Genomic DNA, 113,102 nt, shown 5'->3' on the forward strand with positions numbered 1-113,102 from the left:
TACGCCGGTGGCAGCCAGCACGATGAGCATGGCGGGGATGGAGAGGCTGGAGATCCGCAGATATGTGGTGGCGTATGGGGCGGCGGTGTCGGAGGCGCCGAAGAGCTGGACGAGCCACGGGGCGGTGGGCAGGGTGACGGCGATGACGGCGACCCCGAGCAGCAGGGCGAGCCAGATACCGTCCATACCCTGCCGGATGGCGGCAGGGAGATCGCCCGCGCCGACGCGGCGTGCGACGGCGGCGGTCGTGGCGTAGGCGAGGAAGACGAAAATGCTCACGGCGGTCATCAGAAGGGCCGCCGCGATGCCGAGTCCGGCGAGTTGCGGGGTGCCGAGATGGCCGACGACTGCACTGTCGACGATCACAAAGAGCGGCTCGGCGACGAGTGCGCCGAAGGCGGGGACGGCGAGCGCGATGATCTCTCGGTCGTGGAGTCGCCCAGGACCCTTCGGCGTCGCGGGAGCCTGTGTCATGACGTCTGCCCAATCTTCCACAGGTAATAGATGCAGCTCATCTGCAGTCCTTACCGATACTCTCGCTGAGGCTTCCTCGTGGTGCCGTTTGTCGCGATCTTGGTCCAGTTGGGAAAGTTTTTCTCCCCCACAGCCGGTGGACGGAAGATTGCCAGGTCAGAGCGAGTGCGGCGAGGTTGCTATGACTTTGTCCACAGTGCTGTCCCCCGGTCCGTGCACAGGTTCTGCAGAGTTCTCCACAGCATCTGGTCCTTCGTCCACATGGCCTGTGGATAACAAGATTGGCGGACGGTGGAGACGGGCCTACCGTGAACCGTTGCCAGACGCGCTGGAAGCGGAGTCGGGCAGCTCATTTTGTCAGTGCCGTGCCGTAGAAAGAGTGGCACGGCGAGGTCCGCGGAGCGGACGGGAGGAGGTGTCCGGTGAGCATTTCCGAACCCTTGGACGATCCATGGGCCGCTGAAGGTCCCGGTGACCGTCTGCCCGTCACCCGTCAGCGTCGCAACGAAAGCCGCGGCGGCCGAGAGGACCAGCATGAGCGGGGCAGGGAGGGCAGCGGCTGGGACGGAAGTTCTCCCGGTTTCGAGCGTGTGCCTCCCCAGGACCTGGACGCCGAGCAGTCCGTCCTCGGCGGAATGCTGCTCTCCAAGGACGCCATCGCCGACGTCGTGGAGATCATCAAGGGCCACGACTTCTACCGTCCGGCCCACGAGACGGTCTTCACGGCGATCCTCGACCTCTATGCCAAGGGCGAACCGGCCGACCCGATCACGATCGCGGCCGAGCTGGTCAAGCGCGGCGAGATCACCCGGGTCGGCGGGGCGCCGTACCTCCACACGCTGGTCCAGTCGGTGCCGACCGCGGCCAACGCCTCGTACTACGCGGAGATCGTCCATGAGCGCGCGGTGCTGCGCAGGCTTGTGGAGGCCGGCACCAAGATCACGCAGATGGGATACGCCGCCGATGGCGATGTCGACGAGATCGTCAACTCTGCCCAGGCCGAGATCTACGCCGTCACCGAGCAACGCACCAGCGAGGATTATCTGCCGCTCGGCGACATCATGGAGGGCGCGCTCGACGAGATCGAGGCGATCGGTTCACGCAGCGGCGAGATGACTGGTGTGCCGACCGGCTTCACCGACTTCGACTCGCTGACCAACGGCCTGCACCCGGGCCAGATGATCGTCATCGCGGCCCGTCCCGCCATGGGTAAGTCGACACTGGCGCTGGACTTCGCCCGCGCCTGTTCGATCAAGAACAACCTGCCGAGCGTGATCTTCTCCCTGGAAATGGGGCGCAATGAGATCGCGATGCGCCTGCTCTCCGCCGAGGCGCGGGTGGCACTGCACCACATGCGCTCCGGAACGATGACTGACGAGGACTGGACCCGGCTGGCGCGCCGGATGCCGGACATCTCCCAGGCCCCGCTGTACATCGACGACTCCCCGAACCTCTCGATGATGGAGATCCGGGCGAAGTGCCGACGGCTCAAGCAGCGCAACGGTCTGAAGCTGGTCGTCATCGACTACCTCCAGCTGATGCAGTCCGGCGGCTCGAAGCGCGCCGAGAGCCGACAGCAGGAGGTCTCGGACATGTCCCGAAACCTCAAGCTGCTGGCCAAGGAGCTGGAGCTCCCGGTGATCGCGCTGTCGCAGCTGAACCGTGGGCCCGAGCAGCGTACGGACAAGAAGCCGATGGTCTCCGACCTGCGTGAATCGGGCTCCATCGAGCAGGATGCGGACATGGTCATCCTGCTGCACCGTGAGGACGCGTACGAGAAGGAGTCGCCGCGCGCGGGCGAGGCGGACCTGATCGTGGCCAAGCACCGTAATGGTCCGACGGCGACCATCACCGTCGCCTTTCAGGGGCACTACTCACGCTTCGTGGACATGGCACAGACCTGAGCCGTCCGTATGTAGGGTCTCAAATTTCGCGGCACAATCTCAGCTCCAATGGCACATCGGTGGCACTTATGCCGTCTTCGTGAGACTTGCTGGTCGGGGTTCTCACCCTTTCGGGTGGTGGAGGCTCTAGCCCATTCCGCCCAACGATATGGCGCTGACACTCTTGGCTACACGGGCCACGCCCGTGGGCTGGGGGTGTGCGATGGGCAGTGCCACTGCGACGGTGAGCGTTCGTCGGCAGCATGGTCCTCTCATGGAGGACCGGGAGTGGAATCGGTGCCCATCGGTCTCCTGCAGTCGGCTTGCCCCTGGCGGACGTTCCGCTGGTACAAGGGGCAGAAGCACTACTCGGGTACCTACTGGTCGTCGACGATGCGCGACCACGTGATCCACGAGTCGCGCCTGGAACTGACCCGATTGCTCCTCGCCGCCCAGCGCCGAGAACGCGCCCGCATCCGCAGCGAGAAGGGCATCCGCTGGGGCCGCCCCCGCACCCAAGCAGCCTGATCACCCCAACCGGCGCACCCTCACGGACAACGCACTAGCTGGAAGGGGTTGCCTTCTTCCCTCGCGATACGGTGCTGCCATGTCTCGATCAGTCGAAACCGGATCAGTCTTGTCTCCCGTCACCGCGGACGACGTCGACCTTGCCGTGCGGCTCGCCGTGGGCATCCTTCGGGACGTACCCCCGGAGGGGTGGGGCGGTAAGGCCGGTTCGCTGGAGTGGGACTGCTGGGAGACCGTCGAGCACCTCGCCGACAACCTGGTCTACTACGCCGTGCAGCTGGGGCCGCAGAGCCCGCCGCTGGACACCCATGTGCCTTTCGCGATGAGCCAGAAGAGGCCTGGCGGGCCTACGAACTTCCTCTTCGCGGACCGTGATGCGGGTCCGGCCGGCCTGGTGCAGGTGCTGGAGGCGAGCGGCGCGCTGCTGGTCGCCATGGTGCGTACCACGCCGCCCCGGGTCCGCGCCCACCACGCCGCCGGGGTGTCGGACCCCGAAGGCTTCGCGGCGATGGGGGTGATGGAGACGCTGGTGCACATGCACGATCTGGCGGAAGGCTTCGGGCTTGCCTGGACCCCGCCCTCCGCTCTCTGCTCGCGGGTGCTCGCCCGTCTGTTTCCAGAGGCTCCGGGCGGCGCGGATCCCTGGCTCACCCTGTTGTGGGCCACCGGCCGCACCGAACTGCCGGGGCACCCTCGTCTCACCACGTGGCGCTGGGACAGCACACCGCGGTCATAGGAGCGGACCGGCTTCAGCCGCCGCCAGGCTGATGATCGTGCCCTTACCGCGGCGAGAGCGCACCGGGCCACCCGTCCCAACCGGCAACCCGGCGAACCTATGCGGTCACGGCACTAGATAGCTGCGGAACCGTGGTCAGTGCCCGAGGAAATGACATGACCGTGAGACAGAAGGCATGCCAACGGTCGTGAGACACCGCGAGAAACCGCAGGTCGAAGCATCGGGCTATGCCACGAGCGGCGAGATCCTACACGTAGCGGCTAATCAGGTCGACGCGGCGGTCTCGCACCGGTAGACCTGCCCCATGACCCCACCCTTCGAAGAACTGCTTCCGAGTACGCAGCGGGCCCTTCTGCACCGTATTGCCGTCGCCCAGGCGGAAGGGCGCACGCCCTCCTACGTCGGCGCCGTGCAGCGCGACGGACAGCTGGTCTGGACGGGCTCCCGCACTTCGGTTGACGGACATGGGCCGGATGCCGACACCCAGTACCGCATTGGCTCGATCACCAAGACCTTCACGGCCGTTTTGGTGCTGCGGCTGCGCGATGAGGGCCTGCTCGATCTGAACGACCCCCTCGAGAAGCACCTCCCGGGCACGGGCGTCGGCGAGGTGACCATTGCCCAGCTCCTCGGCCACAGCGCCGGTCTGGGGGCCGAGGCTCCCGCGCCGTGGTGGGAGCGGACGCCGGGCTCGCTCCGGCCCGAACTCGCCGATGTCCTCGGCGAACAGCCGCGGATGCATCCTGCCGGCCGACGCCACCACTACTCCAACCTCGGCTATACGCTGCTCGGTTCCCTGATCGAGGCGGTGCGCGGGGCCTCCTGGGAGGAGGTGCTGCGGCGCGAGATCCTTGAACCGCTCGTCATGGACCGTACAAGCGCACAGGCCCGCGCACCGCATGCGGGTGGCTGGGCGGTGCACCCCTGGGCCGATGTGATGCTGCCCGAGCCCGCCGAGGATCTCGGTCTGATGGCTCCCGCCGGACAGCTCTGGTCGACCGCCGCCGACCTCTGCCGTTTCGCCGCGTTTCTCGCCGAGGGTGACGAGCGCGTGCTGAGCGCCGCGTCCGTGCGGGAGTTGCGTACCCCGTCGGCGCCACCGGAGAGCGACGAGTGGGACAGCGGGTACGGGCTGGGGATGCAGCTCGTACGGAGGGGCGGACGCACGCTGGTGGGGCATACCGGCTCACTGCCCGGCTTCCTCGCCGCGCTCTGGGTGAGTGTGGAGGAAGGGATTGCCGCCGTCGCGCTCTGCAACGCCACCTCCGGTCCGTTGAACGGGACGGTCGCCGCCGATCTCGTACGGATTGTGGCCGACGCCGAGCCGCGTATCCCCGAGCCCTGGCGACCGCTGCCGGAAGTGGACCAGTCGCTGCTGGAGCTCACCGGCCCCTGGTACTGGGGGACGCAGGCCTGTGGTCTGCGCCTTGTCGCCGACCGGGGCGTACAACTGGAGCCGCTCCGGGGCGGCGGCCGAGGGTCGCGATTCGTCGCGCGGGCGGACGGGAGCTGGACTGGCCTCGACGGTTACTACGCGGGGGAGACGCTACGGGTGGTGCGCGGGGAGGACGGCTCGGTGAGCCATCTCGACCTGGGGTCATTCGTCTTCACCCGTGAGCCGTATGGGCCGGGGGCGGCGGTTCCGGGCGGTGTCGACCCCGAAGGCTGGCGCGGGCTGTGATGTTTCACGTGAAACATGGCGATGCGGGTCAGATGCCCGTCTGGTGCAAATGCCCAAGCGGTTCGAATGCCCAAGCGGTTCAGATGCTCATTTTGAAGCCGACGTGCGATGCGCCGAAGCCGAGGCGCTCGTAGAACTGGTGTGCCTCTGTGCGGCTGGCGTCCGAGGTCAGCTGGACCAGCTGGCAGTTCTGGCGGCGTGACTCATCGATGGCCCATTCGATGAGCCGGGTGCCGAGGCCGCTGCCGCGCTCGTCGGCGTGGATCCGTACGCCTTCAATGATCGAGCGCGTGGAGCCGCGGCGGGACAGCCCAGCAATGATGGTGAGTTGCAGGGTGCCGACGACCCGATTCCCGAGTACGGCGACAACCTGGTGCTGACGGGGGTCCTTGGCCAGCTGTTCGAAGGCGGCGGTGTACGGGATGAGGTCGTCCGGCGACTCGCGCTGAGTGCCCAGCGGGTCGTCGGCGAGCATCGCCACGATCGCCGGGAGGTCTTCGAGCAGCGCGGGCCGTATTTCCAGATCACTCATGATCCACAGATTACGCGGGGACCCGTAGTTCCTCGACAGCCGTCACCAGCGGGGCCAGCTCGGGGTTCTTGGCGGCTTCGTCGAGGGCCTCGCGCAGGGCCTTGTCATTGGTCGGCCGTGCCTCGCCGAGCAGTTGCAGGCCTGCTTCCGTGACGTCGGTGTAGATGCCGCGCCGGTCGGTGTCGCAGAGGTACCGGGTCAGCAGGCCCCGGTCTTCGAGGCGGGTGACCAGACGAGTGGTGGCGCTCTGGCTGAGCACGACGGCGTCGGCGACCTGCTTCATCTGGAGATGACCGCCGGGGCCGCTGTGCTGGCGGCTGAGAACGTCGAGGAGCGAGTACTCGCGCACGCTCAAGCCGTGCCCGGACTCCAGGGCCCGTTCGATATGGGCCTCGATCTTCCCGTGAAGCAGCGAGAGCGCGCACCAGCCTTGCGAGAGGGCGGTGAGTGCGGGGTCGGTCGCGGTCATGTGTTCCTCCTCCGTGCCGGAGCGGCTCCTACCAGGATAGGCGACGAGCGCAATAGCCCGCTCTTGCATTTAGTCGGCGTCTGCAATTATTGTGAACGCTCGTAAGGTGCAATAGCAATCGTCTTGGAAGGTTCCCTCATGCCACTCGCGCTCCTGGCCCTCGCCATCGGGGCTTTCGGTATCGGTACCACTGAATTCGTGATCATGGGCTTGCTGCCCGAGGTCGCCGCGGACTTCGGGGTCTCGATCCCCATGGCGGGGTATCTGGTCACCGGTTACGCGCTCGGGGTAGTCTTGGGCGCTCCGCTGATGACCGTCCTGGGCACCCGGATCTCGCGCAAGCGGATGCTGATGCTGCTGATGGGCCTGTTCATCGCCGGGAATCTGCTCTCGGCGGTGGCGCCGGTGTTCGGGGTGATGCTGGCCGGACGGGTGGTGGCCTCGCTGGCGCACGGCGCGTTCTTCGGCATCGGCTCGGTCGTCGCCGCCGATCTCGTCGCCCCGGAGAAGAAAGCCGGTGCGATCGCGATGATGTTCACCGGCCTGACCGTTGCCAACGTCGTCGGCGTCCCGCTGGGCACGTACATCGGTCAGAGCGCCGGTTGGCGTGTGACCTTCACGGTCGTCGCCGCCCTCGGTGTCATCGGCCTGTTCGGCATAGCGAAGCTCGTCCCCGACATGCCCAAGACCGAAGGCGTACGGCTGCGCCACGAGCTGGCGGCCTTCCGCAATACGCAGGTGCTGCTCGCCATGGCGATGACCGTCCTCGGCTTCGGCGGAGTGTTCGCCGCGATCACCTACATCACACCGATGATGACCGAGGTCACCGGCTTCGCCGACGCCTCCGTCACCTGGCTGCTCGTGCTGTTCGGCCTGGGTATGGTCGTCGGCAACCTCGTCGGCGGCAGGCTCGCCGACCGGGCTCTGATGCCGTTGCTGTACGTGTCCCTGGGCGCCCTCGCCGTGGTGCTCGCGCTGTTCACCCTCACCGCCCACAACAAGATCACGGCTGCCGTCACGATCGTCCTGATCGGCGCACTGGGCTTCGCGACCGTCCCACCGCTCCAGAAGCGGGTCCTGGACCAGGCCGCCGGCGCCCCCACGCTCGCGTCCGCCGTCAACATCGGCGCCTTCAACCTCGGCAATGCCCTCTCGGCGTGGCTCGGCGGCATCGTCATCGCCGCCGGACTCGGCTACACCGCCCCCAACTGGGTCGGCGCGGCCCTGGCCGCCTCGGCCCTCGCCCTGGCGGTGCTCTCCCACCAGCTCGAACGCCGCACCGCAGGCCGCGTCATCGCCGCCTCCACCCCTGGAGCAGCCGCTGTTCCTGAGGCTGCTGTTGTTCGCTAGCCCGCCGCGACCGTCAGGGGAGCGAAGCGGCGGGTCCAGTCGCCCGGGAGTGCCGGGACGCCGTAGGCCATCACCGCGTTGAAGGCGATCGGCCCCAGGCCGTTCGTCTTCGCCCAAGTGAGGAGCTCCTCGTGGCGTACGTCGATGTCGGTGCGGAGCGGGCGGTCCGTGCCCGCCGCCAGCGAGGTGATCAGGGCCTTTGCCGTCTCCGTGTCCCGGGCGATCAGCGGGCCGACGACCTGCGTGGCCATGTTTGGCCACGCCGCCGCATACCCCGTCAGTACACCGTCCTCCTCCGCAACCCGGAACTGATCCGCGAAGGCGGGCAGGCGCGTGATCACATGGGTGCGGTCCACACCGAAGACCTCGCTGTCCAGGCGCAGGACGGCCGGGAGGTCCTCGGCGGTTGCCGGGCGGATGGTCACCGCTGCGGTGGCCGCCGCCGAGGTGGCCGGACCCGGGGCGCGGAAGTGGCCGCAGACCATTTCGGCTCGGCCGACGTTCTCGAAGCCCAGCTCCTCATAGAGCGGCTGCCCGTTCGGGGTGGCATGCAGGGTGACCGGCGTGTCCCCGGCCTCCTCCAGTACGTGCCTCATCAGACGCCGTCCGACGCCCTGCCGGGCGTACCGCTCGGCAACGAGCATCATGCCGATCGCGGCGAGCCCGGGGCCGTACGAGGTCAGTACGCAGGCAGTCACCAGTCCCTTGCCCGACGGGTCGTCGATGCCATATCCCGCTCCCGCCGTCAGGAGCAGACCCCATTTGTGTTCCTCGCGCGGCCAGCCGCGGTCCTCGGAGAGATCGGCGCAGGAAATGAGGTCGTCCGTTGTCAGCCGCCGGATGGGCAGCTGGGAGAAAGCTGTCGGCATACGGGTCAGGCTGTCTGACGCAGCGATCGTTCGTCCAGTGCTTTCTTAGAAGTGGCGGAGGCGCGCAACCGGTGACCGCGCTTCGTCAGGCCCCATGGCTTGAGTACGGAGATGCCCGTCATGAAGACGTACGCGGTCAGGGAGACGATCGGGCCCATCACCAGGTCCCGTGGTTCGGCCGGCGGGGCGCCCGACGCGACGGTGTCGACCGCGTTGTTGACCCCCGGACGCAACGCGAAGACGGAGGCGGTGATGGTGGCGAGGGTCAGCCAGAACTTCGTATACACCCAGCGGTGCCTGGCCAGGCCCCATGTGGTTCCGAGGGACAGCGCCAGCCCGCTGAGCAGCGTCAGCACAGCGACCGGAAGGACCAGCCAGTCGGTGAAGACCTTCATCGAACGGCAGGCGGCCTCAATCATGGCTCCCGACCCTGTGGTGATCGCCGTAAGCCCAAGCGCGAGCAGCCCGAGTGTGAGCCCGAGCCAGCCGGCGGCGACGGTGACATGGACGACGAGGATGGCCCGGCGAGTGGGGCGCTTGAGTGGTTTCACGTGAAACACGGTGCCGGGCGGGGCGGTCGTCCCGCGTCTGACAGCAGGAGTAATCGCCAGTACTAGCCTCGGCGTACAGGGCGTTCCGCGGGCACTGGTGGCGTCTCCAACGCTCTGGTGCACCGCGCCCGCCCCTGTGGACCTGTGACGTCCCGCGCCTCGGGCTCAGGCCCGCCCGGCGTCAGCCCAGGTCCGGCGCGTGCATCGCCCGTACCCCTTCGATATTGCCGTCCAGATAGTGCCGCAGCGACAGCGGTACGAGATGGACGGCGGCGATCCCGACCCGGCTGAACGGCACCCGTACGATCTCGTAATCCCCGCAGGGATCCTCGATCTCCGGGCCGTGCCGCCGCGAGGGGTCCATGGACTCCAGTCGGCAGACGAAGAAGTGCTGCACCTTCACCCCCGTCACACCGCCGTCAGTGATGTGTTCGACAGTGTCGACGAAGCACGGAACCACATCCGTGATCTTGGCGCCGAGCTCCTCGTCCACCTCCCTGTGCAGGGCGTCGACGACGGTGGCGTCCTCGGGCTCGACCCCGCCGCCGGGCGTGAGCCAGTACGGATCCACCCCGGGCTTGGTGCGCTTGATCAGGACGAGGTCATTGCCGTCCAGCAGAATGGCGCGTGCGGTGCGTTTGACCACCGGTCGTTCGGTCATGGCAAGAGCGTGGCCCACGCCGCGCGTTCTGAAACTCCTCTCCGCCCCGCAGTCCTGTCGCTCCCGCCGTCACCAGTCGACGGCAGCACGCAGCAGTACCTCGTGCGCCCGCGCGATGTGCGGGAGGGCGAGCGTGCCAGTACGTACGACCAGAAAGTACGTACGCAGTGGGGGCACCGGAGGATCGAGCAGCGCCACCACCCGCCCGAGCCGTAAGGCGTCCTCGCACAGATACCGGGGCAGCACGGCGAGCCCGGCGCCGGAGGCCGCGGTCTCCAGGACGGCCCGCAGATCGGGGGCTATGACGGCCCCCGCCGCGGCCGGAGGGGAATCGAAGACGGCGGACCAGTAGCGCGACACCAGCGGCAGCGACTCGTGCACCTCCACGACCGGCAGCTGCTCCAGCACCACGTGCCCCTTGCGCAGTACGCCGGCACCCAGCCGCGCCGCCCAGCGCGGGGCGGCCACCAGGACGTGTTCCTCGTCGCAGAGGGGAGTTGCGGTGAGCAGCCCGCCGCGCGGCCGGGCCGTGGTGATGGCCAGATCATGGTGTCCGGCGGCCAGGCCCTCCAGTGTCTCCTCGGCGTTCCCGAACGAGGCGCGCAGTGCCAGTCCCCGCGAGATCAGCGGAGTGAGGGCGGGCAGGGCGCGAACTGAGGTGAACTCCGGGGGGCCGGCCAGATGCAGGGTGCGCGTTCCCGCTTCCTCGTCCAGGCCGGTCTCGGCGATCTCCACCAGGGCATCCAGATGCGGGGCTGCCCGGTGCGCGAGCTCGTCGCCGATGGTCGTGGGAGTCACGCCACGCGCCTGGCGCAGGAACAGGGGGCGGCCCAGCTGTCGCTCCAGCGTGCGTATCTGTCCGGTGACCGCGGGCTGGGAGAGCCCGAGCAGGGCGGCGGCGCGGGTGAAGGAGCCGGCCCGGTGCACCGTGACGAACGTGCGCAGCAGGGCCAGATCCATGTCATGCCCCTCCCGGCCCGATGGTGTCCGCCAGGCAATGCCTCTCCGGACCAGGCATTGCCTGCTCGGACCAGGCAATGTCTCCCGGAACCGCCTGCGAACTCGGGCCACTATAAATACGTCGATAGGTCGCTGTCGCTACTGTGATTGGACACTGACGGAGAGTCAACTAGCCTTGGTCACACGGTTCTTCGCGCGTGGAACCGGGGCGGTCCGAGCCATGAGGGGGGAGGCTCGGGCCGCCCGTCGTATGTACGAGCGCTTACGCGCGCCGACGTACACCGGCGTACACCCTGGCCTACTGACCGTGTTCAGCCGCCTCGTCCAGCGCCCGCAGTACGTCCGCCACCAGGTCATCGGCGTCCTCGGCGCCCACCGAGAACCGGATGAACCCCTCCGGCACGTTGTCGCCGCCCCAGCGTCTGCGCCGTTCCGCGCTGGAGCGCACCCCGCCGAAGCTGGTCGCGTCGTCCACCAGCCGCAGGCTGTCGAGGAAGCGTTCCGCGTGCCCGCGGTCCGGCAGCACGAAGGAGACCACCGAGCCGAAGCGCCGCATCTGCGCCGAGGCGGTCTTGTGCGACGGGTCGGTCACCAGCCCCGGATAGCGCAGCCCGGTAACCTCGCCCCGGCTTGCCTCACCGCGCCTGCTCAGCGCCTCCGCGAGCGCCAGCGCGTTCGCGCACTGCCGCTCGTTCCGCAGGTGCAGCGTGGCCAGGGAGCGGTGTGCGAGCCATGCCTCCATCGGGCCGGGTATCGCCCCGGCGAGCTTGCGCCAGCGCCGTACACCCGCCGCCAGCTCCGTATCGCGGCAGGTCACATGGCCGAGCAGGATGTCTCCGTGCCCGGTCATGCCCTTGGTGTCGCTGGCCACCGAGAAGTCGGCGCCCAGCTCCAGCGGGCGCTGCCCGAGCGGCGTCGCGAGGGTGTTGTCGCACGCGACCAGCGCGCCGGCCGCGTGCGCCGCCCGCGCCAGCCGCCGTACGTCGCACACGTCGAGCCCCGGATTGGACGGCGTCTCGATCCACAGCAGCCGCGCTCCGTCCAGGACGGACAGCTGCGCGTCGCCGCCGGTGGGCGCGGTCCGCACCTCGACGCCGTACGCCTCCAGCTGCTCGCGCACCAGGAGCAGCGCCTGGTAGCCGTCGTCCGGCAGTACCACGGCGTCCCCGGCCTTCAACTGCGAGAACAGCACGCCCGACACCGCCGCCATGCCCGAGGCGAAGGCCACGGTCTCGACGGACTCCCCCGGCGCCTCGAGCTCGCCGATCGCCCGCTCCAGCAGCGTCCAGGTCGGGTTGGAGTCCCTTCCATAGGTGTACGGCCCGGTGGGCTCGCCGGGCAGGTGAAAGTGCGCCGCGAAGACGGGACCCGGCAGCGTCGGTTCGTACTTCACAGGCTCGGGCAGGCCCACCCGTACGGCTCTGGTGCCATCCCCCACTCTCATGCCACTCATGTCACTCATGCCGAGACCTTCATTCCTTGTCAGGCAGGGCTACGTTGAGCGCCCACGAAACGATCGAGATGATCAGACCGCCGAGCACGGCGGTCCCGAAGCCCTCGACATGGAAGTTCAGATCGAACTGGTCGGCCAGCCAGGAGGTCAGCAGCAGCATCAGGGCGTTGATCACCAGTGTGATCAGCCCCAGGGTGAGGATGAACAGCGGCAGCGTGAGCAGTTTGACGACCGGCTTGACGACAAAGTTGACAAGGCCGAACAGGAGAGCCACCAGGGCCAGCGTCAACGCCTTCTTGCCGGTGCCCCCGCCGCCGAGCGTGATGTCCTGGAGCAGCCAGATGGCCACCCCCAGGGCACCCGCGTTCGCGATCGTCTTGACTAGAAAATTCATCATGTGTCTGATCGTGGCAGACATGATCGGACCAAGGCAGGGGCGGACGGGCGATGAAAGCATTCCGACTGGACGAGCTGGAGGCGGAACGCGCCGCCAACGACGGCGCGTATCTGCAATTCCTGCGCGAGCGGAACATGTCGGTAGGGCTGTACGCGCTGGACGCCGGTCAGCTCGACCCTCAGCTGCCGCACCACCAGGACGAGGTGTACTTCGTTGTCAGCGGCCGGGCCGCCATCACGGTGGGGATGGAAACGACGCAGGTCGGGCGGGGGAGCGTGATCTATGTCCCGGCCGGAGTACCGCACAAGTTCCACCACATCGCCGAGTCTCTGCGCGTGATGGTGGTCTTCTCTCCGCCTGAAAGCTGAACGCGACCCTGAGGGGACCTTAGGGTCCGGTCAGGGGAGTTCAAGGGATCGGGGGCCCCCGCCGACCCCCTTCTCCCGCCTAGCATCGAAGCCATGAGCTCGGAGAAGTTCACCGAAGGGCTCTGAACAGTTCAGGCATTAGGAACATTCAAGACATTCTTGATATTCAGGAAGTTCAGAGAAGCGAGGTCCAGGACGATGGCGGTGCGCGAGCTGTACGCGGGAATGCCGTGGTGGTTGAAGTGGGTCGCGGTGCCCGGCATCGCCCTGTTCGTATTCGGTGGGACGATTCTCACCATCGCGGGTGTGGTGATCGGGCTGCTCTTCAAGGCCCTGATCTTTGTCGCGCTCGTCGGCGGACTGATCTTCGTCGTACGGAAGTTCATGACGTCATCGAGCTCGCGCGGCGACTGGTGACGGGCGACGGGCGTCCGTACGTGCGTTAACCCGGCAGAGGGAATGCCCTGACAAAGTCCCGGCTCCGGGCACGAGCCGGCATTACTGTGGCAAGCCGCTGCCGCCCCTTGGGAATGACGCGCGGTGGGCGGCGCGGGGGCGGCCCCCGCAGACGGGTGTGCAGCCCGTCTCCACGCCTGGGGGTGATGACCTTTGGCCACGGCTACGAAGACCACTGCCCCTACCCTGATCAATTCGGTACAGCGGGCGCTGAGGCTGCTGGAGGCCGTGGGGTCCCACCAGGACGGGGCGCCCGCGAAGCAGCTCGCGCGCGAGGCGGGACTTCCCCTGCCCACCGCGTACCACCTGCTGCGGACGCTGTCGCACGAGCACTATCTACGGCGTGAGAAGGGCGTTTTCGTACTGGGCGACGCGGTCGGGCGGCTCGCCTTGGGCGGCGCCCAGCAGGAACGGCGCAGCCGGCTGCAGGACGCGCTGGCGCACTGGCGGGACGCGCTCGGCGTCCCGGTCTACTTCGCGGTCTACCGCGAGGGCGAGATCGAATTCGTCGCTGTCGCGGACAGCCCGTACGCCCCCGCCGTGCCGGAGTGGGCGGACTTCCGCGCGACAGGGCACGCCCACGCGCTCGGCCAGTGCCTGCTGAGCCAGCTCGACGAGCGGGCACGCCGCGACCACCTGGACCGTCACCCGGTGCAGGACGTCACGCCGTACTCCGTACGCGACCCGCACACGCTCCTCGGGCGGCTCGCTTCGATGGAGCGGATGCAACCGGTCGTGGAGCGACAGCAGTACGCGCTCGGCACGGTCTGTGCCGCCATCCCGATCACGGCCGGATCCGGTGCTGCGGCGATGGCCATTTCCCTCCCTCTGCACCAGGAAAAGCGCTTGCTGCCCGCAGTCGAGCAGCTGCGCAAGGGAGTCGGAGGAGTTCTCAGCTCGCTCGCGTTCTCTATCAGTATCTGAAAAATCACTCCTTGTGATCCTCTAACGGCTCCACCACGATGGTGTCAAGAGGGTCATGGGGATCATTCCTGGCCGTCTTGAGCGGATTTCCCTTCACTGCTTCATTCACTGGGGGTACATGATGCGAGAGTCGGTCAAGGCCGGGGTCGTGATGAGCTTCGTCGTCTCCGAGGAGTTGTCCTTCCTGGTTCCGGTGGAGATCCAGTACCAGTCGGGTGAGCCCTACGCGGTACGGATGACCTTCCACCTGCCTGGCGACCCGCCCCTGATCTGGGTCTTCGGCCGTGAGTTGCTGTTCGACGGCATCCATCGGCCGAGCGGGGAGGGCGATGTGCGCATCGCGCCGATCGTGCCGAGCACGCCTACGTCGCCTGCCGGGCCCGAGGGGCTGCCCGATGTCGGCATCACGCTTCAGGTCGGCCGCGAACGGGCGCTGTTCAGGGCGAGCGCGGCGCCGCTGCTGGTGTTCCTCGACCGCACCGACGAGCTTGTGCCGCTGGGGCAGGAGAGCGCGTACGGTCGTTTCGACTCGCGTCTGGAGGAGGCGCTCGGGCGCATCCTGGCCGAGGAGAATGCCGGCTGAGCGCTACTTCTTGCGGCGGCGGCCTCTGCCTCGTACCGGCGACGGTGACGGTGACGGCGAGGGTGGCGATCCGGGCGACGCGGCAGACGCGGGCGACGGACCGGATGTTCCCAGCGTCGCCGCTGCAGGGGTTCCCGGGCGGTCCGCGGAGACCACCAGCGCCGCGAGCGCCGTCGTCACCGGCACCGAGGCGACCAGACCGATCGACCCGACCAGCGTCCGTACGATCTCCTCCGCCACCAGCTCGCTGTTGGCCACCGACCCCACACTGCTCTGCGCGATCGAGAACAGCAGCAGCAACGGCAAGGCCGCGCCCGCGTAAGCCAGTACGAGGGTATTGACGACGGACGCGATATGGTCGCGGCCGATCCGGATGGCGGCCCGGTAAAGCGCGCGCGGCCCCATGCTCGGGTCCGCCTGGTGCAGCTCCCAGACCGCCGAGGTCTGGGTCACCGTCACATCGTCGAGTACGCCGAGCGAGCCGATGATGACACCGGCCAGCAGCAGACCGCTCATGTCGATGTCCGGATACAGGCCGTGGATCAGGCCCGTGTTGTCGTCGGTGTTGCCGGTCAGGCTCGCCCAGCCGATGAAGAGCGAGCCGAGCAGCCCGATCAGCAGCAGTGAGATCAGCGTGCCGAGGACCGCGACCGAGGTGCGCGCGGTGATTCCATGGCAGGCGTAGAGCGCGATCAGCATGATGGCGCTTGCCCCGATCACCGCCACGACCAGCGGATTCGAGCCTTGCAGGATCGCGGGCAGGATGAACAGGGTCAGTACGGCGAAGGAGATGGCGAGCGCGACCAGCGCCATCAGGCCGCGCATTCGTCCCACCAGCACCACCGTCAGCGCGAAGATCCCGGCCAGCAGCGCCATGGGGAGCTTCCGGTTCACATCGGTCACGGAGTACTGGAGATCGCGGGGCGCATCGGGCGCGTACGCCACCACCACGCCCTGGCCCTCGCCCAGCTGCCGTGGCGCGTCCGGCTGGATGACCTCGGTGAAGGTACGGCCCTTCTCCTTGCCGCTGGTGACCTCGATGGTCGCCCTCTTGCAGCTGCCCTGCTGGGCGTTGACCGCCTCGCGGCCCTCGGGCGTGGACGTGTCGCCGGTCGGCGGGACCTGCGCCGCGTTGACGTCCTTGCAGTTGACCTTCTCGACCTTCACCACCTCGCCCTGCTCGGTCTGCCGGTCGAAACCGACACCGGTGCGCTCATGGCCGGGCGCGCCGCCCGGCCAGAGCACGAGAAGGCCCACGACGACCGCCGCGGCGAACGGAATCACCACGGCCGCGATGACCCTGCGAAGGTGCTGGGAGACGGGCGCGGCGGGCCCATGGCTGTGCGTATGGCCGTGCGGCTCGGGCGTCTGCTGCGATGAGGTCACCGACCGATCATCGCAAGAACGAGAGGGGCCCTCTGGTCAGCGCGCCAGAAATGACGCTAGCGTAATGGCACCTTTGCACACGCGGGAGCTCGGAGCACCGGGCTGAGAGGGCGCTGACCTCCGTACATACAGATGTACGTACGGAAGCCGCTGCGTCGACCGCCGAACCTGTTACCGGATAATGCCGGCGTAGGGAGTAGGTCTCATGACCGTATCGGACGCACGCACGCCTGCCCACGAACCGCTCGAAGAGCGCGAATTGGGTGAACCGGGTCAATCAGGCGAACCTGGTGGATCTGGAGCATCTGGCGGATCTGGCGGGAAGTCCATCGGCTGGCACAAGGGGTACGTCGAGGGCTCACGCCCCGACCTCCGGGTGCCGGTGCGACTGGTGCACCTCACCAACGGCAAGGACGTGACGCTGTACGACACGTCCGGCCCGTACACCGACCCCACCGTCGAGACCGATGTCCGCCGCGGCCTGCCGCCGCTGCGGGAGAACTGGGTCATCGGCCGCGGCGACACCGAGGAGTACGCGGGCCGCCCGGTCCGCCCCGAGGACGACGGGATCAAGCACACCTCGCCGCGCGGCGGGCTGCGCAATCTCGACGCGGTCTTCCCCGGCCGCCCGCGCCAGCCCCGCCGGGGGCGCGAGGGGCAGGCGGTGACGCAGCTCGCGTACGCCCGCCGGGGCGAGATCACCCCGGAGATGGAGTACGTCGCGATCCGCGAGAACGTCTCCCCCGAGGTCGTACGCGAGGAGATCGCGGCCGGGCGGGCCGTACTGCCCGCCAACGTCAACCACCCCGAGATCGAGCCGATGATCATCGGCAAGCGGTTCCTGGTGAAGGTCAATGCCAACATCGGCAACTCGGCGGTCACGTCCTCCATCGAGGAGGAGGTGGACAAGATGACCTGGGCCACCAAGTGGGGCGCGGACACGGTCATGGACCTCTCCACCGGCCGCAATATCCACACCACCCGCGAGTGGGTGCTGCGCAACTCCCCCGTGCCGATCGGCACCGTGCCGCTCTATCAGGCGCTGGAGAAGGTCGACGGCAGGGCCGAGGAGCTGACCTGGGACGTCTACAAGGACACGGTCATCGAACAGGCCGAGCAGGGCGTCGACTACATGACGGTCCACGCGGGTGTGCTGCTGCGGTACGTCCCGCTGACCGCCCGCCGCAAGACCGGCATCGTCTCGCGCGGCGGCTCGATCATGGCGGCCTGGTGCCTGGCGCACCACAAGGAGTCGTTCCTGTATGAGAACTTCGAGGAGCTGTGCGAGATCCTCGCCTCGTACGACGTGACGTACTCCCTCGGCGACGGCCTACGGCCGGGCTCGATCGCGGACGCCAACGACGAGGCGCAGTTCGCGGAGTTGCGCACGCTGGGGGAACTCAACACGATCGCCAAGCGTTTTCAGGTACAGACGATGATCGAAGGCCCCGGTCACGTCCCGATGCACAAGATCAAGGAGAACATCGACCTCCAGCAGGAAATCTGCGAGGAGGCCCCCTTCTATACGCTCGGCCCGCTCACCACGGACGTGGCCCCGGCGTATGACCACATCACCTCCGGCATCGGGGCGGCGATGATCGCCTGGTGGGGCACTGCGATGCTCTGCTACGTCACGCCCAAGGAGCACTTGGGCCTGCCCGACCGCGACGACGTGAAGACCGGCGTCATCACGTACAAGATCGCGGCGCATGCGGCGGACCTGGCCAAGGGGCATGCGGGCGCGCAGGACTGGGACGACGCGCTGTCAGACGCGCGATTTGAGTTCCGGTGGGAGGACCAGTTCAATCTGGCCCTCGACCCGGACACGGCACGGCAGTTCCACGACGAGACGCTCCCGGCCGAGCCGGCGAAGACCGCGCACTTCTGCTCGATGTGCGGTCCAAAATTCTGTTCGATGAAGATCTCGCAAGACATCCGGCGGCAGCACGGCGGCTCGCAGGAGGAGATCGAAGCGGGCATGGAGGAGAAGTCGAAGGAGTTCGCCGCGGCGGGAAACCGGGTCTATCTGCCAATCGCGGACTGAGTCCGGCTGACCGGACTGAGCCCGGCTGACCCGGACAGTCCCGGGCCGGTCGGCTCACTCCGGCTGGTGTTCGGGGCCGCCGAAGTCCGGGCTTGTGAAGTCCGGGCTGGTGAAGGTGGGTCGCTGGCCCGCCGTTGAGCCGTCGCTCGGGCTGGAGTAGTCCGGGCCGCTGTAGCCGATCTTCGGTATACGGCTCACATGGCGCGGCGGTGTGGTGGAGGACGGGTCGGCGCTGGGATCGGCCAGCGCCGCCCGCAGGAAGGGCAGCAGGCCACGCTCCAGTACCGCGTGGCGCCAGGCCTCCTTGGCCCGGGCCACCTCGTCCGGCTCGCCCCCGGCCTCCTCGGCAGGAACCTGGGTCGCGCCGTTGCGCAGGGCGGTGAGCAGCAGCCCGACCGCGGCGATCAGGATGCCGGCCGCCGTGACGGCACCGAAGAACCAGCCCGCGGTGAGCAGGGTCTCGGCGAAGGAGGGAGTGGGGTTGAGCAGCTTCAGGATGTAGCCGACCAGCAGAAAGATCGCCGCTGCCGTGCCCGCGAGCACCGGTGCCAGTACGGCGATGACGGCGGCGAAACCGGCGCCGTCATCGCCGCCGGCCTGGCCCACCGCGGGTGCCAGCACGGAATTGCGTACGGACGCGTCGGCTGTGGGTGCCCGTTGCTCCTCGCGGACCTTCACATAGTTCTCGTACTCGGCCGACGCGGCGCTGGTTATCAGAGCCGTCGCATTCAGGGCCATGGTGCGCAGTTGCGCGGAATTGAGGCGCTGTCCCACGGCGGCGAGATCCGGACGGTCATGGGCGTTGCGCAGCGCGTCATCGAGGATTCGCTCGTACTCGGCGCGATCCTCGGTCAGCAGGTGCGGAGCGCTGTTCATGTGCATCCCCCGATGCTCCGTAGGGCCAGGTTGCCCGCATTGACCGGGCGGTTGGGCAGAAACGGAGGAGAGCCTGCTACGGATAAGCCGATGGTAGAGCTGTTACAGCGCGGGGTGACAGGGGGTTTCCGGAAATCGCCTTCCCGGGATCGGCTCAGTCATGCAACGGCAGTTCGACCACAAGCAGTTTTCCGGCCATCGTCACACCGCCATCCATGGCGATGGCGAGCCCGTCGGCGTACACATGCGGGCCTTCGACGACCGGGCGCGCGCCGTCCTCGCCGTCCTCGGTGCCCACTTCGCCCAGCAAATACGGGATGGGGCTGTGGCCGTGCACGACGCGTCGGCCGCCATAGGCGGTGAGCAGTTCGCGTACGGCGTCGGACCCGGCTTCGTCGCGGAAGGCGAAGCGCCTGGTCAGTTTGCGGAAGAGGTCCCAGCATTCGTCGGCGTCATTACGGGTGACGATCTCGTGCACCGTGTCGTTGACGTCGTCGATGGTGGCGCCGTACTCCAGGTAGGCGGTCGTGTCGGAGTGCATCAGCAGATGCTCGTCCTCCTCGACCACCGCGTCGAGCCGCGCCATCCACTGGAGGTGGACCTCCTGCAGGCGGTCCATGTCGGTCTTCTGGCCGCCGTTGAGCAGCCAGGCGGCCTGGAAGGTGGCGGTGCCCGCACCGGAGTTGACCGGTGTGTCGCCGAACCGTTTGGCGCCGAGCAGCAGCAGTTCGTGGTTGCCCATCAGCGCCTTGCAGTAGCCGCCGGCGGCTGCGGCCTCGGCGGAGAGCCGCATGACGAGGTCGATGACGCCGATGCCGTCGGGGCCGCGGTCGGTGAAGTCGCCGAGGAACCAGAGGCGGGTGTTGCCCGCGGTCCAGTGGCCTTCGGCGTCGATGAGGCCCTGGGCGGTGAGCGCGGCGAGGAGCTCGTCGAGATAGCCGTGGACGTCGCCGACCACATAGAGCGGGCCGGGTCCCTCGGGCACGGGCGTCTCGGCGGGGTCGGCCCGCACTTGGACGGTGTCGCCGGGCCCGCCGCGGGTGATCACCGGGAGGTCGCGTGCGGTGGGGGTGTAGCCGTCCGGAGTCTCGCTCTCCGGGACGGCGTTGCCAGGATGGCCGGAGTTGGTGGAGGGTGCCGGGACAGGCGTCTGTGGGACCTGCGGGGGCGGTGGCGAGACCTGCGGGAGGGCCTGCGGGAGGACCTGCGGGACCTCCTGGTCCTGCGATTGAACGGGAACCTGGGCATACGGCGGTACGCGGAAATCTCGCAACGTCGCCGTCCGCACCACGGGTCCTTGACCGGCCCCCTGAGTCATCGACCCCTCCACCACCGTCGCGCCGCCGTTCACCTCTCGGCCCAACCTGGTCGGAGTGGTCCGCGGTGTCGTGCGCCCATCATAGGAATGCGGCCCGCGCTCTGTGACGCACCAGGGGTGGTGAATCCGTCCGCACCCCTGGTTCGTCGGGTTTTTCGCCCTAATTGGGCCACTTGGGAAGGTCTACTCCGGAGAAGAGGGAGGAGAAGGCGAGGGAGATCGCGGGGCGTTCACCGTCGTCCGCGGCGGGCGGCGCTGCGAAGACGTCCGCACGATCAGCTCGGTGGGTATCACCTGCTCGACGGTCCGGTCCTCGTTGATTCCTTCGATGGCGTCGATGAGGAGCTGCACGACCGCGGTGCCGATCTGGCGCGGTTTGAGCGAGAGCGTGGTGATCGGCGGCTCGGTGGCGGCGTACACGGTCGACTCGCTGCAGCAGACGAGCAGCAGATCCTCGGGAACGCGCAGGCCGTATCGCCGGGCCGCGGCGAGAAGGTCGGTTCCGTTGGGATCGAAGAGCCCGTAGACGGCGTCGGGCCGGTCGGGGCGGGCGAGCAGCCGGTCGGCTGCGACGGCTCCGGCGCAAGGATCGTGGGCGGGGTAGGACTCGTAGACCGGGCTCTGGCCGACGCGCTCGCACCAGTTGAGATACGCGGTGGTGGACAGGCGGGTGTAGGTGTCGGTGGTGGTGCCGGTGAGCAGGCCGATACGGCGGGCGCCGGCGGCGGCGAGATGGTCGAGCAGGGCGAGTACGGCGGCCTCGTGGTCGTTGTCGACCCAGGCGGTGACGGGGAGCGTGCCCGCCGGGCGGCCGTCGGAGACGACGGGCAGCCCCTGGCGGACGAGTTCGGTGACGACAGGGTCGTGGTCGGAGGGGTCGATGACCACGGTGCCGTCGAGGGCGACGTTCGACCAGACGTCATGGCGTGAGGTGGCGGGCAGGATGACGAGTGCGTAGCCGCGGGCGAGCGCGGCGGAGGTCGCGGCTCTCGCCATTTCGGCGAAGTACGCGAACTCGGTGAAGGTGAAAGGTTCATCCCCGTACGTCGTCACCGTCAGGCCGATGAGGCCCGACTTTCCGGTACGGAGCGTGCGGGCCGCGGCGGATGGGCGGTAGCCCAGCCGGTCCGCGACCTCGCGGACATGTCGGCGGGTGGCGTCCGGGAGCCGGCCCTTGCCGTTGAGTGCGTCGGAGACAGTCGTGATCGAGACGCCGGCTGCGGCAGCCACGTCCCGGATGCCCGCCCGGCTCTGCCTGTTGCCCCGGCGGGAGGTCTCCGACCGGCTCACCTGGTGCTTTCCTGCTGCTGTCATGGCGAGCCGATAGTAGGGCTCCGGCGGGTGATTGGGCCGGTCGCATATGCACTCGTTGACAGGCACGTTTCTGCATGGTCCGTGCCGGACAACTCCATTGGAAATCGAGGAAGTTGTGGGTTTCGGCCACGACGTCCCGCGCGTTGGGCCGTATGTGCCTGCCGAATGGTTGATGTTTCGAAGAGGTCTCAACTCACCACTACGGGGGATGCGCGCCACGGAGTGAGCTACGGGCGCGCGCTGCGGGCGGCGAGCGCTCCCTCCCCTTCCAGGCGCTCACCCATACGCAGGGAAGGGGAATCCTCATAAGGTGAGCGGTATCGAGGAGCGGTGTTGAGAAGCGGTACCGGCTACGGAAACGTGACAGCGCGCGGCACAACGCGTGATACAACGCTGGATATGTCGATATGTATATCGACACGCATGGAGTACGGATGGTCGAGGAGGACCTGCGGTGAGCGAGACCAGCCCCAAACTGCGCGCCGAGCTGGACGGCATCCCCACCTACAAGCCGGGCAAGCCGGCGGCGACCGGCGGCCCGGTCGCGTACAAACTGTCGTCCAACGAGAACCCGTACCCGCCGCTGCCCGGGGTGATGGAGAGCGTGATCGCGGGGGCCCACGCCTTCAACCGCTACCCGGACATGGCCTGCACCGGCCTGATGGCCGAGCTCGCGGACCGCTTCGGGGTCCCTCTGACGCATCTGTCCACCGGCACCGGCTCGGTGGGCGTCGCCCAGTCGCTGCTGCAGGCCACCTCGGGCCCGGGAGACGAGGTCATCTACGCCTGGCGGTCCTTCGAGGCGTACCCGATCATCACGCAGATCAGCGGCGCGACGTCGGTGCAGGTACCGCTGACCGCCGGTGACGTACACGACCTGGACGCGATGGCCGAAGCGATCACCGACCGGACGCGGCTGATCTTCGTCTGCAACCCCAACAACCCGACCGGCACGGCGGTGCGCAGGGCCGAGCTGGAGCGCTTCCTGGGCCGGGTGCCCGCCGATGTGCTGGTGGTGCTGGACGAGGCGTACCGCGAATTCGTCCGCGACGCCGATGTGCCGGACGGCATCGAGATCTACCGCGACCGCCCCAACGTGTGCGTGCTGCGCACCTTCTCCAAGGCGTACGGTCTGGCCGGGCTGCGGGTGGGCTTCGCGATCGCCCATGAGCCGGTGGCCGCCGCGCTGCGCAAGACCGCGCTGCCCTTCGGTGTCTCGCAGCTGGCCCAGGACGCGGCGGTCGCCTCGCTGCGCGCCGAGGACGCACTGCTGGGCCGGGTCGGCGCGCTGGTCGCCGAGCGCGGGCGGGTGTGCGACTCCCTGCGCAAGCAGGGCTGGACGGTGCCCGATACGCAGGCGAACTTCGTCTGGCTGCGGCTGGGCGAGCGGACACTCGAATTCGCGGCGGTCTGCGAGGCGGCGGGTGTCGTGGTCAGGCCGTTCCCGGGTGAGGGGGCGCGGGTCACCATCGGGGAGTGCGAGGCCAACGACCTCTTCGTGCACACGGCCGGGACGTTCCGTAAGGATCTCTAGTCCTCTGGACCGCAGATCGGGTCGTCGGCAGGTTTGGGGATGCGCCGACGACCCGGCCCGAGGCAGCCGAAAAGCAGCCGCGCACGGGCAACGACGCAAGGAGTACCCCCGGCGCAAGGGCCGGAAGAGTGTGGGTCATAATTGCTTGTGAATGTGAACGCGTTCACAAGCCCGCCCGCTTCATCCCATGATCAGTGGGGCGAGAGGGGGCAAACCGCCGCCGTGACCACGGCGAGGTAAGGAGAAGACGACGTGGACCTGGCTCTGGCGCCGGAGACCCTGGCGCGATGGCAGTTCGGCATCACCACCGTCTACCACTTCCTTTTCGTTCCCCTGACGATCTCGCTCGCCGCCCTCACGGCCGGCCTCCAGACCGCCTGGGTACGGACGACCAACGAGAAGTACCTCAGGGCGACGAAGTTCTGGGGCAAGCTCTTCCTGATCAACATAGCCATGGGTGTCGTCACCGGCATCGTCCAGGAGTTCCAGTTCGGCATGAACTGGTCCGACTACTCGCGCTTCGTCGGTGACGTCTTCGGCGCGCCGCTCGCCTTTGAGGCGCTGATCGCGTTCTTCTTCGAGTCCACCTTCATCGGGCTGTGGATCTTCGGCTGGGACAAGCTGCCGAAGAAGATCCATCTGGCCTGCATCTGGATGGTCTCGATCGGCACCATCCTCTCCGCGTACTTCATCCTGGCCGCCAACTCCTGGATGCAGCATCCGGTCGGCTACCGGATCAACAAGGAGCGCGGCCGGGCCGAGCTCACCGACTTCTGGCAAGTGCTCACCCAGAACACCGCCCTCGCCCAGTTCTTCCACACCATCACGGCCGCCTTCCTCGTCGGCGGCGGCTTCATGGTGGGCATCGCCGCGTTCCACCTGGCGCGCAAGAAGCACATCCCGGTGATGCGCACCTCACTGCGGCTCGGGCTGATCACCGTCGTGATCGCCGGACTGCTCATCGTCGTCAGCGGTGACCGGCTGGGCAAGATCATGTACAAGCAGCAGCCCATGAAGATGGCCGCCGCCGAGGCGCTGTGGGACGGGGAGGCGCCCGCTCCGTTCTCGCTCTTCGCGTACGGAGATGTCGACGCCGGCCACAACAAGGTCGCCGTAGAGGTGCCGGGACTGCTGTCCTTCCTGGCCAACGACGACTTCCACTCGTACGTCCCCGGCATCAACGACATCAACAAGGCCGAACAGGAGAAGTACGGGCCCGGCGACTACCGTCCCAACATCGCCGTCGCCTACTGGGGTTTCCGCTGGATGATCGGCTTCGGGATGGCGTCCCTCACCATCGGGATGATCGGGCTCTGGCTCACGCGAAGGCGGTTCATGCTGTCGCCGGGGCTACGGACGGGCGAGGACGAAGTGCCGCATCTGGTGCTCTTCAAGAACAAGGCACTGCACCCCAGGTTCACGCAGTGGTACTGGGTCATCGCCCTCTGGACCATGCTGTTCCCGCTGATCGCCAACTCCTGGGGCTGGATCTTCACCGAGATGGGGCGTCAGCCCTGGGTCGTGTACGGCGTGCTGCGCACCAGCGACGCGGTCTCACCCGGTACCTCGCAGGGCGAGGTGCTCACCTCGATGCTCGTCTTCACCACGCTCTACGCGGTGCTCGCCGTGATCGAGGTCAGGCTGATGGTGAAGTACGTCAAGGCCGGGCCGCCTGAGCTCACCGAGGACGACCTCAACCCGCCCACCAGGATCGGCGGCGGCCCGGGCGGTAGCCAGGGCAACGGCCCGGACGCCGACCGTGACGCCGACCGGCCGATGGCCTTCTCGTACTGAGGCCGCTGAGAAGCTGTTGAGGAGCTGCTGAGGCATGGAACTTCACGACGTCTGGTTCGTACTCATCGCCGTCCTGTGGACCGGCTACTTCTTCCTTGAAGGTTTCGACTTCGGGGTCGGGATCCTGACCAAGCTGCTGGCCCGGAACCGCCCCGAGCGGCGGGTCCTGATCAACACCATCGGGCCGGTCTGGGACGGCAACGAAGTCTGGCTGCTGACCGCCGGCGGCGCGACCTTCGCCGCCTTCCCCGACTGGTACGCCACTCTCTTCTCCGGCTTCTACCTGCCGCTGCTGCTCATCCTGGTCTGCCTGATCGTGCGCGGAGTCGCCTTCGAGTACCGGCACAAGCGGGACGAGGAGAGATGGCAGACCAACTGGGAGCACGCGATCTTCTGGACCTCGCTGCTGCCTGCCCTGCTGTGGGGTATCGCGTTCGGCAACATCGTGCGCGGCGTGAAGATCGACGCACAGAAGGAGTACGTCGGGAACATCTTCGACCTGCTCAACCCCTACGCGCTTCTCGGCGGTCTGGTGACGCTGACTCTGTTCACCTTCCACGGCGCCGTCTTCGCCGCGCTGAAGACGCTGGGGGACATCAGGGTCCGGGCGCGTGCGCTGGCTCTGCGGCTGGGGCTGCTCACGGCCGCGCTGGCGCTCGCCTTCCTGACCTGGACCCAGGTCTCGCGCGGTGACGGCGCGAGCCTGGTCGCGATGCTCGTGGCCGTGGCGGCGCTGGTCGGCGCGGTTGGAGCGATCAAGGTGGGGCGCGAGGGCTGGTCGTTCGCGCTGTCGGGAGTGACGATCGGGGCTGTGGTCGCGATGCTGTTCCTGGCGCTCTTCCCCAATGTCATGCCGTCCTCGCTCAACGAGGAGTGGAGCCTCACGGTCACCAACGCATCGTCCAGCCCGTACACCTTGAAGATCATGACGTGGTGCGCGGGTATCTCCGCGCCGCTGGTGATGCTCTACCAGGGCTGGACGTACTGGGTGTTCCGCAAGCGGATCGGTACGCAGCACATCGCCGTCGATGCCCACTAGCGGGGGATGTTTCACGTGAAACCGATCGACCCGCGTCTGCTGCGGTACGCCCGGACCACCCGGATCTTCCTGATCGCGGTGGTGCTCCTCGGCCTGGTCGGAGCGGCGCTGGTCGTCGCCCAGGCGATGCTGATCGCCGACGTGGTGGTGGGGGGATTCCAGCAGGGGCGCTCTGCCTCCGGGCTGGGGACGCCGCTGGCGCTGCTGGCGGCGGTCGCGGTCGGTCGGGCGGTCGTCTCCTGGCTGACCGACCTCGCCGCGTACCGGGCGAGCGCGGCGGTCAAGTCGGAGCTGCGGCGGAAGCTGCTGGAGCGGGCCGCCGAGCTCGGGCCGGGGTGGATGAGCGGGCAGCGCACCGGGTCCTTGGTCGCCCTCGCCACGCGCGGCATCGACGCTCTTGACGACCACTTCTCGCGCTATCTGCCGCAGCTGGGTCTCGCGGTCGTGGTGCCGGTGGCGGTGCTGGCGAGGATCGTGACCGAGGACTGGGTCTCCGCGGCGATCATCGTGGTGACCCTGCCGCTCATTCCGCTGTTCATGGTGCTCATCGGCTGGGCCACCCAGGCGCGGATGGACCGGCAGTGGCGGCTGCTGTCCCGGCTGTCGGGTCACTTCCTGGATGTCGTCGCCGGCCTGCCGACCCTGAAAGTCTTCGGGCGGGCGAAGGCACAGGCCGAGTCGATCCGGTCCATCACCTCGGAATACCGCAAGGCGACGCTGCGGACGCTGCGGATCGCGTTCCTCTCGTCGTTCGCGCTGGAGCTGCTGGCGACGCTCTCGGTGGCGCTGGTCGCCGTCGGGATCGGCATGCGGCTGGTGCACGGGGAGCTGGATCTCTATACCGGCCTGGTGATTCTGATCCTGGCGCCCGAGGCGTATCTGCCGATCCGGCAGGTGGGGGCGCAGTACCACGCGGCGGCGGAAGGGCTCTCGGCCGCGGAGGAGATCTTCCGGGTCCTGGAGACCGAGCCGCGTGCGGGCGGTACGGGGGAGGTGCCGGCCACGTTCCGGCTGGAGCTCGACGGGGTGACAGTCCGCCACCCGGGGCGCGTCGCCGCGTCGTTGGACGCGGCATCGCTGGTGGTGGAGCAGGGCGAGACGGTCGCACTGGTCGGGCCGAGCGGGGTCGGAAAGTCGACGCTGCTGGATGTGGTGCTGGGGTTCGTGGAACCGGCCGAGGGACGGGTACGGGTCGGCGGCGCGGAGTCGGCGAGCGGTACGGATACGGCTGGCGATACGGCCCCGGTGAGCGGTACGGACCTCGCGGCGCTCGACCTGGACCGGTGGCGGGAGCGGATCGCCTGGGTGCCGCAGCGGCCGTATCTCTTCGCGGGGACGATCGCGGAGAACGTACGGCTGGCGCGGCCGGACGCCGATGACGCGGCGGTGCGTGCGGCGCTGAGGGAGGCGGGCGCGTACGACTTCGTGGCCGGGCTCCCGCAGGGTGCGGACACCCCGCTCGGCGAGGACGGCGCGGGACTTTCGGCCGGGCAGCGGCAACGGCTGGCGCTGGCCCGGGCGTTCCTCGCGGACCGGCCGGTGCTGCTGCTGGACGAGCCGACGGCGGCGCTGGACGGCGAGACGGAGGCGGGCATCGTCGACGCGGTGCGGCGGCTGGCGGAGGGGCGGACGGTGCTGCTGGTCGTCCACCGGCCCGCGCTGCTCGCGGTGGCGGACCGGGTGGTGCGGCTCGCGCCGGGTGCGGTGCCGGAGGGCGCTGGGCTGCTCAGCGCCTCCGGGGCGGCGCGCTCCGGTCCGGTGCCGCGCGGCGCGGTGGATGGCGCGGTGGATGGTGCGATGGACGACGTGCTGGACGGCGTGGTGGACGACGCGGCTCTGCGCGCCGTCGCGGACCCGGCACCGAGCGCGGTGCGCTCCGTGCCGGCGCGGGTGCGGGAAGGCGCTCAGCAGGAGCGCGGACGGCTCGGGCTCGCGCTGCTGCTCGGTGCTCTCGCCATGGGGTCAGCCGTGGGGCTCATGGCCGTTTCCGGATGGCTGATTTCACGCGCGTCCGAGCAGCCGCCGGTCCTCTATCTGATGATGGCCGTGACGGCGACCCGCGCCTTCGGCATCGGCCGGGCCGTCTTCCGGTACGCCGAGCGGCTTGTGTCGCACGACGCCGTGCTGCGGATGCTCGCCGAGACGCGGGTCGCGGTCTACCGGCGGCTGGAGCGGATCGCGCCCGCCGGGCTGCGGCAGCGGCGGCGCGGGGATCTGCTGTCGCGGCTCGTAGCCGATGTGGACGCCCTTCAGGACTACTGGCTGCGCTGGCTGCTGCCTGCGGGGGTGGCCCTTTTCGTCGGTGCGGGATCCGTCGGCTTCACGGCGTGGCTGCTGCCCGAGGCAGGGGCGGTGCTCGCCGCCGGGCTGCTCCTTGGCGGCGTAGCCGTCCCGCTGATCAGCGGTTCCTTGGGGCGGCGGGCCGAGCTTCAACTCGCTCCCGCGCGGGGTGTGCTGGCCACACGCGTTGTCGACCTGCTCGGCGGGATCGCCGAACTCACCGTCGCTGGAGCCCTCAAGGGGCGGCTCGAAAGGGCGCGGGAGGCCGACCGGCAGCTGACCCGTATCGCCTCCCGGGGTGCCGCCGCCACCGCGCTCGGCGGCGGGCTCTCCGCGCTGGTCTGCGGACTGACCGTCGTCTGCGCCGCGTTCGCCGGTGTGCAGGCGGTGCGCGACGGGCGGCTGGACGGGGTGTCACTGGCGGTCGTCGTACTCACTCCGCTGGCCGCCTTCGAGGCGGTCATGGGGCTTCCCGTAGCCGTGCAGTACCGGCAGCGGGTCAAGCGGAGCGCGGAGCGGGTGTACGAGGTGCTGGACGCGCCCGTTCCCGTACGGGAGCCGGAGCGGCCGGCCACCCCGCCGGAGACCGTGTTCCCGCTCGAAGTCCGGGGGCTCGGCGCGCGGTACGCCGGACAGGAGCGGAACGCGCTCGACGGCTTCGGTCTGACGCTCACCGCCGGGCAGCGCGTCGCCGTCGTTGGGACCTCCGGCTCGGGGAAGAGCACCCTCGCGCAGGTGCTGCTCCGCTTCCTGGATGCCGGGGAGGGGACGTACACGATCGGCGGCGTGGACGCGGCCACGCTCGACGGGGACGAGGTCCGGCGGCTCGTCGGGCTGTGCGCGCAGGACGCCCACATCTTCGACAGTTCCGTACGGGAGAACCTCAGGCTCGCGCGTACGCGGGCGACCGAGGACGAACTCCGGCAGGCGCTTGAGCGGGCCCGCCTGCTGGAGTGGGTCGATGCGCTGCCGAACGGTCTCGACACCCTGGTCGGCGAGCACGGCGCCCAGCTCTCCGGCGGGCAGCGGCAGCGACTGGCGCTGGCACGCGCGCTCCTCGCCGACTTTCCCGTACTCGTGCTGGACGAGCCCGCCGAACACCTCGACCTGGCGACGGCCGACGCGCTGACGGCGGATCTGCTGGCGGCGACCGAAGGCCGGACCACGCTGCTGATCACGCACCGGCTGCAAGGGCTCGACGCCGTGGACGAGATCGTCGTCCTGGAGGCCGGGCGGACGGTGCAACGGGGAACGTACGGCGAACTGGCCACCACGGAGGGCCCGCTGCGCCGGATGCTGGAGCGCGAGCGGGCAGCGGACCTGCTCTCCACTCGGCTTTTCACTCAGCTGCCCACTCCGCCGTCGACTCAGCTGTTGCCGTCCGGCGCCTGAGCCTGCTCCCCGGCCAGGATCTGTTCGATGATGACCGCGACGCCGTCCTCGTTGTTGGCGACGGTCCGGCCGGAGGCGGCGGCGATCACATCCGGATGGGCGTTGCCCATCGCGTACGACGTGCCTGCCCAGGTCAGCATTTCCACATCGTTGGGCATGTCCCCGAAGGCGACGACCTCGTCGGCGGAGATTCCGCGCTGGGCGCAGCAGAGCGCCAGCGTGCTTGCCTTGCTCACGCCCAAGCCGCTTATCTCAAGCAGCGCGGTCGGGCTGGAGCGGGTGAAGTTCGCGAGGTGGCCGACGGCCGTACGCGCCACGGTGAGGAAGGCGTCGGGCGTCAGCTCGGGGTGGTGGGCGAGCAGCTTGATCACGGGCGGGCCCGGAGCCGAGCCCTCTTCGTGGAGCAGCTTCTCGGCGGCTGCGACGGTCGATCCCTCGTCGAGCTGGAACGGCGGGTAGTCCGGCTCGTGGTGGAAAGCGTTGGTCAGCTCGACCGCGAACGAGGTGCCGGGGGCCGCGTCGCGCAGGGCCCGTACGACAGCGAGGGCGGTGTCCCGGTCCAGTGGGCGTACCTCGAGCAGTTTCCCGCCGGCGCGCAGATCCACGACCGCCGCGCCGTTGGCGCAGATCGCGAGCCCATGGCCCTGGACATGATCGCTGACGACGCCCATCCAGCGGGCCGGGCGGCCGGTGACGAAGAAGACCTCGATCCCTGCCTCCTCGGCGGCGGCGAGGGCGGCGACGGTGCGGTCCGAGATGGACTTGTCGTCGCGAAGCAGGGTGCCGTCGAGATCGGTTGCGATCAGCCGGGGGGTGAGTGGCTGGGGCAGGGGGAGAGGATCAATAGCTGAGGTCATCGATCCATTGTCCCGTACGATGCCGCTCGGTGGTGCACGGATGTGCGGCATGGTGCACATGTGAGCGCTTGCGGGATTCGCTGCGGGGCACCGTACGCTCGGGGCATGCGTTTGAGCACTGTGATTCTGCCTGTCCGCCGCTGGCACGAAGGTGGCCGCGACGAGTGGCTGCGAGCCGAGCAGCTCGGTTTCCACACCGCGTACACCTATGACCATCTGTCGTGGCGGACCTTCCGCGACGACCCCTGGTACGGAGCGGTCCCGGCCCTTACCGCCGCGGCGTCCGCCACCGAGCGGCTGCGTCTGGGCACGCTGGTGACCTCGCCGAACTTCCGGCATCCGGTGACCCTGGCCAAGGACCTGATCTCGCTGGACGACATATCCGGCGGGCGGATCACGCTCGGCATCGGCGCGGGCGGCATGGGCTTCGACGCGACCGCGCTCGGTCAGGAGGCCTGGACGCCGCGCGAGCGGGCCGACCGGCTGGGGGAGTTCCTGCCGCTCCTCGACCGGCTGCTGACTGAGGAATCGGTGACGTACGAGGGGGCCTACTACTCGGCGGTGGAGGCCCGCAACATCCCGGGCTGTGTACAGCGGCCCCGCCTGCCGTTCGCGGTGGCCGCCACCGGGCCGCGCGGCTTCAAGCTCGCCGCGCAGTACGGGCAGGCGTGGGTGACCACGGGCGACCCGAAGATCTTCGAGACCGGTACGCCCGAGCAGTCCGTCGAGGCGATGCGGGGGCAGCTCGACAAGCTGGGCAAGGCGTGCGCGGACATCGCCCGGGACACGGCCGAACTGGACAAGATCCTGCTCACCGGCTTCACGCCGCAGCCCGGCCGCCCGCTGGAGTCCCTCGACGCCTTTGTGGACTTCGCGGGTACCCACTTCGAGCTCGGCTTCACCGAGATCGTCATCCACGCCCCCATCCCGGACTCGGAGTTCGCGGCGGACCAGGCGGTCTTCGAGCGGATCGCGGTGGAGGGCATCGCACAGCTGAGCGGCTGAAGCTAGTCGCCTGGGAAGCGCAGAAACTCCGGCGGTACGGTGTCGGTGAGCCAGACGCCGTTGACGCTGACGTAGAAGCGATGTCCTGCTTGATGCATCGTCCCGGCGTGTACGGAGATGACCACGGGCCGCCCTCGGCGGGCGCCGACGCGGGTGGCGGTCTCCCGGTCGGGCGAGAGATGGACATGGTGGCGGTTCATGGCACGCAGGCCCTCGGCGCGTATCGCGTCCAGGTGGCGGGCGACGGTGCCGTGGTAGAGATACGCGGGCGGCTCGGCCGAGGGCAGGCCGAGGTCGATCGTGACGCTGTGGCCCTGGTTGGCGCGGATGCGCCCGTCTCCGATGGTGAAGCGCCGCTTGTCGTTGACGGCGACGACATGGTCGAGCTCGGCGCGGGTGATCCGGAAACCGTGCTCGGCCGCCGCCCGCAGCAGCTCGTCCACGGCCACCCAGCCGTTCTCGTCGAGGGTGATGCCGATCCGGTCCGGCTGGTGGCGCAGATGTTTTGAGAGGTACTTCGACACCTTCACTGTGCGCCGCTGATCAGGTTCAGGTTCATGGTCATGCTCATGGGATACGTCCAGTCTCGCGTTCATCTCGTCAGCCTGGCCTCCCGCGCGCTGCCGGCGCCACTGAAAAAAGTTCACTCCACAGGTTTGATCCACAGCCAACTGTAGTTATCCACAGATAATTTGGCGCTTCTGTGGACAACTCCGGGGTGACTTACGGCCCTTGGGCGGTATGCCGGGTGCCTTTATGGGCAGGGACAAGCGCGTCCAGGGTCCTGGCCTGTATCTCTCGTTCGGTCGCGGCCGCGATGAAGGCCGCCGCGTTCTCCCGGCCAACCAGGGTGTGTACCGCGCGGATTGTCTCCAGCGGCAGCGTCACCGACCGGTACGCACGGTCCTCCTCCGGCTTTCCGCCGGACTTCCCCGCCGGCTCCGCGCGGGAGATCCGGGTCGCCGCCCGCTCGTCCGGCCACGGACCTTGTGCCTCGGCGACCAGACCGAGCACTTTGCCGAGCCCCCGCCCTGCGTCCCACGCCTCCAGCAGTTCCTTTATCGAGGCCAGGGTGTAGCCCCGGTCGAGCAGCTCGGCTATCTGCCGCAGCCGGGTGAGATGGGCGGAGCCGTACACATTGGCCCGCCCGCGCCGCTCCGGCTTCGGCAGCAGCCCGCGGTCCTGATAGGCGCGGATCGTACGCACCGTGGCACCGCTGCGGCGCGCCAGATCCTCGATCCGGTACTCGGCGACGGCTGCCCCTACCGGGCCTACCGCGCCTACCGCGCCGACTGCGGCGACCGACTGCCCGGACGGGCCCGCTCCCCCGATGGTGCTCATAGCGGCGGCTCCACCCGGGCGATCGCCCGCGCCGTCCTGGGCGTAAAGCGGGACATGAAGAGGAAGGCACGAGCCTCGGGCGTCACCGGCACGACCGCGCGGTTCTTGACGATGGCGCGCAGGATCGCGTCGGCGACCTTCTCCGGCGGGTAGTCGCGCAGCCTGTACAGCCGGGCCGTCTTCTTCTGGCGCCGCTTCTCCTCGTCCGCGTCGACGCCGGCGAAGCGCGCCGTGGCGGCGATGTTCGTGTGGACGAAGCCGGGGCAGACGGCGGAGACGCCGATCCCCTGTCCGGCCAGCTCGGCCCGCAGGCACGTGCTCAGCATCAGCACCGCTGCCTTGGCGGTGCTGTACGCGGGCAGGGCCTTGGAGGGCTGATAGGCGGCGGCGGACGCGAGGTTGACGATATGGCCGCCCTGGCCGCGCCCGGCCATCTGCCTGCCGAAGAGCCGGCAGCCGTGGATAACACCCCACAGATTGACGTCGAGGACCTTCCTCCAGTCCTCGGCGGTTGTCTGGAGGAAGGGGCCCGAAAGGCCGATGCCGGCGTTGTTGACGAGGACGTCCACGACGCCGTACTCGGTGGCGACCTTCTCGGCGAGCTTCTCCATCGCCTGCTCGTCACTGACGTCGACCGTCTCGGCCCAGGCCTCGGGGGAGCCGATCAGCCGCGCCTTCTCGGCGGTCCTTGCCGCGCCCTCCGCGTCCCGGTCCACCGCCACGACGCGCGCGCCCGCCGCGGCGAACGCGAGGGCGGTGGCGCGCCCTATGCCGCTGGCGGCGCCCGTCACCAGGACAAGCTGCCCGCCGAACCGCTCGGCGTACGTGCTCTTCGCCTCCTTCGCCCCCTTCTCCTTCTTCGACCTCTTCTGCCTTTTCTCCCTCTCCGCCGTGCTCTGCGGGTCGGCTGTCACCGCCGCCCCGGACACCGCCGCCCCGTCGTTCGCCCGTACGAACTCGCCGATCCAGGCCGAGAGCTGATCGGGCCGGGTGCGCGGCACCCAGTGTCTGGCGGGCAGCGTGCGCCGCGTCAGCCGGGGGACCCACGCGCCCAGTTCGTCGTAGAGCCGCTCGGAGAGGAAGACGTCACCGGTCGGCGTGATCAGCTGAACCGGTGCGTGTGCGTACGCGTCGGAGCGCGGACGGCCCAGCCTGGCGCGGATGTTGTCGCGGTAGAGCCAGGCGCCGTGCGCCGCGTCCAGCGGCAGCGAAGGGGTCGGATATCCGTCGGCGGGCAGCTTCTCCATCCGCCGGAGGAGCCCGGGCCACTGCCTGCCCAGCGGCCCGCGCCACGCGAGCTCCGGCAGCACCGGCGTATGCAGCAGGTACACATACCAGGACTTGGCACCCTGGCCGAGCAACTGGCCGACCGCGCGGGGTGTCGGCCGGTTGATCCGCTTCTTGATCCAGTGCCCCAGGTGGTCCAGAGACGGGCCGGACATCGAGGTGAAGGAGGCGATGCGGCCCTCCGTGCGTCTGACGGTCACGAACTCCCAGGCCTGCACCGAGCCCCAGTCGTGTCCGACCAGATGCACCGGCCGGTCCGGGCTGACCGCGTCCGCGACCGCCAGGAAGTCGTCCGTCAGCTTCTCCAGCGTGAAGCCGCCGCGCAGCGGAGCCGGCACGGTCGAGCGGCCGTGGCCCCGGACGTCGTACACCACCACATGCAGGCCGTAGCCGTCGGCCAGGCGCTCGGCGACCCGCGACCACACCTCCTTGGAGTCCGGATAGCCGTGCACCAGCAGCACGGTCGGCTGCGAAGGGTCGCCCAACTCGGCGACACACAGCTCGATTCCGCCCGTACGGACCCAGCGCTCACGCGCTTCCTTGAGACTCACGCCGCCACCCCCTGAGCGGTACGCGTCGAGAACGCACCCATAAGTTGACACTGACGAATGTGACAATGAGTGGCGGGTGCGTCAAGGACCGTGCGGCAGCCTGTGGAAAACTCCGGGTCTGTGTAAAACCCACGGCGGCTCGCGCGTCAAAGGTCTCGACGGTTGTCCGACTTTCGTCGCCGCCCCCTACGGGTCCCTACCTCTCGAGTTGGATGCCGATCCAGCCGCCAGGTCTGACGTCCGCTGTGTCGCGCGCCACTACCTTCGAACTGTGACTGTGATCGCGACCGAAAGCCTGAGCAAGCGGTTCCCGAGGGTGACCGCTCTTGACCGGCTCTCGTTGGACATCGGACCCGGTGTGACCGGCCTGGTGGGCGCCAACGGAGCCGGCAAGTCCACGTTGATCAAGATTCTGCTGGGTCTGTCCCCCGCCACGGAAGGCCGGGCCGCGGTGCTCGGACTCGACGTCGCCACAAGCGGCGGCGCCATCCGTGAGCAAGTGGGGTACATGCCCGAGCACGACTGCCTGCCGCCCGACGTCTCGGCCACCGAGTTCGTCGTCCATATGGCGCGCATGTCCGGGCTGCCGCCCACCGCGGCCCGCGAGCGCACCGCCGACACCCTGCGCCATGTCGGTCTGTACGAGGAGCGGTACCGTCCCATCGGCGGCTACTCGACGGGCATGAAGCAGCGCGTCAAACTCGCGCAGGCCCTTGTCCATGACCCCAAGCTGGTCCTCCTCGACGAGCCGACCAACGGCCTCGACCCCGTCGGCCGCGACGAGATGCTCGGTCTGATCCGCCGGATCCACACCGACTTCGGCATCTCCGTCCTGGTGACCTCGCATCTCCTCGGCGAGCTCGAACGCACCTGTGACCATGTCGTCGTCATCGACGGCGGTTCGCTGCTGCGCTCCAGCTCCACCAGCGACTTCACCCAGATGACCGCGACCCTCGCGGTCGAGGTCACCGACACGGAGACGCATCCCGACGGCACCGCGGCGCTCCGTGAGGCGCTCACCGCCGCCGGAATCGTCCTCCATGCGGCCCCTGAAGGCGTGGCGGACGGCCTGCCGGGCGCGGGCCACATCCTGCTTCTCGAAGCGGCGGGCGAAGAGACGTACGACGTCGTGCGCGACACCGTCGCCGGGCTCGGCCTCGGTCTCGTACGGATGGAACAGCGACGCCACCACATAGCGGAGGTCTTCCGCTCCGACGCGCAGAACGCCCAAGCAGAGAACCCGCAGAACCAGCCCGGCCCGCAGAACCCGCAGAACCCGCAGAACCCGCAGAACCCGCAGAACTCGCAGAAGGAGGAGGTGCGGGTTCGATGAGCACCGAAACCACCCGGATCCACAACATCGGGTACCGGAACTACGACGGGCCGCGCCTCGGCCGTGCGTACGCCCGGCGCTCTCTCTTCTCGCAGTCTCTCCGTGGCGCGTACGGACTCGGCCGCTCGGCCAAGTCCAAGGTGCTGCCGATGATCCTCTTCGCGGTGATGTGCCTGCCCGCGGCCATCATCGTCGCGGTGGCCGTCTCCACGGAGCTCAAGAAGCTCCCCCTCGACTACACGAGCTACGCCATCGTCACGCAGGCGATCATCGGGCTCTACCTGGCATCCCAGGCCCCGCAGTCCGTCTCCCGCGATCTGCGCTTCAAGACCGTGCCGCTGTACTTCTCGCGTCCGATCGAGCGCATCGACTATGTACTCGCCAAGTACGGGGCCATGGCCTCGGCCCTCTTCGTGCTCACCGCGGCGCCGCTCGTCGTCCTCTACGTCGGTTCGCTGCTCGCCAAGATGGACTTCGTGGACCAGACGAAGGGTTTCGCGCAGGGCATGGTTTCCGTGGCGCTGCTGTCCGTCCTTTTCGGCGGCCTCGGCCTGGTGATGGCCGCGCTCACGCCGCGGCGCGGCTTCGGTGTCGCCGCCGTGATCGCGACTCTCACCATCACGTACGGAGCCGTCTCCACCGTCCAGGCCATCGCCTGGGAGACCGGCTCACCCGAGGTGATCAAGTGGCTCGGCCTCTTCTCGCCGGTCACGCTCATCGACGGCGTACAGACCGCCTTCCTCGGCGCCACCTCAGCCTTCCCGGGCGAGGCGGGACCGGAAGCCGGCGTCGGCGTGGTCTATCTGCTCGTCGTCCTCGCACTCGTCGCCGGCTCCTACGCCGTCCTGATGCGCCGCTACCGAAAGGTCGGGCTGTGACCACCATCAACATCGAGCACACCTCGCGGTGGTTCGGAAATGTCGTGGCCGTCAACGACGTGACCATGACGATCGGCCCAGGTGTCACCGGCCTGCTCGGCCCCAATGGCGCGGGCAAGTCCACCATCATCAACATGATGGGTGGTTTCCTCGCCCCCTCGACGGGAACCGTCACGCTCGACGGTCAGGCGATCTGGCGCAATGAGTCCGTCTACCGGCAGATCGGCGTCGTACCGGAGCGGGAAGCGATGTACGACTTCCTCACCGGCCGCGAATTCGTCATCGCCAACGCCGAGTTGCACGGCCTGGGCAAGCAGGAGGCCCAGCGCGCCCTGGCCACCGTCGAGATGGAGTACGCGCAGGACCGCAAGATCGCGACGTACAGCAAGGGCATGCGGCAGCGCGTGAAGATGGCGTCGGCGCTCGTCCACGAGCCCTCCGTGCTGCTCCTGGACGAGCCTTTCAATGGCATGGACCCGCGCCAGCGCATGCAGCTGATGGATCTGCTGCGGCGGATGGGCGCGGAGGGCCGCACCGTGCTGTTCTCCTCCCACATCCTGGAGGAGGTCGAGCAGCTCGCCTCCCACATCGAGGTCATCGTGGCCGGGCGGCATGCCGCATCCGGCGACTTCCGCAAGATCCGCCGGCTGATGACCGACCGGCCGCACCGCTACCTCGTACGGTCCAGCGACGACAGGGCGCTCGCCGCGGCCCTGATCGCCGACCCGTCGACGGCGGGCATCGAGGTCGACGTGACCGAGGGCGCGCTGCGTATCCAGGCCGTGGACTTCGGCCGGTTCACGGAGCTGCTGCCGCGGGTCGCCCGTGAGCAGTCGATCCGGCTGCTCACGGTCTCGCCCTCGGACGAGTCCCTTGAGTCGGTCTTCTCGTACCTCGTAGCGGCCTGAAAGGAGCTGTGACGTCCATGTACAACCCCACAGTCGCCCGGCTCACCTATCGGGCCGTGCTCGGCAAGCGCCGGGCAGCGATTCTGTTCGTACTGCCCGCACTGCTGCTGCTCATCGCGGCGGCGGTACGGAGCTTCAACGGCGTGGACGACCAGGTCGCCGCCGATCTCCTGGGCGGGTTCGCCATCGCCACGATGGTGCCGCTGATCGGCGTGATCGCCGGCACCGGCGCGATCGGTCCCGAGATCGACGACGGCTCGATCGTCTATCTGCTGTCCAAGCCGGTGAAGCGGTCGACGATCATCTTCACCAAACTGATCGTCGCCATCGCCATCACCATGGCCTTCTCGGCGATACCCACCTTCATCGCCGGGCTCATCCTGAACGGCAACGGCCAGCAGGTCGCGATCGCGTACACGGTGGCGGCGCTGGTCGCCTCGATCGCGTACAGCGCGCTGTTCCTGCTGCTGGGGACGGTGAGCCGGCACGCGGTCGTCATCGGACTGATCTACGCGCTGGTCTGGGAGACGCTGTTCGGCAGCCTGGTGGCGGGGGCGCGCACGCTCAGTGTCCAGCAGTGGTCGCTGTCGCTGGCGGAGAGGATCGGCGGTGAGGGCCTGATCGGCTCGGACGTGGATCTGCCGCTGGGGGTCGGGCTGCTGGTGGTGGTCACAGTGGTGGCGACCTGGTACGCGGGCCAGAAGCTGCGGGTGCTGAAGCTCGCCGGCGAGGAGTGACACGGTTGGCCCTCGCCCGGTGTGGGCGGGGGCTGTCGCGCTGCCGACGGTCGGATGGAAAATCAGTGGCAACGATCCGCTGACCAGGGCACAGTAATGGAGCCGGAGCACGCAAGCGCGACCGGCGCCACCCACCGGGAGAGGAGCGCGGCGATGACCGAGAGTACGAGTGCGAGTCCGTCGAGCTCCCGACAGGGCAGCACTGGGCAGGCAGCGGAGTAGCCATCAACCACTCCGCGGGCCGCCCAGGAACTGCCCGGGGGCGGCCGCTTCGAGCGCGCATCTGCGCGGGCCGCCCCCTCCCGGAGGATTGGCCGAGTGGTAAGGCAGCGGCTTGCTAAGCCGTCGTCGGGGTCTGGACCCCGCGCGCGTTCGATCCGCGCATCCTCCGCGTGGTACGTAGTAGTACCTACGACCGGCGCCACGTACGACCAGGTGGCTACCGGTCGCCGAGCAGACGCTCCAGTACCACCGCGATGCCGTCGTCCCCGTTCGACACTGTGATCTCGTCGGCCACAGCCTTCAGCCCATCATGCGCGTTGGCCATCGCCACGCCGTGCGAAGCCCACCCGAACATCGGGATGTCGTTCGGCATGTCGCCGAACGCGATCGTGTCCGCGGCCCGCAGTCCCAGCCGCCGCGCCGCCAGCGAGAGGCCCGTCGCCTTGCTCAGGCCCAGCGGCAGGATTTCTACCACGCCCGGACCCGCCATCACCACGGCCACCAGGTTGCCGACCGTCGCAAGGGCCACCTCCGCCAGCGCGTCGTCGCCGAGCTCCGGGTGCTGGATGTCGACCTTGTTGATCGGCGCGGACCACAGCTCGGCCGGGTCCTCGAACGTCACCACCTGCAGACCGTCGTGCACCCGGTAGTCGGCGCCGGCCAGTACTTCGCCGTCCAGCCCGTCCCGGCTCACGGCCAGGGCCAGCGGGCCGACCTCCGCCTCGATCTTGGCGATCGCCAGCCCGGCCAGCTGTCTGTCCAGCGTCACGGAGGTCAGCAGCCGGTGCTCACCGGCGTGGTAGACCTGCGCGCCCTGGCCGCAGACCGCCAGCCCCTCGTATCCCAGGTCGTCCAGTATGTGCCGGGTCCATGGCACGGTGCGCCCGGTGACGACGATGTGCGCGGCGCCCGCCGCGGTGGCCGCGGCGAGAGCGTCGCGCGTGCGCTGCGAGACCGTGCCGTCGTCACGCAGCAGCGTGCCGTCGAGATCAGTAGCGACAAGCTTGTACGGGAAGTACGGGAAAGACGCAGCGGAGGTCACAGGGGAGGATGGCACAGAGCAGGCAGGCACAGGGGAGGCAGGCACAGAGGAGTCAGGGCTCACTTGGCCAGGGGCTCCAGGATTTCTCGTCCTCCCAGGTATGGACGCAGCATCTCGGGCACCCGCACCGAACCGTCCGCCAGCTGGTGGTTCTCCAGGATCGCCACGATCGTGCGCGGTACGGCGCAGAGCGTGCCGTTCAGCGTCGACAGCGGCTGCACCTTCTTGCCGTCGCGCATACGCACCGACAGACGGCGTGCCTGGAAGCTGTCGCAGTTGGACGCGGAGGTCAGCTCGCGGTACTTGCCCTGAGTCGGGATCCACGCTTCGCAGTCGTACTTCCGCGAGGCCGACGCGCCCAGATCGCCGGTGGCCACATCGATCACCTGGAACGGCAGCTCCAGGGCGGTCAGCCACTGCTTCTCCCAGTCCAGAAGCCGCTTGTGCTCGGCCTCCGCGTCCTCGGGGGCGACGTACGAGAACATCTCGACCTTGTCGAACTGGTGCACCCGGAAGATCCCCCGGGTGTCCTTGCCGTACGTACCGGCTTCGCGGCGGAAGCACGGCGAGAAGCCCGCGTACCGCAGCGGCAGCTTGTCCGCGTCGATGATCTCGTCCATGTGGTACGCGGCGAGCGCGACCTCGGAGGTGCCGACCAGGTAGTAGTCGTCCTTCTCCAGGTGGTACACGTTCTCGGCGGCCTGGCCGAGGAAGCCGGTGCCCTCCATGGCGCGCGTCCGGACCAGCGCGGGGGTCAGCATCGGGATGAAGCCGGCCTCGGTGGCCTGCGCGATCGCCGCGTTGACCAGCGCGAGCTCCAGCAGCGCGCCGATGCCCGTCAGGTAGTAGAAGCGCGAGCCCGACACCTTGGCGCCGCGCTCCACGTCGATGGCGCCGAGCGCCTCGCCGAGCTCCAGGTGATCCTTGGGGGTGAAGCCCTCGGCCCCGAAGTCGCGGATCGTGCCGTGCGTCTCCAGGACGACGAAGTCTTCCTCGCCGCCGACCGGGACGTCCTCATGAACGACGTTCCCGAGCTGGAGCAGCAGCCGCTTGGTCTCTTCATCGGCTTCGTTCTGCGCGGCGTCGGCCGCCTTGACGTCGGCCTTCAGCTGCTCGGCCCTCTTCAGCAGCTCGGCCCGCTCCTCCGGAGAGGCCTTGGGGACGAGCTTGCCCAGAGCCTTCTGCTCGGAGCGCAGCTCGTCGAAGCGGAGGCCGGACGACCTGCGTCGCTCATCGGCGAGGAGCAGGGCGTCGACGAGGTCGACGTCCTCTCCACGGGCGCGCTGGGAGGCGCGAACACGGTCGGGGTCCTCACGGAGCAGACGAAGGTCAATCACCCCACCAGGCTACCGGTGCGCACTCGCGCCGCCCCACCCGATATCCGCGCGCGTGGCGTTCTGCCCGTATCGCGCAGTATCGCGCGCATTGAGCCTGAGTATCGATAAACAGGGCCCTATTCGCCGAAATGGGGCAGGTGGTGTGGGTGCGCATTGACCCATTCTCCTTCCGAACCAAGGGACTTGGCCTCCGTTGTCCACAGGCTTCGCTCTGTTCGGAAAGTTATCCACAGGCTGTGTGGAAAATCTGTGGACTACGCGGAAGATCGTTCCTAAATCCCCATGCGAGTCGGAGGATTCCTCCCTTAAACCCGCCCCACACGCCCGATCGGGTGGGAATTGCTCCCTCTGGAGAGTTGGTGAATGGAATCCAGGTGACATTGTGATGGCGGAGGGAGGGTGTGCGGATCTGTCACGAGCCGGTCGCCTGTGGATGGAAGTGGGGCGAGTGGGCCGATTTGTCGACCATGTCGCTCCAGCTTGTCGACTTGTCCCCAGGTCGAGAAGAAGCCCTGTGGATAAGTTCTGTGGATAACGACAATCTGCAGGTAGGACGACCGCGGATCCGCAGGCAGCCGCAGGCAGCCGCAGGTCAGGACGACGGCTCACTCCCGTTGCCACCCTGTTGTCCTGGACGGTCAGGCGAGGGTCAGCCGACGGTCAGGCCCGGCCGTCCTCGCAGCGCGCCAGCCAGTCCGAAGCCGCTGTGAACTCCGCGTCCGACGTTCCCGCGCGCAGCGGCCGTACGTCCTCCGGGGCCACACCCGCCCGCGGATACGAACCCAGGAACCGCACCTTCGGGCAGATCCGCTTCAGCCCCATCAGCGCCTCGCCCACCCGCCGGTCCGAGATATGCCCCTCGGCATCCACCGAGAAGCAGTAGTTCCCGATCCCCGCCCCCGTCGGCCGCGACTGGATCAGCATCAGGTTGACCCCGCGCACCGCGAACTCCTGGAGGAGCTCCAGCAGCGCGCCGGGGTGGTCCTCGCCCATCCAGATGACCACCGAGGTCTTGTCCGCGCCGGTCGGCGAGGAGGGCCTGGCCGGCCGCCCCACCAGCACGAAGCGCGTCTCCGCGTTCTCCGCGTCGTGGATCTCGGTGACCAGCGGTTCGAGCCCGTACGTGACCGCCGCGAACTCGCCGGCGAAGGCCGCGTCGTACCGCCCCTCCTGCACCAGCCGGGCGCCGTCCGCGTTCGACGCGGCCGACTCCCACAGCGCGTCCGGGAGATTCGCCCGCAGCCAGTTGCGCACCTGGGGCTGGGCGACCGGATGGCCGGTCACCGTCTTCACGTCGGAGAGCTTGGTGCCCGGCCGTACCAGCAGCGCGAAGGCGATGGGCAGCAGCACCTCGCGGTAGATCATCAGCGGCCGCCCGGACGCCAGCTCGTCGAGGGTCGCGGTGACGCCGCCCTCCACGGAGTTCTCGATCGGTACGAGGGCAGCCGCGGCATCCCCGTTCCGTACGGCGTCGAGCGCCGCGGGCACGGACACCATCGGGACGAGCTCCCGGGTGGCGGCTTCCGGAAGCGTACGCAGGGCTGCTTCGGTGAAGGTGCCCTCGGGGCCGAGGTAGGTGTAGCGCATGGCGGACATACCGTCACCCTAGTAGGCCGCAGTCAGGGGCCCCAAGGATTCATGACCCCGGAGCCTTACGACTCCAGAAGCCGCTGGCCGACGTACTCGCCCTCCTTGGGCCCGCCCGGCGCCGCGTACAGCCCGCTCGCCTCGTGCCTGATGAACGGCGACAGCGCGTCCCCCCGGTCGAGCTTGCGCTGTACGGGTACGAAGCCGCGCAGCGGATCGGCCTGCCAGCAGACGAAGAGCAGACCCGCGTCCAGGGTCCCGTCCGCCGCGATCCCGTCGTGGAAGGAGAACGGCCGCCGCAGCAGTGCCGCGCCGCCGTTCTGCTCGGGCGCGGCGATGCGGGCGTGGGCGTTGTCCGGGACGACCAGTTTCCCGTCCGGACCTGTCTGGTCGAGCGCGAGCTCGGTGGTCTCGCTGCCGCCGGTCAGGGGCGCGCCGTCGGACTTGCGGCGGCCGATGACCCGCTCCTGCTTTTTCAGCGGGAGCTTCTCCCAGTCGTCGAGCAGCATCCGGATACGGCGTACGACGGCGTACGAGCCCCCCGCCAGCCACGGAAACTCCGCGGCTGAAGGGACGAAGATCCGCTTGTCGAAGTCGGGCTCGGAGGGCTTCGGATTGCGCGTGCCGTCGATCTGGCCCATCAGGTTGCGTGCGGTCATCGGCTTGCCGGTCGCGCCGGGCGAACGGTTGAAGCCGTTCATCTGCCAGCGCACCCGGGCCGCGTCGCCCGCCGCCCGCTGGATCGCGCGCAGTGCGTGGAACGCCACCAGCGCGTCGTCCGCGCCGATCTGCACCCACAGATCACCGTTCGAGCGCTTGGCGTCGAGGTGGTCGGAGGAGAAGGGGGGCAGCGGGTCCAGCCCCGGCGGGCGCTGCGCCACCAGGGCCGTACGGTCGAAGAAGGTGCGGCCGAAACCGAAGGTGACGGTCAGGGAGGAAGGACCGGCGTCCAGCGCGACTCCCGTGTCACCGCCCCCCTCGCCGTTGCCGCCACCGCCACCTTCGCCGTTGCCGACCGCCCGGCCCGCCATCAGCTCGCTCGCGAGCGCGGACCAGCGGCGCATCAGGGCGGCCGCTTCCTTGCGGCCCGCGCCCGGGGCCAGGTCGAAGGCGATCAGATGGCCGCGGGCCTGCAGGGGCGTGGTGATGCCCGCCTGGTGCTCGCCGTGGAAGGCGATGGCGGTGGAGCCGACCGTCGTCAGCGCGGTCGGGTCTTCGGCCGAGGCGGCGTACGCGGCGGCACCGCCCGCCCCGCCCAGGGCCAGTCCGGCCGCGCCCGCCGCGCCTGCGGCGCCTGCGGTGGAGAGCAGCCGTCGCCTGGAGATGTCGCTGTCGTTCACACGGTCGTTCGCACGATCACTCACGGGTACATCAGCCGATCTTGATGTTCTTGTCGACGGTCGTCTGGTCGATGTCGGAGGTCCGTACCGTCACCTGGACCTGCCACTCGTCCGGTATCGGGATCAGGACCGGGTCCGCGCTCCAGTGTCCGGCAGCGACGCGGGTGGGAGTGATCGGCAGCGGCCCGATCTGCTTGGCCGTGAGCGTGAAGGAGACCTTCACCTCGGGCACGTCCAGCGGCTTCCCGTCCGGCCGGTTGAGGTAGAGGTGCATCACGTTGGTGCCGGTGGTGGCCGGATCGAGGGTGAGCCGTACCGTGCCCTTGCCGTTCTGGCCGCCGGTGTCGAACGGCAGCGTGATCTCGGTGGGGCCCGTGGGCGCGGGGGCGGCGGCTCCTGCCTGGGCGCTGCCGCCCGCCTTGGCCGCCTCCTCTTCCGTACGGCCCGGTTCGGTGCTCGTCAGCACGGTGGCCACCGCGAGCAGAGTGATCGCGATACTCGCCTCGGCCAGCACGGAACGGCGCAGTCCGGAACGCTCGGGGTCGGCCGACCTGGCCTTCTTCTTCTCGGCCGTGACCACTGCCGCCTGTTGCCGGGCGAGCTGAGCCACCCGCTCCGGATCCGAGGTTCCCGAGGACTTCCCGGACTCCTCGGACTTCCCGGACTCCTCGGACTCCTCGGGGACGGTGACCGCCTCCGACTCAGCTTCCGCCTCCGACTCAGCCACCTCGGCGAGCCGCCCCGTCCACCGGCGCGAGACCCATGCGGCGCTGACCATGACGACGACCAGCCCGATCTTGACCAGTAGCAGCTGCCCGTACGGCGTCCCGGTCAGCGCCGACCAGGAGCCGACCTGCCGCCACGCCTGGTAGAGCCCGGTCGCGGCGAGTACGGAGACGCTGCTCAGTGCGACCTTGGAGAACGTCCGTACCGCCGCCCGCTCGATCGACGGCGACCCGTAGAGCGCGGTCAGCAGCGCCGCGAGCCCGCCGAGCCAGGTCGCCACGGCCAGCAAATGCAGTACGTCCAGGGGCATCGCGAGGCCCGACTGAATGCCTGTCGACGCGTGCTCCGACAGCGCCCAGGTCGCGGCGATCCCGGCCGCGACGACCGTGCCGCCGATGGTGAGGCCGAAGGCCAGGTCGTTCCGCTGGGCCCTGGCCGCTGCCCCGGCCCCATCGGCCCCATCGGCACCGTCAGCGTTCTCGGCGCCCTCGGCGTCCTCCACCGCATCCGCCTGCTCGGCCCCCTTCGCGTACGCCCCGAAGAGGACGGCCACGAACAGCGCCGCGGCCCCGAGCAGCAGCAGTCGCGAGACGAGCGCGGCCCCGGTCTTGGTGTCCAGCACATCCTGCAGCCCGCCAAGATCGAAGGCGTCCGCGAGCTTGCCCGAGCCGGTGTACGGGGTGCGCAGCAGCAACAGCGCGAGAGTGCCCGCGGTGAGCGTCAGCCACCCCTGTACGACCAGACGTTGCAGCGCCCGTACGGAAGCGCCGCGCCGCCAGCAGATGAGCACAAAGGCCGCGCCGCCGGTGAGCAGTATGAAACCGGCGTACGAGGCGTAGCGCGCGACGTCGTAGAGGAGACCGACCACGCCCCCGCCGGCCTCCTGGGAGGGCAGCGCGACAGTGGTCTTGGAGGGCGCCCCGATGGAGAAGGTGAAGGCTCCGGAGACGGGATGGCTGTCGGCGGAGACCGCCCGCCACGCCACGGTGTACGTGCCGTTGGGCAGCTCCGGCCGCAGGTCGACGCCGTACGCGACCGCGCCCCCGCTGCCGAGGTCGCGGACCTTCGCCTGGTCGGCGCGCTTGCCGCTGGGTTCCAGGACCCGGATCGAATCGTCCCCCATGGCGATTTCCTCGGAGAAGGTGAGCGTCACCTCCTTGGGCGCGGTGGCGACCACCGCCCCGTCCTTCGGGTTGCTCCCGGTCAGGGCGGCGTGCGCGGACGCGGGGCTCGCGCCTGCCAGGAGCGCGCCGATGAGCGTGCCGATGAGCACGGTCGCGGCGAGCAGTTGCCGGACCGTGGAGAGGCCGAAGCGCGGGGCGGTGGCTGTCATGGCGTGATCAGTCCTCAGTAGTCCTCAGTAGGAGCTCTCTGGGTCAGCTCTGTGGGTTGTACGTGGGCTCCTTGACGGGGAGTTCAACCGTGAGCGGGCCGGACTTCTCGAAGCGCAGCTCCACGGTGACCTTCTCGCCCTGCTTCAGCTGCTGCTTGAGCTGGGTGAACATGATGTGGTTTCCACCGCGTTCGAGATCGAGCTCGCCGTCCGCCGGTACGTCGAACCCCCGCACCTCCCGCATCCTCTGGTTCTCCGACGCGTGGATGGTGACCTCGTCGGAGATGGCGCTGGTGACGGAGGTGAGCCTGTCCGCCTCGCCCCCGCTGTTGTGGACCGTCAGAAATCCGGACGCCATGGCATCGTTCACGGGCTGCGGCATGAACGCGCCGTCGACCTTCAGCTCGGGCTTGCCGTCGGACGACGAGCAGCCCGCCAGTCCCAGCCCCAGCCCGAGTCCCAGTACCGCGGTCAGGGTGACGACCGCCGAAGGCCGGGCGGGTGTACGGGTGGGTATACGGGCGGATGCGCGAGTGGATGCGCGGGCTGCCCGGCCGTTCACGGATTCTCCCCGCGGACGATCTTCGGCAGATCCTTGGTGTAGTCGTCCACCGATGTGTCCTCGCCGTACAGCAGATAGCCCGCGTCGGTCTTCGGGGAGAACGCGATGACCTGCGTGCCGTGCGAGGAGACGACCGTGCCGTCCTTCTCCTTCGTCGGGGCGTCGATGCCGATGCCCATCTGGCGCGCGCCCGCCTGGATGGCCGCGAAGTCGCCGGTGAGGCCGGTGAAGGAAGCGTCTCCGGCGCTCGGGAGCCACTTGGCGAGTTCGGCCGGGGTGTCCCGCTCCGGGTCGGTGGTGATGAAGATGACCTGGAGCTTGTCCTGGTCGGCCTTGGGCAGCTTCTTCTTGGCGATGGCGATATTGCTCATGGTGAGCGGACAGACATCGGGGCAGTGCGTATAGCCGTAGTAGATCAGCGTGGGCTTGCCCTTGGTGCGCTCACGCAGGTCGTACTTCTTGCCCTGGGTATCCGTGAGAACGAGATTCGGCTTGGTGTACGGAGTATCGAGCACGGTCGCGGGCCGCTCCGCCTGGACCGAGACATCGGCGATGGAGTTCTTGGCGGAGTCGTCGTCGCCGCTCGAGCAGGCGGAGAGGGTCAGGCCGGCGGCCACGACGAGCGTGGCCGCGAGCCGGGTTTTCTTGCGCATGGAGAACTATCCCAAATGTGATGTATGGAGAGTCCGGCGGGGGCGGTTCGGGCTCCGGCCTCCTGAGGCCAGGGCCCCAGGAGGCCGGAGCCTGATGGAGATCAGAGCCTCAAGAGGCGCGGCGGCGTCCGGCCAGGACGCCGAAGGCCACGCCCGCGGCGCCGACGAGGATGCCGACGATGCCAAGGATGCGGGCAGTCGTGTCGCTACTGTTCTCCGACGCCGTCTCGGACTCCGTGCCCCCGGCGTTCGCGGCGGCGTTCTTGGCGTCCGCCGCCGTGTCTGCCGTGTCCGCCGTCCCGCCGTCGTGTCCGTCTTCGGCGGCGGCCGACAGCTTCAGTACGGGCGCGGGGGCCTCCGGCTCCGGAGCGCCCGCCTTCGCCTCCTCGATCCAGCGCACGACTTCCTTGTTGTCGTACGTCTGGATGGCCTTGAACACCAGCTGATCGGCGTTCTCGGGGAGCGGGCCCAGCGAGAGCGGGAACTGCTGGAACTGGCCGGCTGCGATCTTGGAACCGTCCGCGGTCCAGGTGACCTTGGAGACCGCCTGGGTGATCTGCTTGCCGTGCACCTCGAGCGGCTTGGCCAGCTTGGACTTGATGACCTCGACCTTCCAGCCGGGCACGGGCTGCGGCATCACGGACGACAGCGGGTGCTCGGTGGGAAGGCTCACCTCAAGCTTCACGGTCGAGGCGTTGTCGCGTTCGTTGGGGACCTTGAAGTTGACCGTCGCATAACCGCCCTTGGCGGCCTCGCCCTGCGGCTGCACGGAGACGTGCGCGAAGGCGGTGCCGGAGAGCAGCAGTACGGAGGAGGCGGCAACGACACCGGCCATCAGGGACACGCGGGACGCATGGGACACACGGGAAACGGTCATGGCAGAAGACACTCCACAGTTCAGGAGAAGTGGGTGTGTGCCGGGCGCGTACAGATGCGCGGGCACCGCGACACCACTCCCGTCGAGTGGGCCGCGTCAGGCTGCGAGAGCGAAACAGGCGGGCGGCCCGCGCCTGCTCACCGTGTGCTGGAGCGTCTCCCCGGCCAACCGCACCGGCGGCCCGTACCGCGGTCGGCGGGCGCGCGGATCAACCAGGGGCGCCCCCTGGAGACCGGCGCGCAACGCCCGTACGAGCGCGAGCGCGGCGCGCAGGGAGCGCAGCCACGCTACCTCGGCCACCTCATGCGCCGAGTCGGCGGACAGTTTGATCAGCCGGATCAGCGCCAGATCCCCGCGCCGCAGCAGCCAGCCGGTCGCGAGCGCGGCCAGCAGATGCCCCAGCGTCATGGGAAGCGTGGGCAGCAGATCGGGCGACGAAGCCGCGGTCTGCGCCAGATGGTCATGGCCGGTGCTGCCGTGCCCGGTACTGCCGTGCCCGGGAGGGGTGGGACCCGCGGTGGTGACGATCCGCCGTGCGACGGCCGGGTTCAGGGACGCGGCGCCCGCACCGCAGAGCAGCTTCGAGACCAGCCTGATCAGCGCGTCGTCGGCGGCCGGGGCGAGCCGCAGCTGATGCTGCCCGAGCCCGAAGAGGGCGTGCAGGGTGAGCTGTCCTACGGTCAGCGCCACGGCGATGGACGGCAGCGAGCGGACCCGGTCGGCGAACGGCACGACCAGTCCGAACACCCCGAGGAAGCCGAGGGCCAGCGTCCACCAGGGAACCGCCGCACAGGCGGCGAGCACATGCCCCGTCGCGGACAACACAACACAGACCGCGGTGAAGACCGCGGCCCTCAGTAGCCGCAGACCGGCTCCGGCGTGTGCAACGGGGATGGGCGACATGGCCGGGTCATCATCGCACTGCGGGGAAACGGCCCGTAGGGCAGGTCCGTAAGGTCCCCTTTGCCATTTACACCGCCGCATACACCGCCGCGAAGGGAACACGCATCCGCCGAATGGTCGCAATCACGCCAAAATTGTGCTTACTGACCACGCGCTGCGGCAATACGTATCGGTATGTCGAGCCGCAGCCAGGAGGCTGGAGCATGAGCATCTGGTGGTCTCTCCACTTGCGGCGCGAAGCCGCGAGCGTCCCGCTCGCGCGTCGCTTGCTGCTCGGCGCCATGGAGACTGCGGGGGTTGATCCCGATATTTCCTATGATTTGTCGGTCGCGCTGAGCGAGGCCTGTGCCAATGCCGTCGAGCACGGCGGCGGGCAGGGCGGCGGCGAGGCTGCGGCGGCGTACCGGGTGACCGCGTATCTGGACGGCGAGAAGTGCCGTATCGAAGTGGCTGATTCTGGACCCGGATTCCCGGGCGGCGGACGGTGTGCGACGCACCCCGTGCAAGCGGCCGCGGGAACTGCGGAGAGCGGCCGGGGGCTCTGTCTGATCGAGCAGCTCGCCGACCATGTGGACTTCCGCAACCGGCCGGGGCGGGGCGCGGTGGTCAGCTTCGACAAAATCCTGAAATGGCGCGAGGACGCACTGCTCAAGGTCTCCTGAGCCGCGCGTCCTCATCACCTGCAACCCGTACGGTCAGGCCTTCAGCGAGGCCATCCATGCCTCGACCTCATCGGCCTGCCGGGGTAGCGCCGCCGAAAGGTTTCGGTTGCCGTCCTCGGTGACCAGGATGTCGTCCTCGATCCGGACGCCGATGCCGCGGTACTCCTCCGGCACCGTCAGATCGTCCGCCTGGAAGTAGAGCCCGGGCTCCACGGTCAGGCACACGCCCGGCTCCAGCGTCCCGTCGACGTACGCCTCGGTGCGCGCGGCGGCACAGTCGTGGACGTCCATGCCGAGCATGTGACCGGTGCCGTGCAGCGTCCAGCGGCGCTGGAGACCCAGCTCCAGCACCCGCTCCACCGGGCCGTCGACCAGACCCCACTCGACGAGCTTCTCGGCGAGCACGCGCTGCGAGGCGTCGTGGAAGTCGCGGTACTTGGCGCCCGGCTTGACCGCCGCGATGCCCGCCTCCTGCGACTCGTACACCGCGTCGTAGATCTTGCGCTGGATCTCGTTGAAGCGGCCGTTGATCGGCAGCGTGCGCGTGATGTCGGCGGTGTAGAGGGTGCGGGTCTCCACGCCGGCGTCCAGCAGGAGCAGCTCGCCGGAGCGGACCGGGCCGTCGTTGCGTACCCAGTGCAGGGTGGTGGCGTGCGGGCCCGCCGCGCAGATCGAGCCGTAGCCGATGTCGTTGCCCTCGACGCGGGCGCGCAGGAAGAAGGTGCCCTCGATATAGCGCTCGCTGGTCGCCTCGGCCTTGTCCAGGACCCTGACGACGTCCTCGAAGCCGCGCGCCGTCGAGTCACACGCCTGCTGCAGCTCGCCGATCTCGAACTCGTCCTTCACGGCACGCGCCTCGGAGAGGTAGACGCGCAGCTCCTCGTCGCGCTCCGCGGTGACCTTGTCGGTGAGCGCGGCCTCGATGACGGCGTCGTGGCCGCGGACGGCGCGGACCGGGCCGGTCGCGCCGCTCAGCTGCTCCGGCAGCTCGCGCACATCCTTGGCCGGGATACCGAGCAGCTGCTCGGCCTCGGTGAGGGAGTGGCGGCGGCCGACCCACAGCTCGCCCTGGCCGGACAGCCAGAACTCGCCGTTCTCACGGTTGGAGCGCGGCAGCAGATAGACGGTGGCCCGGTGGCCCCCGCCGTGCTCGCCGCCGTTCGGCTCCAGTACGAGGACGCCGTCCTCGGACTGGTCGCCGGTGAGGTAGGCGTACTCCGTCGAGGCACGGAAGGCGTACTCCGTGTCATTGGAGCGGGTCTTCAGGCGGCCCGCGGGGATCACCAGGCGCTCGCCGGGGAAGCGTGCCGAGAGCAGGGCGCGGCGGGCGGCGGTGTGCGAGGCCTGGGCGATCGGCTCAAGTTCGCGCAGCTCGGTGTCGGCCCAGCCTGTCGTCATATTCTCGGCGAGCTCGTCGGACACGCCCGGGTACAGGCTGTTCTTGCGCTGCTTGATCGGCTGCTCTGCTTCTTCCGGTGTCTCCGGCATCTCGGGTGATTCCGGTGTCTCCGGGATGAGCTCCTCGGCCACGTCTGCCTCCTCGATACGACACTGGCGTCTTCCATCGTATGTGCGGGAGGAAGACGACCGGAGCAGCACGAGGAATCGGCGAACCGGCAGAGGATCAAGCAAAGCGGGCGGCGAGCAGCACCACGTCCTCGCGGCCTCCGGCCTTGTCGAAGCCCGTGAGCCCTTCCGAGCCAGCGAGCCCTTCCGAGCCAGCGAGACTTTCCGGATCCTCCAACTCTTCCGGCAGCACCGTGCGCAGCACATGGTCGGCGATCGCCGCCGGGTCGTCCCGGGCGGCCCTCGGCACGCTCGTGGCCGCCGCGTGCAGCCGTGCGAAGGCCCGGTCCATGGGGTCTCCGGTACGCCGAAGGAGTCCGTCCGTATACAGCAGCACCGTTTCACCGGGCTCGGGCGAGAGCTCCACGCTCGGTGCTTCCCAGCAGGACAGCATCCCCAGCGGCGCGGACAGGGACGTCTCAATGAACTCGGTGCGCCGCTCGCCCACCACCAGCGGCGGGGTGTGCCCGGCCCCGGCCAGCAGGATCTTCCGCGCGGCCGGTTCCGCGTACGCGAAGAGCGCGGTGGCCGTGCGGGCGGGCTCGGTCAGCCGTAGCAGCAGCTCCAGATCGGAGAGTACGGCGACGGGGTCCTCGCCCTCCATCACGGCGTACGCCCGCAGGGAGGCGCGCAGCCGCCCCATCGCCGCCAGCGCGCTCGGCCCCGAGCCGCTGACTGAGCCGACGGCGAGACCCAGCGCGCCCTCGGGCAGCGGCAGCGCGTCGTACCAGTCGCCGCCGCCGCGCGGACCGGTGCGGTGGCGGGCGGCGAGCTGGACGCCGGGCACCCAGGGCAGCCGGCTGGGCAGCAGCTCCTCCGCGATGGTCGCCACCGTGGCGCGGGCGTGCTCGAGTTCGAGCAGCCGGGCCAGATGCTCGGTGGCGTACCGCATATAGAGGCCGACGAGGTGGCACTGCCGCTCGGCGGGCGCGGCCGGTTCGTCGTACATCCAGACGGCGGCGCCGAGTGTGCCCGCGGTGTGGGAGGCGATCGGCACGGTGTAGCTGGCGGCGAAGCCGAGGCGGACGGCGACCTCGAGGTGGAGGGGGTGCAGTGTCTTGTCGCCGAGCAGGTCGGGTTGGGCGACGGCTTCGGGCGGACCGCCGCCCGGACCGCCCGGACCAACGCCCGGACCGCTCGGCGCGTACCGGCCGTTCGGTAGCCGGCCGTCCAGGATCCGGCCGTACGCGGTGACGCTGCGTGGCACCGTCTCGATGTGGCCGAGCTCGTAATGGGTGAATCCGAGCCCCCTGGTGAGCGCGGGCCCGCGGCCCGGGTCGAGGCAGCCGAAGCAGTCGTCGCGCGAGGCGTCGGGCGTCGGTTCGAGGACGACCATGCCGCGGCGGGCGCCGAGCAGCGCGGCGCCGGCGCGCAGCAATTCGTGGAGGGCGTCGTCCAGCGAACCTGTTCTGGCCAGGCGCTCGGTCAGTTCATGGAGGGTGGTCAGATGGGAGACCCAGCCGGCCAGCCGGTCCTGAATCACCGCGCCGGGAGGGCGCGGCGGGGGTGCGAGGGCGGGCAGCGGCGAGGCAGTGTGCGGGGGCGCGGGAACCGTTGAATCGATTCCGGCCACTTTCGGCAGGTGAGGGGCGCTCATGGCAGCCGGCTTTCCGACTGGTTCGTTTCGCTCAATAGCATCGCAAACCCCCATGCTCACTCTGCGCCGCTATCCGTGCATCCACATGTACACGTACAAGTGAGGGGATGTCCAGCATCGCCCCAGTGGGATTGATGGTGTCTGCGGGGTAGTTAACTTGGCTGGAAAATGCACCCAATGGTGGTCTGCTGAGGTCTGCTGAGGATGTTCGGCAGCGTTCAGCAGCAGGCCCCCAGGTCGACGCACAGCGACGTCCGAGGGGGAGCGTCATCCCATGCGTGTGGGGTACGTAAACGGTGATGGCCAGGGGCAGTTGGTCCCGCCCCGGAACCTGGCGGCGGGCCTGGGCGTCTTAACAGCCGGAGGCCGCGCCCCATCCCGAGTGGCGGCGAAAGTTACAGCGGGACAGCAGCGGGACAGCAAGCGCCAGGCGCGCGCCACCCCGCGCCACGCGTTTAATGGACTACAGCCCACGTTCGGCCCCCGGGCGGCGATCCTGCCGCAGGCGAAGCGGGGGATCGCCCATGCCACCGGCAAGAGGCGATGACGCGCCCATCTGTACGCACAGTCAAGAGCTGCACACATCGGTCGATGTGGACCTCGGCGTTCAACGGAAAGGAACGAGCGCTCATGCGCGAGATCCTCGGAAGGCGACGCAGGCTCCGGTTCCGGCGCAAGAGGGGGCCTGTACAGCTCGAAGCGGCGCTCCACTGCGCCGCCGAGTGGGAATGGCCCGTGCTGCCCGGCGTGGGGCTGAAAGCGACGCCGGGCACCTCCCAGGCGTCCCGGAAGTCTCAGCGAGCACAGCAATCTCACCAGTCCGAAAGCTCAGCGGGGCCGGCCGGCAGCGGCGGTGACCGCGGGCGCGCCTGCGCCTGCCCCGACGCCGACTGCGTCGTACCCGGCGCGCACCCCTTCGACCCCGGAATCCTTGCGGCGTCGACTGACGAGCGGATGGTGCGCTGGTGGTGGGCCAACCGGCCCACCGCCCCGATCATCCTGGCCACCGGGGGGCGTGCGCCGTGCGCGCTGAGTCTGCCCGCCGTCGCCGGGGCGCGCGCCCTGTCGGAACTGGACCGGATGGGCATGCGGCTGGGGCCGGTCATCGCGACACCCACCCGCTGGTCGCTGCTGGTGGCCCCGTACACCCTCGAACGGCTCGGCGAACTGCTCTTCGTGAAGGACCGCGTGCCCAGTTCGCTGCGTTTCCACAGCGAGGGCGGCTATGTGGTGCTGCCACCGTCGGAGACGGGACCGGGGCAGGTCCGCTGGGAGCGGGCGCCGCTGGTCGGGTCCGCGGCTCCCTGGCTGCCGGATGTCGAGGCGGTGGTGGACGCGCTGGTGGAGGCGAGCACCAGCGCACCGGACGGTGGCAGCCGGCTCACTTACTGAGCCTTACGGCCCATACGGCCCTTACGGCCTTACGTACAGAGCGACAAGCACAGAACGACACGCGCGGAATGACACGCGAGGGCTGACACGTGCAGCATGCATATGCATCTGCACGTGCATATGGGACCGGCTCTCACCCGTACGCACTCGTACGGGTGAGAGCCGGTCCGACTTGTACGGGAATTGGGTGCGCGGCGCGCCGAGTGCGCCCATTCCGTCGATATCTTCGGCCCACCGTTATGAATTCGCGCGCAGCCGGCAGGTGGACCCATGAATCTCCGCATGATCGGGCTCACGGCCGTCGTAGTGTTCGCCGCGCTGCTGCCGATGGCCGCCACAGCGGGACCGGCCGACGGTCTGTGGCCGGTAACCGGCATCCCCCACGCGGGCGGTGCGAAGCGAGCGCCTGCCCTTGATCCTGTGCCCCAGCTGACCCCCGGTGCTGAGCCGAAGCCGGGTCTGCTGGCCGGTATCGGGGTCTCGGATACGCCGGAAGGCCCCGATGTGACCGGCGCCACTGCCCCGCAGACGGCCGCGCAATGTGGGCCGGAACTCGCCTCTCCTGATGGCGTCGAGGCCCAGACCTGCGTCCTGACCGAAGGGTCCGACACCTGGGCACGTACGTACTACCGCAATGCGACGGGCGAGGAATTGAGTTCCGCACTCACCCTTATGGGGCCGGCTGGGCGCACGCTGCAAACCAACTGCGTGGTCGCGGCGGGGGATGAGCCGGGTGCCTGTGAGACGCCACGTGAGTCTTCTCTGGGGCCTGTCGCGGAGTATTCGGCGGTGGCGGAGTTCGCGACTGCGGATGAGATGGGCGAAGGCCCCTTGCTCCTGCGGTCCGGCTCCAACTGAGGCACGGCCACGAGCGGTTGGCGGAACCAGACATTCCGCGAAATAGAAGGGCCCGGTCGCTGGCGACGGGGGATGCACCAGCGACCGGGCTTCTAGAACGGTAACAAGAGATCTGCGGTTCGCAAATTCGATCTCAGGTATTCGGACAGGTATTTACCTGCTGATGGCGAAGGTTGTGACTGGAGTCACTGCGTTCGAGCGCCATCGCCTGAGCCCTCTTGAGTATTCCTTGAGCAGCCTCAGCTGAGAGTGACTTGGCGATTGGTGAGCCCGCCGCGTGCCCGGCGCTCGTCCGCGGTCAGTGGCGCGTCCACCGCGAGCGCCTCCGCCAGCCGCTCGGCGAACGCCGCGGCGGGCTGCTCGCACTCCTTGGCGCCCATCTCGCTCGGCAGGTCCCAGACCGGGACCATCAGCCCGTGCGCACGGAAGGAGCCGACCAGCCGGGTGCCCTCGCCGATCGACGACGTACCGGCGGCGTGCAGTCGCGCGAGCGCGTCGAGGAGCTGCTCCTCGGGGTGCGGCATGACCCAGCGGAGGTGGTTCTTCTCCGGGGTCTCGCACCAGTACGAGGCCTCGATGCCGGAGAGCCGCACGGTCGGGATCGCGGCGGCGTTGGCACGCTCCAGAGAGGCGGCCACCTCGGGGGACGAGTTCTCCGCGGAGTCCGGCACCCAGAACTCGAAGCCGGAGTGGACGACCGGCTCGAAGGCGGCGTCGGTGTCGTCGGTATCCAGGAGATCCTGCAGACGCGGACCCTCGGCCGGCACTCGCTGCGCGGCGACCGGGTTGCCCGGCTCGGCGCTCAGCGCCCGCAGCAGGGTGTCCGCCAGGTCGCGGCTGAGGTCGCCGGATGAGGTGTCGTTCTGCAGGCCGAGCAGGACGGAACCGTCGTCGCGGCGCAGCGCGGGCCAGGCCATCGGCAGTACGGTCGCGAGCGTGACGGACGGGACGCCGTCCGGCAGTCCGCCCTTGAGGTGCAGTGTGGCGGTGGCGGCGGGCACCAGTTCGCGCAGGGCGACCCAGTCGCACTCGCCGGGCAGTCCCTCGAAGGGACGCTTGACCAGTTCGGTGACGGCGTGCGCGGCGGCCCGGCCGTGACAGGCCTTGTAGCGGCGGCCGGAACCGCAGGGGCAGGGCTCGCGGGCGCCGACAACCGGGACGCTCACGTCAGCGCCTTCGGCGCGGGCCCCATTGCTGATCCGCGGCTTGGTCGTCTTCGTCTGGGGGCGCTTCTTGGCCATGGTGTGGCTCTCTCCCGACTGCGGTGCTGCTGTGCTGCTGTGTCGGGCGCGAGCCTAGTCGTCCGATGCCGCTACGGGGGCCAATGGCGGTGGTGGCGCGGGATCGGCCGCGTCGGCACCGCCTGATCCGTAGCGGCCGGAGGTAGCTGGACGTGGCCCGACGTATGTCGACCGCAGCAGGTCGCGAGCCGACAGCTGACAGCCGACAGCCGACAGCCGATGGATCAGTCGAGATCGTCGTACGGCTCCGCGAAGTCGAAGCTGGGGCCGCCGACCCGCGCGGCGAAATCCTCGCGCCGGTGTCCTTCGGTGACGATCACCCACACCGTGACCTCGCCGGCGGCGCTGTCGCGGACACCCCAGTCCTGGGCCAGCGCGCTGATGATGTTGAGTCCCCGACCACCTCGGGCGGTCACCGAAGGTGTGGCCGGAATCGGTCGGGTCGGACCGCCTCCGTCCGTTACCTCGACCGTGAGTCGGCCGGCTTTGTCGACGTGCCAGGCGGCACGGATACAGCCGTCGCCGATTTCTGCCTGCCCCAGCGGCCGGCCGTGCCGGTAGGCGTTGCTGAGCAGTTCGGAAAGTATGAGTACTGCATCGTCGACGACCGTTTCGGAGATTCCGCTGCGGTTGAGCTGCTCCCGCATTCGGTGTCTTGCCTCGCCCACGCCCGCAGGGCCATGGGACACGGCCATGCTCGACGACGTGGGCACCTCCTGTGCCACCACCAACGCCACCCCCGAGACCTCCTTTGCCCCACGCCACGGTGTGAATGCCCTCATGGACTGGACCGGAAACCGGACAGGGGTGAGCCAGTGACGCACTCGTATCGATCGAATACGTACCGAACGCGCCGGAGCACTCCCCGTAAGCACTACTAAAGGCGGCCTAGTTGGGACAAAACCTGCTTCGGGCGATTGGTGATGATTGCCTCGACGCCAAGCCGGGCACAGAGCTCGATGTCCTCGGGCTCGTCGACCGTCCAGACGTGCACATCGTGGCCCGCGTCGTGCAGCCGGGCGATATAGCCGGGGTGATTGCGGACGATGCGCATGCCAGGACCCGCGATTCGTGACCCGGCGGGCAGCCGCCCGTCGCGCAGCCGCGGCGTGATGAACTGCATCAGATAAACGGTGGGGAGGTTCGGCGCCGCCGCGGCGACCCGGTGCAGGGAGCGGGCCGAGAAGCTCATGATCCGTACGGGCGACTCCTTGGCCGACGCGGGGTCGGCCAGGCCGAACCGTCCCAGCAGCTGGAGCAGCCGCTCCTCCACCTGTCCCGCCCAGCGGGTGGGGTGCTTGGTCTCGATGGCCAGCTCGATGCGGCGGCCGGAGTCGGCCACCAGCTCGAGCAGCCGCTCCAGGGTGAGTACGGAGGTGAGGGAGGGGTCTCGCCAGTCGGGGCTCTCCGAGGCGTCCTCGTGGCCCTTCCACGTGCCGAAGTCGAGGGCGGTGAGGTCCGCGAGCTCCAGGGTGGAGACGGCGCCGCGGCCGTTGGAGGTGCGGTTGACGCGGCGGTCGTGGACGCAGACGAGATGGCCGTCGGCGGTGAGCCGTACATCGCACTCAAGGCCGTCCGCACCGTCCTCGATGGCCTTCCTGTACGCGGCCAGGGTGTGCTCGGGGGCGTCTTCGGAGGCGCCGCGGTGGGCGACGACCTGGATGTTGTGCGGGCGTGCTTGGGTCACCGCGTCATGGTGTCATCGCGGCGGGGTGGGGAAGTACGTGGGTTGACGGAGGGCCGTCCGGGGGTCAGGAGATGCGTCCGTTTTGTCGGACGTAAAGGATTGCGGAGATATACACAGCTCCTGCTTACAGTGACCAGACGGGCTGTGGGAAAAGCTGACCGCAGACACGTGTGCAGCGGAGCAGCCGAACAGCGGCCTTTTGCCGACGACTGACGTGGAACCTGAGGAGAAAGAGCTGTGAGCACCGAGAACGAGGACACCGCGGTTCCTGCCGCCCCGTCCGTACCTCCTGTGCCGGTCGCCGCTCCCGAGGGCACGCCTGCGAAGGCGGATGGCGCGCACCCGACAGAGGGTGTACGCGAGACACAGGGCGGACCTGGGACGCACCACACCGGGCCGGCGGCAGCGGGCGGGCAGGCCCCTGGGTACTCCCCCGAGCCCCAGTCCCATCCCCAGCCCCATCCCCTGCCCGAGCACGCCACCGCGCCGCTGCCCGGTCCCGTACCCGCGGGCGCGCCGACAGGGTCGCAGCAGGGCGGCGAAGGCGGATGGCCGCCGCCCCCGCCCGCGCTCCCGACCTACGGGGGCGGCGGCAGCGGCGGTCCGGCCTGGGGGGCACCGGCCGACGCGCCAGGGTCCCCGGCCCACCACCCCCGTAAGCGCGCCGGCGGACTGGTCGCCGGGGTGCTCGCCGCTGCGCTCGTCGCGGGTGGCGCCGGCGGCGGCATCGGCTACTGGGCGGCCGAGCGCAACGACAGTACGAGCGGTTCGACCACCGTCACGGCGGCCGACACCCCGAAGGACATCAAGCGCGAGCCCGGCACGGTGGCGGCGATCGCGGCCAAGGCGCTGCCGAGCGTGGTCACCATCGAGGCGAAGGCGAGCGGCGGCGGGGACGTCGGCGGAAGCGACGAGGGCGAGGGCGAGGGCGAGGGCGGTACGGGCACCGGCTTCGTCTACGACAAGGAAGGCCACATCCTCACCAACAACCACGTGGTGGCCTCCGCGGCCGACGGCGGCACGCTGTCCGCGACCTTCTCCAACGGCAAGAAGTACGACGCCGAGGTGGTCGGCCGGGCCCAGGGCTACGACGTCGCCGTACTGAAGCTGAAGAACGCGCCCGCCGGGCTGACCCCGCTGGCCCTCGGCAACTCCGAGCAGGTCGTGGTCGGCGACTCGGCCATCGCGATCGGCGCGCCCTTCGGCCTGTCGAACACCGTCACCACCGGCATCGTCAGTGCGAAGAATCGTCCCGTCTCCTCGGGCGACGGCTCCAGCGGCAAGAACTCGTACATGAGCGCGCTGCAGACCGACGCCTCGATCAACCCGGGCAACTCCGGCGGCCCGCTGCTGGACGCGCGCGGCGCGGTGATCGGCATCAACTCCGCGATCCAGTCGGCGGGGACCGGCGGTTTCGGCCAGACGCAGGCCGGCTCGATCGGCCTCGGCTTCGCCATCCCGATCAACCAGGCGAAGAACGTCGCCGAGCAGCTGATCAAGACGGGCCAGCCGGTGTACCCGGTGATCGGCGCGACGGTGGACATGGCGGCCGAGGACTCGGGCGCCAAGATCTCGGCGCAGGGCGCGGACGGCGCCGCGGCGGTGGCGCCGAACGGCCCGGCGGCGAAGGCCGGCCTCAAGGCGGGCGACATCATCACCAAGTTCAACGGCAAGCCGATCGACAGCGGCCCGACCCTGATCAGCGAGATCTGGAACCACAAGCCGGGCGACAAGGTGACGCTCACGTTCCAGCGTGACGGCAAGGAGCAGACGGCGGAACTCGTCCTGGGCGAGCGTAAGGGCGACAGCAGCTGACGCTCTCAAACACAGCGCAGGTGAGGCGGGGTGCCGGACCGAGTCCGGCACCCCGCCTCATGCTTTTTTCTCTGGAAGGGCCGACTCCACCCGACTCCGACGTTCAGCTGCCCTCTAGGTTGATCACATGGCCACCGCACATGTGAACGGCATTATCATCGGTTACGACGACCAGGGTGACCGTGACGGCATGCCTCTGCTCCTCGTCCACGGGCACCCTTTCAACCGCACCATGTGGGCACCGCAGGCCGAGGAGTTCGCCACGGCCGGATATCGCGTGGTCACCCCGGACCTGCGCGGCTACGGCGAGAGCGGTGTCGTCCCCGGGATCACGCCGCTGGGAGTCTTCGCCCGCGACATCGCTGGGCTGATGGACCTGCTCGGCCTGGACCGAGTGCTTCTCGGCGGGCTGTCCATGGGCGGGCAGATCGTGATGGAGTTCTACCGCCTCTTCCCCGACCGGGTCAGCGGGCTGCTGCTCGCCGACACCTTCCCCGCCGCGGAGAAGCCCGAGGGCAAGGTCTCTCGCAACGCCATGGCGGATCGGCTGCTCGTGGAGGGCATGGGCGGCTACGCGGACGAGGTCATCGACAAGATGGTCGCCCCGTACAACATCACCGCCCTCCCCGAGGTGGCCGCACACGTGCTGGGGATGATGCGGACGACCCCACCAGAGGGCGCGGCGGCGGCGCTGCGCGGGAGGGCGGAACGCCCTGACTACTGCGAGCTGCTGACCGAGGTGACGGTCCCCGCGCTGGTCGTCGTCGGCGTGGACGACGAGTACACGCCGGTGAGTGACGCCGAGTTCATGCACCAGCAGCTGCCGGACTCCACCCTCGCCGTCATCGAGGGCTCGGCACACATGCCCAACCTTGAACGCCCGGCCGAGTTCAACGCCGCTCTGGCCCGGTTCCTGGGGCAACGGCCCATTGGAGAGGCGGCTGCGGGTGCCCGGTAACAGCTTCTGCCGCAGGTCGGCCGGGGCATGGGTGGGTTGCCCGAGCGGCCTAAGGGAACGGTCTTGAAAGCCGAAGCGCCCTGGATCGGCCCTCTGCGGTAGGAGTCGTTGAGACTGCCCAGCTCCGGGGGCATGGCGCAGACGAGGTAGAGGTTTGCCTGCTCGCGCCAGCCGGGGCGGATTTCCACGTTCACGCGACCGCCGGCGGCGGTGGCCACGGCGGCGAGTGCCATCGTGGCGGCCAGGTCCGGCGGGGTCTGGGTGAACTCGGCCACGGCGGCGACGTGCTCTGCGAGCCACGGTGTCAGGGCCGAGACGGGGAACACGGGGAGCGCGGCATGGGTGCCGAGCGGGATCGGGTCCGGCCACCGGTCCGTAGTAAGGATGGTGGCCAGTTCCGCGGCGGCTCGGGCAGCGATCTGCTCGCTGCCGGAGGTGCTCAGACGGCCCTGTGTGATCAGGCGGGTGCCGGTCTCGATGAGCCGTCGCTGCTGAGCGAGCTTGGAGACGATCTCGGCGTAGTACGGGCCATTCGCGGCGGTGGGCGTGGCCTGGACGAGGAGGTGAAGGTAGCTGGCTCCGCCAACGCGCTCCAGGTCTCCCGCGTCACGGAGGTGGGAGGCGAGCGTGATGGGATCGACGGGGAGGCCCGACCCGTTCATGGCGGTGATCGAGACGTGAATGGTGGCGTGAGCCGGCCGGTAGTAGTCCTCCGCAGTGAGGATCGCGGTCACCTGACTGATCGCGTCGCACGACAGGAGCTATGGAGCCGAGGGCTGCCCTCTCTGCCTCCAAGTCGTTCGGCACAGCCGAGTCGATATTGTCCGATCCGCCGTGATGTACAGGGGGGTTGCTGTCGCACTCGGTGTTCACAGGGCGGCCTCGCGGTTATGTACGAGGACCCTGCGGACACCCGCTGAGCGACAGCGGGTGGTGCTGTGGTGCTGTGGTGCATGCTGGACGCACCTCCTGTTTCTTGGTTGGGATGGGAGTGCCGGGGCAGTGGGCTGCGTTGACCCGTCGACCACTGCCCCGGGCGACATCAGAGCCGCTGAGCGCGATTCCAGTCCTGGTATTCCTGGCGGACGTACGCGCGGTGGTCGTCGCCGGTGGCCAGTTCGGCCCCCCCTGCGACTGAGCCCGTTGTGCGCCATGTCGTGCTCGATCAGCTGCAGCGCGGCATCGGCTGCCACCGCGTCCGCGGCGATCGCCGGGGCGAAGGTGTCCTCCTCGCCGAGTGCGATGCGGTCAAGGACAGCGGCCTTGCGAAGCCAGAACTCACGGTGCGGTTCCTGACCGAACGGCCGCGTGGCGCGTGTTCGGTGAGCCAGCCGATTTCGGTGATGATCAGAGGAGCGTTCGCGTATGCCTCGGGTGCGGCACCAAGTCCGTTCGTAAGGGCGGTCATTGGGTCCTCCTGGTGTGCGGGGGTCGGGCCGGGCTGTCCGGTCCTCCGCACGGGCCCCCTGGTGGAGTTGGGCCCGCACGGAGGCACGTCAGCGGATCAGAACCGGCTGATGACACCGGTGAGGGCGGTCATTGCGGATCACCGGCAGGTGGTCAACGGCGTGCTGTGGCGGTTGCGGACCGGGGTGCCCTGGCGTGACCTGCCCGAGCGGTATGGCCCGTGGCAGACCGTCTACGAACGCTTCGCCCGCTGGAAGGCGGACGCGGCTTGGGCGAAGCTGGTGGAACGTGCCCGGGTCATGCTGTGGCTCCCTTCGGGTAGTGGCGGCGCAGGTTGGCGGCGAGGATGCGATCGAGTGTGCGGTCGGACAGGATCGGGCCCAGGCGCATGATCAGGGCGGCATCCCGGCCGGCGGTGTAGCGGGTGCGCGGTCTGCGGGTCGTCACGGCCTTCGCGATGACCTGGGCGGCGGCGTCGGCGGTCAGGCCCGATGCAGTACCCGAGGCCATCAACTTGTTGTTCGCCTGGACCAGGCTGCCGTAGCGCTCATCCTGCTCCGGTGTCATCTTGGCGGCCAGGTCGTTCGCCGTCGCGATCCCGCGGGCCGCGATCTCCGTGCGGACGCCGCCGGGCTCGACCACGACGACCTGTACGCCCAGCGGCGCGACCTCCCGGCGGAGCGAGTCACTGACTGCTTCCAGGGCGAACTTCGCGCCGGCGTACGCGCCATATGTAGCCATGGCGTACTTGCCGCCGACCGAGCTGATGTTGATCACGCGGCCCTTGCTGCGCAGCAGTGCGGGCAGGAGCGCCTGGGTGACGGCGATGTGCCCGAACAGGTTGACTTCGAAGACCCGCCGCCACTCGGCCATTGGCAGGGCTTCGACCGGGGCGTTCACCTGGATGCCGGCGTTGTTGACGAGTGCGTGCAGTGCGCGCGAGTCGTCGGCGACCCGTGCGGCGAGTGCCTCCACCTGCTCGGGCTTGGTGATGTCGAGGATGACCGGTTCGATGCCGGTTGATCGGATGGCGTCGGCGTCACGGTCGCGTCGTACGCCGGCCAGGACGTGGAATCCCCGGCGGGCCAGTTCGCGGGCGGCTGACGCGCCCATGCCCGTGGAGGCTCCGGTTACGACGATCAGCTTCTGGGTTTCAGTTGACGTTGTCATCTTCTGAAGATTAACAGATGACAATGTCAACTGTATGATGGGCGCCATGGTCACTCGTGCGGAATCCGCCGCCGTCACCCGCCGCGCTCTGCTCGACGCAGCCGCCGACCTCCTCGACCTCGGCGGCCCTGAAGCCGTCACCTTGCGCGAGGTGGGCGCGCGGGCAGGCGTGAGCCGGGGAGCGCCGTACCGGCACTTCACTGGCAAGGACAGCCTGCTGACCGCCGTCGTGACCGAGAGCTGGGAACGGATCGCCGACCAGGTCCACGCCCTGCGGACCGATCCGGCCCTGTCGGCCCCCGACAAGCTGCGTGACGCCCTCCGCACTCTCCTCGGCGTCGGCCGGGACCAGCCGCACCTGTACCAAATGCTGTTCAGGCGCCGCGGACACCGCCCTGAAGAACTTGGTGAAGGACTCGATCGCGTCCGGCGTCAGCTGTGCGGACCGGCTGGCGACCCGGCCGCAGACCGCATCCGCGCGGCCGGACGCTTCCAGGACGAGTTCCTGGCCATCGTCGCCGACCTCGTCGGGGAGCGGAACGCACGGCACTACGGCGCCCTGCTGCTCACCAGCGCCCACGGCATCGCGGACATGGAGCTCAGCGGCCACCTCGACAAAGACAAATTGCGCACCACCGCGGACGAACTCGTCGACACTCTCGTCCGCATGGTCGCGAACGCCGGCGAAACGACATAGCAGTGCCCACGCCCCGTCGACCGGACTCGATCAGCGGCATCGACGCCTGAGCACTGACGACGACAGCTACATTTCCCGGCTCGCCGACAACATGGAGTCGGTGCAGCTGGGCATGAGCGCCGAACTTCTGAAGGACGCCGAACGGGCCCTCGGCGAACGGGAGGCGTTGCCGGAAGATCTGCGGGTCCTGGCGGCGAAGCTGGTCGGCGCGCTGGAAGACGTGATGCGGGTGGCGGTGAGCAGCGGGGAACGGCTGCCGACGCCCTCGTACCGCTGCACGTCAGGAGCTGTTGCAGATGTACTTCGCGGACATGGAACAGCGCCGCGGTTGATGGCACCGAAGTCGTAGTCAGCCGGAGCCGTACCCCGGGACCTCCGGCGCACGCTGGACGCGTGGCCGTCCACTCGCCTGGTGTGACGGCAGGTAGCCCGCCCTGAACAGCGCAGGTGAGCGGCCCGGTGCAGGGACTGCGATTCAACGATCTTTCGATGGCTTTATCTGGTCGATGAACGACCAATATGAGCATTGTTGCCGGTCTCGCGTTCAGTAGACACTTGAGGCGCTCGTGATGCGTCTGACCGATTGAGCTGACTAATCGAGAAGCTGGGGCATCGGGCAGTTTCTTTTCGGCCAGTGAGGCCGATGGGTGAGTAATGGGTAATCCGGGCCACGCATTGGTGGCATAGGGCTGAGTCAATACGGAACGGCGAATCCGGTACCGCCGGTACCGTTCGATCCATCACTCAACAGATCGGGAATAGCCATGGCCACTTTCGACGTGCAACTCACAGCCAGCAAAGACCCCCGAAAGTGCTACGCGACGGCGGTGGGGGAGGAAATTCACACGATCACCGATCAGGAGAAGAAGGCGTTCGGCTTTGACGACTGGGGAAGGATCCAGCGAGCTTGTGGGTCGATAATCGGAGAATCGCCGGATCAATGGTTCCTGCACAATCCCACCAAACCCCACCCCAACCCGGGTGATCACAGCTATGACAGCGCCTACGATGTCTTCGATTGGCAACCGGTCACCGTCAGCCTCTACCCCACACAGGCTGAATTCGTTGGAGTCAACACGAAGCCTGTGATCGCGTACGACGTGGAGTGGGACAATGAAGCCGACCACACCGTTACCTTCAACGCGGACATGGCCACGCAGAAAACTGAAAGCGTCAGCCACAGCGTGTCGACAAGCACAACGATCGGCGCCGGTACCACACTCAGCTTCGGAGTCGGTATCAAAGAGGTCGGCGACGTCTCCAGAGAACTTAATTTCAGCTTCACCAAGGAATGGGGGGAAACGACCACCAACACCCAGGACATTACGGTAGGCACCAGCGCAGGAGCGTACGACGACGTGCCTGCACACTCCAAAGACACTGCATACCTCTGGTCCAATCTAGGCACCGCGCAATTCCGAGTCACCTATCAGGCCACCCTCAGCGGCTCGCTGATGACCCTCAACAACGACTGGTACGGCGGACACTGTTACCGAGGAATGGACGCCAGCTACGTGCTGGGGAAGGCGGGGCTGTCCCGTAGCGTCACCATCCAGTACGACCACACCGTGGGTTTCTATTCCGACGCACAGGTCGACATTGCTCCCGGGCCCTACGACCCGAACCACAAGCCACCGAGCGGATTACTCTCCCGCTCAATGATCTTCGCTCCCCCGTCCTCACGCGGTTCCAGGTAGCGGCTCTTCGAGCCGGACGGGGGCGCGTGAGGGCGCCAGGGCCGTTTCCGCATGGGCCGGGGGCAGAGCGATATTCGGTTTCCCCTCCGGCAGGAGCGGACACGCGGATGCACTGTGCGTGATCAACACGCAGACGGGCACCCCGAAACGTTCTGACCGAATTGAAACTTTTGACTGACGACCTCAGGGCCGGAGCCTTTCTGGGGTGAACCCCTGAGGGGATGGAGTGAAAATGGACGACAAGGGCACAACGATGCCGTCGGCTGGGCTTGCGGACGCCACCGACGAGCTGATCCGTGTTGCTGAGAGCCTGTTCGAGGCAGAGGAACCGGGTTCGTCCGGTGGGGCACAGCCACGCGAAGTCGCGGCTTACCGGGTGCTCCGCGGCAAAGCGGCAGGAGCCAGGGACAGGCAGCGGAAGAAGACCAGCGAAGAGTAGATCGCGGACGAGTGCTCCGCTTCCGTGTGCAGCGCAGTGATCTGGAGCGCGTATGGCGACCGACCGCTCACGGATGGTCGTCCGGCCGCAGCTATGTGGCCCCCCTACGTCATCCTTCGCTGGAGGAGGTGGCATTCGGGGGGCGCGGCAGGTTTTTCCTGACGGTCCGAGAGCGTTGCGCCGGTGCCCTGGCGACGACTTCTCTCCCCTCTCCGGGAGATGATGCCTCTTCCGCGCCGGCATGGGACAGGGAACTGGCCGCGGCCTTGGCGTGGCCGTTGCAATCAGTCACCGTTGTGATCCGCGCCGGTGCCGAAGGGGGCTCGTCGGGCACACTCGCCGTACACGCAGGACCGTGGGGTACCGGCTCTCTTTACGCCGTCGCCCAGGGCGAGGAACTGCATGCCGACTGGGATCCGAGCCGTCTGTACCACTTGCTCGGCCAGGACTGCCTGGACCCACTGCGCGCCGCGGTGTTTCTCGCCCGGCTCGACACCCCGTACTCGCAGCGCACTCTCCTGCGTGACATGCGGCTGCTGACCGCCGGCTCACACAGCACCTGGCCGGCGAGTGACAACCGTGCGCAGGCTCTGCACATCGCTTACCCGCCACCGGTCGACCTGCCCCGCATCGGCCGTATAGCGCCGGACGGTGACGTCGCCGGCGCCTTCTGGAAGACGCTCGGCGCATCCATGAAGCGCTGGGTCGGGCCTGGCGGTGCTGCCGACGGCGACTGGGCCGCCGGTGAGTTGAGCGGCGGGCTCGACTCCTCTGTGGTCATGGCCTGTGCGGCGACCCTGACCGGTCAACCGCTGCGTACCTACGGGCTCACCATGCCGGGTGCCCAGAGGGCCAGGCAGCAGGTCCGGCGTGCGGAGTTGATCGACCGGTTCGGTCTGGCGGATGCCACCCGCCCCCTGGAGGCTGATCCGCCGCTCTCGCCGGTGGGCGCCCGGGCCCTTGCGCGAGGAGTTGTCCCCTGGGAGGAGTGCTACCACGAGTCGGTCAGCGCCCTCTTCGCCACCGCTGCCGCCGACGGCGTCCGTTCTCTCTTCACCGGCTTCGGCGGTGACGAGCTGTGCACGCCGCATCCTCACGATGGTCTCGCCGACCCGGAGAACGGTCCCACGAGCACGTCCCCGGAGTACGCCCCCATTCCACAGCACCTCTCCCACACCGCCAAGGAGATGCTCCACGATGCAATGGCCGATCAGGTGTCCGCCTTTGACCCGGCCCCCCAGGGGCACGTCGCGGAGTCCGCCGTGGAGTCGGTGACTTCCGGCTCGGCGCTCTATCTGCGTCACGGTATTTGGCCGGTCCACCCGTTGTGCACACCAGAGCTCTTCCGGCTGTGTCAACGACTGCCCGGCCAATGGCGGTCCGGACGAACCGTGCAGCGCGACCTGCTCACCCGGCTGGGCTTCCCCAGCATCAGTCGTCCTGACGGGGAGGATGACTTCTCTCCGGTCATGGCCGCTGCCCTCCGTGGCCCCTCACGCCCCCTGCTGACCGACCTGTTCAAGAATTCCCTGCTCGCCGACACCCGTCTCATCGACCCGCGCGTCCTTTCCTCCGGCTACCAACAGTGGGCGGACGGAGGGCCGGGGGACGAATTGCCGTTCTATTCCGCGGCAATTCTGGAACTGACTCTGCGGTCAGTCGAAGCAGCCGGACAGGAGCACCTATCGTGACACCCTCCGCTCGACTGGCCACCTACCTCCACGACGACCCGCTCTCCGCCCCTGACGCCCCTCCACAGGAGGCCGTCTACGGCGCGGGAGTCGCGATCAACGCATTCTGGTCGGCCCTGCTCCGCCACGGTTCGCCCGGCCGCTACTACGTCTTCCACGACCGGGCCACGGCGGCGCGCTCACGACTGCGCGACATCCGGACGCGGCCAGGGATCGACCTCGCCGTCGCCGAGTTCTCCGAACTGGTGAAGAACTTCGCCAGCCACCCGTTCAGGGTCTGGCACGACTCCGAGGGCGACCTGGCCACCGCAGTGAAACTGCGCGGACGATACGCGGCACGCCGCTATCCGATCACTGCCACACCGCACGTACTGAGCTACCCGGAAATGGCGCACGAGTGGGCGCTGCGCCTGCTGCTCGCCGACACCGCCCCGTGCGACGCGGTGATCTGCACCAGCAAGAGCGCACAACAGGCCGCACGTAATCTCCTGGAGGCTGTGGCGGACAACCTTCGGACCCGCCATGGCACCGATCTCCGTTTTCGTGGCCGCCTTGATGTCATCCCACTGGGAGTGGACACCGAAGCCCTGCGCCCTGGCGGGCGGGAGGCAGCCCGGACCGCCCTGGGTGTGCCGCCGGACGCGTTCGTGACGCTGTGGCTCGGCCGTTTCTCCTTCGGCGACAAAGCGGATCTGCTTCCGCTCGTCACCGCTTTCCGGCAACTCGTCGCCGACAATCCAGATCGCGAGCTCATCCTTCTCCTCGCCGGAGGCGGGCCGCCCCCCTGGGGCAAAACGCTGCGCGACTGGGCCACACAGCTCGGCATTGCCGACCGCGTGCGGGTCATCGAGCCCGTACGTCTAGCGGACCGGCAGCAGTTCTACGCCGCTGCTGACATCTTCGTCTCCCCGGTGGACAACGTGCAGGAAACCTTCGGCATCACCGTGATCGAAGCCATGGCGTGCGGGCTCCCACAGGTCGTGTCGGACTGGAACGGCTACCGCGACAGCGTGGTGCACGGTCAGACCGGCTTCCTTGTGCCGACCTACTGGAGCTCGGCCAGCGGCGAAGCATTCGCTCGGCAGGGTCTCTACGACTGCTCCGCCCTACCCGAACACCTGCTGCTGGCACAGTCCACAGTGGTCGATCCACAGGCGCTGCGCAGCGCGATACAAACACTGATCGAGCATGAAGGGCTACGGGCTCAGATGGCCGATGCCTCGCGCCGCCGAGCCCTTGCCCACTACTCCTGGCCCCAGGTGATCAGTGCGCACGAAAATCTGTGGGACGCATTAACACGCATCGCGGACCGAACTCCAGGGACCGCGCCGAAGCGGGGCGACCACAGTACGATTGATCACAAGGCGGTATTCGCCCACTACCCGACCCGGAAACTGGATGGCGGCACCACGGTGGCAACCACCCCATTTGGTAGGGCGGCACGGGTTGGCGAGCTTCCCCTCCCCGCGTATGTCACTGCGATGGGTGTGCTCCACCTCGATCTCCTCAAGACGGCCCTGTCCGTCGCCGTGGAGACCGGCCCTCTCGCGCTCGACAAGCTGGCCGACACCATCGGCGACCGCACCGGCCAGCCGAGTGCCCGGATAACTGACCATCTGTTCTGGCTGCTCAAACAAGACATGCTGCGGCCGTCGGCGCCGTGATCCCTGTCTGCAGAGACACAGCGCCGGAGCCATCACCGAACTTGGCGAGGCCATGAGGTGATCGGGCAGCTCACCCCGACGCGCCTCCACCCTTCGGGCGGAGGCGCGTACACCACACCTCTCGCAGACACTTCCCGGACGACTTCGCCGTCTTCACCAGTGCGATTCGCAAGGGATAGCTATGGGATATATCCAGCGCTCTTCGGTAAGTCAGTCACCGTCTGACGACGGGTTCAAAAACGTGCTCTTCAAGGCAGCGTCTCGGCGTCGACCCGGGAGAAGATCAGGTCGCTCTCCTCGATGACCGGTGTCCGACAGCGGACAGGCACACGGGGAGAGCGGCGCAAGGCCGCCGGGTAGGTCTCGGCGGCGTAGTCGTTGGCCAGGCGGTAGGTGTGAAAGCCGTGGGCTTCGCGAGAGCGAGACACCCGAGAGGGAAATGATCGCGGAGCTGGCGGAGGTGGCCGGCTCCGTGGGCGCGCCTTCGAGCGGATCATGCTGCTCGCCGGGGACGAGGTTGTAGAGGCAGCCCACCAAATGAATGCGGCGGCCCTTCAGGTCGACTGGCAGGCCGCGGGCAAGGTTGTGGGCACCTTGGAGGAGTGGCGCGAGCGGAACCGGATCGTCTTTCGGGAGATCAACGAGTTCCATGAGGCGGCTCGGGTGGACCTCGGCGTACAGGGCAGCGTGAAGGGCGACAGCCACCCAGAACGCGATCTTCTGCTTCCTCCGGCGCACCGTGCGGGCGACGACTCAGCGGCCTGGCATTGGCCTGTCCTACGCGACTCGGCCCGGGGCCGGACGGCCGTTTCCGGGATTCACGGACCAGGGACGGACCAAGGGCCCCTCGGAGAGGCGGCTGCGGGTACCCTGTAACAGCTTCTGCCGCAGGTCGGCCGGGGCATGGGTGGGTTGCCCGAGCGGCCTAAGGGAACGGTCTTGAAAACCGTCGTGGCAGCGATGTCACCGTGGGTTCAAATCCCACACCCACCGCGCACAACTCAGCGTAGACGCTGGTCAGAAGGGGTGCCCCGAACCGAGAGGGCACCCCTTCCGCGTTCGCCCTGCCCGCAGCCACGCCACGCCCCGTCCGCGCGTCATGCTGGCGATCCTCCCCGGAGACCGGCACGGTATCCGCTACGACGTACCGACGTACCGGCCGGCAAATGGCCGCATGCGCACCACTTGCGGGGCTCCAGCAGGCCATGGGCAGCACACGCGTCATCGAGAAGGCACAGTTCGACGGCGCTACGCCGCAGCAGGTCTGGTACACGTCCTACGGCTCGAACATGCACCTCGACCGGCTGACGTTCTATATCGCGGGGGGCCGTCCGCCCGGCGCGGCGAGGACGTACCCCGGATGCCGCGATCGTCGTGCGCCGGCGAAGTCCGTCGCCGTTGAGGTCGAGGGCGCGCTGTACTTCGCCACGGAGTCGCAAGTCTGGACCGGGGGAAGGGCCTTCTACGATCCGGCCGCCCCAGGGCGGGTGCTGGCGCGGGCGCACCTGGTCACCGCTGAGCAGTTCTCAGACATCGCGGCCCAGGAGATGTACCGGGAGCCGGGGAGCGACCTCGACCTGACCGAGGCTCTCCACAGTGGTCGGTCGTCACTCGGCGACGGCCGTTATGAAACGCTCGTTTGCCCCGGGGCCATGGACGGCGTCCCCGTCCTCACCTTCACGGCCCCTTGGAGTTTGAACGACGTGGCGTGGAACAGCCCGTCGGCCGAGTACGTCCGGCACCTCGCCACCGGTCTGCTTGAGGCCGGTGCGTGGGACGTGGACACGATCGCGAGCTATGTAGCCGCTTGCCCCGGCACGGCGGGGACCTGGGACGCGTGCGAGATCGCGAAGCTCATCCGGCGGTGAAGGCGCCCCGGCCCTCGATGTCAGTGGCGGCGGCCCGACGTCAGCCGCTCGGCCGAGGCGATCGTCGCGCGCGCCTCGCGTTCGGTGAGGCCCGCCCGGACCGCTGCTGCGGTGAGGGCGTCCGCGAGTGCCTCGCCGAAGCCGTTTTCGTACGCGCGGCAGGCCGCCCAGAACAGCCGCGTGTTGCGCTGGCCCTCGTGGGCCGCCCGTACGAAATGGACCAGGCCCTCTCCCTGGGCCTGCGGCGCGCGGGCCGGTGTGGTGTGTTGGTGTGGGCGGGCCGGCGTCAGCAGGCGGAGGAGCGCGCGGGGGCAGGGGGCCGGTGACAGTTCGGCCGTGCCGGGGGCGAGGCGGTACGCGCCGTGGGCCGAGACCGAGCCCGGGCCCACGAGATAGCCGCCCGCGCCGCGTACGTCGATGCCGGGCGCGAGCCGGCTCGCGGAGTTCGGCACGACGACGTCGGGCGGGCCGGTCAGCCAGAGGTGGCGACCGCCGCTGGGGGTGAGGACCGTGACCGTCTCCGGGATCGTGAACAGATGCCGCAGGGCGAGGTGCTGGAGGGCCGACACCGAGTCCACCCCGGTCCCGGTCCCGGCGTCGGTATCGGTATCGGTACCGGCCGAGTACTTGGTGTCGAGGTCGATGCCGATCAGATGGTGCGGGGGCCGACCGCAGGCAATGCCGTAACCGGTGGCCCAGGGCGCGGCAGCGAAGAGGGCCCGTACGGCAGCGGGGTCGGTGGTGGCGTCGTACACGCCGTGGCCCGGGAGCCCGCACTCGCCGCGGCACAGGACCGGCTCGGGGTCGCCTCGGTGGGGGGAGCGCAGGGCGGGGAGCTTGGTGGGGGACAGGGGGATGACGGGGAGCCCGCGCTCCGCGGCGGAGAGAGCGTGGGCGAGGGCCAGGGTGGCGGTCTGCCGGGCTGTGGTGGCCATGGGCCCATTTTCGTACGAGCGTTCGAATAAGGGAAGAGGGTGTGTTGCCTTGCCCTGGCGCGGGCGGCGACCTTGACAGGGAGAGTTGAACTGACGGAGAGTCAGAAACTCGATCCGGTAGGACGGGGAGGGGTGGATGACGTGCCTGACGGCTCGAATGAGCTGTACGCGCGGCTGGCGGCGTTCGAGGGGCGCGCAGCCGTCGTCTCGGGCGTCGGCAAGGACCTGGTCAACGAGCCGATGATCAGGCACTGGTGCGAGGCGATGGGGGACGCCAACCCCGCCTACACCGGGCCGGACGCGATAGCGCCGGCGACGATGCTGCAGGCGTGGACGATGGGCGGTCTTTCGGGCCATACGGGCCATACGGGCCATACGGGCCGGTCGGACCGGTCGGACCGGCAATCGGCGCAGGACGAGCTCTTCGCCCTGCTGGACGGGGCGGGATGCACTTCGGTGGTCGCGACCGACTGCGAGCAGGAGTACTTCCGGGCCCTGCGGCCGGGAGACCGGGTCACCTTCGACGCGGTGATCGAGTCGGTGTCGCCGCGCAAGACGACCAAGCTGGGTTCGGGCCACTTCGTCACGACGCGGATGGACATCAGAGCGGGCGGCGAGCTCGCGGGCACGCACCGCTTCCGGATCCTCAAGTACGCGCCGGTCGCGCGGCCGGAGCACAAGCGGCGGGTGGCGCGGCCACGACCGGTGATCAACAGGGACAACGCCGGGTTCTGGGAGGGCGTGGCCGAGCACAGGCTGCTGATCCAGCGGTGCGCGGGATGCGGGACGCTGCGCTTCCCCTGGCTGCCCGGGTGCAATGCGTGCGGATCGCCCGAGTGGGACACGGTCGAGGCGAGCGGCGCGGGGACCGTCTACTCGTATGTCGTGATGCACCATCCGCCGTTCCCGGCTTTCGACCCGCCGTACGCGGTGGGGCTGATCGAGCTGGCGGAAGGCGTACGGATGGTCAGCAACGTGGTCGGCGTGCCGTACGACAAGGTGCGGATCGGGATGCCCGTACAGCTTGAATTCATGCGAGCGGGCGATGAGGACGAGGAGAGCGAGGCGAACGAGGGGAACGCGGAGTGGGAACTTCCGGTCTTCAGGCCCGCGCACGAAGGAGCACGCGCGTGAAAGCCGGAGACGAACTCCCGCCGCTCACCATCCCCGTCACCCGCACCCTGATCGTCGCCGGAGCCGTCGCCTCCCGCGACTACCAGGACGTACACCACGACGCCGAACTCGCGAAGGAGAAAGGATCCCCGGACATCTTTATGAACATCCTGACCACCAACGGCCTGGTCGGCCGGTACATCACCGACTGCCTCGGCGAGCGTGCCGTACTCCGCAAGGTCGCCATCCGACTGGGCGCGCCCAACTACCCGGGAGACACGATGGTGCTGAGCGGCACCGTCGTCTCCGTCGAGGCCGAGGCCGAGGCTGAGGGAGGCGAGGCAGAAGTGCGGATCGTCGGAGTCAACGGGATCGGCAACCACGTCACCGGCACGGTGACCGTCATCCTCCCTGGGGACGACGCATGAGCATCGGCGGCCGGGCAGCCGTCGTGGGCATCGGAGCGACCGAGTTCTCCAAGGACTCGGGGCGCAGCGAACTCAAACTGGCCGTCGAGGCGGTGCACGCCGCTCTCGCCGACGCGGGCCTCTCCCCCGCCGATGTCGACGGCCTGGTCACCTTCACCATGGACACCAGCCCCGAGATCACCGTCGCCCAGGCGGCCGGCATCGGTGAGCTGTCCTTCTTCTCCCGGATCCACTACGGCGGCGGCGCGGCCTGCGCCACCGTGCAGCAGGCCGCCCTCGCCGTCGCCTCCGGCATCGCCGACGTCGTCGTCTGCTACCGGGCGTTCAACGAGCGGTCCGGTCGGCGCTTCGGCTCCGGAGTGCGGCACCGGGAGCCGTCCGCCGAGGGCGCGGCGCTCGGCTGGAACCTGCCCTCCGGGCTGCTCACCCCCGCCTCCTGGGTCGCCATGGCCGCCCAGCGCTATCTGCACACGTACGGGCTCACGCCCGAGGCCTTCGGCCATGTCGCCGTCACCGACCGCCGCCACGCCGCGAACAACCCCGCCGCGTACTTCTACGGGCAGCCGATCACCCTCGCCGACCACGCCGCCTCGCGCTGGATCGTCGAGCCGCTGCGGCTGCTGGACTGCTGCCAGGAGACGGACGGCGGTCAGGCCATCGTCGTCACCGGCATCGAACGGGCCCGCGATCTGCCACAGCCGCCCGCGGCCATCGTCGCCGCCGCACAGGGCGCGGGCCGGGCGCAGGAGCAGATGACCAGCTTCTACCGCGACGACCTCACCGGCCTGCCGGAGGTGGGCGTGGTCGCGCGGCAGCTCTGGCGGACCTCCGGTCTCGCCCCCGGCGACATCGACGTCGGGATCATCTACGACCACTTCACTCCGTTCGTACTGATGCAGCTGGAGGAATTCGGGTTCTGCGAGCCGGGCGAGGCGGCCGGATTCGTGGCGGCGGACGCGCTGCCGCTGAACACGCACGGCGGTCAGCTCGGTGAGGCGTATCTGCACGGGATGAATGGCATCGCGGAGGCGGTCAGACAGCTGCGCTCCGCCTCCGTGAACCAGGTACCGGGCGCGGCCAGAGTTCTGGTCACCGCCGGCACCGGAGTTCCGACTTCCGGGCTGATCCTGGGTGCGGACGGCTGAGGGAGAACCCTCGGTCGTGGAGAGGAAACCCTGAGGGTCGTCTCCACCTTCAGGAGGTGGAGTCAGCACCACCCGTACAACCTGAGGCGGACAAGGCTTCGGGACCTGGGGGCGATCCGCGACAGTAGTGCCCGCTCCTAGCGTGGACCCATGACCACGCCAGTCTGCACAAGCGCTTCGAAGGCCGCCGCGCCGGTGGCGTCGTACAGCCCGTATGCGCCCTATTCGTCCTTTTCGTCGTACGTACGGGCGCGGGGGCCCGTGCTGCTGCGTACCGCACGCTCCCTCACCGCGAATCCGAGCGACGCCGAGGATCTGCTGCAGACCGCGCTCACGAAGACGTACGTCGCGTGGGACCGGATCGAGGACCACCGGGCGCTCGACGGCTATGTGCGCCGCGCCCTGCTGAACACCCGGACGTCGCAGTGGCGCAAGCGCAAGGTCGACGAGTTCACCTGCGAGGAGCTGCCCGAGCGCGAGAGCCTGCCCGCGGCCGACCCCGCCGAGCAGCAGGTGCTGCACGACGCGATGTGGCGCGCCGTGCTGAAGCTGCCGGACCGGCAGCGGGCGATGGTCGTGCTGCGGTACTACGAGGATCTGAGCGAGGCTCAGACGGCCGAGGTGCTCGGCGTGTCGATCGGCACCGTCAAGAGCGCGGTGTCGCGGGCGCTGGGCAAGCTCCGCGAGGACCCGGAGCTCTTGCCCGTGCGCTGAACACGACCGCTGGACACCACCGCTGAACGGCAGCTGAACACCACCACCGAGCAGCAGCTGAACACCACACGACGGCACATGAGCGCACACACGCCGCACACATGCTGACAGGCGTGGCGATTCCCTGTCCCCGGCTAGTGACATACCACGCGGTATGTGAGCAGAATCTGGGCAGCCATTACTGCCACGTAGCGCTAGCGCCCACCGGGAGGACGCCGTGCTGAGCACCATGCAGGACGTACCGCTGACTGTGACCCGCATCCTTCATCACGGGATGACGATCCACGGAAAGTCACAGATCACCACCTGGACCGGGGAGGCGGAGCCGCACCGCCGCAGTTTCGCCGAAGTCGGCGAGCGGGCGACCAGGCTGGCCAATGCCCTGCGCGACGAACTCGGAGTCGTCGGCGACCAGCGCGTAGCGACCCTGATGTTCAACAACGCCGAGCACGTCGAGGCGTACTTCGCGATCCCCTCCATGGGGGCCGTGCTGCACACGCTCAACCCCCGCCTGCCCGTGGAGCAGCTGGTGTGGATCGTCAACCACGCCGCCGACCGCGTCGTCATCGTCAACGGCTCGCTGCTGCCGCTGCTCGCGCCGCTGCTCCCGCACCTGCCGACGGTCGAACACATCGTCGTAACCGGCCCCGGCGACCGCGCCCTTCTCGCCGAAGCGCAGCCGCTGGTGCATGAGTACGAGGAACTGATCGCCGACCGCCCGACCACGTACGACTGGCCCGAGCTGGACGAGCGCACCGCCGCCGCCATGTGTTACACCTCCGGCACCACCGGCCACCCCAAGGGCGTCAGCTTCTCCCACCGCTCCATCTACCTGCACTCCATGCAGGTCAACATGGCCGAGTCGATGGGGCTGAGCGATCGCGACACGACGCTCGTCGTGGTCCCGCAGTTCCACGTCAACGCGTGGGGACTGCCGCACGCGACGTTCATGACCGGCATCAACATGCTGATGCCCGACCGTTTCCTCCAGCCCGCGCCACTCGCCGACATGATCGAGCGCGAGAAGCCCTCACACGCCGCGGCCGTCCCCACCATCTGGCAGGGCCTGCTGGCCGAGGTGGCCGCGAACCCCAGGGACCTCAGCTCCATGAAGCAGGTCACCATCGGCGGCTCGGCCTGCCCGCCCGCGCTGATGGAGGCGTACGACAAGCTGGGTGTACGGCTGTGCCACGCCTGGGGCATGACGGAGACCTCCCCGCTCGGCACGATGGCCCACCCGCCGTCGGGTCTGACGGCGGAGGAGGAGTGGCCGTACCGCGTCTCCCAGGGCCGCTTCCCGGCGGGCGTCGAGGCCAGGCTGGCCGGTCCCGGCGGCGAGATCCTGCCGTGGGGCAGCGACACCGCGGGTGAGCTGGAGGTACGCGGCAACTGGATCGCGGGCGCGTACTACGGCGGCGCGGGCAGCGAGGACTTCAAGCCCGAGGACAAGTTCAGCGAGGACGGCTGGCTGAAGACGGGCGACGTCGGCGTCATCAGCCTCGACGGCTATCTCACGCTGACCGACCGCGCGAAGGACGTCATCAAGTCGGGCGGCGAGTGGATTTCCAGCGTTGAGCTGGAGAACGCGCTGATGGGGCACCCGGACGTCGCGGAGGCGGCGGTCGTCGCCGTCCCGGACGAGAAGTGGGGTGAGCGTCCGCTGGCGACGGTGGTGCTGAAGGAGGGCGCGACCGCGGACTACGAGACGCTGAGGGCCTTCCTCGCCGACAAGGTCGCCAAGTGGCAGCTGCCGGAGCGGTGGGCAGTGATCCCGGCGGTGCCCAAGACGAGCGTGGGCAAGTTCGACAAGAAGGTGCTCCGCAGGCAGTACGCGGCAGGCGAGCTGGACGTCACGCAGCTGTAGGCGGAGCCGGCCGGGGGCAGGCGGCGGCCACGACGGCCGCCGCCCTTCTTTAATTGGTGCCGATTTTCGCGAGCAGGTCGACGATACGGGTCTGGACATCGCTGCTGGTGGAGCGTTCCGCGAGGAAAAGCACCGTCTCGCCGGACGAGAGCCGCGGCAGTTCCGCCGGGTCGAGGCCCTCCGAGGTGTAGACGACGAGCGGGGTGCGGTTCAGCCGGCCGTTCGCGCGCAGCCAGTCGATGATCCCGGCGCGTCGGCGGCGTACCTGCATCAGGTCCATCACCACCAGGTTCGGCCGCATCTGCGTCGCGAGCGTGACCGCGTCCGAGTCCGCGCCCGCGCGGGCGACCTGCATGCCGCGCCGCTCCAGCGTGGCCGTCAGCGCGAGCGCGATCTCCTCGTGCTCCTCGATCAGCAGCACCCGCGACGGGTGCTGCTCGCTGTCGCGCGGGGCCAGCGCCTTGAGCAGGATGGCGGGATCCGCCCCGTACGCGGCCTCCCGCGTCGCCTGCCCCAGGCCCGCCGTCACCAGTACGGGAACCTCCGCGGCCACCGCTGCCTGGCGCAGGGACTGGAGCGCGGTCCGCGTGATCGGGCCGGTCAGCGGGTCGACGAAGAGCGCCGCGGGGAAGGCCGCGATCTGCGCGTCGACCTCCTCGCGCGAGTGCACGACCACCGGACGGTAGCCGCGGGCGCTCAGCGCCTGCTGGGTGGAGAGGTCGGGCGCGGGCCAGACGAGCAGCCTGCGCGGGTTGTCCAGCGGCTCCGGGGGCAGTTCGTCGTCCACGGGGCGCGGCTGCGGCTTGTTGGCCACCTCGACCGCGCCACCCGGGCCGTCCAGCGGCTGGGGGCCCTCCGCGCCCTCGTCGGGCGCGCCGATGGCGTACGACCGGCCCTCGGCCTGTGGGGCGGCGGGGGCGGGTAGCCGCGGGGGCTGCGTCTGTGTCTGTGTCTGCGTCTGGGGCTGGGGGTGCGGACGGGCGGTGGGGTCGGGCCGCTCGCCCTCGGGGGGCGTGGCCAGTTTGCGGCGGCGGCCGGCGGTGACGGTCTGGCTCTGCTGCTGGGCCATCTGCTGCGAGAACGGCATGCCCTGGCCGAGCGTGCGCACGCTGAACGCCCGCCCCTGCGTGGCGTCCGCGGGGACCGGCGCCTCGGCGGGCAGGGGCTGGGCGGCGCGCGGCACCTGAGCGGGAAGGGGCAGCGGGAGCGGTACGGAGCCGGTGTTCTGGGCGGGAACGGGCGCGGGCGTGGGCGTGGCGGCTTCGTCGTCCGTGGCCGTGTGCTGCCCGGTCGAGTCGTCGTCGGCCATGGTGTCCCAGCCACTCGGGACACCCGGGGTGCCGCTCTGCGGCCAGGCAGGCTGTGGCTGTGGCTGTGGCTGTGGCTGTGGCTCGTTGCGGGCGCGGCGGCGGCCGGTGGGCAGGGGATGCGGCTGCGGCGGCGTGTGGTCCTCGGTGGAGCCCGGTTCTGTACGTACGAGGTCGTGGCGGCCCGCAAGCGAGGCATCGGCCGCACCGGCGGGCGACGCGACAGGTGCGACAGGCGCGACAGGCGAAACCGGCGGGACCCGGTCGGCCTCGGCGGGCGGCAGCGCGAACCGGCTCCGGCTGCCCTCAACCTCGGCGGGTGGCGCGGGCGCCAGCGCGCGCCTGGCCCGCCGTCCGCCCACGGATCCTGAGGGAGCAGAAGAAGCAGAAGAAGCCGAGGAGGGCGCCGAAGGGACGGCGGTCAGCTCGGGCATGCCGCCCTCCGCCTCCCGCCGCGCACGTCGCCCGGCCGGACCCGGACCCACACCCTGCGCGTCGACGGGCACGCCCTGCGGCGGCACCGTCTGGCCGAGCGCCGCCCGTCCGGTCGAGGCCGCGCCCTCGGCGGCCGTCACCACCGAGCCACCGGTGGGTTCGAGGGTCCCCGTACCGGCCGCCGCGGACTGCTCGGCGGGGCTCGGCCGCCCTCGCCGCCGCCCGGTCCCGCCACTGCCGTCGCCCCCGGGTCCGGACCCGGACCCGCCTTCGGACCCGGGCAGGACGAGCTCAGCCGAGACGCCGGAAGCCTGGGCCGGAATGCCCGCATCACGCGCCGAGGGCATCAGTGCCCGCTGCTGGGGCTCGGCCGCCGCTTCCGCCTGGGCCCGGCGTCGCCCGGTCGGCGGCTGCGCCGCCACCGGGTCCTCCGCGGGCACAGGGCTCTCCAGGAAGGCATCCGTGGACGAGGGCCGCCCCCGCCGCGCGCGCCGCCGCCCGCCGCTGACGACGACGCCACCGCCGGAAGTCTGCTGCCCCGGCAGCGCCAGTTCGCTCGACACCTGAGGACCCGTCGCCGGGTCCGCCACCGATTCCGTCACCGGAGCGGGCGCCGGCACCGGCACCGTCCCCGCGCCTTCGCCGAGCGGCACCTCCAGGACGTACGCGCTGCCGCTCATCCCCGGCACCTCGTGCGTCTGCAGCACACCGCCGTGCGCCCGTACGATCCCGCGCACGATCGGCTCGTGCACCGGGTCACCCCCGGCGAACGGCCCGCGCACCTCGATCCGTACGACATCGCCGCGCTGCGCCGCCGCGACCACGACCGTCGAGTCGACGTATCCGCCGCCCTGCACCACCCGGGCCTTGCCGGTCGAGTCGACCCCGGCCACGTCAGCGACCAGGTGCGCGAGCGCCGTCGCCAGCCGCACCCCGTCGACCTCGGCCTCTATGGGCGGCGCGTGCACCGCGAATTGTGCCCGCCCCGGTCCGATCAGCTCGATCGCGCCGTCGACCCCGGCCGCCACGACCGCGTCGAGCAGCACCTTGGCCCTGTTCAGGCCCTCCGCACCGGTGTCGAGCCGCTGGAAGCCCAGCACATTGTCGACAAGCGTCGTCATCCGGGCATACCCGGCGGCCAGATGGTGGAGGATCTGGTTGGCCTCGGGCCACAGCTGCCCGGCCGGGTCGGCGGCCAGCGTGCCCAGTTCGGCGCGCAGCTCCTCCAGCGGCCCGCGCAGCGACTCGCCGAGTACGGCGGTCAGCTGGGCGTGCCGGGCGAGCAGCTCCTCGTAGCGCTCGTCGAGCTGCTCGATCTCGGCCGCGTACCGCTCCGTCTTGTCGGCGATCTCCGCCGCGTACTGCTCGGCCGCCTTTTCCGTCTCGGCGGTGAGGCGCTCGGTGGTCTCCGCCAGCTGGGCGGCGTGCTGCTCGGCGAGTTCCTCGTACGGACGCCGGTCGGTGAAGGTCATCACCGCGCCGACGAGCTGATCCCCGTCGCGTACGGGCGCGGTCGTCAGATCGACGGCCACCTGCGAGCCGTCCTTCGCCCACAGGACCTGCCCGCGCACCCGGTGCTTGCGGCCGGACCGGAGCGTGTCGGCGAGCGGTGACTCCTCGTACGAGAAGGGCTCGCCGTCCCCGCGCGAGTGCAGGACGAGCGGGTGCAGCTCCTGCCCGCCGAGGTCGCTGGCGCGGAACCCGAGGATCTGCGCGGCGGCCGGATTGACGAGCACGACCCGCCCGTCGGTGTCCGTACCGACGACGCCCTCGGCCGCGGCCCGCAGGATCATCTCGGTCTGCCGCTGCGAGCGCGCCAGTTCCGCTTCCGTATCGACGGTGCCGGACAGGTCGCGTACGACGAGCATCAGCAGTTCGTCGCCGGTGTATCCGCTCGCGCTGTACGAGTCGTACGCCTCGTGGCCGTCCTCCAGGCTCGCGCTGGTCACCTCGACGGGGAACTCAGTGCCGTCGGTGCGCCGGGCGATCATCCGGGCGGGCTTGGTGCGGCCCTGGGCGTCCGCGGCTTCGGGGCGGCGCATGGAGCCGGGGATGAGCCGCGAGTCGAAGGTGGGCAGGAGATCGAGCAGCCCACGGCCGACGAGCGCGGTACCGGGCGTCTCGAAGAGTTCGAGGGCGATGGCGTTGGCGTTGACGACGGTGCCATTGCAATTGACGAGCACGAGCCCGTCGGGGAGGGCGTCGAGTATGGCTGCGAGGCGAGCAGCGCCTCGGGATGGCCTGCTGCTCACGACGGCGCTTCCTCCCTGACCCACTGCTGTATTGCTCGTATCGCGGTATCGCTGCATTTGCGGACAGCCGGTCCCATCTTGCCTCTCAGGGTTCAGCCTGTCACTGGAGGGAGTCTAAAGGCAGCGGTGTCGGCTGGACGGCGGATGAGAAGGAGCTCTCACCAAGGTTGTGTGCGTATGGCGTGGGCCGCGTGCCTATGACCTGGTCTTCGGCAGTACCGGCTGCATGGTCTTCCAGCGGGAGATTTCACAGCCGTTGGTCCGGCTGAAGGCGGCATCGACGCGCTGCCCGCGCCAGATCCCGGTGATGTGCGCGGTGGCGCGCCCGCCCATCTGCTGGGTGCACATCTGGGTTCTGGGCACGGGAGCGAAGGGATTCTCCCCCTCACGCGCGAGCTCGTCCAGCCGGTCACAGGCGTCCTGCGCGGCGGGGTGCGTACCGCCGGTGGGCCCGCACTGAAGCTCGTACGTACCGTCGGTCCGGGCCAGCCCGGTCTCGGAGACGGTCACGGTGAGCTTGTCCGGACCGGAGAGCAGGGGGACGGGGAGGGGCAGCGGCACGGGCAGCCGGAGGGGCGGCGGGTCTGCGGCGGCGGTGACGGGCATGGCGGCGACGAGCGCGGCGACGGAGGCACTGGCGGTGAGGACGAGGCGGCGCAGCATGAGAGCTCCTGGGGTCCTGGGGGTCCTGGAGGTGGGGGGCGGGAAGCCCCGCCATGACTAACGCTCCGGGGGCCGTGGCGTTGCGCAACCGTGACTGAGCCGACTGGGGGAAGTCGGCCGGCGGGGGCTCGGCCGAGCGGTGGCCGGGGCCGCCGGGCTTTGCTCTGCGGGCCGCCTGCCTAGTACCGTGGGCAGCGATTGGTGACACCCCACCGGGCTGTGTCATCATCTGCATCACACACCGCTCGCGCCCGCGCGGCTGTGGTGGTGTGAGTGTGCTGGAGGCGTCGCCTAGTCCGGTCTATGGCGCCGCACTGCTAATGCGGTTTGGGTCTTAAAACCCATCGAGGGTTCAAATCCCTCCGCCTCCGCCATTCGATCATCGAAGCCCCTGTCCTGATGGACGGGGGCTTCGGTGGTTCCGGGGGTCGCTCCCGGCGGCTGTCCGGCGGGCGTTTCTGCACTGTTTTCGCAGGTGGGACCGGTGCGGTTAACGGATTTCGCCTGACGGCGCGGGTCATGTAATGTTGTTCCCGCAACGCCAACCGGGAAGAAAAGCCCGGAACGCCAAGCACTCGTAGCTTAACGGATAGAGCATCTGACTACGGATCAGAAGGTTGCAGGTTCGAATCCTGCCGAGTGCACAAAGAAATGCAAGGTCAGAGCCCTGATTCTCCCAAATGGAGGTCGGGGCTTTCGCCTTGCCGTCTCACGGAGTCTCATGCATCACCGAGCGTAACCAATTGATTGCAGCTCAGTCGAGCAGTTTCATCAGCTTCTCCGAGCCCGCCATGAGCGACTGCGGGTCCGGGTGAACGTAGTTGCGCTTCGTGAAGGACAGATCGCTGTGTCCGGCCCACGCCGAGACGACGGTGTCCGGCACGCCGCTGTTCGCCATCCAAGACAGGCAGGCGTGACGAGCGTCGTACAGCTTCTCGGACGTGTCGGTCTCAGCGTGAGTTCAACTCCCGTCTCGCTGCATTGATGAGGTTCTGCGCGGCAACGCCGTACACGGCGGACTCCCGGAGCGTCTTCCAGGTCCGCAGATGGGTGCCCACGCTGGCTTCGTCGTCGATCCACAACTCCGCGTGCCAGTTCTCAATGATCACCTGGCGGTCGTCGTAGATCCAGAAGGCGGTGGCCGGGGGGATCTTGAGAGAGGCGGACATCGGAATGATCCCCAGCTCTACGGTGTCCAGGCCGACGGCTCCTCCGAGGCGGTCGAGCTGGGCAGCAAGCACGGACGGCGGACAGATCAAGGCATGAAGGGCGGCCTCCCACATGATGAGGTGGAAACGCTTCGAGGAGTCGTACAGCGCCTCTTGCCGCTTCATGCGGGACCGCACTGCTTCCTCGGTGTCGCGCGGCGAGCGCTGTAGCTCTGCGTATCTCGTGAAGATCGATCGGGCGTAGTCCGGCGTCTGGAGAATCCCAAAGATCATGGAGGACTCCCAGCCACGAAACACGGAGGCGTCGGTATGAGCGCTCAGGTGGGTGTCCTGGACGGCCTTGTGCCCCGAGGCCAGCTGCCGCCGCCATGACCGGATGTGAGACTCGAAGCCCCGGAGACGCGCGAGCAGCTCGTCGTACGCCTCGGGCTGGCTGGTTGCCTCCGCCCACTTGCGCAGGTCGTCGGGCGTAGGAGTCTGCCTGCCATTCTCCAACCTGCTGACCTTGGACTTGTTCCACCCGTACTGCTGGGCGAGATCCGTACCGGTGAGCCGACCCCCAGGGGTGGAGAGTCGGAGCTCGCGCATCCGTACCCCGAGTGCCTCTCGTGCCTGCTGGTAGTCCGTGCTCACCGGTACGCACCTGCCTCAGTCCTCCTTCGCGGCCAACCGTGCCGCGAACTCCTCGTACGGGTTGGCATGATGCATCGCCGCGTCACGCGCCATGGCGTACCGCAGTACTGCTGCAGGCTCCGTGATCAGCTCGACGTTGACCAGGTTGTCGGCGTCGTCGAAGTTGAGCAGCGCGACCAGCCGGGAGTCGAAGATCCAGAAATCTTCGGCGGGCAAGCAGAGCCGGCCGGCATCCGCGCGCCAGAGGTTGAGGATCTTCTCGCCGACGGCGCTGTTGCGACGCGCGTTGTCGAGCAGGTAGAGCTGGCCGGCCGTCGGCGGGTTGTCGACGATGCGGACACGCTCGAACCGCTTGCCGAGCGCGACCTGCTCGCGGCGCTCCGCGCACCATTCCGCGTCGATTCCCTCCCAGTTGACGGGCTCGCCGCGGGTGAACTGGGCGTAGGTGTCGGTGAGCTCGTCGGACGCGTACCGGCGGCGGGTCTCCAGGCGCCACGCCGTGTGCTCGAACTGCGTGAAGAGCCGGTCGAACTCGTCTAGTCCGATGATGTTCGGCACGCGGACGACCTCCTTGGGAGCGAAGTCGACGAGTAGTTCACGTGGCACCACGATCGGCACTTCGCCCTCGTTCAGGTGCCGGAGTTGGGCGACGTCGTCAGGGTCGGTGAGGGCCGTGCCGTGGATGATGACCTCACCCGTGTCGAGGTCCTCGTGCATAGCCGGGCACCCGTTGACGCCGCTGCGCGTGCCGTTGAAACGCAGTCGTCGGGCCGTGATCACGTCCTTCCGATGGGGACTGATCTCCCAAGCTTCCCCGAGGTCAGCGTCTTCTGATGGGGTTCCGTCGATCCATATCAGCAACCTTGCGCAACCTCACCCGGTCGTCAAGCAACTTCGCGCAACTTCCATGGCGACTCTCAACTCCATCGCCCTAGCGTCCTGTTCATGGCTAGGACGGGATTGCGGGATGTCGACCCGCACGCGGCAGTGAAGTCTTTGAGGGCGGCGCTCACAACCGCAAGCGGCCTGCGCCCGCCGGTTACGACCCGGTCAGCTCCGCCAAGTCCTGGCTGACATGGCGCCTCGACGTCAGCCCCCCCGACGCTCGCCCCGTCGGAGGTCCGGAAACCTCCGGCGGGGTGGGTCTCCAGCCCCCGCCCCCAAGTACCACGCCCGGGACAGGTCGAGCCTGGGGCGGGTCACCAGCACGGCACGATACCTCCCAGAAAGGGAACGTCCATGACCGTCATGCTCGACAGCCCTACCCACGCCCGCACCAGGGAACCGAAGGAGCTGCTCAACGCCGTCCAACCGCGCATCAGGCATCTGACCGTCAACATCCTCGACAGATCGAGGACACCCTGCGCCCCGACCGGATCGTCGTCGGCGTCTCATCCCCGTACGCGGAAGATGTTGTACGAGAGGTCTACGCACCTCTCCTCCAGAACGGGATCCCGCTCTTCGTGACCGATCCGGCCACCGCCGAGCTCATCAAGGGCGCCGCCAACGCCTACCTCGGCATGAAGATCTCTTTCATCAATGGCGTCGCCGACATGTGCGCCGCCGCAGGTGCCGACATCCAGCAACTCGCCGAGGCCATCGGCTTCGACCCTCGCATCGGCCGCGGCGGCCTCAACGCCGGACCGGGCTACGGCGGCGGCTGCCTCCCCAAGGACGTCCGAGCCTTCACCGCCTCCGCTCGTACCCTCGGCGCGAACGAGGCCGCCACCCTGCTGCGGGCTGCTGAGCAGGTCAACGAATCCCGGCCCATCGCTGCCCTGGGCTTGATCGAGCAGACTCTCGGCCGTCCGGTGAAGGGTGTCCGCGTCACCGTCTGGGGCGCCTCCTTCAAGGCCGGAACGGACGACGTCCGCGAATCTCCGGCGCTCGCCATCGCCGCCCTCATGCGCCGGCGCGGTGCCACCGTCACCGTCCACGACCCCCACGCCGTACGCACCGCCCTGCGCCGCCACCCCGAACTCGACTACGCCGACGACCTGGAGGACTCGGTCAAGGACGCCGGACTCATCGTCCTGGCCACCGAATGGCCCCACTTCCGCGAAGCCGACCCCAAGGCATTGGCCCCACTGGTCGCGGACCCCGTGCTCGTGGACCTCCGCAACCTCCTCAACGCCGACGCCTGGCGCATGGCCGGATGGACCGTACGCCAGCTCGGACGACCCGCACAGGAATAGCAGACACACGGACGGGGATCCATCGCCGGACCCGCAGGGGCCGCGAAGCCGCAGCTACTGCCTGACGCTCTCCCGGTACCCAACCGGCGGCCGTGTCCACACGACACGGCCGCCGGCCTTTGGGCACACATGAGACGTGACCACAGACGCCGGGCAGCACCCGGACACCGGAACCGCCGCCCTCATCACCAACAGTCGCGGCGAATACCTGCTCCACCTCCGCGACGACATCCCCGGCATCTGCTGGCCCGGCTACTGGGCCCTCGTCGGCGGCCGGCCCGAACCCGGCGAGAGCCTCAGTGATGCCATCGCCCGCGAGCTCAAGGAAGAGACCGGACTCGACCTCCCTCTGGAGGAATTTGTCACCGTCCAGCAGGAGGACGCCGGGCCCCTCGACAAAAGCGCCATCAAGGTCTTCCGCACCCACTGGGACGGCGACGCCCACGCCCTCCCGATCACCGAGGGCATCATGTTCCACTGGTTCCCCGCCGCCACCCTGCCCCGGCTCCGTGTGCCCCCGTGGTGCCGAGAGGCTGTCCGCCTGGATCTCGGGGAGTGACCCGCCTCATCGTCAGCCTCTCCTTCTACCGGCCGGGTCGGATCTCTCTGTCAGTGCCCTTTGCCGAAGAACTCGCGGACGTCGCTGACGAGCAGCTTCGGGGCTTCCATCGCGAGGAAGTGGCCGCCGCGGTCCAGTTCGGTCCACCGCACGACGTTGTGGTCGCGTTCGGCCCAGCGGCGGATGGTCACGTCGTGGGTGGAGACCAGTACGGCCGTGGGCACCGTCCCGCGCTGGTCGGCCCAGTTGTCCTGGTCGTTGCCCCAGCTGGTGTCTTGTTCGGTGGCTACGCCGGAGTCGGTGCTCCAGTCGGTGGCTGCGGCCTCGCCCCAGGCGTTCGCGGAGATCTCCTCGTAGTAGATCTGGGCGGCTGAAGCGGCCGTGCCGGTCAGCCAGTACAGCGAGACCTCGGTCAGGATGTGGTCCCGGTCGATGCTGTCCTCGGGCAGTCCCTCTTCCGGGTCCGTGAGCTCCTTGAACTTTTCCACGATCCAGGCCAGCTGACCGACGGGGGAGTCGGTGAGGGCGTACGCCACGGTCTGCGGCCGTTTGGAGTTGCACTGCAGGTAGCCGTCGTTGAAGTTCTGCATGGTCTGCCAGCGTCGTTGTTCGACCTCGGTGAGGCCGTCCGTCTCGCCCTCCGCGCCGACCGGGAACGTGAACATCGCGTTGACATGGATGCCGATGACGCGGTCCGGCGCCTGCTTGCCCATCTCCGGGGCGACCCACGAGCCGGTGTCGTAGCCCTGGACGCCGTAGCGCGCGTAGCCGAGGCGGGACATCAGCTGGGTGAGCGCCCCGGCCATCGTGGCCGCGCCCATGCCCGGCCCGGCCAGCGGGGTGGAGAACGCGAACCCCGGCAGCGAGGGGACGACCAGGTGGAAGGCGTCTGCCGGATCGCCACCGTGCGCGCGGGGATCGGACAAGGGGCCGATGACATCGAGGAAGTCCACCACTGAGCCCGGCCAGCCGTGCAGCAGCATCAGCGGCGTGGCGTCGGGCTCGGGGGAGCGCACGTGCAGGAAGTGAATGTTCTGTCCATCGATGGTGGTCATGTACTGGGGATGCTGGTTGAGCGCCGCCTCGTGCGTCCGCCAGTCGTAGGCGGTACGCCAGTGTTCGGCGAGTCCCTTCAGGTACGCCACCGGAACGCCGCGGCTCCAGCCGACACCGGGCAGTTCGTCCGGCCAGCGCGTGGCGGCCAGACGGGAGTGGAGATCGTCGAGCTGGGCCTGCGGGATGTCGATGCGGAAGGGGCGGATATCGGGTGTCGCGTTCGTCATGGTTGCGAAGCTAGGGCTCGCTGAGGTCAGTTTCTGTCCTAAGCTCCGCCAGTCTGGAGGCATGTTGAAGACTTCAGGACGGCTGCTGAAGCTGCTCTCCCTGCTCCAGACCCATCGCGACTGGTCCGGCGCCGAGCTCGCCGAACGCCTCGCGGTCAGCCGGCGCACCCTGCGCCGCGATGTGGAGCGGCTGCGCGAGCTCGGCTACCCGGTGCACGCCACCCAGGGCACCGCCGGCTACCGGCTCGGCGCCGGGGCCAAGCTGCCCCCGCTGCTGCTCGACGACGATGAGGCCATCGCCGTCGCGATCGGGCTGCGCACCGCGGCGGGCGGCTCGGTCACCGGGATCGAGGAGTCCTCCCTGCGGGCGCTCACCAAGCTGGAGCAGGTGTTGCCATCCCGGCTGCGGCACCGGGTGAACACCCTGCACACCGCTACTGTCCGGGCCGGCGCGGACCCGGCACCCAAGGTTTCCGCGGACACCCTCATGGCCATCGCTGAGGCGTGCCGCCGCAGTGAGCGGCTGCGCTTCGACTACACGAGCCCCCGCGGCGGCCACAGTGTCCGCTCGGTCGAGCCGCACAGCCTGGTCAGCTTCGGGCGCCACTGGTACCTGGTCGCCTGGGACACCGACCGCACGGACTGGCGCACCTTCCGCGTCGACCGGCTCACCCCACGCACCCCGACCGGCCCGCGGTTCACCCGTCGTGAACTACCCGACGGCGACGTGGCGACCTATGTGGCCCACCAGCTGTCGTCGCGGACGTGGCGCTTCCAGGCCGGCATCACCCTGCACGAGCCCGCCGCAGCGGTCGCCGACCGCGTCTGGCCCGGCATGGGCGTCATCGAACCCATCGACGACCACAGCTGCCTACTGCACCTCGGCGCCGATACCCCCCGCGACCTCGCGTGGATGATCACCTCGGTCGACGCGGACTTCACCCTCACCCACGCCCCGCCCGAACTTGCCGAGGCTCTGCGCACCCAAGGCACGCGCTGCCTCAATGCCCTACGGGAGGTATAGGCGTCCCAGGGACGAGCAGGCGTCGCAGTGCCGTCGGGGTGTGGCCCAGGTACTGGCGCATGGTCCGGCTCAGGTGGGCCTGGTCGGCGAAGCCGAGGTCCGCGGCGAGGGTGGCGAGACTGGTTTCTCCCTCCTCCAAGCGGTCGAGTGCCCGGCCTATGCGGACGCGATTGCGATAGCGGGTCACCGATATGCCCAGTTCGCGGGTGAAGGACCGGCTCAAGCGGTACGGCGAGACGCCGAGCAGTCCCGCGAGCGGAAACAGTCCGTCCGAGGCCGGGTGGCCGTCGGTGATCGCCTGGCGGGCTGCCGCTACGAGAGACGCTTCGTTTCTGGGGGCTTGTGCGAGGGCTTGTGCGCCGAGCGGTGTGGGGCCGGAGACGACCTGGCCGAGGGTGGTGGCGAGCAGGCCGAGCAATTCCTCCGTCAGCGCGTAGTCGAGATCCCCCGTCCGGGCGGTCGCGAGGAGCCTGCGATGGGTGAGGTCGAGGCGGGCATCGACGTACACGCTCTGCGTGGCCAGGTGTGCTGTGTCGCCGGCCATGACCTGCCAGAGCGCCGGTGTCAGGCTGATCGACGTGCAGTCGTCTCCTCCGGCGGGGTGGGCGAACTGTTCTTCCTCGCCCGGCACGCCTACGTACGACATCGTCCGGTCGATATCCGCGCGGGCGCCGGCCGCGCGCCTGCGGAACCGGCCGCGGCGCACGAGCACCACCCGGTAGTCGTCCCGCACTTCGGCCTCCGACCAGCGGGTGTGCTCGTCCTGGCACGTCACAGCGGTGACGCTGAAATCGGGCCGGACAGCGAGAGCGGTAGCTGAGAGCACTCTTGAACGCTACGCCGAGGGTCTGACAATCGTCCGCGCAAGGATGTTCAAGACGAGGACCCACTGCCGCGAGCAGGCTGATCGACGTGACCCGTTACGTCACGCCTCACCAGCACCGATACGAACGATACGAAGGAGTCATCGGCATGCCCGCTCTCGCACAGTTCAGCGCGATCACCATCGACTGCGCCGATCCGGCCACGCTCGCCGAGTTCTACCAGAAGGCCACCGGCTGGGACATCACCTCCAGCGACCAGGACTTCGCCTCTCTGGGCGACGGCGGTCCGATACAGGTCGCCTTCCAGCGCATCGAGGGATACCAGGCGCCGGGATGGCCCGACGACCGCAAGCACGCGCACCTCGACCTCACCGTCACCGACCTGGAGAGCGCCGCCAAGGAACTGCTCGCCCTCGGCGCGTCGATGCCCGAGTTCCAGCCCGGCGACGGCGAGTGGGTGGTGCTCACCGACCCCGAGGGGCACCCGTTCTGCCTCACCACCGGCGCCTGACATGGCTCACATACGTAAGGAATTCCTGGTCCACAGCACCCCTGATCGCGTCTGGGCGGCGCTCCGGGACGTCGGCGAGGTGCACCGGTGCCTGGTGCCCGGATTCGTGACAGACACCCAGCTCAAGGGCGACATCAGAGTCGTGACCTTCGCGAGCGGCGTCGTGGTGCACGAGCTTCTCGTCGACATCGACGACGAAGCACGCCGGGTCGCCTATACCGTGGTTGGCGGGTCACTGGCACCGGCGCCCAAGCACCATCACGCGTCGATGCAGGTCTTCGCCGATGGCGAGGAACAGAGTCGATTCGTCTGGATCACCGACGTGACACCGGACGACCTCGCTGGTCCTATCGCCGAGATGATGGGCGAGGGAGCACGCATTATGCAGAGGACGCTGGAGGCCCAAGCAGACAACTGACCGAACGATCAGGCGTGTACACGGACGCGGCACCCGGCATCCTTCTCCTCAAGGACAGCGGGTGCCGTCGTACGAGAGGCGTAAATGTGTTCGATCTGAAGCAGGAGCTACACCGCAAGCTGCAAGCGGGCAGGGCCGGGCTGCTCTCCAAGCTCGACGGCTTGAGCGAGTACGACCTGCGTCGGCCCATGACACCGACCGGCACCAACTTGCTCGGCCTTATCAAGCACCTGGCCGGTGTGGAGTATGAATACCTCGGAGCTTCGTTCAAGCGGCCGGCGCCGGAGACCATGTCGTGGACCGAGGACGGGTCGATCTGGCATGGCGCCGATATGTGGGCGACGGCCGACGAGTCCAGCGAGTACCTGATCGGGCTCTACAAGCGGGCCTGCGCGCACGGCGATCAGACCATCGCGGAGCTGGATCTGGAGGCCCCCGGATGGGTGGCTCACTGGCCGGAGGAGCGGCGCGACACGACCCTGGGCGTCCTGATCATTCGGATGGTGGCCGAGACCGCGCAGCATGCGGGCCATGCGGATGTCGTCCGCGAGCTCATCGACGGGCGCGGCGGTACTGATCAGGACGAGCTCGGGGACCAGGATTGGTGGCGGGAGTACGTTGCCGCGATCCAGGCGGCGGCGGACTCCTTCGGGGCAGGCGTACCGGCGGACAACCCAACCGATTAGGGGCTTGGAGTGCGCGAGCTTGCGGTCATCGAGGCGCCTTCCGTGCTCGGGTTGCGGCCGTCCGGCGTTGAGGAGTTGCCCGGGGCTCTCCTCCGGGCCGGACTCGCCGAGCGCGTCGGGGCGGTGAGGGCCGGGCGGGTCGAGGCGCCCGCGTACGAGGCCGGGCGGGATCCTGACACCGGGGTCCTCAATCCCGGTGGCATCGCGCGGTACTCCGTCGCCCTGGCCGATGCCGTCGGCGGCGTACTGGACCGTGGTCTCTTCCCCGTCGTCCTTGGCGGCGACTGCAGCATCCTGCTGGGCAACCTCCTCGCCCTACGCCGACGACGCGGACGGTACGGCCTGCTGTTCCTCGACGGCCACACCGACTTCTACCAGCCGTCCGCCGAACCGACCGGGGAGGCGGCATCGATGGAGCTCGCCCTCGCGACGGGCCGTGGCCCCCGGCTGCTCACTGACCTCGAAGGGCTCGGGCCGTTGCTGCGGGACGAGGATGTCGTCGCCTTCGGGTTCCGGGATGCAGCCCAGTCCGCCGAGGCGGGGATGCAGCCGCTGCCGCCCGGCCTGCACGCGGTCGACCTCGACCGGGTGCGGGCCCTCGGGGCCGCCGTGGCAGCGCGCCAAGCCGTTGAGCTGCTGGCCGGGGGCGGGAGCGCCGGATACTGGGTGCACCTCGACGTCGACGTACTGGACGACGCGATCATGCCTGCCGTCGACTACCGCCAACCGGGCGGGCTGACCTGGCCGGAACTGGAGAGTGTGCTGCGCACCGCCCTGGCCGGTGACCGCGCCATCGGCTTTGATGTGACGATCTTCAACCCGCGCCTCGACCCCGAAGGGCATATCGCCGCCCGTCTTGTTGAGTGCCTGGGGAGAGGGCTGAGCGACGCACACGGCTAGGGCGGGCGGAGGCAGGCGAATATGGCGTGGCGGTGTGCGGGACTCGCGTGGCCACGGGAGGCGCGGGTGCCCGTCCTCCTCTGGGAAGGCGGCCGCATCAGCCCCCTGACCAGCGGGAAAGAGCTCGGCTTCCGCGCCGAGGGGGAGCGGCGCTGCGTGGGGGCTCGTGGCAACGCCTGTCCCCTGGGTGCCGTCGTGGCCGGGCGGGCGACCCAGGCGCGGTGCCCGGAGTGCGCGCGGCTTGACCGCGCCCACTCGGTCGCCGCCGACACCATGGCCGACGACCCGCGTACGTACCGCGTCTACCTCGCCTGGTTCGGGCCCGGGATGGTCAAGGTCGGCATCACCGGCGAGGAGCGCGGCCCCGCGCGGCTGCTGGAGCAAGGGGCCGTCGTCTTCAGCTGGCTCGGGCGCGGGCCGCTGATGGCCGCGCGGCGGACCGAGGAGTTGCTGCGTACGGCCCTGGGGGTGCCCGATCGGATTCCGTACGCGGCCAAACGCGCCGCGCGGGCCGAGCTGCCGGGCGCGGCGGAGCGGGTGGCGGAGATCGAGGCGCTGCACCGGCGCGCGGTCACTCTCAAGGGGTGGGCGGAGTCGCTGGAGCCGTTGGAGTTCGAGGCCGTTGATCACGCGGGCATTTTTGGGCTGGAGGGGCTGGCTCCCGCCACCGGCGTCGTACGCGAGCTGGTCGACGGTGGCGTGGTCGCCGGGCGGCTGCTGGCCACCGCCGGGCCCGATCTCCATCTGCGGACCCCGGGGGGAGCGGTGATCGTGCTCGATACGCGGCTCATGAACGGGTGGGCGCTCGTCGGGGCCGATGCCGGGGCGGGAGTGACCGTGCCTGTGGTTGACGTGATGCCGCCTCCCCAGTCTGTGCAGGACGGGCTGTTCTGAAGGTTCAAGGTCAAGACTTGGATCCCCTATGGATCCCTTACTGCAATGTGTGTGGACACCCGCCCGGCCCGGCACGGAAGGTGAGTGCCATGACCATCAAACCTGTTCCGGCACATGAACCGCCGTACTACACCGTCGTCTTCACCTCCGTACGTCCGGATGGCGCCGAGGGCTACGGCGAGACCGCTCAGCGGATGGAGGACCTCGTGAAGGAAGTACCGGGCTTCCTCGGATACGAGTCCGCCAAGACCCCCGGCGGGCTCGCCATCACCGTCGGATACTTCAGGGACGAGCACTCCATAGCCACCTGGCAGCAGAACCTGCAGCACCAGGCCGCGCAGCGGCGCGGGCGGGCCGAGTGGTACGACAGCTACACCGTCCATGTCGGCAAGGTCGAGCGGAGTTACGCCTTTGAGCGCCAGTGAGAGTGCGAGTGCGAGTGGGATAGAGAGTGGGATAGAAGCGGCAGATGTACGGAGGTTCTGGGGGCGGCTCGGAGTACCTGGACTCGTTGACGTACACACGCACTTCATGCCCGACCAGGTACTGAAGAAAGTGTGGGCCTACTTCGACGCCGTAGGGCCGCTCACCGGCACGGACTGGCCCATCACCTACCGGCACGAGGAAGAGCGGCGCGTCGCCCTGCTCCGCGAATTCGGCGTGCTCACCTTCACCTCGATGCTGTATCCGCACAAGCCGGGGATGGCCGCCTGGCTCAACGGCTGGGCCGCCGACTTCGCGGCGCGTACGCCCGAGTGCGCGCACACGGCCACCCTCTTCCCGGAGGAGGGCGCCGAGAGGTACGTGCGCGAAGCCGTCGAGCGCGGGGCGCGGATCTTCAAGTCGCACCTCCAGGTGGGGGCCTACGACCCCAACGACCCGCTGTTGGATCCCGTATGGGGGCTGCTCGCCGAGGCCGCCGTCCCGGTGGTGATGCACTGCGGGTCCGGGCCCGCGCCCGGCAAGTACACCGGGCCCGAGCCGGTGGGGCGGGTGCTCGCGCGCCATCCCCGGCTGCGGCTGATCGTCGCGCACATGGGAATGCCCGAGTACACCGACTTCCTCGATCTGGCCGACTCGTACAGCCACGTCATGCTGGACACGACCATGGCCTTCACGGACTTCGTCGAGCGTCATACGCCCTTCCCCCAAGCGAAACGGGAGCGCGACCGGCTGCTCGGCCTGGGTGACCGGATACTCCTCGGGACCGATTTCCCGAACATCCCCTATCCGTACGTCCATCAGCTTCAGGCGCTGGAGCGGCTGGAGCTCGGGGACGACTGGCTGCGAGCCGTCTGTTACGAGAACGGGGCCAGGCTGTTCGCCCGGTTCACCTCCTAGATCCCTGTGCGGCAGCCGGTATCCGGGCTCGGAAGCGAATGAAGGCAAACACTTTCCTGACATCCGTTGGCGCTCTCTCACCGTCTCAGAGGTGGAGCAACGCGTCGGCCCTGCTTGTACGTCAAGCGCTGAACTCGGGTCGCGGACCGGCGGACCGCCCTTGGGCTGTCCGCACACGCAGCCGTCCTCCGGGATGACTGCCGGGCAAGGAGTTCCCTCATATGCGCAAACCCCCGTCCCCGGCACAGAACCACCCCGCCCCTGCCGCCACTCCCGTCTCAGGTCGCAGGCGCTTGATCGACTATCCGCGCCGCGGGAGAGCGGGCCTTCGGCGCTGGTTACCGTCGTGGCGGCTGCTGCTGGGGTCCTCGCTGATGTGCTTGGGAGCCCTGTCCGGGCTCTTCGCCATCTTGTACGCGCGCATTGACATTCCGGATGAGAATGCGGCGGCACGTCAGGAAGCCAACGTCTACTACTGGGCGGACGGCAGCCAGCTGGTGTCTGTCGGCGAGGTGGACCGGCAGATCGTGCGGCTTGATCAGATACCGGTTTCGGTACAGAACTCGGTGGTGGCCGCGGAGAACGCGAGTTTCTACAGCGACTCCGGCGTCTCGGTCACAGGCCTGGCGCGTGCGGGCGTCAACATGGCCCGCGGACAGGATGCCCAGGGCGGCTCGACGATCACCCAGCAGTATGTGAAGAACACCTACCTGACCCAGGAACAGACCTACACCCGCAAGCTCAAGGAATTCTTCATCTCTTTGAAGCTGAGCCGGCAGAAGTCCAAGGGTGAGGTCCTGCAGGGATACCTCAACACCAGCTGGTTCGGACGCGGGGCAAATGGAATCCAGGCGGCGGCGGCTGCGTACTACGGCATTCCCGCCAAGGACATCAACCCCAGCCAGGCCGCGATGCTGGCGTCGCTGCTGAAGGGCGCGGATCAGTACGACCCCGCGCTCAGTACGGCGAACCACAAGCGCGCGGTCGAGCGCTGGAGCTGGATCCTGGACCGCCAGGTCGAGGTGGGGCTGATGAGCGCGAGCGAGCGCGCCAAGTACCGGGTGTTCCCGGAACCCAAGCGGCAGTCCATGTCGACGAGCATGGCGGGCCAGACCGGCTACCTCGTCGCCGTGGCCGACAACTACATCAGGAAGAGCATCGGTCTTACCGCCAAGGACCTCGCACGCGGCGGCTACCAGATCCACACGACGTTCGAGAAGGACAAGGTGGAGCGGCTGCAGCAGGCCGTCAAGGAGGTCACCGGCGCCGCCATCGACCCCAAGAAGCGTGCCGCCGACCGCTATGTCGAGGTCGGTGCCGCATCCGTCCGGCCCAAGGACGGGGCCATCGTCGCCCTCTACGGCGGCGCCGACGCCACCAAGCACTTCACCAACAACGCCGACACATCCGGTGTCCCGGTCGGGTCGGTATTCAAGCCCTTCGTGCTGGCCGCCTACTTCCAGGGCGTGCTGGGTGACAAATCCGGCAGCATTCCCGCCATGGCGGAAGGCGCTCCCGAACTGCCGGTCCTGGAAAGCGCCCTGGTGACCTCCAGCCACGGGCCGTTCGTCCGGCTCGGCAAGACAGTGGGATGGACCCGGATCAGGGATACAGCCGTGAAGTCCGGGCTGGCGCCGAGCAGCATGGCCCCCCTGGAACAGACCTTTTCCATCGGCACATCGACGCCCAGCGCCATCCGTATGGCCGACGCCTACGCCACCTTCGCCAACGACGGTATGCAGACGGATCCGTACTCGGTGACCCGAATCCTCAAGGGCGGAAAGCCACTGGGTGGCCTCGACCGTCCCCGCTCCCGTCTCGCCCTCGAACCGAAGACGGTCGGCGTCGTCAATGAAGTGCTGCACGGCGTGGCCCGCACCAACGGCACCAAGACCGTTGACGCCGCATCGGCATCCGTCGCCACAGGCGACAACGACAGGACCAAGTCGGCCTGGTTCGTCGGCTACAGCCCGGACCTGTCCACCGCCGTCACCCTTTTCCGCAACAAGCCCGGAAAGTCTCTTCTCCCCCTCCAGGGTGTAGGCGGCGACGACTCCGCGCGCGGCAACGTTTTCCCCCCGCGGATCTGGGCCCGGTTCATGGGCGGCGCCGGCGACTTCTCCCTGAACCGCAGACCGCCCATATTGGCTGTACCGGCACCGGCACCGGGGCCGGAACAGTCCCGCGGTCTCACCGAGCCTGCCAGTCCCACCGAGCCCGCGAGTCCCACCGAGCCCTGAGCGCCGGAGCACGGGAGGCCCAGGTTTTTCTCAGGTAATTCACAGGAAAGAACCAGGGCCCTCTCAGGGCGGGGTCGCAAGGTCAGCACCATGACCGCGACCTCGCACCACAGGCGTACCGAAATGCTCAGGCCGGACGGCAGCCCCGTCCGGGTGCTCGTCGTCGACGACGAGGCGGCGCTGAGCGAACTGCTGTCGATGGCCCTGCGCTACGAAGGGTGGGAAGTCCGCAGCGCCGGCGACGGCGCGGGCGCGGTGCGCACGGCGCGCGACTTCCGGCCCGACGCGGTGATCCTGGATGTGATGCTGCCCGACATGGACGGTCTGGCCGTCCTGGGGCGGCTGCGCCGCGACCTGCCCGAGGTGCCGGTGCTCTTCCTGACCGCCCGGGACGCGGTCGAGGACCGGATCGCGGGGCTGACGGCGGGCGGCGACGACTACGTCACCAAGCCGTTCTCGCTGGAGGAGGTCGTGGCCAGGCTGCGCGGGCTGATCCGGCGGTCGGGGGCGGCGAGCACACGCAGCGAATCGATGCTGGCGGTCGGCGATCTGACCCTGGACGAGGACAGCCACGAGGTCAGCCGCGCGGGGCAGTCCATTCACCTCACCGCGACCGAGTTCGAACTGCTGCGCTTCCTGATGCGCAATCCGCGGCGGGTGCTGAGCAAGGCGCAGATCCTCGACCGGGTGTGGTCGTACGACTTCGGCGGGCAGGCCAATGTGGTCGAGCTGTACGTCTCGTATCTGCGGAAGAAAATCGACGCCGGACGGACGCCGATGATCCACACCCGGCGCGGCGCCGGCTACCTGATCAAGCCCGGCGAGTAGACGAGTAGACGAGTAGACGAGTAGATGAGGGGCTTGAAGGGGCGCAGATGGTCGTTGCGGACGCGGCTGGTGGTCTCGGCGGTGACGCTGATCGCGGTCGTGTCGGCGGTGATCGGCACGGTCACGACGATTGCCTACCGGAGCTACCTGTACGGGCAGTTGGACACTCAGCTGGGCGATATCGCGGCCCGGGCGGCGGGCCGGCCGCCGGGCAAGCTCGCGGACGGGCCGCCGCCCGGCTGGCGGGCGCTCGGCTTCGTAACCGGCGGCGGTACGCCCGTGGGCACTGCCGGCGTCCAGCTCAACCCTGACGGCACGGTCTCCGACTCTCTGGTCAGCGTCGAGTCGGAGGCGGGTGACCTCGGGGAGGAAGGGCTCAACACCGCACAGGCCAACGCCTTGGCCCAAGTCCCGCACGACAGCGAATCGCACACCGTCGAGCTGCCTGGCCGGGGCGGCTACCGGGTCAAGTACACACAGGGTGAGAACGGCACTTTCCTCGTCGGGATCCCCACCAGCGATGTACAGAAAGGGATCACCACCCTCATCCTGGTCGAGGTCAGCGTCACCGGTGCCGGACTGATCGCCGCCGGAATCGCGGGCGGCGCCCTGGTCGGCGTGGCGCTCCGGCCGCTGCGGCGCGTCGCCGCCACCGCCACCCGGGTCTCCGAGCTGAACCTGCACAGCGGCGAAGTGACCCTGTACGAACGGGTCGCCGACGCCGAAGCCGACCCCCGCACCGAGGTCGGGCAGGTCGGCGCCGCACTCAACCGGATGCTCGGGCATGTCGGTTCGGCGCTCGCCGTGCGGCAGGAGAGCGAGACACGGGTCCGGCAGTTCGTCGCGGACGCCAGCCATGAGCTGCGTACGCCGCTGGCCTCGATCCGCGGGTACGCCGAGCTGACCCGGCGCGGGCGCGAAGAGGTCGGCGCGGACACCCGGCACGCGCTGGGGCGCATCGAGGCCGAGGCCACCCGGATGACCGGTCTGGTGGAGGATCTGCTGCTGCTCGCGCGGCTCGACACCGGACACGGCCGCCCGCTCTCGTACGAGAGCACCGATCTCTCGCCGCTGGTCATGGACGCTGTCAGCGACGCGCAGGCCGCCGACCAGAGCCACACATGGCGGCTGGAGCTGCCCGTCGAACCGGCGACCGTGCTCGGTGACGGCCCCCGGCTCCATCAGGTGCTGGTGAACCTGCTGGCGAACGCCCGTACCCACACGCCACCCGGTACGACCGTCACCGCGCGCGTACGGCGTGGCGGGCCGACCGTCGTGCTGGAGGTCGAGGACGACGGGCCCGGCATCCCGCAGGAGCTGCTCCCGCACATCTTCGAGCGGTTCGCGCGCGGCGACGCGTCCAGATCACGGCACGCCGGATCCACCGGGCTCGGGCTGGCGATCGTCCAGGCGGTCGTCACCGCGCACGGCGGGAGGGTGTCGGTGCGGTCCCGGCCGGGGCACACCCTCTTCGCCGTGGAAATGCCGACCGAGCAGTACCCCGATCAGTACTCCGAGCAGTACTCCGAGCAGTACTCCGAGCAGTACTCCGAGCAGTACTCACAGACTGGGCACAGGCGCAGCACACTGCCGTGACAGCGCGCCCGCCAAGAGTCGTGTCATGCGAACCGACACCCCAAGGGGGACTCTGCCGGCCCGGGAGCATCTGCTCGCCGCCGCGGCCGACCTGCCCGTACTCGATGTGGTGATCCCGGTCTACAACGAGGAGGCCGACCTCGAACGGTGCGTACTGCGGCTCCGCGAGCACCTGGCGCGGACCTTCCCGTACAGCTTCCGGATCACCGTCGCCGACAACGCGAGCACCGACCGCACCCCCGCGGTGGCGGCCCGGCTCGCAGCCTCGATCGCCGAGGTGCGTTCGTACCGGCTGGAGGAGAAGGGGCGCGGGCGTGCGCTGCGCACCGTGTGGTCACACTCCGACGCCCCCGTCCTCGCCTATATGGACGTGGATCTGTCCACCGACCTCAACGCCCTGCTGCCGCTAGTCGCGCCCCTGATCTCCGGGCACTCGGACCTCGCGATCGGATCGCGTCTCGCGCACTCCTCGCGGGTGGTGCGCGGCCCGAAGCGGGAGTTCATCTCGCGCGCCTACAACCTGATTCTCAAGTCGTCGCTGGCGGCCGGGTTCTCCGACGCGCAGTGCGGATTCAAGGCGATACGGCGAGACGTCGCCGAGCGCCTGCTGCCGATGGTCGAGGACACGGGCTGGTTCTTCGACACCGAGCTGCTGGTGCTGGCCGAGCGCGCCGGGCTGCGCATCCACGAGGTGCCGGTGGACTGGGTCGACGACCCGGATTCGACCGTGCACATCGTGAGTACGGCGACCGAGGACCTCAAGGGAGTCTGGCGGGTGGGGCGGGCGCTGGCGGTCGGCGCGCTGCCGCTGGACCGGCTGGTGCGGCCCTTCGGGGACGACCCGCGTGACCGGCAGCTCAGCGGGGTGCCGGGCGGGCTCGCCCGGCAGCTGGTCGGCTTCTGCGTGGTGGGCGCGTTCTCCACGCTGCTGTATCTGCTGCTGTATTCGGTCTTCCGGGCGGGCGTGGGGCCTCAGGTGGCCAATGCGGGCGCGCTGCTGCTCTCCGCCCTCGCGAACACCGCGGCGAACCGGCGGCTCACCTTCGGGGTACGGGGCCGGGACCGCGCGCTCCGTCATCAGGCCCAGGGCCTGGTCGTGTTCGCCATCGGGCTCGCGCTGACGAGCGGCTCGCTGGGGGCTCTGGAAGCGGCGGCCGGGAACCCCACCCACGGCACCGAACTGGCGGTCCTGATCGCCGCGAATCTGGCGGCGACGGTGCTGCGGTTCCTGCTCTTCCGGGCGTGGGTCTTCCCGGACCCAAGCCAAGAGAACAGCCCGTACGCCACTGATGTTGCCGACGACGTAAGGAACGCACGATGACCACGACCCATCCGCACGACGCGTCGCCCGCGGCAGCGACGACCACGGCTGAGGCTCCTCGCAGACGACTTGAACGCCTGCGGCGGGGGCGGGAGGAGGACGCCCGCTGGGTGCGGCCCGCCTTCCTCGCGCTGCTCCTCGCCACCGCGCTCCTCTACCTCTACAACCTGAGCGCCTCCGGCTACGCCAACTCCTTCTACTCCGCCGCCGTCCAGGCGGGCAGCGAGAGCTGGAAGGCCTTCTTCTTCGGCTCGTCCGACGCCGGGAACTCCATCACCGTCGACAAGCCCCCGGCCGCCCTGTGGCCGATGGCCCTGTCCGTACGGCTCTTCGGGCTCGGCTCCTGGCAGATCCTGCTGCCCGAGGTGCTGATGGGCGTCGCGACGGTGGGCGTGGTGTATGCCGCAGTCCGCCGCCGCTTCACCCCCGCCGCCGGGCTGATCGCGGGCGCGGTACTGGCGCTGACCCCCGTCGCCGCGCTGATGTTCCGCTTCAACAACCCGGACGCGCTGCTCGCGCTGCTGATGACCGTGACCGTGTACTGCGTGCTGCGCGCCCTCGAAGGCGCGCGGACGAAGTGGCTGGTCTGGGCGGGCGTCGCGGCCGGCTTCGCGTTCCTGACGAAGACGCTGCAGGCGTTCCTGATCCTGCCGCCGCTGGCACTGGTGTACGCGGTGTGCGCGCCGACGACCGTACGGCGCCGGCTCGGCCAGCTCGGTCTGGCCGGGCTCGCGATGGTCGCGTCGGCGGGCTGGTGGGTGGCCATCGTCGAACTGTGGCCCGCCGCCTCACGTCCGTACATCGGCGGCTCGCAGACCAACAGCTTCCTGGAGCTGACCTTCGGCTACAACGGCCTCGGCCGGATCAACGGCAATGAGACCGGCAGCGTGGGCGGCGGTGGCGGTGGCGGCGGTGGCAGCTGGGGAGAGACCGGCTACGACCGGATGTTCACCGGGACCATCGGCGGCCAGATCGCCTGGCTGCTGCCCGCCGCGCTGCTGCTGCTCGTCGCCGGGCTCGTGGTCACCTGGCGCGCCAAGCGTATGGACACGGCCCGCGCGGCCTTCCTGGTCTGGGGCAGCTCGCTGCTGATGACCGTGGGGATCTTCAGCTTCATGGCGGGCATCTTCCACGAGTACTACACGGTGGCGCTCGCGCCGTACATCGCCGCGCTCGTCGGCATGGGCTCCACGATGCTGTGGGAGGAGCGGACGAAGCTGCTCGGTTCGGTGGCGCTGGGCTCCACGGTCGCGGTGACGGCGGTCTGGTCGTACATCCTGCTGGGGCGGAGCACGGACTACCTGCCGTGGCTGCGCTGGGCGGTGCTGTTCGGCGGTCTGGCTGCCGCGGTGATGCTGCTGGTGGCGGGACGGCTGGGGCGGCGGCTGGTGCTGGGCGCGGCCGGGCTCGCGCTCGCGGCGTCGCTGGCGGGGCCGACCGCGTACGCGCTGACCACGGTGAGCGAGGCGCATGTGGGCTCGATCGTGACGGCGGGGCCCGCGGTGTCGGGCGGCCGGGGCGGTCCTGGCGGGGGCATGGGCGGTGGCGGCGGTGGTCCGCGCGGTGGTGGCGACGGCGGCGGGCGCATGCAGCCGCCCGGCCAGCAGGGCACGCAGCCGCAGGGCACGCAGCCGCAGGGCACACCGCCTCAAGGTGCAGCGGCCCAGGGGCAGCAGGCCGGCGGCCTCCCGGCCGGGGGCTTCCCCGGCGGCGCAGGCGGCGCGCAGGGCGAACGCGGCACCGGGGGCGGCGGCATGGGCGGGCTTCTCAACGGCGCGACCGTCTCCGCCGAGGTCGAGGCCAAGCTGCGGGAGAACGCGGGTGACTACACCTGGGTCGCCGCGGCCGTCGGCTCCCAGAACGCCGCCAGCTATCAGCTCGCCGGTGGAAACCCGGTCATGGCGATCGGCGGCTTCAACGGCAGCGACCCGTCCCCGACGCTCGCGCAGTTCAAGCAGTACGTCGCCGAAGGGAAGATCCACTACTTCATCGGTAGCGGCGAACAGGGCGGTGGGGGTGGCGGTGGCGGCGGTGGCCGCGCGGGCGGGGGCACCAGCTCCGAGATCAGCACCTGGATCGCGGCCACCTTCACCGAGGTCACCGTGGACGGCGCGACCCTCTACGACCTGACCGCCGAGAAGTAGCTGTACGGCGTACAGGAAGTCGTGTGCGGCGTATGGGACCTCTTCGTCCCATACGCCGTACACGTGCAAGGAGCAGGCATTGCTCGACAGCACCGTCTCGACGCGCTCTGCTGCTGCGGCGGGCCGAGAGGGCAGATTCGCTGAAGGCGGCGGCATAGCATCGGAGCTGGGGCCAACCGGCCGATCGAGGAGGATGCGCGATGGTGAGTACGGCCGACCGCGCGAAAGGTCCCGCGAGGACCAGCGTATGGCTGGAGGGCAAGGCGGGCCCCGCGGGTGCCGCGGGCGCTGCCGGCCGAGGACGGAAGTCGGGCGGCCACCCGCACGGTCTGGACCGCGACAAAATCATCGACGCGACGGTACGGCTGCTGGACACGGAGGGCGCGGCGAAGTTCTCGATGCGGCGGCTGGCCGCGGAGCTGAACGTCACCGCGATGTCCGTCTACTGGTACGTGGACACCAAGGACGACCTCCTGGAGCTGGCCCTCGACGCGGTCTTCGGGACGCTTGAGCTGCCGGATGTCGGCGCGGAGGGCGACTGGCGGGAGCAGCTGCGTGAACTGGCGGCGGGGTTCCGGACATTGCTGGTACGGCACCCGTGGGTGTCGGCGCTGATCGGTACGTTCCTGAACATCGGCCCGCACTCGATGGGGTTCTCGCTGGCGGTGCAGCAGGTCATGCGGAACACGGGGCTGCCGCCGGAGGGGCAGATGGGCGGGCTCGCGGCGGTGTTCCATTTCGTGTACGGGTTCGGGGCGATCGAGGGGCACTTCAAGGAGAGGTGCGCGGCGGCGGGGGTGAGCCAGGACGAGTACTTCCGGCAGGCGATGGGGGCGATCAGCGAGGCGCCGGAGTTCAAGGAGAACTTCGAGAGCGCGGCGGAGCTGATGGAGGCGAGGGGTGGGCAGACGGTGGAGGAGATGAGGGAGAGGGACTTCGGCTTCGCGCTGGACCTGCTGATAGACGGCATCGAAGCGATGGTTGCTCGCGCGTAGGTGCGGGTGCGGGTCCTTGTGCCTCGGCGCGGGTTGCGGCCCTTCGTGTGACGCGGCCCCCGCCGGCGGCCCGGGCGGGCCGTTGTCCGGAACGGCCCGCCGGTGGCCCGGCCCCTGGGGATGGATGGGGTCGTCAGCCCGCCGAACCGGCCCGCGCGTCAATCTGAGTTGACAGGGCGGGGTCGTCAACCGAGACTGACACGCATCTGGACCCACCGTTCGACGAAGGAGACCCCATGACCGTGGACGTTGTCATCGCAGGCGGCGGTCCGAACGGGCTCATGCTCGCCTGCGAGTTGCGCCTCGCCGGTGCGCGTCCCGTCGTGCTGGAGCGGCTTCCCGCCCGCAGCGACCTCCCCAAGGCCAACGGGCTCGTCGGACGCGTGGTCCAGGCGCTTGAGCTCCGTGGGCTCTACGAGCCGCTCGCCGGTCGCGCCGGGCCCCCGGAGCCCGTGCCCTTCTACCAGTTCAGCGGCATACCGCTCGACCTCCGCGGGCTGGAGGGCAACCCCATGCACGTGCTCCCGGTCCCGCAGCCCCGTATCGAGCAGGTGCTGGAGGAGCGTGCCATCGAACTCGGCGTCGAGATTCGCCGCGGGCACGAGTTGACCTCCCTCCGGGACGACGGCACGGACGTGGACCTCGCCATCCGCGGTCCCGAGGGCGCCTATCGCCTGCGTACGCGCTACCTGGTCGGAGCCGACGGCGGCCACAGCCTCGTCCGCAAGGAAGTGAACATCGCCTTCCCGGGCACCACCGACGACAGCTTCGTCTCCCGGACCGGACACGCCGTGATCCCCGAGGCCCTGCTGGACCCGGTCACCGGCGAGCTCGACCTGCCAGGACTGGATGCGCCGCTCCGGCCGTACACGCAGAACCGGCTCGCCCACGGCGTCTTCTCGTTCGCGATGATGCCGCCAGGATCCGGCGTCCATCTCGTCGCCGTACTGGAGTGGGACCGGCCGCCCGCCGACGAAGCCACGCCCATGACCTTCGCCGAACTGCGCGAGAGCGTACGCCGGGTCCTCGGCACGGACCTGCCGATGGAGGAGCCCGTCGCCGACGAGCCGCATCTGCTGCGGCGGCTCACCGGAGTGAGTTCACGCCAGGCCGAGGCCTATCGCGCCGGCCGTGTCCTGCTGCTCGGGGACGCCGCGCATGTGCACTCCGCGATCGGCGGGCCCGGCCTGAATCTGGGGATGCTGGACGCCATGAACCTCGGCTGGAAGCTCGCCGCCGAGATCGCCGGCTGGGCGCCCGAGGGTCTGCTGGACACCTACGAGGCCGAGCGGGCGCCCGCCAGCCGGCGGGTGCTCATGCAGACCCGTACGCAGATGGCGCTGATGCGACCGGGCGAGGACCTGACCGCGGCGCGCGATCTCATCGCCGAGCTGTTCGAGAGTGAGGTCAACCGCCGCCGGATCGCCGCGCTGCTCGCCGGAGCGGATATTCAGTACGACATGGGTCACGACGCCCCGCATCTGCTGCCCGGACAGTGGCTGCCCGATATGCAGGCGCAGATCACGGCCGGCAGCGAACAGCTCGCGGAGGGGCTGCGGGGAGCCCGCCCGGTGCTCCTGGACTTCACCGAGGACGCCTCGGCCGCCGCTCTGGCGGAGGGCTGGAAGGACCGGATCGACATCGTCACGGAAAACCGGCCCGCGGACGTCACGGACCAGGCACTCCCCGCCTCCGCCCTGCTGATCCGCCCCGACGGCTACGTCGCCTGGGCCGGGGCTCACCAGGACCAGGACCAGGACCAGGACCGGGACCAGGACCGGCAGGCACACCGCGGCCTGCGTCTGGCACTGACCACCTGGTTCGGCGCGGCGGCCGGTCTCAGCCCTCGCTGAGCCTCGCCGGGAAGCCGCCCTTCGCCACCGGACTCCACCGTTCCGGTGTGATCCGGATGATCGACTTGCCCTGCTTCACCATCGCCGCGCGGTACTCGTCCCAGTCCGGGTGCTCGCCCGAGATGTTGCGGAAGTACTCCACCAGCGGTTCCACCGACTCCGGAGAGTCGATCACCTCCGCCGTGCCGTCGATCTGAACCCACGGCCCGTTCCAGTCGTCCGACAGGACGATCACGCTCACCCGTGGATTCCGCTTCGCATTGCGGGTCTTCGCGCGTTCCGGGTACGTAGAGACCACGATCCGGCCCGCGTCGTCCACCCCGCACGTCAGCGGAGACCCCTGCGGGGTGCCGTCCGTGCGGCTGGTCAGCAGGATCGCCCGGTGGCGGGGTCGTACAAACGCCAGCAGTTCGTCCAGTTCCACCACAGTGTTGGTGGCAATGTTGGGTGCCATGTGCGGCAGCCTAATCCCGTACCGCCCCGGCCCTCAGCGCGACTTCCCGGATGAACAGCGTCACCAGCAGAGCGATCAGCGCGAGCGGGGCGGCGTACAGGAAGATGTCGGCGACCCCGTGCCCGTACGCGCTCTCCATCACCGTACGGATCGGGGCGGGCAACCGGTCCAGGTCGGGGATGGACCCGCCGCCCGTGCCGCCGTGGCCCAGCGCCGCGCCCTGTGGCCCGAGTCCGGCCAGTCCGTCCTTGACGTAGCCGGTGACCCGGCCCGCCATGACCGCGCCCAGCGCCGAGACGCCGACCGCGCCGCCCAGGGAGCGGAAGAAGGTGACGACCGAGCTGGCCGAGCCGAGGTCCTCCGGGGACACCTGGTTCTGCGTGCAGAGCACCAGGTTCTGCATCATCATGCCGAGGCCCAGACCCGTGATCGCCATGAAGATCGCGACATGCCAGTACGCGGTGTCGTAGCGCATGGTGCCCAGTAGCCCCAGACCCGCCGTCAGCAGCACGGCTCCGCCCACCAGCCAGGCCTTCCAGCGGCCCGTCCTGGTGATGACCTGGCCCGAGACGGTCGACGAGACGAACAGTCCGGCGATCATCGGGATGGTCATGACGCCGGACATCGTCGGCGACTTGTCGCGCGCCAGCTGGAAGTACTGGCTGAAGAACACGGTGCCCGCGAACATCGCGACGCCGACGAAGAGTGAGGCCACCGACGCCAGCGCGATGGTGCGGTTGCGGAACAGCCGCAGCGGGATGATCGGGTCGCTCGCCTTCGACTCCACGAGCACGAAGAGCGCGCCGAGCGCGACCGAGCCGCCGACCATCGCGTACGTCTGCCAGGAGACCCACTCGTACTTGTCACCGGCGAAGGTCACCCAGAGCAGCAGCAGCGAGACCGCCGCGCTGATGACGAGGGCGCCCGTCCAGTCGACCTTGACCTGCCGCTTGACGACCGGAAGCTTCAGGGTCTTCTGCAGGACGATCAGCGCGATGAAGGCGAAGGGCACGCCGACGTAGAAGCACCAGCGCCAGCCGAGCCACGAGGTGTCGGTGATGACGCCGCCGAGCAGCGGGCCGCCGACCGTCGCGACGGCGAAGGTCGCGCCGAGGTAGCCGCTGTAGCGGCCCCGCTCGCGCGGGGAGATCATCGCGGCCATCACGATCTGCGCGAGGGCGGAGAGACCGCCGACGCCGATGCCCTGGACCACCCGGCAGACGATCAGGGTGCCGGCGTTCTGCGAGAGGCCGGCCGCCGCCGAGCCGAGGACGTAGATGACCAGGGCTATCTGGACCAGCAGCTTCTTGGAGAAGAGGTCGGAGAGCTTGCCCCAGAGCGGGGTGGTCGCGGTCATCGACAGCAGCGAGGCCGTCATGACCCAGGTGTAGGCGCTCTGGCCGCCGCCGAGGTCGGTGATGATCTCGGGCAGGGCGTTGGAGACGATCGTGGACGACAGGATGGCGACGAACATGCCGAGCAGCAGCCCGGACAGCGCCTCCATGATCTGCCGGTGTGTCATCGGCGCGTCGGCGTCGGCGCCGGTTCCGGCATCCCGCACACAGGCCGGTGTGGTCGTAGCCATTCGCATCTCTCCGCGCGTCTTTGCCCGCCATTTACTATTCATTGCTTAGGGCAACTATATTATTGGATGGTAGTTACAGGCAAATGGATCTCGGGCCGCCCGGGGTTGGGTACGCCAAACGGGTTCGCTAGGGTCCTGACCCATGGCACACAACCCCCATGCACCCCAAGGCCAGGGCCCCGAGGGTCACGACCCCGCGGGCAACACCCAGATGTTCCGCGCCTTCGTCGATGAGGCCGCGCCGCAGAGCCGGCCGACGACGCCCGCCGCGCGGCCCCAGTCCGCGTCACGGGTCGGGCCGGTCATCGGCATCGTCGCGGCCGTCGTGGTCGTCGGCATTCTCGTCGCCGTGGCGGCGCTCGCCCTGGTCTAGGGCGTGTTTTAGAAGTCCCTCCCCCTGGACTTCGTCCGGGGGGCCCCAGCCCCGCGACGCCTGGCACGCGCACTCGCGGTGTTGTCGGAGTCGCCCAAGTACTCCCCCAGAGCTTCGCCTGGGGGTGCCCCCACCGCCTTGCGATTGCACGCACCAGACGCCGCAGGGCCCGCCCTACCGGGCGGACGGCGCTACTTCTCAAACACGCCCTAGCTCACCGCCGGCTCACTTCCCTGCGGCGTCATTTCCCGTCACTTCCATACGGCGGTGACGTCCTGGGTCTCGATACGCATGCCCAGCGGCACCCGCCAGCTGTCCACGCACACGGTGTACGACGGTGTCCGCGCCGCTCCGGCGGGGATCGGCGCGGGCAGCGGCCGATCCGACTCGACGGTCGCCCAGTCGACCCCGAGCAGGCCGATGATGTGCGTCGCGAAGGTGAGAGTGCCCGAGGTCACGGGTGACCCGCCGATGTTGCGGAGCTCCACGGTCACCTGCTCGCACCAGCGCACATCCAGCGCCGTACGGACCGGTGCGCCGACCGTGAGTACGGCAGGGGGAGCGGTGTTGCCGGGGGTGGGGCCGGGCACCGGAACAGGCCCGGGTCCCGGGCCGGGACCGGGCGCCGGCGGCGTACCGGCGGGCGCGGTGCCGGGTGCCGGGTCCGGACCGGCCGGTGGGCTCTCGCCGGTGGAGCCCGTTCTGTTCGTGCCCCCCGGCCTCGTGCCCCCCGGACTGGAGCTCGCAACTCCTGGGGCGCCGCCCGTACCTTCCGTACGAGGTCCCTCCGGCCGCTCCGTCCCCGCGGCCGGCGCGCCGTCCAGCGGCACCAGCAGGACCGTGCCCCTCGGCGGTACGGCGGCCGTGGGCGCCGCCCCGGGACCCGAGCCCGCGGCACCGACCGCCGCGTAGCCGTCGTCGTCGCCGCTCCCGCACGCGGTCAGCGCCCCGCCGAAGCAGAGCGCGACCGCCGCGAGTACCGCTCCTTGACGTCGTCGTCGCATCGCGCCAGTTTGGCTGACGCTCCGTCAATTCGGAAGCGTCAGTCCGCGATCAGGCCCTCCCGCAGCTGCGCGAGCGTACGCGTCAGCAACCGCGAGACATGCATCTGCGAGATGCCGACCTCCTCGCCGATCTGCGACTGGGTCATGTTGGCGAAGAACCGGAGCATGATGATCTGCCGCTCCCGGGGTGCGAGTTTGGCCAGCAGGGGCTTGAGCGATTCGCGGTACTCGACCCCTTCCAGGGCCGTGTCCTCGTAACCGAGCCGGTCCGCGAGCGAGCCCTCGCCGCCGTCGTCCTCCGGGGAGGGCGAGTCCAGCGAGGAGGCGGTGTAGGCGTTGCCGACGGCGAGACCGTCGACCACGTCCTCCTCCGACACCCCCAGCACCACGGCCAGTTCGGGAACGGTCGGGGACCGGTCCAGCTTCTGGGCGAGTTCGTCGCTGGCCTTGGTGAGCGCGAGCCGCAGCTCCTGGAGGCGGCGCGGGACCCGCACCGACCACGAGGTGTCGCGGAAGAAGCGCTTGATCTCACCGACGACCGTCGGCATCGCGAATGTCGGGAACTCCACGCCCCGTTCGCAGTCGAAACGGTCGATCGCCTTGATCAGGCCGATCGTGCCGACCTGGACGATGTCCTCCATCGGCTCGTTCCGGGAACGGAACCGGGCGGCGGCGTACCGCACCAGGGGCAGATTGAGCTGGATGAGGGTGTCGCGCACATAGGTGCGCTCCGGGGAGTCGCCCGATCCGGCGGAGTCCTCGGCCTCCAGTGCGCGGAGCCGCAGGAAAAGGGAGCGGGACAGTGTGCGCGTGTCGATGGCTTCCGAGCTGTCAGGTACGACAGGTGCCGGTGCGGGCTTTGTGAGCGTGAGCACCTTCGAGCTGCCCTGTTCTACGGACATGCCACCCCCTTGAGGTCGCGGACGGTCGCGGTGGGCCACGACCATCGGAGGAACGCAGCCTCCACCTGAATACCGGCGGGAAGGCTGCGGCAAACGCGGTTCCGGCAGAATGTCACATGTCGGCAACGCGCTGTAGTGACATGTCGACAAGTAGCGGGGGAAAATGCGCTGGAAACAAGGGGTGTGCGGCATTTGGGCGACCGGTAAAGGCCCCGAAAGGGTCTACCCGTTTTAGCTACGCTTCGATCCTATTTGCGGAACGAAGTCTGGCGAAGCTCCGGGCGAGCAGCCTTGACACATGCATCTGTGAGACGCCCAATTCCTGGCTGATTTGCGACTGCGTGAGGTTGTTGTAATAGCGGAGCATGAGAATCCGCTGTTCGCGTTCGGGGAGCTGTACGAGCAGATGGCGTACGAGGTCGCGGTGTTCGACTCCGGCCAGCGCGGGGTCCTCGTAACCGAGCCGGTCGAGCAGCCCGGGCAGTCCGTCACCCTCCTGGGCCGCCTCCAGGGAGGTCGCGTGGTACGAGCGCCCGGCCTCGATGCAGGCCAGCACCTCGTCCTCGGCGATCTTCAGGCGTTCGGCGATCTCGGCGGTCGTCGGGGAGCGGCCATGAGCGGTCGTCAGGTCCTCGGTGGCTCCATTGACCTGCACCCACAGCTCATGCAGCCGCCGCGGTACGTGCACGGTCCGTACGTTGTCGCGGAAGTACCGCTTGATCTCGCCGACCACCGTGGGCATCGCGAAGGTCGGGAACTGCACCCCGCGGTCCGGGTCGAACCGGTCGATCGCGTTGATCAGGCCGATCGTGCCGACCTGGACGACGTCCTCCATCGGCTCGTTGCGGGAGCGGAAGCGGGCGGCGGCGTACCGTACGAGCGGAAGATTCGCCTCGATGAGCGCCCCACGCACTCGGGTGTGTTCCGGGCTGCCCGGCTCCAGGGTCTTGAGCTCGCCGAAGAGGACCTGGGTGAGCGCCCGGGTGTCCGCGCCCTTGCTGTTCTGGGGTTTCTCGGCGAGCGGGGCGTCGGCAAGCGCGTCCGCGGGCGCGTCGGCGGACGCGGCGGCCGGAGCCTCGCCCGAAGGGCCTGGGCCGTCGGGGGCGTCCTCGGCGGGCGTGTCCTCCGGGTGTTCGTTCTGGGGTGGCACCTGAGGCGCAGTACTGGCCGGCACGGTTACGCCACCCCTTCGCGGTTCGCGGTCAACTTCGGTCAACTGATCCGTCAAAAGCGGTCATAGCATCACAAGACATGTCCACTGTGTGCAAGCACCGGATAACGCCGTGTTGAAGGCAAGTTGAGAGGTAAACCGCAGAAAGCCCCCCGCCGGAGAGGCGAAGGGGCGGCAAAAGCGAGGGGAGGGAACTCGTGGTCCGCGATCACCCGGCCGGCGAGTGCGCGCCGTGGTCCGGGGGTGCCCGAAGGGTCCTAATCGACGAGCTCGGCCATGAACTCTCCGACGCTCTTCGCGGCGTCCGAGATGCCCTCGAAGCCCAGCTTGACGAGTTCCGCGGCTTTGTCCGGAGAGTTGATGATCGTATACAGCACGAAGACGACAACGATGTAGAGAGCTATCTTCTTCGTTTCCACCATCAGCCCCTGCCTCCCCTGCCAAGCCCGCGGTCGCGTGAGTCTAGCTGAGCACGAAGGGACCCGACGCGATGCGTCGGGTCCCTTCGACAAGAGCGGTAGCGGAGGGATTTGAACCCTCGGTGACTTGCGCCACACTCGCTTTCGAGGCGAGCTCCTTCGGCCGCTCGGACACGCTACCGGGAGAGAGCTTAGCCCACAGTGGGCCGTGCTCCGAAATCGGTTCCCTTCAGCTCAGCGGTCGCGGAAGAAGCTCGTGAGCTGTGTGGCGCATTCCTGCTCCAGCACTCCGAGGATCACCTCGGGCCGGTGGTTGAGCCTGCGGTCCCGTACGACGTCCCACAGTGAACCGGCCGCGCCCGCCTTCTCGTCCCGCGCGCCGTAGACCACCCTGTCCACCCGGGACTGCACGATCGCGCCCGCGCACATCGTGCACGGCTCCAGCGTGACGACCAGCGTGCACCCGGTCAGCCGCCATTCGCCGAGCCGTGCAGCGGCCCGGCGGATCGCCAGCACCTCCGCGTGCGCCGTCGGGTCTCCGGTCGCCTCACGTTCGTTGTGGGCGGTGGCCAGGACCGTGCCGTCCGGGGCCAGCACGACGGCGCCGACCGGCACATCGCCGGACAGCGCCGCGCGCTCAGCCTCCTTCAGGGCCAGGCGCATGGACGCCTCCCACGGATCCCGTATGGGATCACGCGACGGATCGTGTACGGGATCGGTTGCCGGGTCCGTCACTAGCGGACGGCCTCCAGCACTTCGGACGCGCCCAACGCCTCAGCGATCTCCGGCAGCGCTTCGGTCTCCAGAGCCAGCAGCTCCTTCTCCGAAAGCCCCAGGTCCGTCAGGATGTCGCGATCGCCCACTGGCCCGGCAGGCACCAGTTCGCCGACCGCGACGATTTCGTCGAGCTCCGTGTCGTCCTCGGTCTCCACGTCCGGCTCTCCGTCCTCCGTCCCGTCCAGATCGAGCGTGTCCAGGTCGTCGGCCGGGTCGTCATTGTCCCTGCCGAGCAGTTCATTGGTGAGGATCTCCCCGTAAGAGGAGCGTGCGGCCGAGGCCGCGTCCGAGACATAGATACGAGGGTCTTCCTCGCCCTCCACCCGGACGAGGCCGAACCACGCGTCCTCCTGCTCGATGAATACGAGCACCGTGTCCTCGTCGACCGAGGCCTCGCGGGCCAGGTC

The 113,102-nt window shown here is 69.1% G+C and carries 101 protein-coding genes, 5 tRNA genes, 4 pseudogenes and 1 riboswitch (2 of these 111 only partly in view); of the genes and pseudogenes, 59 read left to right on the forward strand and 51 right to left on the reverse strand.

Annotation, left to right across the window (positions count from 1 at the left end; translation table 11 throughout):
* Positions 1-474, reverse strand: partial view of an MATE family efflux transporter gene (locus ACIHCQ_RS02955; protein ID WP_399657159.1) — the 5' portion only. The gene continues 864 nt to the left of window position 1, outside the view; only the first 474 of its 1,338 coding nucleotides appear in the window; its start codon is at positions 472-474; the stop codon falls past the left edge of the window.
* Between the two features lie 440 nt (positions 475-914).
* Between ACIHCQ_RS02955 and dnaB the strand changes: the two genes are divergently transcribed.
* The 4 genes from dnaB to ACIHCQ_RS02975 all read left to right on the forward strand — a co-directional run bounded on the left by dnaB (position 915) and on the right by ACIHCQ_RS02975 (position 5,302).
* Entirely contained in the window at positions 915-2,378 is a 1,464-nt protein-coding gene (dnaB, locus tag ACIHCQ_RS02960; protein ID WP_399657600.1) for a replicative DNA helicase, read from the forward strand.
* 276 nt (positions 2,379-2,654) lie between these two features.
* Positions 2,655-2,885, forward strand: coding sequence for a hypothetical protein (locus ACIHCQ_RS02965; RefSeq protein WP_399657644.1), 231 nt, complete (start codon positions 2,655-2,657; stop codon positions 2,883-2,885).
* Positions 2,886-2,964: 79 nt separating this feature from the next.
* Entirely contained in the window at positions 2,965-3,621 is a 657-nt protein-coding gene (locus ACIHCQ_RS02970; RefSeq protein ID WP_399657162.1) for a maleylpyruvate isomerase N-terminal domain-containing protein, read from the forward strand.
* Between the two features lie 304 nt (positions 3,622-3,925).
* Positions 3,926-5,302 (forward strand): serine hydrolase domain-containing protein, encoded by a 1,377-nt coding sequence (locus ACIHCQ_RS02975; RefSeq protein WP_399657164.1) that lies wholly within the window; start codon positions 3,926-3,928, stop codon positions 5,300-5,302.
* Positions 5,303-5,381: 79 nt separating this feature from the next.
* On the opposite strand, the gene ACIHCQ_RS02980 is transcribed toward ACIHCQ_RS02975, so the two are convergent.
* Together ACIHCQ_RS02980 and ACIHCQ_RS02985 are read right to left on the reverse strand one after the other, a co-directional pair.
* Positions 5,382-5,834 carry a GNAT family N-acetyltransferase gene (locus ACIHCQ_RS02980; RefSeq protein WP_399657166.1) on the reverse strand — a complete coding sequence of 151 codons (453 nt, stop codon included), beginning with the start codon at positions 5,832-5,834 and terminating at the stop codon, positions 5,382-5,384.
* A 10-nt stretch (positions 5,835-5,844) separates the two neighbouring features.
* On the reverse strand, positions 5,845-6,303 hold the full coding sequence (locus tag ACIHCQ_RS02985; protein WP_399657168.1) for a MarR family winged helix-turn-helix transcriptional regulator: 459 nt from the start codon (positions 6,301-6,303) through the stop codon (positions 5,845-5,847).
* 138 nt (positions 6,304-6,441) lie between these two features.
* Between ACIHCQ_RS02985 and ACIHCQ_RS02990 the strand changes: the two genes are divergently transcribed.
* Positions 6,442-7,653, forward strand: a complete 1,212-nt coding sequence (locus ACIHCQ_RS02990) for an MFS transporter (protein WP_399657170.1) — start codon at positions 6,442-6,444, stop codon at positions 7,651-7,653.
* Here ACIHCQ_RS02990 and ACIHCQ_RS02995 read toward each other — a convergent pair.
* From ACIHCQ_RS02995 to ACIHCQ_RS03020, 6 genes are all read right to left on the reverse strand, one after another.
* On the reverse strand, positions 7,650-8,522 hold the full coding sequence (locus ACIHCQ_RS02995) for a GNAT family N-acetyltransferase (protein ID WP_399657172.1): 873 nt from the start codon (positions 8,520-8,522) through the stop codon (positions 7,650-7,652). The genes ACIHCQ_RS02990 and ACIHCQ_RS02995 overlap by 4 nt on opposite strands.
* 5 nt (positions 8,523-8,527) lie before the next feature.
* Complete coding sequence (locus ACIHCQ_RS03000) at positions 8,528-9,073, reverse strand: DUF2269 domain-containing protein (RefSeq protein ID WP_399657174.1); 546 nt, start codon at positions 9,071-9,073, stop codon at positions 8,528-8,530.
* A gap of 181 nt (positions 9,074-9,254) precedes the next feature.
* On the reverse strand, positions 9,255-9,734 hold the full coding sequence (locus tag ACIHCQ_RS03005; RefSeq protein WP_399657176.1) for an NUDIX domain-containing protein: 480 nt from the start codon (positions 9,732-9,734) through the stop codon (positions 9,255-9,257).
* Between the two features lie 69 nt (positions 9,735-9,803).
* Positions 9,804-10,694 carry a LysR family transcriptional regulator gene (locus ACIHCQ_RS03010; RefSeq protein ID WP_399657178.1) on the reverse strand — a complete coding sequence of 297 codons (891 nt, stop codon included), beginning with the start codon at positions 10,692-10,694 and terminating at the stop codon, positions 9,804-9,806.
* Positions 10,695-10,992: 298 nt separating this feature from the next.
* Positions 10,993-12,147, reverse strand: a complete 1,155-nt coding sequence (locus tag ACIHCQ_RS03015; protein ID WP_399657603.1) for a cystathionine gamma-lyase — start codon at positions 12,145-12,147, stop codon at positions 10,993-10,995.
* A 19-nt stretch (positions 12,148-12,166) separates the two neighbouring features.
* Entirely contained in the window at positions 12,167-12,544 is a 378-nt protein-coding gene (locus ACIHCQ_RS03020) for a phage holin family protein (protein WP_399657180.1), read from the reverse strand.
* Positions 12,545-12,594: 50 nt separating this feature from the next.
* Between ACIHCQ_RS03020 and ACIHCQ_RS03025 the strand changes: the two genes are divergently transcribed.
* The 4 genes from ACIHCQ_RS03025 to ACIHCQ_RS03040 all read left to right on the forward strand — a co-directional run bounded on the left by ACIHCQ_RS03025 (position 12,595) and on the right by ACIHCQ_RS03040 (position 14,875).
* Positions 12,595-12,912, forward strand: coding sequence for a cupin domain-containing protein (locus ACIHCQ_RS03025; protein ID WP_399657182.1), 318 nt, complete (start codon positions 12,595-12,597; stop codon positions 12,910-12,912).
* Between the two features lie 204 nt (positions 12,913-13,116).
* Positions 13,117-13,329: a DUF5326 family protein gene (locus ACIHCQ_RS03030; protein ID WP_399657606.1), complete on the forward strand. Its 213-nt coding sequence runs from the start codon at positions 13,117-13,119 to the stop codon at positions 13,327-13,329.
* A gap of 192 nt (positions 13,330-13,521) precedes the next feature.
* Positions 13,522-14,292, forward strand: a complete 771-nt coding sequence (locus ACIHCQ_RS03035; RefSeq protein ID WP_399657184.1) for an IclR family transcriptional regulator — start codon at positions 13,522-13,524, stop codon at positions 14,290-14,292.
* Positions 14,293-14,413: 121 nt separating this feature from the next.
* Positions 14,414-14,875, forward strand: a complete 462-nt coding sequence (locus tag ACIHCQ_RS03040; RefSeq protein WP_399657608.1) for an SsgA family sporulation/cell division regulator — start codon at positions 14,414-14,416, stop codon at positions 14,873-14,875.
* Between the two features lie 3 nt (positions 14,876-14,878).
* Here ACIHCQ_RS03040 and ACIHCQ_RS03045 read toward each other — a convergent pair whose 3' ends face one another.
* The gene (locus tag ACIHCQ_RS03045) at positions 14,879-16,261 is read right to left on the reverse strand and encodes a YibE/F family protein (protein WP_399657186.1); all 1,383 of its coding nucleotides are present in this window, start codon (positions 16,259-16,261) and stop codon (positions 14,879-14,881) included.
* A 71-nt stretch (positions 16,262-16,332) separates the two neighbouring features.
* Positions 16,333-16,474, forward strand: a riboswitch (TPP riboswitch).
* Here ACIHCQ_RS03045 and thiC point away from each other — a divergent pair.
* Complete coding sequence (thiC, locus tag ACIHCQ_RS03050; protein WP_399657188.1) at positions 16,467-18,305, forward strand: phosphomethylpyrimidine synthase ThiC; 1,839 nt, start codon at positions 16,467-16,469, stop codon at positions 18,303-18,305. (Overlaps the previous riboswitch by 8 nt.)
* 54 nt (positions 18,306-18,359) lie before the next feature.
* Here the strand turns inward: thiC and ACIHCQ_RS03055 are convergent, their stop codons facing one another.
* From ACIHCQ_RS03055 to ACIHCQ_RS03065, 3 genes are all read right to left on the reverse strand, one after another.
* Positions 18,360-19,187 (reverse strand): hypothetical protein, encoded by an 828-nt coding sequence (locus tag ACIHCQ_RS03055; RefSeq protein ID WP_399657190.1) that lies wholly within the window; start codon positions 19,185-19,187, stop codon positions 18,360-18,362.
* A gap of 148 nt (positions 19,188-19,335) precedes the next feature.
* Positions 19,336-20,514 carry a metallophosphoesterase gene (locus ACIHCQ_RS03060; RefSeq protein WP_399657611.1) on the reverse strand — a complete coding sequence of 393 codons (1,179 nt, stop codon included), beginning with the start codon at positions 20,512-20,514 and terminating at the stop codon, positions 19,336-19,338.
* A gap of 168 nt (positions 20,515-20,682) precedes the next feature.
* A complete protein-coding gene (locus tag ACIHCQ_RS03065; RefSeq protein WP_399657192.1) occupies positions 20,683-21,813 on the reverse strand; it encodes a LacI family DNA-binding transcriptional regulator in 1,131 nt (376 codons plus the stop codon).
* Between the two features lie 454 nt (positions 21,814-22,267).
* Here ACIHCQ_RS03065 and hisC point away from each other — a divergent pair, with 454 nt between their 5' ends.
* The 4 genes from hisC (at position 22,268) to cydD (ending at position 29,852) form a co-directional block, all read left to right on the forward strand.
* Complete coding sequence (hisC, locus tag ACIHCQ_RS03070; protein ID WP_399657193.1) at positions 22,268-23,347, forward strand: histidinol-phosphate transaminase; 1,080 nt, start codon at positions 22,268-22,270, stop codon at positions 23,345-23,347.
* Positions 23,348-23,599: 252 nt separating this feature from the next.
* Entirely contained in the window at positions 23,600-25,141 is a 1,542-nt protein-coding gene (locus ACIHCQ_RS03075) for a cytochrome ubiquinol oxidase subunit I (RefSeq protein ID WP_399657195.1), read from the forward strand.
* 34 nt (positions 25,142-25,175) lie between these two features.
* On the forward strand, positions 25,176-26,180 hold the full coding sequence (gene cydB, locus ACIHCQ_RS03080; RefSeq protein WP_399657196.1) for a cytochrome d ubiquinol oxidase subunit II: 1,005 nt from the start codon (positions 25,176-25,178) through the stop codon (positions 26,178-26,180).
* A 15-nt stretch (positions 26,181-26,195) separates the two neighbouring features.
* Positions 26,196-29,852, forward strand: coding sequence for a thiol reductant ABC exporter subunit CydD (gene cydD, locus ACIHCQ_RS03085; protein WP_399657198.1), 3,657 nt, complete (start codon positions 26,196-26,198; stop codon positions 29,850-29,852).
* Here cydD and ACIHCQ_RS03090 read toward each other — a convergent pair.
* Positions 29,828-30,709 (reverse strand): Cof-type HAD-IIB family hydrolase, encoded by an 882-nt coding sequence (locus ACIHCQ_RS03090; protein ID WP_399657200.1) that lies wholly within the window; start codon positions 30,707-30,709, stop codon positions 29,828-29,830. The genes cydD and ACIHCQ_RS03090 overlap by 25 nt on opposite strands.
* A 105-nt stretch (positions 30,710-30,814) precedes the next feature.
* Between ACIHCQ_RS03090 and ACIHCQ_RS03095 the strand changes: the two genes are divergently transcribed.
* The gene (locus ACIHCQ_RS03095; protein WP_399657202.1) at positions 30,815-31,714 is read left to right on the forward strand and encodes an LLM class flavin-dependent oxidoreductase; all 900 of its coding nucleotides are present in this window, start codon (positions 30,815-30,817) and stop codon (positions 31,712-31,714) included.
* A 2-nt stretch (positions 31,715-31,716) separates the two neighbouring features.
* Here ACIHCQ_RS03095 and ACIHCQ_RS03100 read toward each other — a convergent pair whose 3' ends face one another.
* The 3 genes and pseudogenes from ACIHCQ_RS03100 to ACIHCQ_RS03110 all read right to left on the reverse strand — a co-directional run bounded on the left by ACIHCQ_RS03100 (position 31,717) and on the right by ACIHCQ_RS03110 (position 34,893).
* Positions 31,717-32,310, reverse strand: a complete 594-nt coding sequence (locus ACIHCQ_RS03100; RefSeq protein WP_399657204.1) for an RNA 2'-phosphotransferase — start codon at positions 32,308-32,310, stop codon at positions 31,717-31,719.
* 283 nt (positions 32,311-32,593) lie between these two features.
* Positions 32,594-33,055 (reverse strand): annotated as a pseudogene (locus tag ACIHCQ_RS03105) (MerR family transcriptional regulator); the annotation flags it as partial.
* Positions 33,052-34,893, reverse strand: a complete 1,842-nt coding sequence (locus ACIHCQ_RS03110) for an SDR family oxidoreductase (RefSeq protein WP_399657207.1) — start codon at positions 34,891-34,893, stop codon at positions 33,052-33,054. The pseudogene ACIHCQ_RS03105 and the gene ACIHCQ_RS03110, both read right to left, overlap by 4 nt.
* A 277-nt stretch (positions 34,894-35,170) precedes the next feature.
* Between ACIHCQ_RS03110 and ACIHCQ_RS03115 the strand changes: the two genes are divergently transcribed.
* The 5 genes from ACIHCQ_RS03115 (at position 35,171) to ACIHCQ_RS03135 (ending at position 39,140) form a co-directional block, all read left to right on the forward strand.
* Positions 35,171-36,226: an ABC transporter ATP-binding protein gene (locus tag ACIHCQ_RS03115; RefSeq protein WP_399657614.1), complete on the forward strand. Its 1,056-nt coding sequence runs from the start codon at positions 35,171-35,173 to the stop codon at positions 36,224-36,226.
* On the forward strand, positions 36,223-37,104 hold the full coding sequence (locus tag ACIHCQ_RS03120) for an ABC transporter permease (RefSeq protein WP_399657209.1): 882 nt from the start codon (positions 36,223-36,225) through the stop codon (positions 37,102-37,104). Before ACIHCQ_RS03115 ends, ACIHCQ_RS03120 begins: the two co-directional genes overlap by 4 nt.
* Positions 37,101-38,012, forward strand: a complete 912-nt coding sequence (locus ACIHCQ_RS03125) for an ABC transporter ATP-binding protein (RefSeq protein ID WP_399657211.1) — start codon at positions 37,101-37,103, stop codon at positions 38,010-38,012. The genes ACIHCQ_RS03120 and ACIHCQ_RS03125 overlap by 4 nt, the downstream gene beginning before the upstream one ends.
* Positions 38,013-38,029: 17 nt before the next feature.
* The gene (locus tag ACIHCQ_RS03130) at positions 38,030-38,749 is read left to right on the forward strand and encodes an ABC transporter permease subunit (RefSeq protein ID WP_399657213.1); all 720 of its coding nucleotides are present in this window, start codon (positions 38,030-38,032) and stop codon (positions 38,747-38,749) included.
* A 304-nt stretch (positions 38,750-39,053) separates the two neighbouring features.
* Positions 39,054-39,140: transfer RNA gene (locus ACIHCQ_RS03135), tRNA-Ser, on the forward strand.
* Positions 39,141-39,188: 48 nt separating this feature from the next.
* Here the strand turns inward: ACIHCQ_RS03135 and ACIHCQ_RS03140 are convergent.
* The 9 genes from ACIHCQ_RS03140 to ACIHCQ_RS03180 all read right to left on the reverse strand — a co-directional run bounded on the left by ACIHCQ_RS03140 (position 39,189) and on the right by ACIHCQ_RS03180 (position 49,331).
* Entirely contained in the window at positions 39,189-40,013 is an 825-nt protein-coding gene (locus tag ACIHCQ_RS03140) for an HAD family hydrolase (protein WP_399657216.1), read from the reverse strand.
* Positions 40,014-40,072: 59 nt separating this feature from the next.
* On the reverse strand, positions 40,073-41,350 hold the full coding sequence (serS, locus tag ACIHCQ_RS03145; protein WP_399657219.1) for a serine--tRNA ligase: 1,278 nt from the start codon (positions 41,348-41,350) through the stop codon (positions 40,073-40,075).
* A gap of 660 nt (positions 41,351-42,010) precedes the next feature.
* Positions 42,011-42,946, reverse strand: coding sequence for a prephenate dehydratase (gene pheA, locus ACIHCQ_RS03150; protein ID WP_399657221.1), 936 nt, complete (start codon positions 42,944-42,946; stop codon positions 42,011-42,013).
* A 56-nt stretch (positions 42,947-43,002) separates the two neighbouring features.
* Positions 43,003-44,301, reverse strand: a complete 1,299-nt coding sequence (gene efeB / locus ACIHCQ_RS03155) for an iron uptake transporter deferrochelatase/peroxidase subunit (RefSeq protein WP_399657223.1) — start codon at positions 44,299-44,301, stop codon at positions 43,003-43,005.
* 7 nt (positions 44,302-44,308) lie between these two features.
* Positions 44,309-46,336 (reverse strand): copper resistance CopC/CopD family protein, encoded by a 2,028-nt coding sequence (locus ACIHCQ_RS03160; RefSeq protein ID WP_399657225.1) that lies wholly within the window; start codon positions 46,334-46,336, stop codon positions 44,309-44,311.
* 43 nt (positions 46,337-46,379) lie between these two features.
* The gene (locus ACIHCQ_RS03165) at positions 46,380-46,853 is read right to left on the reverse strand and encodes a copper chaperone PCu(A)C (protein WP_399657616.1); all 474 of its coding nucleotides are present in this window, start codon (positions 46,851-46,853) and stop codon (positions 46,380-46,382) included.
* 41 nt (positions 46,854-46,894) lie between these two features.
* Entirely contained in the window at positions 46,895-47,551 is a 657-nt protein-coding gene (locus ACIHCQ_RS03170) for an SCO family protein (RefSeq protein ID WP_399657227.1), read from the reverse strand.
* 109 nt (positions 47,552-47,660) lie between these two features.
* On the reverse strand, positions 47,661-48,428 hold the full coding sequence (locus tag ACIHCQ_RS03175) for a YcnI family protein (RefSeq protein WP_399657229.1): 768 nt from the start codon (positions 48,426-48,428) through the stop codon (positions 47,661-47,663).
* 96 nt (positions 48,429-48,524) lie between these two features.
* Positions 48,525-49,331, reverse strand: coding sequence for a hypothetical protein (locus tag ACIHCQ_RS03180; protein WP_399657231.1), 807 nt, complete (start codon positions 49,329-49,331; stop codon positions 48,525-48,527).
* Positions 49,332-49,534: 203 nt separating this feature from the next.
* Between ACIHCQ_RS03180 and ACIHCQ_RS03185 the strand changes: the two genes are divergently transcribed.
* Positions 49,535-49,993: an ATP-binding protein gene (locus tag ACIHCQ_RS03185; RefSeq protein ID WP_399657233.1), complete on the forward strand. Its 459-nt coding sequence runs from the start codon at positions 49,535-49,537 to the stop codon at positions 49,991-49,993.
* A 33-nt stretch (positions 49,994-50,026) separates the two neighbouring features.
* Here ACIHCQ_RS03185 and ACIHCQ_RS03190 read toward each other — a convergent pair whose 3' ends face one another.
* Together ACIHCQ_RS03190 and ACIHCQ_RS03195 are read right to left on the reverse strand one after the other, a co-directional pair.
* Positions 50,027-51,523: an aminopeptidase P family protein gene (locus ACIHCQ_RS03190; protein WP_399657235.1), complete on the reverse strand. Its 1,497-nt coding sequence runs from the start codon at positions 51,521-51,523 to the stop codon at positions 50,027-50,029.
* A 94-nt stretch (positions 51,524-51,617) separates the two neighbouring features.
* Positions 51,618-53,156 (reverse strand): PP2C family protein-serine/threonine phosphatase, encoded by a 1,539-nt coding sequence (locus ACIHCQ_RS03195; RefSeq protein WP_399657237.1) that lies wholly within the window; start codon positions 53,154-53,156, stop codon positions 51,618-51,620.
* Between the two features lie 630 nt (positions 53,157-53,786).
* Between ACIHCQ_RS03195 and ACIHCQ_RS03200 the strand changes: the two genes are divergently transcribed.
* Positions 53,787-54,548, forward strand: a complete 762-nt coding sequence (locus tag ACIHCQ_RS03200) for a bifunctional DNA primase/polymerase (RefSeq protein ID WP_399657239.1) — start codon at positions 53,787-53,789, stop codon at positions 54,546-54,548.
* 270 nt (positions 54,549-54,818) lie between these two features.
* On the forward strand, positions 54,819-55,406 hold the full coding sequence (locus tag ACIHCQ_RS03205; RefSeq protein WP_399657241.1) for a hypothetical protein: 588 nt from the start codon (positions 54,819-54,821) through the stop codon (positions 55,404-55,406).
* Between the two features lie 239 nt (positions 55,407-55,645).
* Here the strand turns inward: ACIHCQ_RS03205 and ACIHCQ_RS03210 are convergent, their stop codons facing one another.
* The 3 genes from ACIHCQ_RS03210 to ACIHCQ_RS03220 all read right to left on the reverse strand — a co-directional run bounded on the left by ACIHCQ_RS03210 (position 55,646) and on the right by ACIHCQ_RS03220 (position 58,334).
* Complete coding sequence (locus tag ACIHCQ_RS03210) at positions 55,646-56,647, reverse strand: DUF5926 family protein (RefSeq protein WP_399657243.1); 1,002 nt, start codon at positions 56,645-56,647, stop codon at positions 55,646-55,648.
* 224 nt (positions 56,648-56,871) lie between these two features.
* Positions 56,872-57,429, reverse strand: a complete 558-nt coding sequence (locus tag ACIHCQ_RS03215; RefSeq protein ID WP_399657245.1) for an ATP-binding protein — start codon at positions 57,427-57,429, stop codon at positions 56,872-56,874.
* A gap of 95 nt (positions 57,430-57,524) precedes the next feature.
* Positions 57,525-58,334, reverse strand: a complete 810-nt coding sequence (locus ACIHCQ_RS03220; protein ID WP_399657247.1) for a glycerophosphodiester phosphodiesterase — start codon at positions 58,332-58,334, stop codon at positions 57,525-57,527.
* A 237-nt stretch (positions 58,335-58,571) separates the two neighbouring features.
* Between ACIHCQ_RS03220 and ACIHCQ_RS03225 the strand changes: the two genes are divergently transcribed.
* Both ACIHCQ_RS03225 and ACIHCQ_RS03230 read left to right on the forward strand, forming a co-directional pair.
* A complete protein-coding gene (locus tag ACIHCQ_RS03225; RefSeq protein WP_399657249.1) occupies positions 58,572-60,149 on the forward strand; it encodes a trypsin-like peptidase domain-containing protein in 1,578 nt (525 codons plus the stop codon).
* Between the two features lie 127 nt (positions 60,150-60,276).
* Positions 60,277-61,107: an alpha/beta fold hydrolase gene (locus ACIHCQ_RS03230; RefSeq protein WP_399657251.1), complete on the forward strand. Its 831-nt coding sequence runs from the start codon at positions 60,277-60,279 to the stop codon at positions 61,105-61,107.
* A 137-nt stretch (positions 61,108-61,244) separates the two neighbouring features.
* Here the strand turns inward: ACIHCQ_RS03230 and ACIHCQ_RS03235 are convergent.
* Positions 61,245-61,865 (reverse strand): annotated as a pseudogene (locus ACIHCQ_RS03235) (DnaB-like helicase N-terminal domain-containing protein); the annotation flags it as partial.
* A 759-nt stretch (positions 61,866-62,624) separates the two neighbouring features.
* Between ACIHCQ_RS03235 and ACIHCQ_RS03240 the strand changes: the two are divergent.
* Positions 62,625-62,798: pseudogene (locus tag ACIHCQ_RS03240) on the forward strand (transposase); the annotation flags it as partial.
* Positions 62,799-62,811: 13 nt separating this feature from the next.
* Here the strand turns inward: ACIHCQ_RS03240 and ACIHCQ_RS03245 are convergent.
* Positions 62,812-63,684, reverse strand: coding sequence for an SDR family oxidoreductase (locus ACIHCQ_RS03245; protein WP_399657253.1), 873 nt, complete (start codon positions 63,682-63,684; stop codon positions 62,812-62,814).
* A gap of 46 nt (positions 63,685-63,730) precedes the next feature.
* On the opposite strand from ACIHCQ_RS03245, the gene ACIHCQ_RS03250 reads away from it, so the two are divergent.
* From ACIHCQ_RS03250 to ACIHCQ_RS03275, 6 genes are all read left to right on the forward strand, one after another.
* Entirely contained in the window at positions 63,731-64,381 is a 651-nt protein-coding gene (locus ACIHCQ_RS03250; protein WP_399657255.1) for a TetR/AcrR family transcriptional regulator, read from the forward strand.
* 112 nt (positions 64,382-64,493) lie between these two features.
* A complete protein-coding gene (locus tag ACIHCQ_RS03255; RefSeq protein WP_399657257.1) occupies positions 64,494-64,730 on the forward strand; it encodes a hypothetical protein in 237 nt (78 codons plus the stop codon).
* Between the two features lie 415 nt (positions 64,731-65,145).
* On the forward strand, positions 65,146-66,078 hold the full coding sequence (locus ACIHCQ_RS03260) for a hypothetical protein (protein ID WP_399657259.1): 933 nt from the start codon (positions 65,146-65,148) through the stop codon (positions 66,076-66,078).
* A gap of 232 nt (positions 66,079-66,310) precedes the next feature.
* Complete coding sequence (locus ACIHCQ_RS03265) at positions 66,311-66,517, forward strand: hypothetical protein (protein ID WP_399657261.1); 207 nt, start codon at positions 66,311-66,313, stop codon at positions 66,515-66,517.
* A 296-nt stretch (positions 66,518-66,813) separates the two neighbouring features.
* Positions 66,814-68,208: an asparagine synthase-related protein gene (locus ACIHCQ_RS03270; RefSeq protein ID WP_399657263.1), complete on the forward strand. Its 1,395-nt coding sequence runs from the start codon at positions 66,814-66,816 to the stop codon at positions 68,206-68,208.
* Positions 68,205-69,872 (forward strand): glycosyltransferase family 4 protein, encoded by a 1,668-nt coding sequence (locus tag ACIHCQ_RS03275; protein ID WP_399657265.1) that lies wholly within the window; start codon positions 68,205-68,207, stop codon positions 69,870-69,872. Before ACIHCQ_RS03270 ends, ACIHCQ_RS03275 begins: the two co-directional genes overlap by 4 nt.
* A 248-nt stretch (positions 69,873-70,120) precedes the next feature.
* On the opposite strand, the pseudogene ACIHCQ_RS03280 reads toward ACIHCQ_RS03275, so the two are convergent.
* Positions 70,121-70,282, reverse strand: a pseudogene (locus ACIHCQ_RS03280) (FkbM family methyltransferase); the annotation flags it as partial.
* Between the two features lie 496 nt (positions 70,283-70,778).
* Here ACIHCQ_RS03280 and ACIHCQ_RS03285 point away from each other — a divergent pair.
* Positions 70,779-70,865 (forward strand) — tRNA-Ser (locus ACIHCQ_RS03285).
* A 212-nt stretch (positions 70,866-71,077) separates the two neighbouring features.
* A complete protein-coding gene (locus ACIHCQ_RS03290) occupies positions 71,078-71,740 on the forward strand; it encodes a histone deacetylase (protein WP_399657619.1) in 663 nt (220 codons plus the stop codon).
* A 20-nt stretch (positions 71,741-71,760) separates the two neighbouring features.
* On the opposite strand, the gene ACIHCQ_RS03295 is transcribed toward ACIHCQ_RS03290, so the two are convergent.
* Positions 71,761-72,675, reverse strand: coding sequence for a bifunctional DNA primase/polymerase (locus ACIHCQ_RS03295; protein ID WP_399657267.1), 915 nt, complete (start codon positions 72,673-72,675; stop codon positions 71,761-71,763).
* A gap of 132 nt (positions 72,676-72,807) precedes the next feature.
* On the opposite strand from ACIHCQ_RS03295, the gene ACIHCQ_RS03300 reads away from it, so the two are divergent.
* From ACIHCQ_RS03300 to ACIHCQ_RS03320, 5 genes are all read left to right on the forward strand, one after another.
* Complete coding sequence (locus ACIHCQ_RS03300) at positions 72,808-73,809, forward strand: bifunctional MaoC family dehydratase N-terminal/OB-fold nucleic acid binding domain-containing protein (RefSeq protein ID WP_399657269.1); 1,002 nt, start codon at positions 72,808-72,810, stop codon at positions 73,807-73,809.
* The gene (locus tag ACIHCQ_RS03305) at positions 73,806-74,216 is read left to right on the forward strand and encodes a MaoC family dehydratase (protein ID WP_399657271.1); all 411 of its coding nucleotides are present in this window, start codon (positions 73,806-73,808) and stop codon (positions 74,214-74,216) included. Before ACIHCQ_RS03300 ends, ACIHCQ_RS03305 begins: the two co-directional genes overlap by 4 nt.
* Entirely contained in the window at positions 74,213-75,361 is a 1,149-nt protein-coding gene (locus ACIHCQ_RS03310; RefSeq protein WP_399657273.1) for a lipid-transfer protein, read from the forward strand. Before ACIHCQ_RS03305 ends, ACIHCQ_RS03310 begins: the two co-directional genes overlap by 4 nt.
* A 150-nt stretch (positions 75,362-75,511) precedes the next feature.
* Positions 75,512-76,075 (forward strand): SigE family RNA polymerase sigma factor, encoded by a 564-nt coding sequence (locus ACIHCQ_RS03315; protein ID WP_399657275.1) that lies wholly within the window; start codon positions 75,512-75,514, stop codon positions 76,073-76,075.
* Between the two features lie 217 nt (positions 76,076-76,292).
* Positions 76,293-77,939 (forward strand): long-chain fatty acid--CoA ligase, encoded by a 1,647-nt coding sequence (locus ACIHCQ_RS03320; RefSeq protein ID WP_399657277.1) that lies wholly within the window; start codon positions 76,293-76,295, stop codon positions 77,937-77,939.
* 49 nt (positions 77,940-77,988) lie between these two features.
* On the opposite strand, the gene ACIHCQ_RS03325 is transcribed toward ACIHCQ_RS03320, so the two are convergent.
* A complete protein-coding gene (locus ACIHCQ_RS03325; protein WP_399657280.1) occupies positions 77,989-81,933 on the reverse strand; it encodes a PAS domain-containing protein in 3,945 nt (1,314 codons plus the stop codon).
* Positions 81,934-82,128: 195 nt separating this feature from the next.
* Positions 82,129-82,596, reverse strand: coding sequence for an SSI family serine proteinase inhibitor (locus tag ACIHCQ_RS03330; protein WP_399657282.1), 468 nt, complete (start codon positions 82,594-82,596; stop codon positions 82,129-82,131).
* A 280-nt stretch (positions 82,597-82,876) separates the two neighbouring features.
* Between ACIHCQ_RS03330 and ACIHCQ_RS03335 the strand changes: the two genes are divergently transcribed.
* Positions 82,877-82,970 (forward strand) — tRNA-Ser (locus ACIHCQ_RS03335).
* 197 nt (positions 82,971-83,167) lie between these two features.
* Positions 83,168-83,240, forward strand: a tRNA-Arg gene (locus tag ACIHCQ_RS03340).
* A gap of 110 nt (positions 83,241-83,350) precedes the next feature.
* On the opposite strand, the gene ACIHCQ_RS03345 is transcribed toward ACIHCQ_RS03340, so the two are convergent.
* The 3 genes from ACIHCQ_RS03345 to ACIHCQ_RS03355 are packed head-to-tail and all read right to left on the reverse strand — an operon-like array spanning position 83,351 to position 85,115.
* Complete coding sequence (locus ACIHCQ_RS03345) at positions 83,351-83,527, reverse strand: tyrosine-type recombinase/integrase (RefSeq protein WP_399657621.1); 177 nt, start codon at positions 83,525-83,527, stop codon at positions 83,351-83,353.
* A gap of 19 nt (positions 83,528-83,546) precedes the next feature.
* The gene (locus ACIHCQ_RS03350; RefSeq protein ID WP_399657284.1) at positions 83,547-84,398 is read right to left on the reverse strand and encodes a helix-turn-helix domain-containing protein; all 852 of its coding nucleotides are present in this window, start codon (positions 84,396-84,398) and stop codon (positions 83,547-83,549) included.
* 15 nt (positions 84,399-84,413) lie between these two features.
* Positions 84,414-85,115: a DUF6879 family protein gene (locus ACIHCQ_RS03355; protein ID WP_399657624.1), complete on the reverse strand. Its 702-nt coding sequence runs from the start codon at positions 85,113-85,115 to the stop codon at positions 84,414-84,416.
* Between the two features lie 422 nt (positions 85,116-85,537).
* Here ACIHCQ_RS03355 and ACIHCQ_RS03360 point away from each other — a divergent pair, with 422 nt between their 5' ends.
* Both ACIHCQ_RS03360 and ACIHCQ_RS03365 read left to right on the forward strand, forming a co-directional pair.
* Complete coding sequence (locus ACIHCQ_RS03360; RefSeq protein ID WP_399657286.1) at positions 85,538-86,593, forward strand: UDP-glucose dehydrogenase family protein; 1,056 nt, start codon at positions 85,538-85,540, stop codon at positions 86,591-86,593.
* Positions 86,594-86,729: 136 nt separating this feature from the next.
* Positions 86,730-87,152: an NUDIX domain-containing protein gene (locus ACIHCQ_RS03365; protein WP_399657288.1), complete on the forward strand. Its 423-nt coding sequence runs from the start codon at positions 86,730-86,732 to the stop codon at positions 87,150-87,152.
* A 50-nt stretch (positions 87,153-87,202) separates the two neighbouring features.
* On the opposite strand, the gene ACIHCQ_RS03370 is transcribed toward ACIHCQ_RS03365, so the two are convergent.
* Complete coding sequence (locus ACIHCQ_RS03370; protein ID WP_399657290.1) at positions 87,203-88,435, reverse strand: epoxide hydrolase family protein; 1,233 nt, start codon at positions 88,433-88,435, stop codon at positions 87,203-87,205.
* Between the two features lie 61 nt (positions 88,436-88,496).
* Between ACIHCQ_RS03370 and ACIHCQ_RS03375 the strand changes: the two genes are divergently transcribed.
* Positions 88,497-89,459 (forward strand): helix-turn-helix transcriptional regulator, encoded by a 963-nt coding sequence (locus tag ACIHCQ_RS03375; protein ID WP_399657292.1) that lies wholly within the window; start codon positions 88,497-88,499, stop codon positions 89,457-89,459.
* On the opposite strand, the gene ACIHCQ_RS03380 is transcribed toward ACIHCQ_RS03375, so the two are convergent.
* On the reverse strand, positions 89,437-90,285 hold the full coding sequence (locus ACIHCQ_RS03380) for a helix-turn-helix domain-containing protein (protein ID WP_399657294.1): 849 nt from the start codon (positions 90,283-90,285) through the stop codon (positions 89,437-89,439). The two genes, ACIHCQ_RS03375 and ACIHCQ_RS03380, sit on opposite strands and share 23 nt — an antisense overlap.
* 146 nt (positions 90,286-90,431) lie before the next feature.
* Here ACIHCQ_RS03380 and ACIHCQ_RS03385 point away from each other — a divergent pair, with 146 nt between their 5' ends.
* The 14 genes from ACIHCQ_RS03385 to ACIHCQ_RS03450 all read left to right on the forward strand — a co-directional run bounded on the left by ACIHCQ_RS03385 (position 90,432) and on the right by ACIHCQ_RS03450 (position 106,010).
* A complete protein-coding gene (locus ACIHCQ_RS03385) occupies positions 90,432-90,794 on the forward strand; it encodes a VOC family protein (RefSeq protein ID WP_399657296.1) in 363 nt (120 codons plus the stop codon).
* A 1-nt stretch (position 90,795) separates the two neighbouring features.
* Positions 90,796-91,212 carry an SRPBCC family protein gene (locus ACIHCQ_RS03390; protein ID WP_399657298.1) on the forward strand — a complete coding sequence of 139 codons (417 nt, stop codon included), beginning with the start codon at positions 90,796-90,798 and terminating at the stop codon, positions 91,210-91,212.
* Between the two features lie 86 nt (positions 91,213-91,298).
* A complete protein-coding gene (locus ACIHCQ_RS03395; protein ID WP_399657300.1) occupies positions 91,299-91,898 on the forward strand; it encodes a DinB family protein in 600 nt (199 codons plus the stop codon).
* A gap of 9 nt (positions 91,899-91,907) precedes the next feature.
* Positions 91,908-92,798 (forward strand): arginase family protein, encoded by an 891-nt coding sequence (locus ACIHCQ_RS03400; protein ID WP_399657302.1) that lies wholly within the window; start codon positions 91,908-91,910, stop codon positions 92,796-92,798.
* 21 nt (positions 92,799-92,819) lie between these two features.
* Complete coding sequence (locus tag ACIHCQ_RS03405; RefSeq protein WP_399657304.1) at positions 92,820-93,692, forward strand: DUF2797 domain-containing protein; 873 nt, start codon at positions 92,820-92,822, stop codon at positions 93,690-93,692.
* Between the two features lie 89 nt (positions 93,693-93,781).
* Positions 93,782-94,117, forward strand: a complete 336-nt coding sequence (locus ACIHCQ_RS03410) for an antibiotic biosynthesis monooxygenase family protein (protein WP_399657306.1) — start codon at positions 93,782-93,784, stop codon at positions 94,115-94,117.
* Positions 94,074-95,033, forward strand: coding sequence for an amidohydrolase family protein (locus ACIHCQ_RS03415; protein ID WP_399657308.1), 960 nt, complete (start codon positions 94,074-94,076; stop codon positions 95,031-95,033). Before ACIHCQ_RS03410 ends, ACIHCQ_RS03415 begins: the two co-directional genes overlap by 44 nt.
* A gap of 221 nt (positions 95,034-95,254) precedes the next feature.
* Complete coding sequence (locus tag ACIHCQ_RS03420) at positions 95,255-97,273, forward strand: transglycosylase domain-containing protein (RefSeq protein ID WP_399657310.1); 2,019 nt, start codon at positions 95,255-95,257, stop codon at positions 97,271-97,273.
* A 90-nt stretch (positions 97,274-97,363) separates the two neighbouring features.
* Positions 97,364-98,101: a response regulator transcription factor gene (locus tag ACIHCQ_RS03425; RefSeq protein ID WP_399657312.1), complete on the forward strand. Its 738-nt coding sequence runs from the start codon at positions 97,364-97,366 to the stop codon at positions 98,099-98,101.
* A 24-nt stretch (positions 98,102-98,125) separates the two neighbouring features.
* The gene (locus ACIHCQ_RS03430; RefSeq protein WP_399657315.1) at positions 98,126-99,697 is read left to right on the forward strand and encodes a sensor histidine kinase; all 1,572 of its coding nucleotides are present in this window, start codon (positions 98,126-98,128) and stop codon (positions 99,695-99,697) included.
* 25 nt (positions 99,698-99,722) lie between these two features.
* Positions 99,723-101,018, forward strand: coding sequence for a glycosyltransferase (locus tag ACIHCQ_RS03435; protein WP_399657317.1), 1,296 nt, complete (start codon positions 99,723-99,725; stop codon positions 101,016-101,018).
* Entirely contained in the window at positions 101,015-103,162 is a 2,148-nt protein-coding gene (locus ACIHCQ_RS03440) for an ArnT family glycosyltransferase (protein WP_399657319.1), read from the forward strand. The genes ACIHCQ_RS03435 and ACIHCQ_RS03440 overlap by 4 nt, the downstream gene beginning before the upstream one ends.
* 200 nt (positions 103,163-103,362) lie before the next feature.
* Positions 103,363-104,157: a TetR/AcrR family transcriptional regulator gene (locus tag ACIHCQ_RS03445; RefSeq protein WP_399657321.1), complete on the forward strand. Its 795-nt coding sequence runs from the start codon at positions 103,363-103,365 to the stop codon at positions 104,155-104,157.
* 236 nt (positions 104,158-104,393) lie between these two features.
* A complete protein-coding gene (locus ACIHCQ_RS03450) occupies positions 104,394-106,010 on the forward strand; it encodes an FAD-dependent monooxygenase (protein ID WP_399657323.1) in 1,617 nt (538 codons plus the stop codon).
* On the opposite strand, the gene ACIHCQ_RS03455 is transcribed toward ACIHCQ_RS03450, so the two are convergent.
* Both ACIHCQ_RS03455 and ACIHCQ_RS03460 read right to left on the reverse strand, forming a co-directional pair.
* On the reverse strand, positions 105,997-106,464 hold the full coding sequence (locus ACIHCQ_RS03455; RefSeq protein WP_399657325.1) for a PPOX class F420-dependent oxidoreductase: 468 nt from the start codon (positions 106,462-106,464) through the stop codon (positions 105,997-105,999). The genes ACIHCQ_RS03450 and ACIHCQ_RS03455 overlap by 14 nt on opposite strands.
* A 10-nt stretch (positions 106,465-106,474) precedes the next feature.
* A complete protein-coding gene (locus ACIHCQ_RS03460) occupies positions 106,475-108,049 on the reverse strand; it encodes an MDR family MFS transporter (protein WP_399657327.1) in 1,575 nt (524 codons plus the stop codon).
* Positions 108,050-108,191: 142 nt separating this feature from the next.
* Here ACIHCQ_RS03460 and ACIHCQ_RS03465 point away from each other — a divergent pair, with 142 nt between their 5' ends.
* Positions 108,192-108,422, forward strand: a complete 231-nt coding sequence (locus tag ACIHCQ_RS03465) for a hypothetical protein (protein WP_399657329.1) — start codon at positions 108,192-108,194, stop codon at positions 108,420-108,422.
* 251 nt (positions 108,423-108,673) lie between these two features.
* On the opposite strand, the gene ACIHCQ_RS03470 is transcribed toward ACIHCQ_RS03465, so the two are convergent.
* The 7 genes from ACIHCQ_RS03470 to ACIHCQ_RS03500 form a co-directional block, all read right to left on the reverse strand.
* Positions 108,674-109,426 carry a hypothetical protein gene (locus tag ACIHCQ_RS03470; RefSeq protein WP_399657331.1) on the reverse strand — a complete coding sequence of 251 codons (753 nt, stop codon included), beginning with the start codon at positions 109,424-109,426 and terminating at the stop codon, positions 108,674-108,676.
* 38 nt (positions 109,427-109,464) lie between these two features.
* Complete coding sequence (locus ACIHCQ_RS03475) at positions 109,465-110,328, reverse strand: RNA polymerase sigma factor SigF (RefSeq protein WP_399657333.1); 864 nt, start codon at positions 110,326-110,328, stop codon at positions 109,465-109,467.
* Positions 110,329-110,563: 235 nt separating this feature from the next.
* Positions 110,564-111,502: an RNA polymerase sigma factor SigF gene (locus ACIHCQ_RS03480; RefSeq protein WP_399657335.1), complete on the reverse strand. Its 939-nt coding sequence runs from the start codon at positions 111,500-111,502 to the stop codon at positions 110,564-110,566.
* A 254-nt stretch (positions 111,503-111,756) separates the two neighbouring features.
* A complete protein-coding gene (locus ACIHCQ_RS03485; protein WP_399657337.1) occupies positions 111,757-111,921 on the reverse strand; it encodes a hypothetical protein in 165 nt (54 codons plus the stop codon).
* Between the two features lie 93 nt (positions 111,922-112,014).
* Positions 112,015-112,099: transfer RNA gene (locus ACIHCQ_RS03490), tRNA-Ser, on the reverse strand.
* A 53-nt stretch (positions 112,100-112,152) separates the two neighbouring features.
* Positions 112,153-112,581: a tRNA adenosine(34) deaminase TadA gene (gene tadA, locus ACIHCQ_RS03495; protein ID WP_399657339.1), complete on the reverse strand. Its 429-nt coding sequence runs from the start codon at positions 112,579-112,581 to the stop codon at positions 112,153-112,155.
* A 71-nt stretch (positions 112,582-112,652) separates the two neighbouring features.
* Positions 112,653-113,102, reverse strand: partial view of a hypothetical protein gene (locus ACIHCQ_RS03500; RefSeq protein WP_399657341.1) — the 3' portion only. 93 nt of this gene lie beyond the right edge of the window; only the last 450 of its 543 coding nucleotides appear in the window; its start codon lies beyond the right edge, outside the window — the gene reads right to left on this strand; the stop codon is at positions 112,653-112,655.

Origin of the sequence: Streptomyces sp. NPDC052236, assembly GCF_044548015.1 — a bacterium.
In the GTDB taxonomy this organism is placed as follows: Bacteria; Actinomycetota; Actinomycetes; order Streptomycetales; family Streptomycetaceae; genus Streptomyces.

Excerpts from the sequence above, each read along its gene's own strand:
- ACIHCQ_RS02970 (WP_399657162.1), top strand. The coding sequence starts at position 2,965 with ATGTCTCGATCAGTCGAAACCGGATCAGTCTTGTCTCCCGTCACCGCG.
- ACIHCQ_RS02975 (WP_399657164.1), top strand. The coding sequence starts at position 3,926 with ATGACCCCACCCTTCGAAGAACTGCTTCCGAGTACGCAGCGGGCCCTT.
- ACIHCQ_RS02980 (WP_399657166.1), bottom strand. The coding sequence starts at position 5,834 with ATGAGTGATCTGGAAATACGGCCCGCGCTGCTCGAAGACCTCCCGGCG.
- ACIHCQ_RS02985 (WP_399657168.1), bottom strand. The coding sequence starts at position 6,303 with ATGACCGCGACCGACCCCGCACTCACCGCCCTCTCGCAAGGCTGGTGC.
- ACIHCQ_RS02990 (WP_399657170.1), top strand. The coding sequence starts at position 6,442 with ATGCCACTCGCGCTCCTGGCCCTCGCCATCGGGGCTTTCGGTATCGGT.
- ACIHCQ_RS02995 (WP_399657172.1), bottom strand. The coding sequence starts at position 8,522 with ATGCCGACAGCTTTCTCCCAGCTGCCCATCCGGCGGCTGACAACGGAC.
- ACIHCQ_RS03005 (WP_399657176.1), bottom strand. The coding sequence starts at position 9,734 with ATGACCGAACGACCGGTGGTCAAACGCACCGCACGCGCCATTCTGCTG.
- ACIHCQ_RS03010 (WP_399657178.1), bottom strand. The coding sequence starts at position 10,694 with ATGGATCTGGCCCTGCTGCGCACGTTCGTCACGGTGCACCGGGCCGGC.
- ACIHCQ_RS03015 (WP_399657603.1), bottom strand. The coding sequence starts at position 12,147 with ATGAGTGGCATGAGAGTGGGGGATGGCACCAGAGCCGTACGGGTGGGC.
- ACIHCQ_RS03020 (WP_399657180.1), bottom strand. The coding sequence starts at position 12,544 with ATGATGAATTTTCTAGTCAAGACGATCGCGAACGCGGGTGCCCTGGGG.
- ACIHCQ_RS03025 (WP_399657182.1), top strand. The coding sequence starts at position 12,595 with ATGAAAGCATTCCGACTGGACGAGCTGGAGGCGGAACGCGCCGCCAAC.
- ACIHCQ_RS03040 (WP_399657608.1), top strand. The coding sequence starts at position 14,414 with ATGCGAGAGTCGGTCAAGGCCGGGGTCGTGATGAGCTTCGTCGTCTCC.
- thiC (WP_399657188.1), top strand. The coding sequence starts at position 16,467 with ATGACCGTATCGGACGCACGCACGCCTGCCCACGAACCGCTCGAAGAG.
- ACIHCQ_RS03055 (WP_399657190.1), bottom strand. The coding sequence starts at position 19,187 with ATGCACATGAACAGCGCTCCGCACCTGCTGACCGAGGATCGCGCCGAG.
- ACIHCQ_RS03065 (WP_399657192.1), bottom strand. The coding sequence starts at position 21,813 with ATGACAGCAGCAGGAAAGCACCAGGTGAGCCGGTCGGAGACCTCCCGC.
- cydB (WP_399657196.1), top strand. The coding sequence starts at position 25,176 with ATGGAACTTCACGACGTCTGGTTCGTACTCATCGCCGTCCTGTGGACC.
- ACIHCQ_RS03090 (WP_399657200.1), bottom strand. The coding sequence starts at position 30,709 with ATGACCTCAGCTATTGATCCTCTCCCCCTGCCCCAGCCACTCACCCCC.
- ACIHCQ_RS03095 (WP_399657202.1), top strand. The coding sequence starts at position 30,815 with ATGCGTTTGAGCACTGTGATTCTGCCTGTCCGCCGCTGGCACGAAGGT.
- ACIHCQ_RS03100 (WP_399657204.1), bottom strand. The coding sequence starts at position 32,310 with ATGAACGCGAGACTGGACGTATCCCATGAGCATGACCATGAACCTGAA.
- ACIHCQ_RS03120 (WP_399657209.1), top strand. The coding sequence starts at position 36,223 with ATGAGCACCGAAACCACCCGGATCCACAACATCGGGTACCGGAACTAC.
- ACIHCQ_RS03130 (WP_399657213.1), top strand. The coding sequence starts at position 38,030 with ATGTACAACCCCACAGTCGCCCGGCTCACCTATCGGGCCGTGCTCGGC.
- pheA (WP_399657221.1), bottom strand. The coding sequence starts at position 42,946 with ATGTCCGCCATGCGCTACACCTACCTCGGCCCCGAGGGCACCTTCACC.
- ACIHCQ_RS03160 (WP_399657225.1), bottom strand. The coding sequence starts at position 46,336 with ATGACAGCCACCGCCCCGCGCTTCGGCCTCTCCACGGTCCGGCAACTG.
- ACIHCQ_RS03170 (WP_399657227.1), bottom strand. The coding sequence starts at position 47,551 with ATGCGCAAGAAAACCCGGCTCGCGGCCACGCTCGTCGTGGCCGCCGGC.
- ACIHCQ_RS03175 (WP_399657229.1), bottom strand. The coding sequence starts at position 48,428 with ATGACCGTTTCCCGTGTGTCCCATGCGTCCCGCGTGTCCCTGATGGCC.
- ACIHCQ_RS03180 (WP_399657231.1), bottom strand. The coding sequence starts at position 49,331 with ATGTCGCCCATCCCCGTTGCACACGCCGGAGCCGGTCTGCGGCTACTG.
- ACIHCQ_RS03185 (WP_399657233.1), top strand. The coding sequence starts at position 49,535 with ATGAGCATCTGGTGGTCTCTCCACTTGCGGCGCGAAGCCGCGAGCGTC.
- ACIHCQ_RS03195 (WP_399657237.1), bottom strand. The coding sequence starts at position 53,156 with ATGAGCGCCCCTCACCTGCCGAAAGTGGCCGGAATCGATTCAACGGTT.
- ACIHCQ_RS03200 (WP_399657239.1), top strand. The coding sequence starts at position 53,787 with ATGCGCGAGATCCTCGGAAGGCGACGCAGGCTCCGGTTCCGGCGCAAG.
- ACIHCQ_RS03205 (WP_399657241.1), top strand. The coding sequence starts at position 54,819 with ATGAATCTCCGCATGATCGGGCTCACGGCCGTCGTAGTGTTCGCCGCG.
- ACIHCQ_RS03210 (WP_399657243.1), bottom strand. The coding sequence starts at position 56,647 with ATGGCCAAGAAGCGCCCCCAGACGAAGACGACCAAGCCGCGGATCAGC.
- ACIHCQ_RS03215 (WP_399657245.1), bottom strand. The coding sequence starts at position 57,429 with ATGAGGGCATTCACACCGTGGCGTGGGGCAAAGGAGGTCTCGGGGGTG.
- ACIHCQ_RS03230 (WP_399657251.1), top strand. The coding sequence starts at position 60,277 with ATGGCCACCGCACATGTGAACGGCATTATCATCGGTTACGACGACCAG.
- ACIHCQ_RS03245 (WP_399657253.1), bottom strand. The coding sequence starts at position 63,684 with ATGACAACGTCAACTGAAACCCAGAAGCTGATCGTCGTAACCGGAGCC.
- ACIHCQ_RS03250 (WP_399657255.1), top strand. The coding sequence starts at position 63,731 with ATGGTCACTCGTGCGGAATCCGCCGCCGTCACCCGCCGCGCTCTGCTC.
- ACIHCQ_RS03255 (WP_399657257.1), top strand. The coding sequence starts at position 64,494 with ATGAGCGCCGAACTTCTGAAGGACGCCGAACGGGCCCTCGGCGAACGG.
- ACIHCQ_RS03260 (WP_399657259.1), top strand. The coding sequence starts at position 65,146 with ATGGCCACTTTCGACGTGCAACTCACAGCCAGCAAAGACCCCCGAAAG.
- ACIHCQ_RS03265 (WP_399657261.1), top strand. The coding sequence starts at position 66,311 with ATGGACGACAAGGGCACAACGATGCCGTCGGCTGGGCTTGCGGACGCC.
- ACIHCQ_RS03290 (WP_399657619.1), top strand. The coding sequence starts at position 71,078 with ATGGGCAGCACACGCGTCATCGAGAAGGCACAGTTCGACGGCGCTACG.
- ACIHCQ_RS03295 (WP_399657267.1), bottom strand. The coding sequence starts at position 72,675 with ATGGCCACCACAGCCCGGCAGACCGCCACCCTGGCCCTCGCCCACGCT.
- ACIHCQ_RS03310 (WP_399657273.1), top strand. The coding sequence starts at position 74,213 with ATGAGCATCGGCGGCCGGGCAGCCGTCGTGGGCATCGGAGCGACCGAG.
- ACIHCQ_RS03315 (WP_399657275.1), top strand. The coding sequence starts at position 75,512 with ATGACCACGCCAGTCTGCACAAGCGCTTCGAAGGCCGCCGCGCCGGTG.
- ACIHCQ_RS03330 (WP_399657282.1), bottom strand. The coding sequence starts at position 82,596 with ATGCTGCGCCGCCTCGTCCTCACCGCCAGTGCCTCCGTCGCCGCGCTC.
- ACIHCQ_RS03355 (WP_399657624.1), bottom strand. The coding sequence starts at position 85,115 with ATGCACGAGGACCTCGACACGGGTGAGGTCATCATCCACGGCACGGCC.
- ACIHCQ_RS03370 (WP_399657290.1), bottom strand. The coding sequence starts at position 88,435 with ATGACGAACGCGACACCCGATATCCGCCCCTTCCGCATCGACATCCCG.
- ACIHCQ_RS03375 (WP_399657292.1), top strand. The coding sequence starts at position 88,497 with ATGTTGAAGACTTCAGGACGGCTGCTGAAGCTGCTCTCCCTGCTCCAG.
- ACIHCQ_RS03385 (WP_399657296.1), top strand. The coding sequence starts at position 90,432 with ATGCCCGCTCTCGCACAGTTCAGCGCGATCACCATCGACTGCGCCGAT.
- ACIHCQ_RS03390 (WP_399657298.1), top strand. The coding sequence starts at position 90,796 with ATGGCTCACATACGTAAGGAATTCCTGGTCCACAGCACCCCTGATCGC.
- ACIHCQ_RS03405 (WP_399657304.1), top strand. The coding sequence starts at position 92,820 with ATGGCGTGGCGGTGTGCGGGACTCGCGTGGCCACGGGAGGCGCGGGTG.
- ACIHCQ_RS03410 (WP_399657306.1), top strand. The coding sequence starts at position 93,782 with ATGACCATCAAACCTGTTCCGGCACATGAACCGCCGTACTACACCGTC.
- ACIHCQ_RS03415 (WP_399657308.1), top strand. The coding sequence starts at position 94,074 with ATGTCGGCAAGGTCGAGCGGAGTTACGCCTTTGAGCGCCAGTGAGAGT.
- ACIHCQ_RS03420 (WP_399657310.1), top strand. The coding sequence starts at position 95,255 with ATGCGCAAACCCCCGTCCCCGGCACAGAACCACCCCGCCCCTGCCGCC.
- ACIHCQ_RS03425 (WP_399657312.1), top strand. The coding sequence starts at position 97,364 with ATGACCGCGACCTCGCACCACAGGCGTACCGAAATGCTCAGGCCGGAC.
- ACIHCQ_RS03430 (WP_399657315.1), top strand. The coding sequence starts at position 98,126 with ATGAGGGGCTTGAAGGGGCGCAGATGGTCGTTGCGGACGCGGCTGGTG.
- ACIHCQ_RS03435 (WP_399657317.1), top strand. The coding sequence starts at position 99,723 with ATGCGAACCGACACCCCAAGGGGGACTCTGCCGGCCCGGGAGCATCTG.
- ACIHCQ_RS03440 (WP_399657319.1), top strand. The coding sequence starts at position 101,015 with ATGACCACGACCCATCCGCACGACGCGTCGCCCGCGGCAGCGACGACC.
- ACIHCQ_RS03445 (WP_399657321.1), top strand. The coding sequence starts at position 103,363 with ATGGTGAGTACGGCCGACCGCGCGAAAGGTCCCGCGAGGACCAGCGTA.
- ACIHCQ_RS03450 (WP_399657323.1), top strand. The coding sequence starts at position 104,394 with ATGACCGTGGACGTTGTCATCGCAGGCGGCGGTCCGAACGGGCTCATG.
- ACIHCQ_RS03455 (WP_399657325.1), bottom strand. The coding sequence starts at position 106,464 with ATGGCACCCAACATTGCCACCAACACTGTGGTGGAACTGGACGAACTG.
- ACIHCQ_RS03460 (WP_399657327.1), bottom strand. The coding sequence starts at position 108,049 with ATGGCTACGACCACACCGGCCTGTGTGCGGGATGCCGGAACCGGCGCC.
- ACIHCQ_RS03465 (WP_399657329.1), top strand. The coding sequence starts at position 108,192 with ATGGCACACAACCCCCATGCACCCCAAGGCCAGGGCCCCGAGGGTCAC.
- ACIHCQ_RS03470 (WP_399657331.1), bottom strand. The coding sequence starts at position 109,426 with ATGCGACGACGACGTCAAGGAGCGGTACTCGCGGCGGTCGCGCTCTGC.
- ACIHCQ_RS03475 (WP_399657333.1), bottom strand. The coding sequence starts at position 110,328 with ATGTCCGTAGAACAGGGCAGCTCGAAGGTGCTCACGCTCACAAAGCCC.
- ACIHCQ_RS03485 (WP_399657337.1), bottom strand. The coding sequence starts at position 111,921 with ATGGTGGAAACGAAGAAGATAGCTCTCTACATCGTTGTCGTCTTCGTG.
- tadA (WP_399657339.1), bottom strand. The coding sequence starts at position 112,581 with ATGCGCCTGGCCCTGAAGGAGGCTGAGCGCGCGGCGCTGTCCGGCGAT.